Source organism: Komagataeibacter intermedius TF2 (genome assembly GCF_000964425.1).
Taxonomy (GTDB): Bacteria; Pseudomonadota; Alphaproteobacteria; order Acetobacterales; family Acetobacteraceae; genus Komagataeibacter; species Komagataeibacter intermedius.
On the sequence record NZ_BANF01000010.1, the window covers coordinates 57,197 to 172,539 of the forward strand.

At 64.0% G+C, this 115,343-nt stretch carries 94 protein-coding genes and 1 tRNA gene (2 of these 95 running past the window's edge); 42 read left to right on the forward strand and 53 right to left on the reverse strand.

Going from position 1 to position 115,343, the window contains the following annotated elements; genetic code table 11:
* From xdhA to B7449_RS01685, 5 genes are all read right to left on the reverse strand, one after another.
* Window positions 1–215 carry the 5' end (the start) of a xanthine dehydrogenase small subunit gene (xdhA, locus tag B7449_RS01665; protein WP_082084721.1) on the reverse strand. Its footprint begins 1,285 nt before the window's first position, so only the first 215 of its 1,500 coding nucleotides appear in the window; its start codon is at window positions 213–215; its stop codon lies beyond the left edge, outside the window.
* Window positions 216–357: 142 nt separating this feature from the next.
* Complete coding sequence (locus tag B7449_RS01670; protein ID WP_235721093.1) at window positions 358–1,740, reverse strand: amidohydrolase family protein; 1,383 nt, start codon at window positions 1,738–1,740, stop codon at window positions 358–360.
* 38 nt (window positions 1,741–1,778) lie between these two features.
* Window positions 1,779–3,275 carry a Ppx/GppA family phosphatase gene (locus B7449_RS01675; RefSeq protein WP_039732855.1) on the reverse strand — a complete coding sequence of 499 codons (1,497 nt, stop codon included), beginning with the start codon at window positions 3,273–3,275 and terminating at the stop codon, window positions 1,779–1,781.
* A gap of 45 nt (window positions 3,276–3,320) precedes the next feature.
* Window positions 3,321–5,480 carry an RNA degradosome polyphosphate kinase gene (locus B7449_RS01680; protein WP_235721100.1) on the reverse strand — a complete coding sequence of 720 codons (2,160 nt, stop codon included), beginning with the start codon at window positions 5,478–5,480 and terminating at the stop codon, window positions 3,321–3,323.
* Between the two features lie 201 nt (window positions 5,481–5,681).
* Window positions 5,682–6,452, reverse strand: a complete 771-nt coding sequence (locus B7449_RS01685) for an HdaA/DnaA family protein (RefSeq protein WP_039732821.1) — start codon at window positions 6,450–6,452, stop codon at window positions 5,682–5,684.
* A gap of 134 nt (window positions 6,453–6,586) precedes the next feature.
* Between B7449_RS01685 and purM the strand changes: the two genes are divergently transcribed.
* Both purM and purN read left to right on the forward strand, forming a co-directional pair.
* A complete protein-coding gene (purM, locus tag B7449_RS01690) occupies window positions 6,587–7,687 on the forward strand; it encodes a phosphoribosylformylglycinamidine cyclo-ligase (RefSeq protein ID WP_039732820.1) in 1,101 nt (366 codons plus the stop codon).
* A gap of 8 nt (window positions 7,688–7,695) precedes the next feature.
* Window positions 7,696–8,319, forward strand: a complete 624-nt coding sequence (gene purN, locus B7449_RS01695; RefSeq protein WP_039732819.1) for a phosphoribosylglycinamide formyltransferase — start codon at window positions 7,696–7,698, stop codon at window positions 8,317–8,319.
* Between the two features lie 226 nt (window positions 8,320–8,545).
* Here the strand turns inward: purN and ndk are convergent, their stop codons facing one another.
* Window positions 8,546–8,968 (reverse strand): nucleoside-diphosphate kinase, encoded by a 423-nt coding sequence (gene ndk, locus B7449_RS01700; protein WP_010507624.1) that lies wholly within the window; start codon window positions 8,966–8,968, stop codon window positions 8,546–8,548.
* 160 nt (window positions 8,969–9,128) lie between these two features.
* Between ndk and B7449_RS01705 the strand changes: the two genes are divergently transcribed.
* A complete protein-coding gene (locus B7449_RS01705; RefSeq protein ID WP_039732818.1) occupies window positions 9,129–11,015 on the forward strand; it encodes an ABC-F family ATP-binding cassette domain-containing protein in 1,887 nt (628 codons plus the stop codon).
* An 89-nt stretch (window positions 11,016–11,104) separates the two neighbouring features.
* On the opposite strand, the gene B7449_RS01710 is transcribed toward B7449_RS01705, so the two are convergent.
* Window positions 11,105–12,340 carry an MFS transporter gene (locus tag B7449_RS01710; protein WP_373321493.1) on the reverse strand — a complete coding sequence of 412 codons (1,236 nt, stop codon included), beginning with the start codon at window positions 12,338–12,340 and terminating at the stop codon, window positions 11,105–11,107.
* A 216-nt stretch (window positions 12,341–12,556) separates the two neighbouring features.
* Between B7449_RS01710 and B7449_RS01715 the strand changes: the two genes are divergently transcribed.
* Window positions 12,557–13,681, forward strand: a complete 1,125-nt coding sequence (locus tag B7449_RS01715; protein WP_039732817.1) for an AI-2E family transporter — start codon at window positions 12,557–12,559, stop codon at window positions 13,679–13,681.
* 64 nt (window positions 13,682–13,745) lie between these two features.
* Here the strand turns inward: B7449_RS01715 and B7449_RS01720 are convergent, their stop codons facing one another.
* From B7449_RS01720 to B7449_RS01735, 4 genes are read right to left on the reverse strand one after another with little or no spacing between them, the layout of a single operon-like run.
* Entirely contained in the window at window positions 13,746–14,330 is a 585-nt protein-coding gene (locus B7449_RS01720) for an HAD family hydrolase (protein ID WP_039732815.1), read from the reverse strand.
* A complete protein-coding gene (locus B7449_RS01725; protein WP_039732814.1) occupies window positions 14,327–14,815 on the reverse strand; it encodes a hypothetical protein in 489 nt (162 codons plus the stop codon). Before B7449_RS01725 ends, B7449_RS01720 begins: the two co-directional genes overlap by 4 nt.
* A 15-nt stretch (window positions 14,816–14,830) precedes the next feature.
* The gene (locus B7449_RS01730) at window positions 14,831–15,967 is read right to left on the reverse strand and encodes a DegT/DnrJ/EryC1/StrS family aminotransferase (protein WP_039732813.1); all 1,137 of its coding nucleotides are present in this window, start codon (window positions 15,965–15,967) and stop codon (window positions 14,831–14,833) included.
* Window positions 15,964–17,895 carry a polysaccharide biosynthesis protein gene (locus B7449_RS01735; RefSeq protein WP_048883157.1) on the reverse strand — a complete coding sequence of 644 codons (1,932 nt, stop codon included), beginning with the start codon at window positions 17,893–17,895 and terminating at the stop codon, window positions 15,964–15,966. Before B7449_RS01735 ends, B7449_RS01730 begins: the two co-directional genes overlap by 4 nt.
* A gap of 97 nt (window positions 17,896–17,992) precedes the next feature.
* On the opposite strand from B7449_RS01735, the gene B7449_RS01740 reads away from it, so the two are divergent.
* On the forward strand, window positions 17,993–19,027 hold the full coding sequence (locus tag B7449_RS01740) for a glycosyltransferase family 4 protein (RefSeq protein ID WP_235721092.1): 1,035 nt from the start codon (window positions 17,993–17,995) through the stop codon (window positions 19,025–19,027).
* 65 nt (window positions 19,028–19,092) lie between these two features.
* Here B7449_RS01740 and B7449_RS01745 read toward each other — a convergent pair whose 3' ends face one another.
* The 3 genes from B7449_RS01745 to B7449_RS01755 all read right to left on the reverse strand — a co-directional run bounded on the left by B7449_RS01745 (window position 19,093) and on the right by B7449_RS01755 (window position 21,615).
* Window positions 19,093–19,548, reverse strand: coding sequence for a hypothetical protein (locus tag B7449_RS01745; RefSeq protein WP_235721091.1), 456 nt, complete (start codon window positions 19,546–19,548; stop codon window positions 19,093–19,095).
* Window positions 19,549–19,598: 50 nt separating this feature from the next.
* On the reverse strand, window positions 19,599–20,015 hold the full coding sequence (locus tag B7449_RS01750; protein WP_010514321.1) for a MarR family winged helix-turn-helix transcriptional regulator: 417 nt from the start codon (window positions 20,013–20,015) through the stop codon (window positions 19,599–19,601).
* Window positions 20,016–20,175: 160 nt separating this feature from the next.
* Window positions 20,176–21,615: a leucyl aminopeptidase family protein gene (locus B7449_RS01755; RefSeq protein WP_039732809.1), complete on the reverse strand. Its 1,440-nt coding sequence runs from the start codon at window positions 21,613–21,615 to the stop codon at window positions 20,176–20,178.
* Window positions 21,616–21,745: 130 nt separating this feature from the next.
* Here B7449_RS01755 and B7449_RS01760 point away from each other — a divergent pair, with 130 nt between their 5' ends.
* The 3 genes from B7449_RS01760 (at window position 21,746) to fdxA (ending at window position 25,179) form a co-directional block, all read left to right on the forward strand.
* Window positions 21,746–24,358 carry a helicase-related protein gene (locus tag B7449_RS01760; RefSeq protein ID WP_039732852.1) on the forward strand — a complete coding sequence of 871 codons (2,613 nt, stop codon included), beginning with the start codon at window positions 21,746–21,748 and terminating at the stop codon, window positions 24,356–24,358.
* A 5-nt stretch (window positions 24,359–24,363) separates the two neighbouring features.
* Window positions 24,364–24,657 (forward strand): RNA-binding S4 domain-containing protein, encoded by a 294-nt coding sequence (locus B7449_RS01765; protein ID WP_039732851.1) that lies wholly within the window; start codon window positions 24,364–24,366, stop codon window positions 24,655–24,657.
* A gap of 189 nt (window positions 24,658–24,846) precedes the next feature.
* Window positions 24,847–25,179 carry a ferredoxin FdxA gene (gene fdxA / locus B7449_RS01770; protein ID WP_039732808.1) on the forward strand — a complete coding sequence of 111 codons (333 nt, stop codon included), beginning with the start codon at window positions 24,847–24,849 and terminating at the stop codon, window positions 25,177–25,179.
* Window positions 25,180–25,302: 123 nt separating this feature from the next.
* On the opposite strand, the gene cyoD is transcribed toward fdxA, so the two are convergent.
* From cyoD to B7449_RS01795, 5 genes are all read right to left on the reverse strand, one after another.
* Window positions 25,303–25,632: a cytochrome o ubiquinol oxidase subunit IV gene (gene cyoD, locus B7449_RS01775; RefSeq protein ID WP_039732807.1), complete on the reverse strand. Its 330-nt coding sequence runs from the start codon at window positions 25,630–25,632 to the stop codon at window positions 25,303–25,305.
* A complete protein-coding gene (gene cyoC / locus B7449_RS01780; protein WP_010507645.1) occupies window positions 25,632–26,237 on the reverse strand; it encodes a cytochrome o ubiquinol oxidase subunit III in 606 nt (201 codons plus the stop codon). Before cyoC ends, cyoD begins: the two co-directional genes overlap by 1 nt.
* Complete coding sequence (gene cyoB, locus B7449_RS01785) at window positions 26,237–28,231, reverse strand: cytochrome o ubiquinol oxidase subunit I (protein WP_048883159.1); 1,995 nt, start codon at window positions 28,229–28,231, stop codon at window positions 26,237–26,239. The genes cyoC and cyoB overlap by 1 nt, the downstream gene beginning before the upstream one ends.
* A 5-nt stretch (window positions 28,232–28,236) precedes the next feature.
* Complete coding sequence (cyoA, locus tag B7449_RS01790; RefSeq protein WP_029329447.1) at window positions 28,237–29,163, reverse strand: ubiquinol oxidase subunit II; 927 nt, start codon at window positions 29,161–29,163, stop codon at window positions 28,237–28,239.
* A gap of 650 nt (window positions 29,164–29,813) precedes the next feature.
* Window positions 29,814–30,590 (reverse strand): Bax inhibitor-1/YccA family protein, encoded by a 777-nt coding sequence (locus tag B7449_RS01795; protein WP_039732804.1) that lies wholly within the window; start codon window positions 30,588–30,590, stop codon window positions 29,814–29,816.
* Between the two features lie 196 nt (window positions 30,591–30,786).
* On the opposite strand from B7449_RS01795, the gene thpR reads away from it, so the two are divergent.
* The 5 genes from thpR (at window position 30,787) to B7449_RS01820 (ending at window position 36,960) form a co-directional block, all read left to right on the forward strand.
* Window positions 30,787–31,335, forward strand: coding sequence for an RNA 2',3'-cyclic phosphodiesterase (gene thpR / locus B7449_RS01800; RefSeq protein ID WP_039732803.1), 549 nt, complete (start codon window positions 30,787–30,789; stop codon window positions 31,333–31,335).
* A 462-nt stretch (window positions 31,336–31,797) separates the two neighbouring features.
* Entirely contained in the window at window positions 31,798–34,017 is a 2,220-nt protein-coding gene (locus tag B7449_RS01805; protein WP_039732802.1) for a PQQ-dependent dehydrogenase, methanol/ethanol family, read from the forward strand.
* 53 nt (window positions 34,018–34,070) lie between these two features.
* Window positions 34,071–35,477, forward strand: coding sequence for a c-type cytochrome (locus B7449_RS01810; RefSeq protein WP_235721090.1), 1,407 nt, complete (start codon window positions 34,071–34,073; stop codon window positions 35,475–35,477).
* A 139-nt stretch (window positions 35,478–35,616) separates the two neighbouring features.
* Window positions 35,617–36,321 carry an NAD-dependent deacylase gene (locus tag B7449_RS01815; protein ID WP_039732801.1) on the forward strand — a complete coding sequence of 235 codons (705 nt, stop codon included), beginning with the start codon at window positions 35,617–35,619 and terminating at the stop codon, window positions 36,319–36,321.
* Between the two features lie 9 nt (window positions 36,322–36,330).
* Window positions 36,331–36,960: a uracil-DNA glycosylase family protein gene (locus B7449_RS01820; protein ID WP_039732800.1), complete on the forward strand. Its 630-nt coding sequence runs from the start codon at window positions 36,331–36,333 to the stop codon at window positions 36,958–36,960.
* Here the strand turns inward: B7449_RS01820 and B7449_RS01825 are convergent.
* Genes B7449_RS01825 through B7449_RS01835 form a run of 3 tightly spaced genes read right to left on the reverse strand, consistent with a single transcriptional unit; the run spans window position 36,947 to window position 41,444 of the window.
* A complete protein-coding gene (locus B7449_RS01825) occupies window positions 36,947–37,684 on the reverse strand; it encodes a MarC family protein (RefSeq protein ID WP_039732799.1) in 738 nt (245 codons plus the stop codon). The two genes, B7449_RS01820 and B7449_RS01825, sit on opposite strands and share 14 nt — an antisense overlap.
* Window positions 37,685–37,720: 36 nt before the next feature.
* Window positions 37,721–39,820 (reverse strand): lysylphosphatidylglycerol synthase domain-containing protein, encoded by a 2,100-nt coding sequence (locus B7449_RS01830; RefSeq protein ID WP_039732798.1) that lies wholly within the window; start codon window positions 39,818–39,820, stop codon window positions 37,721–37,723.
* Between the two features lie 10 nt (window positions 39,821–39,830).
* On the reverse strand, window positions 39,831–41,444 hold the full coding sequence (locus B7449_RS01835; protein ID WP_039732797.1) for a lysine--tRNA ligase: 1,614 nt from the start codon (window positions 41,442–41,444) through the stop codon (window positions 39,831–39,833).
* A gap of 132 nt (window positions 41,445–41,576) precedes the next feature.
* Between B7449_RS01835 and B7449_RS01840 the strand changes: the two genes are divergently transcribed.
* Window positions 41,577–44,516, forward strand: a complete 2,940-nt coding sequence (locus B7449_RS01840) for an ATP-dependent DNA helicase (protein WP_039732796.1) — start codon at window positions 41,577–41,579, stop codon at window positions 44,514–44,516.
* Between the two features lie 42 nt (window positions 44,517–44,558).
* Here B7449_RS01840 and B7449_RS01845 read toward each other — a convergent pair whose 3' ends face one another.
* Window positions 44,559–44,762, reverse strand: a complete 204-nt coding sequence (locus B7449_RS01845) for a cold-shock protein (protein WP_010507660.1) — start codon at window positions 44,760–44,762, stop codon at window positions 44,559–44,561.
* A gap of 339 nt (window positions 44,763–45,101) precedes the next feature.
* On the opposite strand from B7449_RS01845, the gene B7449_RS01850 reads away from it, so the two are divergent.
* The gene (locus B7449_RS01850) at window positions 45,102–45,842 is read left to right on the forward strand and encodes a class I SAM-dependent methyltransferase (RefSeq protein WP_039732795.1); all 741 of its coding nucleotides are present in this window, start codon (window positions 45,102–45,104) and stop codon (window positions 45,840–45,842) included.
* Window positions 45,843–45,967: 125 nt separating this feature from the next.
* On the opposite strand, the gene groL is transcribed toward B7449_RS01850, so the two are convergent.
* On the reverse strand, window positions 45,968–47,617 hold the full coding sequence (groL, locus tag B7449_RS01855) for a chaperonin GroEL (RefSeq protein ID WP_039732794.1): 1,650 nt from the start codon (window positions 47,615–47,617) through the stop codon (window positions 45,968–45,970).
* A 62-nt stretch (window positions 47,618–47,679) separates the two neighbouring features.
* Window positions 47,680–47,970, reverse strand: coding sequence for a co-chaperone GroES (groES, locus tag B7449_RS01860; protein WP_039732793.1), 291 nt, complete (start codon window positions 47,968–47,970; stop codon window positions 47,680–47,682).
* Window positions 47,971–48,840: 870 nt separating this feature from the next.
* Here groES and B7449_RS01865 point away from each other — a divergent pair.
* The gene (locus B7449_RS01865; RefSeq protein WP_048883163.1) at window positions 48,841–50,304 is read left to right on the forward strand and encodes a Hint domain-containing protein; all 1,464 of its coding nucleotides are present in this window, start codon (window positions 48,841–48,843) and stop codon (window positions 50,302–50,304) included.
* A 474-nt stretch (window positions 50,305–50,778) separates the two neighbouring features.
* Window positions 50,779–51,441 carry a dienelactone hydrolase family protein gene (locus tag B7449_RS01870; protein ID WP_039732792.1) on the forward strand — a complete coding sequence of 221 codons (663 nt, stop codon included), beginning with the start codon at window positions 50,779–50,781 and terminating at the stop codon, window positions 51,439–51,441.
* Window positions 51,442–51,606: 165 nt separating this feature from the next.
* On the opposite strand, the gene B7449_RS01875 is transcribed toward B7449_RS01870, so the two are convergent.
* Together B7449_RS01875 and B7449_RS01880 are read right to left on the reverse strand one after the other, a co-directional pair.
* The gene (locus B7449_RS01875) at window positions 51,607–52,512 is read right to left on the reverse strand and encodes an S-methyl-5'-thioadenosine phosphorylase (protein ID WP_039732791.1); all 906 of its coding nucleotides are present in this window, start codon (window positions 52,510–52,512) and stop codon (window positions 51,607–51,609) included.
* Window positions 52,502–53,323 (reverse strand): cytochrome c1, encoded by an 822-nt coding sequence (locus tag B7449_RS01880; RefSeq protein WP_039732790.1) that lies wholly within the window; start codon window positions 53,321–53,323, stop codon window positions 52,502–52,504. Before B7449_RS01880 ends, B7449_RS01875 begins: the two co-directional genes overlap by 11 nt.
* Before the next feature lie 174 nt (window positions 53,324–53,497).
* Between B7449_RS01880 and hemF the strand changes: the two genes are divergently transcribed.
* Window positions 53,498–54,406: an oxygen-dependent coproporphyrinogen oxidase gene (gene hemF / locus B7449_RS01885; protein WP_039732789.1), complete on the forward strand. Its 909-nt coding sequence runs from the start codon at window positions 53,498–53,500 to the stop codon at window positions 54,404–54,406.
* Between the two features lie 80 nt (window positions 54,407–54,486).
* A complete protein-coding gene (locus B7449_RS01890; RefSeq protein ID WP_039732788.1) occupies window positions 54,487–55,578 on the forward strand; it encodes a hypothetical protein in 1,092 nt (363 codons plus the stop codon).
* Between the two features lie 27 nt (window positions 55,579–55,605).
* Here the strand turns inward: B7449_RS01890 and B7449_RS01895 are convergent, their stop codons facing one another.
* The 5 genes from B7449_RS01895 to B7449_RS01915 form a co-directional block, all read right to left on the reverse strand.
* Window positions 55,606–56,217, reverse strand: a complete 612-nt coding sequence (locus B7449_RS01895; RefSeq protein WP_039732787.1) for a Smr/MutS family protein — start codon at window positions 56,215–56,217, stop codon at window positions 55,606–55,608.
* A 145-nt stretch (window positions 56,218–56,362) separates the two neighbouring features.
* Window positions 56,363–57,775: a cytochrome-c peroxidase gene (locus B7449_RS01900; protein WP_199858339.1), complete on the reverse strand. Its 1,413-nt coding sequence runs from the start codon at window positions 57,773–57,775 to the stop codon at window positions 56,363–56,365.
* Between the two features lie 85 nt (window positions 57,776–57,860).
* Window positions 57,861–58,751, reverse strand: coding sequence for a DNA-methyltransferase (locus B7449_RS01905; protein ID WP_039732786.1), 891 nt, complete (start codon window positions 58,749–58,751; stop codon window positions 57,861–57,863).
* 35 nt (window positions 58,752–58,786) lie between these two features.
* Window positions 58,787–59,998 carry a murein transglycosylase A gene (mltA, locus tag B7449_RS01910; RefSeq protein ID WP_048883164.1) on the reverse strand — a complete coding sequence of 404 codons (1,212 nt, stop codon included), beginning with the start codon at window positions 59,996–59,998 and terminating at the stop codon, window positions 58,787–58,789.
* Window positions 59,999–60,054: 56 nt separating this feature from the next.
* Window positions 60,055–60,741 carry a Tim44/TimA family putative adaptor protein gene (locus tag B7449_RS01915; RefSeq protein WP_039732784.1) on the reverse strand — a complete coding sequence of 229 codons (687 nt, stop codon included), beginning with the start codon at window positions 60,739–60,741 and terminating at the stop codon, window positions 60,055–60,057.
* A gap of 201 nt (window positions 60,742–60,942) precedes the next feature.
* Here B7449_RS01915 and secB point away from each other — a divergent pair, with 201 nt between their 5' ends.
* Window positions 60,943–61,464 (forward strand): protein-export chaperone SecB, encoded by a 522-nt coding sequence (secB, locus tag B7449_RS01920; protein WP_010513761.1) that lies wholly within the window; start codon window positions 60,943–60,945, stop codon window positions 61,462–61,464.
* A gap of 82 nt (window positions 61,465–61,546) precedes the next feature.
* Here secB and B7449_RS01925 read toward each other — a convergent pair whose 3' ends face one another.
* Together B7449_RS01925 and hemC are read right to left on the reverse strand one after the other, a co-directional pair.
* A complete protein-coding gene (locus B7449_RS01925) occupies window positions 61,547–62,290 on the reverse strand; it encodes a uroporphyrinogen-III synthase (protein WP_048883172.1) in 744 nt (247 codons plus the stop codon).
* Complete coding sequence (gene hemC / locus B7449_RS01930; RefSeq protein ID WP_039732782.1) at window positions 62,277–63,359, reverse strand: hydroxymethylbilane synthase; 1,083 nt, start codon at window positions 63,357–63,359, stop codon at window positions 62,277–62,279. The genes B7449_RS01925 and hemC overlap by 14 nt, the downstream gene beginning before the upstream one ends.
* A 71-nt stretch (window positions 63,360–63,430) precedes the next feature.
* Between hemC and tsaD the strand changes: the two genes are divergently transcribed.
* From tsaD to B7449_RS01960, 6 genes are all read left to right on the forward strand, one after another.
* A complete protein-coding gene (tsaD, locus tag B7449_RS01935) occupies window positions 63,431–64,546 on the forward strand; it encodes a tRNA (adenosine(37)-N6)-threonylcarbamoyltransferase complex transferase subunit TsaD (RefSeq protein WP_048883174.1) in 1,116 nt (371 codons plus the stop codon).
* A gap of 127 nt (window positions 64,547–64,673) precedes the next feature.
* The gene (locus B7449_RS01940; RefSeq protein WP_039732781.1) at window positions 64,674–65,645 is read left to right on the forward strand and encodes an NAD(P)H-dependent glycerol-3-phosphate dehydrogenase; all 972 of its coding nucleotides are present in this window, start codon (window positions 64,674–64,676) and stop codon (window positions 65,643–65,645) included.
* A gap of 106 nt (window positions 65,646–65,751) precedes the next feature.
* Window positions 65,752–66,237, forward strand: coding sequence for a glutathione peroxidase (locus tag B7449_RS01945; RefSeq protein ID WP_039732780.1), 486 nt, complete (start codon window positions 65,752–65,754; stop codon window positions 66,235–66,237).
* A gap of 36 nt (window positions 66,238–66,273) precedes the next feature.
* On the forward strand, window positions 66,274–67,836 hold the full coding sequence (gene murJ, locus B7449_RS01950; RefSeq protein WP_039732779.1) for a murein biosynthesis integral membrane protein MurJ: 1,563 nt from the start codon (window positions 66,274–66,276) through the stop codon (window positions 67,834–67,836).
* Window positions 67,837–67,896: 60 nt separating this feature from the next.
* Complete coding sequence (mutS, locus tag B7449_RS01955) at window positions 67,897–70,509, forward strand: DNA mismatch repair protein MutS (RefSeq protein ID WP_039732778.1); 2,613 nt, start codon at window positions 67,897–67,899, stop codon at window positions 70,507–70,509.
* 84 nt (window positions 70,510–70,593) lie between these two features.
* A complete protein-coding gene (locus tag B7449_RS01960) occupies window positions 70,594–73,503 on the forward strand; it encodes a [protein-PII] uridylyltransferase (protein WP_039732777.1) in 2,910 nt (969 codons plus the stop codon).
* A gap of 84 nt (window positions 73,504–73,587) precedes the next feature.
* On the opposite strand, the gene B7449_RS01965 is transcribed toward B7449_RS01960, so the two are convergent.
* Window positions 73,588–75,567, reverse strand: coding sequence for a tetratricopeptide repeat protein (locus tag B7449_RS01965; protein WP_039732776.1), 1,980 nt, complete (start codon window positions 75,565–75,567; stop codon window positions 73,588–73,590).
* A 98-nt stretch (window positions 75,568–75,665) separates the two neighbouring features.
* On the opposite strand from B7449_RS01965, the gene B7449_RS01970 reads away from it, so the two are divergent.
* From B7449_RS01970 to B7449_RS01995, 6 genes are all read left to right on the forward strand, one after another.
* The gene (locus B7449_RS01970) at window positions 75,666–77,186 is read left to right on the forward strand and encodes a carboxypeptidase M32 (protein ID WP_039732775.1); all 1,521 of its coding nucleotides are present in this window, start codon (window positions 75,666–75,668) and stop codon (window positions 77,184–77,186) included.
* Window positions 77,187–77,380: 194 nt separating this feature from the next.
* A complete protein-coding gene (locus B7449_RS01975) occupies window positions 77,381–78,532 on the forward strand; it encodes an L-dopachrome tautomerase-related protein (RefSeq protein WP_039732774.1) in 1,152 nt (383 codons plus the stop codon).
* 77 nt (window positions 78,533–78,609) lie between these two features.
* On the forward strand, window positions 78,610–80,013 hold the full coding sequence (gene thrC, locus B7449_RS01980; RefSeq protein ID WP_039732846.1) for a threonine synthase: 1,404 nt from the start codon (window positions 78,610–78,612) through the stop codon (window positions 80,011–80,013).
* An 83-nt stretch (window positions 80,014–80,096) separates the two neighbouring features.
* Window positions 80,097–81,362, forward strand: a complete 1,266-nt coding sequence (locus B7449_RS01985) for a M16 family metallopeptidase (RefSeq protein WP_039732845.1) — start codon at window positions 80,097–80,099, stop codon at window positions 81,360–81,362.
* The gene (locus tag B7449_RS01990) at window positions 81,359–82,699 is read left to right on the forward strand and encodes a TldD/PmbA family protein (RefSeq protein WP_039732773.1); all 1,341 of its coding nucleotides are present in this window, start codon (window positions 81,359–81,361) and stop codon (window positions 82,697–82,699) included. Before B7449_RS01985 ends, B7449_RS01990 begins: the two co-directional genes overlap by 4 nt.
* A gap of 329 nt (window positions 82,700–83,028) precedes the next feature.
* Window positions 83,029–84,000, forward strand: coding sequence for a Tim44 domain-containing protein (locus tag B7449_RS01995; protein WP_039732772.1), 972 nt, complete (start codon window positions 83,029–83,031; stop codon window positions 83,998–84,000).
* Window positions 84,001–84,581: 581 nt separating this feature from the next.
* Here the strand turns inward: B7449_RS01995 and B7449_RS20975 are convergent.
* From B7449_RS20975 to B7449_RS02060, 13 genes are all read right to left on the reverse strand, one after another.
* The gene (locus B7449_RS20975) at window positions 84,582–84,728 is read right to left on the reverse strand and encodes a hypothetical protein (protein ID WP_158003668.1); all 147 of its coding nucleotides are present in this window, start codon (window positions 84,726–84,728) and stop codon (window positions 84,582–84,584) included.
* 34 nt (window positions 84,729–84,762) lie between these two features.
* The gene (gene cyoE, locus B7449_RS02000; protein ID WP_039732771.1) at window positions 84,763–85,722 is read right to left on the reverse strand and encodes a heme o synthase; all 960 of its coding nucleotides are present in this window, start codon (window positions 85,720–85,722) and stop codon (window positions 84,763–84,765) included.
* 3 nt (window positions 85,723–85,725) lie between these two features.
* Window positions 85,726–87,090 (reverse strand): cbb3-type cytochrome c oxidase subunit I, encoded by a 1,365-nt coding sequence (locus B7449_RS02005; RefSeq protein WP_235721086.1) that lies wholly within the window; start codon window positions 87,088–87,090, stop codon window positions 85,726–85,728.
* Between the two features lie 173 nt (window positions 87,091–87,263).
* Entirely contained in the window at window positions 87,264–87,977 is a 714-nt protein-coding gene (locus B7449_RS02010) for a class I SAM-dependent methyltransferase (RefSeq protein WP_039732769.1), read from the reverse strand.
* Window positions 87,978–88,202: 225 nt separating this feature from the next.
* Complete coding sequence (gshB, locus tag B7449_RS02020; protein WP_039732768.1) at window positions 88,203–89,213, reverse strand: glutathione synthase; 1,011 nt, start codon at window positions 89,211–89,213, stop codon at window positions 88,203–88,205.
* 111 nt (window positions 89,214–89,324) lie between these two features.
* Window positions 89,325–89,861, reverse strand: a complete 537-nt coding sequence (gene greB, locus B7449_RS02025) for a transcription elongation factor GreB (RefSeq protein WP_039732767.1) — start codon at window positions 89,859–89,861, stop codon at window positions 89,325–89,327.
* A complete protein-coding gene (locus B7449_RS02030; protein ID WP_039732843.1) occupies window positions 89,855–90,751 on the reverse strand; it encodes an aldose 1-epimerase in 897 nt (298 codons plus the stop codon). Before B7449_RS02030 ends, greB begins: the two co-directional genes overlap by 7 nt.
* 52 nt (window positions 90,752–90,803) lie before the next feature.
* A complete protein-coding gene (gene uvrB / locus B7449_RS02035; RefSeq protein WP_039732766.1) occupies window positions 90,804–93,047 on the reverse strand; it encodes an excinuclease ABC subunit UvrB in 2,244 nt (747 codons plus the stop codon).
* Between the two features lie 70 nt (window positions 93,048–93,117).
* Window positions 93,118–94,509: an ABC1 kinase family protein gene (locus B7449_RS02040; protein WP_039732765.1), complete on the reverse strand. Its 1,392-nt coding sequence runs from the start codon at window positions 94,507–94,509 to the stop codon at window positions 93,118–93,120.
* Window positions 94,490–96,343 (reverse strand): M3 family oligoendopeptidase, encoded by a 1,854-nt coding sequence (locus B7449_RS02045; protein WP_039732764.1) that lies wholly within the window; start codon window positions 96,341–96,343, stop codon window positions 94,490–94,492. Before B7449_RS02045 ends, B7449_RS02040 begins: the two co-directional genes overlap by 20 nt.
* Before the next feature lie 195 nt (window positions 96,344–96,538).
* Complete coding sequence (gltB, locus tag B7449_RS02050) at window positions 96,539–101,068, reverse strand: glutamate synthase large subunit (protein WP_373321495.1); 4,530 nt, start codon at window positions 101,066–101,068, stop codon at window positions 96,539–96,541.
* A 5-nt stretch (window positions 101,069–101,073) separates the two neighbouring features.
* Window positions 101,074–102,528: an NAD(P)-dependent oxidoreductase gene (locus B7449_RS02055; protein ID WP_039732762.1), complete on the reverse strand. Its 1,455-nt coding sequence runs from the start codon at window positions 102,526–102,528 to the stop codon at window positions 101,074–101,076.
* A gap of 165 nt (window positions 102,529–102,693) precedes the next feature.
* Entirely contained in the window at window positions 102,694–103,587 is an 894-nt protein-coding gene (locus B7449_RS02060) for a complex I NDUFA9 subunit family protein (RefSeq protein ID WP_039732760.1), read from the reverse strand.
* Window positions 103,588–103,811: 224 nt separating this feature from the next.
* Here B7449_RS02060 and B7449_RS02065 point away from each other — a divergent pair.
* From B7449_RS02065 to hpf, 7 genes are all read left to right on the forward strand, one after another.
* A tRNA-Leu gene (locus B7449_RS02065) sits at window positions 103,812–103,898 on the forward strand.
* 255 nt (window positions 103,899–104,153) lie between these two features.
* Window positions 104,154–104,801, forward strand: a complete 648-nt coding sequence (locus B7449_RS02070) for a ribonuclease D (RefSeq protein WP_039732759.1) — start codon at window positions 104,154–104,156, stop codon at window positions 104,799–104,801.
* A gap of 52 nt (window positions 104,802–104,853) precedes the next feature.
* Entirely contained in the window at window positions 104,854–105,906 is a 1,053-nt protein-coding gene (locus B7449_RS02075; protein ID WP_039732758.1) for a KpsF/GutQ family sugar-phosphate isomerase, read from the forward strand.
* Window positions 105,903–106,643, forward strand: a complete 741-nt coding sequence (gene lptC, locus B7449_RS02080; protein ID WP_039732757.1) for an LPS export ABC transporter periplasmic protein LptC — start codon at window positions 105,903–105,905, stop codon at window positions 106,641–106,643. The genes B7449_RS02075 and lptC overlap by 4 nt, the downstream gene beginning before the upstream one ends.
* A complete protein-coding gene (locus B7449_RS02085) occupies window positions 106,643–107,935 on the forward strand; it encodes an LptA/OstA family protein (RefSeq protein WP_039732756.1) in 1,293 nt (430 codons plus the stop codon). Before lptC ends, B7449_RS02085 begins: the two co-directional genes overlap by 1 nt.
* Window positions 107,932–108,711, forward strand: coding sequence for an LPS export ABC transporter ATP-binding protein (gene lptB / locus B7449_RS02090; RefSeq protein WP_039732755.1), 780 nt, complete (start codon window positions 107,932–107,934; stop codon window positions 108,709–108,711). The genes B7449_RS02085 and lptB overlap by 4 nt, the downstream gene beginning before the upstream one ends.
* Window positions 108,712–108,993: 282 nt before the next feature.
* Window positions 108,994–109,620: a ribosome hibernation-promoting factor, HPF/YfiA family gene (gene hpf, locus B7449_RS02095; protein ID WP_039732754.1), complete on the forward strand. Its 627-nt coding sequence runs from the start codon at window positions 108,994–108,996 to the stop codon at window positions 109,618–109,620.
* Between the two features lie 114 nt (window positions 109,621–109,734).
* Here the strand turns inward: hpf and B7449_RS02100 are convergent, their stop codons facing one another.
* Both B7449_RS02100 and B7449_RS02105 read right to left on the reverse strand, forming a co-directional pair.
* Window positions 109,735–109,989: a DUF1150 family protein gene (locus tag B7449_RS02100; protein ID WP_039732753.1), complete on the reverse strand. Its 255-nt coding sequence runs from the start codon at window positions 109,987–109,989 to the stop codon at window positions 109,735–109,737.
* A gap of 84 nt (window positions 109,990–110,073) precedes the next feature.
* Window positions 110,074–110,547, reverse strand: coding sequence for an Hsp20 family protein (locus B7449_RS02105; protein WP_082084723.1), 474 nt, complete (start codon window positions 110,545–110,547; stop codon window positions 110,074–110,076).
* 218 nt (window positions 110,548–110,765) lie between these two features.
* Here B7449_RS02105 and def point away from each other — a divergent pair, with 218 nt between their 5' ends.
* The 3 genes from def to truA all read left to right on the forward strand — a co-directional run bounded on the left by def (window position 110,766) and on the right by truA (window position 113,135).
* On the forward strand, window positions 110,766–111,308 hold the full coding sequence (gene def, locus B7449_RS02110; protein ID WP_010513806.1) for a peptide deformylase: 543 nt from the start codon (window positions 110,766–110,768) through the stop codon (window positions 111,306–111,308).
* Between the two features lie 77 nt (window positions 111,309–111,385).
* Window positions 111,386–112,321 carry a methionyl-tRNA formyltransferase gene (fmt, locus tag B7449_RS02115; RefSeq protein WP_039732751.1) on the forward strand — a complete coding sequence of 312 codons (936 nt, stop codon included), beginning with the start codon at window positions 111,386–111,388 and terminating at the stop codon, window positions 112,319–112,321.
* 61 nt (window positions 112,322–112,382) lie between these two features.
* Window positions 112,383–113,135 (forward strand): tRNA pseudouridine(38-40) synthase TruA, encoded by a 753-nt coding sequence (truA, locus tag B7449_RS02120; RefSeq protein WP_199858340.1) that lies wholly within the window; start codon window positions 112,383–112,385, stop codon window positions 113,133–113,135.
* Between the two features lie 74 nt (window positions 113,136–113,209).
* On the opposite strand, the gene B7449_RS02125 is transcribed toward truA, so the two are convergent.
* The 3 genes in view from B7449_RS02125 to dapD are tightly spaced (at most 8 nt apart) and all read right to left on the reverse strand, a layout consistent with a single transcriptional unit that may run on beyond the window.
* Entirely contained in the window at window positions 113,210–113,857 is a 648-nt protein-coding gene (locus tag B7449_RS02125) for a hypothetical protein (RefSeq protein ID WP_199858338.1), read from the reverse strand.
* Window positions 113,857–115,029 carry a succinyl-diaminopimelate desuccinylase gene (dapE, locus tag B7449_RS02130; RefSeq protein ID WP_048883177.1) on the reverse strand — a complete coding sequence of 391 codons (1,173 nt, stop codon included), beginning with the start codon at window positions 115,027–115,029 and terminating at the stop codon, window positions 113,857–113,859. The genes B7449_RS02125 and dapE overlap by 1 nt, the downstream gene beginning before the upstream one ends.
* Before the next feature lie 8 nt (window positions 115,030–115,037).
* Window positions 115,038–115,343, reverse strand: partial view of a 2,3,4,5-tetrahydropyridine-2,6-dicarboxylate N-succinyltransferase gene (gene dapD / locus B7449_RS02135; protein WP_039732749.1) — the 3' end only. It continues 543 nt past the right edge of the window; only the last 306 of its 849 coding nucleotides appear in the window; its start codon lies off the right edge, out of view; the stop codon is at window positions 115,038–115,040.

Genomic DNA, 115,343 nt, shown 5'->3' on the forward strand with positions numbered 1-115,343 from the left:
GCATTGACCGCGCGCCAGACCAGCCGGTCGCCCTCCAGCCGCACCACCAGAACGGTGCACGCCCCGCAATCGCCTTCGTTACAGCCTTCCTTGGTGCCGGTCAGGCCGCGATCCTCGCGCAGCCAGTCCAGCAGCGTACGCGTTGGCGCGACATCGGCCAACGTGTGGCATTCGTTTCCGACATAGAAACGGATACCGTGTCTGATCCCCGTCAAATCTGTTCCCTCTGATCATGGCCACATGACTGCCTCACCCCCCTCAAGGCAGACAGCCGGAACAGCCTTTTGTTTTGATATACGTAATATATGGAACCTGATTGCGCCTTGTCACCCCGGCAAAACAAGAAAGGTCGTGATCCTATGGTTCCCCGTCACGCGTGGACAGGTGCGCCGCCCTGCGCATCCGTGCCGACAGCGCGGGACGGAACGCCGGGCACGGCACATACGCCCCGTGCTGCGCGGCAGCGTATGGCCTGTTGTCCTTCCACACCGTCACTCCGCCGCGAATGACCTGCACCGCACGCCCCCCCAGCGTAATCCCGGCATACAGGCCGGACGGGGCAGCGGGACACGTTTCTTCCGCCCCGCCGTCCCACAGCACGATATCCGCATCCGCGCCCGGCATGATCGCCCCCTTGCGGGGATAGATGTTGAAGGCGCGCGCCGCCGCCTGTGACGTGACGGCCACGAATTCCTCTGCCGTCAGCACGCCCGCCTGCACGCCATGCCGCCAGACCACGCGCATGCGCTGCGCAAGGCCGTCCCCCAGCCCGTCGCCCCCCATACCCGCCGCACGGAACCCGCTGGCGACCATGCCGATGTTGCCCGATGCCACAGCCCCCCATAACGCACGCCGATGGGTTACGTCACGAAAGGGCGGCAGGGTCAGATACGGGGCGGGTTCGCCTGCCCCATCGCCTTCAGGATCATAGACCGCTTCATCCACGACCAGATGCGGGGCCAGCACATGCCCCTCCACCCGCTGCCCGTGCAGGCGGGCGCGCGCAAGGCCCTGCGTGGCCCCGGTGGTGGAAACCGGCCCCACATGCACCGGCGCGCCCACAAGGCCCGCCAGCATGAGGGCGCGGTCCACCGCTTCGGCCTCGACCTGCGGGGGGGCCGACAGCAGGCAGGCTTCCCCACCGGCAATGCCTGCCTGATCCAGTTCCGCGCGCAGGTAGGCCACGGCCTGTGCGTTCTGGGCGGCAATCCGGCACAACGCACCGCAATCCATGGCATGGCGGGACAGTTTCAGGATGGCGCGGTCAGACAGCCCGCCCGCCATGGACAGGTGAAAGGTGTTCACCCCCCTGTCCGCCACCAGCGCGTCCATGCCATCCAGCACGGCCTGGTCCGCATCCGGCAGCGCCATATGCAGCCCGACATCGACATGCGACCGGCGTGCCGCATGCCGCCACGCCCGCCACGCCGCATCCAGCCCGTCACGACCGGGGCTCATGGTGTCGAGTATGGTGGTCGTGCCACCGGACAGGGCGTCCACCGTGCAGGCGAATCCCGCCTCATCCGCGCCGATGGCGGTCTGCGGGTCCACCCCGCCGGGCATGACCAGCAGGCCGCCGGCATCCACCACCCCGCACCCGACGGGGATATCCAGATCGGGACCGACGGCCAGGATTTCGCCCACGCCGCCACACAGCACATCCACCCGCAGGCTGGCCTGCCCCGTCACCACCGTGCCGCCACGGACCAGCAGCAGGTCGCGCCCATGTCCATGCCGCATGCCCATATCGCCCTGTATTCCGTTCCTGCCCAGAGGGATCAGTGATCGCGGATCCTGACCGTCATATCCAGCGCATTGCCCAGCCGTTCCAGCCTGCGGCGCACGCTTTCGCCCTGCACCACGTCGCGGCCCGGCGCGAAATGCAGCGACAGGACGCCGTCCACACAGTCCAGCCGCGTGCCATCCAGCAGCGCCTCGGTCCCGCCACTGACGGTATAGGCCAGCCGCAATGCCTGCCCCAGCGCCACGGCGCGGCCAAACTGCACCTGATCCAGCAGCTGCCGCGACGGCTGCAGATATGCCACCGACAGGTCCGCGCCATACCGCACCGCCAGCGTCAGTGACAGGAACGCGCGCGCCTGATGGGTAAAGCCCACCCCCTGCATGCGCAGGATACGCAGATAGGTCTGTTCCGCGCGATATTCGGGGTGGTCATGCGCGCCCACGTCCGACAGCCAGCATGCAACGCCGCGCAGGCGGGTCGCGACCTGACCTTCATCAGGAAAAAGGGGCGCGGTCCATTCCGCCAGCCGTTCAGGCAGGGTCATGCTGCGGCCCAGCATGCAGCACATCTCACGCGCGACGGCGTCCTGCGGGTCATTTTCCGCCACACTGGCGGCGACGTTGCGCATGTACCAGCCTTCGCGCAGGCCATCGACACAGAACACCAGCCCCGTCGAATGCGTGCGCCGCATGAGCCTGCGCAGCACTGTCGCGGCATAGGGCGCATCCTCCAGCCGCTTGCGCGGCACACCGGGCAGTCGTTCGAGCGAACGCCTGCTCGCGCCAATGATCCAGTCCGCCATTTCCCGCGTGACATCGGGCGTAAGGCTGTACAGATGCACGATATTCAGTGGATACGCCGTCCGGGCGATCTGCATGCGGGCCAGCGCGCGAAACGCCCCGCCCACCAGGTACAGGTCCTGGCCATGCACGTCATCCAGCCACCCAACCCTGGCCAGGTCCTCGTCCACCAGCGCGCGGGCGCGGGCCAGGTCGCCATCGGCACGGTCATTCAGCCGGATTACACCCAGCGGCAGCGTGCAGGCATTGAGCTTGCGCCCGTTTTCCAGCCGGATCAGTTCCAGCGACCCGCCGCCAATATCGGCCACCAGCCCGTTGGCGTCCGGTATGCCGCACAGGACGCCGGTGGCGGAGTAATCGGCTTCCTCCTCCCCGCTCAGGATACGGATCGGCACGCCGGGCAGCCGGGACTTCAGCCCCGCCACGAATTCCGGCCCGTTGCTGGCGTCACGCACGGCAGCGGTGGCCAGGACCTCGAACGGACTGGCCTCCATCCCGCGCGCGATGGCGTTGAAACGGGCCATGACCTCCATCGCCAGGGGTACGGCTTCCTCATTCAGGCGCCCCGTCGCATTCAGGCCCCGCCCCAGTCGCAGGACCACCTTTTCATTGAAAATGGGAGCCGGATTGCGTGAAATCCCGTCAAACACCACAAGGCGGACGGAATTCGATCCCAGATCTATGACCGCCGAGCGGCGAAACCCGCCATCCACCGTCACATCCGGCCCCATATGTCGCCAGCCCACCATGCCATGACCGCACCCATACCGTAATCCCTAGTCCTCAATCGTCTGTTCCGCATGCCATGGCTGGGACGCACTGACCCGGATCGGGGCATCGCCCACCGTGCCCCGTCCCGCATGGACCGGATGTTCCATGAAATATTCATGGGATGAAAAGGGCCGACGCCCCGGCTCCAGCCGACGCCATACACCGTTCCGCTGTAGAATCCACGACTGCAGGTTGTCCTTGAGGTCGATCATCATGATCTGTTCAAGCACGCGGGCATGGACCTGTGGGTCCAGCATGGGCACCATGCTTTCCACCCGCCAGTCCATGTTGCGCTGCATCCAGTCCGCCGAGGAAATATACAGCTTCGCCTGCCGACTGGGCAGCCGGTGCCCGTCGCCAAAGGCGTAGATGCGGGCATGTTCCAGGAAACGCCCGACAATCGACTTGACCTTGATGTTATCCGACAGCCCCGGAACACCGGGACGCAGGCAGCAGATCCCCCGCACCACGGCCGTGATCTTCACCCCCGCGCATGACGCGGCGTACAGCCGGTCGATCAGGTCGGGATCGACCAGCGAGTTCATCTTGAGCCAGATCTGCCCAGGCCTGCCCGCCTGCACATGGGCGATTTCCCCCGCGATCAGTTCCTCGATCGTGCGGCGGATGGTCACGGGCGAAAACGCGATCGCCTCCATCCGTGCGGGCACGGCGTAGCCGGTCATGTAATTGAACAGCCGCGCCGAGTCCCGCGCCAGTTCGGGATTGCAGGTGAAAAACGACAGGTCGGTATAGATCCGCGCCGTGATCGGGTGATAGTTGCCGGTGCCGAAATGGGCGTAGGACCGCAGCGCCCCCCCCTCGCGCCGCACGACAAGGCTGAGCTTGGCATGCGTCTTGAGGTCGGAAAAGCCAAAGACCACCTGCACCCCCGCCCCTTCCAGCGCGCGGGCAAGGCGGATGTTGGCTTCCTCATCGAAGCGCGCGCGCAGTTCCACCATGGCGGTCACGGCCTTGCCGGCCTCCGCCGCCTCGATCAGGGCCTTGACGATGGGACTGTCGCGCGATGTGCGGTACAGCGTCTGCTTGATCGCGACCACGGCCGGGTCGATGGCGGCCTGACGCAGGAACTGCACCACCACGTCAAAGCTTTCAAAGGGATGATGCACGATCATGTCGCGCGCACGGATGGCGGCGAAGCAGTCGCCCCCGCAATCGACAATCCGTTCGGGAAAACGCGGGGTATAGGGGGGGAACAGCAGGTCGGGCCGGTCATCGACAATCAGCTGCTTGAGGTCCACCACGCCGATCAGCCCGGACTGCACGAACACTTCATCCGGGGGCGGGGCCAGCCCCTCGGCCATGGACCGGGCCAGGTCCTCGGGCATGCGGGCCTCGATGTCCAGATGGATCACCACGCCCCGCCTGCGGCGTTTCAGCGCGCTTTCATACGACCGGACCAGATCCTCGGCCTCGTCCTCGAATTCCACGTCCGTGTCGCGCACCACGCGCATCACCCCCCAGTCCCCCGCCACAAGGCCGGGGAACAGGCGGTCGATGCACATGACAATCAGCCGTTCCAGCAGGATGAAGCGCGTCACCCCCGGCGGCGACAGGGCGGCGGGCAGACGGATGAAGCGTTCGATCCGCGCAGGCAGCAGGATCAGCGCTTCCATCACGAACTGCCCGGTTTCGGCGTTCATCAGCCGCAATGCCTGCGCAATCCCCATGTTGGGAATGAAGGGCAGCGGATGGGCCGGGTCGATGGCCAGCGGTGTCAGGACGGGAAAGACCCGTTCCATGAAGCAGGTTTCCAGCCATGCCTGCTCCTCCGGCGTGAAGGAGATTTCATCGCGCACGACAATGCCCGCCTCCTCCAGCTCGCGCTGCAGGTCGCGCCAGATGCGCTGCTGTTCCTGCAGCAGGCGACCCGTGCGCTCGCGCACGGCGGAAAGCTGCTGCTGTGGCGTCAGCCCGTCGGGGGATGTCTTGACCAGCCCCTCGCGCACCTGCCCCACCAGCCCGGCCACGCGCACGGAATAGAACTCGTCAAGGTTACTGGCGCTGATCGACAGGAAGCGCACGCGTTCAAGCAGCGGATTGCGCGGATTGTCGGCTTCATCCACCACGCGCTGGTTGAAATCGAGCCATGACAGTTCACGGTTGATGAAGCGCGCGGGCGATGTGGCGTCGGGTACGGGTTCGATCGGCGCACGTACCGCAACCTGCCGCCCGGTCGCCGCCGACTTGCGGCTGCGCGCGCGTGGACGCGGCTTGCGCGGGGTATCTTCCGGGGCTTTGCGTGGCGATGTGGCCAATGGATTCGGTCTCCCGTTCGGGGGTGGTGTTCTTTATTGCATATGACCCTAGGCCAGCGACACGCCTGTTGGCCAGAGCAACCGCATGGTTCAGTCTCCGGGCGAACTGCCGGCGGGCGACATTGTGTCCACCAGCATGTCCGCCAGCACGCGTGCGGCAAAGCCGCGGGTAATGGGCCGCGCACAGGCAAGGGCGGCATGATCCAGCCGGTCCACGGCGTCCTGCATCGCCCGCGCGGTCCGTGGCAGGCGCCGCAGCAGCCATTCCACGACCGGCTGCGACACGACAATCTGCCGTTCCGCCAGCAGGCGCAGCAGCAGCACGCGCAGCAGTCCGTCGCCCGGCTGCCGTATGGCCACCGCCATGGTCGCCCGCAGCCTGCTGGCCAGGTCGGGCAGCGCCACGGGCCAGCGCGCAGGTGGCGTCCGCCCGCCCAGAAGCAGGGCAATCCGCTGTTCGCGCGCGGTATTGAGCAGGTGCAGAAGCGCCCGTTCGTCCCTGCATTCATCGGCCTGGTCCACCGCCATGGCCATGACCGGAACCCCCGTGGCGCGCGCGGCGAACAGGGCGGTGACATGGGCATGGGACAGGCTGCCGCCATGCAGCAGCACCGCATCATGCACGCGCGCCCATATTTCCAGCATATGGGTCTTGCCCGTGCCTGCCGCCCCCCACAGCGCCAGCCTGCGCTCCGGCCATGGCGTGGGGCCAAGCACCCAGCTGCGCGCAGCCGCGTTGGAGGCGGAAAAGACAAAGTCCCCCACTGCAAAACGTGGCGTGTGGGCAAACGGCAACACCAGTTGCCCGATCACCCCCGCAACCGCGTTTTCATCCGTTTTCAGCTTCGTGCCTTCAACCACCGCTTTGTGCGTTGCCCCGCCTTGACGTAAAGAAGGCCGGAAGTCCGTTCGACCCCGGTCCCATACGACGGTTTTCATAGCCCGCGTGCGGGAGTCCGGGAAAGTGATAGTTTGATTACGAAAAAGGCCCCCGCATGACGTCCGCCCCCTGCCCGCCCAATGCTTCATCCGATACAGCGCCCGGCGCCACCTACCGCGATGCCGGGGTGGACATTGCCGCCGGTGACGCCCTTGTCGAAGTCATCAAGCCCGCTGCAAAGGCAACGGACCGCCCCGGCACCATGGGCGGACTGGGCGGTTTCGGCGCGCTGTTTGACCTGAAGGCAGCCGGTTTTTCCGATCCCATCCTGGTGTCCTGCACCGATGGCGTGGGCACCAAGCTCATGATCGCCATTGAAAGCGGACTGCATGAGACGGTGGGCATCGACCTTGTCGCCATGTGCGTCAACGATCTGGTGGTGCAGGGCGCGACACCGCTGTTCTTCCTGGATTATTTCGCGACCGGCAAACTATCGATCGAGGACGCGGCCAAGGTCGTGCGCGGCATCGCCAAAGGCTGCGCCGACTCCGGCTGCGCGCTGGTGGGGGGGGAGACGGCGGAAATGCCGGGCATGTACGCGCCCGGCCATTACGACCTTGCCGGATTCTCGGTCGGGGCTGCGGAACGCACGGCGCTGCTGCCCGGTGATATCCGGCCCGGCGATACGCTGATCGCCCTGCCCTCGGCTGGCGTGCATTCCAATGGCTTCTCGCTGGTGCGCGACATCGTCAGGCGCAGCGGACTGGCATGGGACGCACCATGCCCCTTCGCCGACGGCCAGACACTGGCGCAGGCATTGATGACGCCCACCACCCTGTATGTCCGCCCGGTGCTGGACCTGCACCACGCGGGCCTGCTGGTGGGGGCGGCCCACATTACGGGCGGCGGCCTGCCGGGCAACCTGCCGCGCGTGCTGCCAAAGGGCATGCGGGCGGTGGTTGACGGCACGGCATGGCCGATCCCGCCAGTTTTCCCGTGGCTGGCCAGCATCGGCAATGTCACGACCGAGGAAATGCTGCGCGTCTTCAACTGTGGCGTGGGCATGGTGCTGGTGGTGCGCGACAGCGACGCCGCCATGGCGCGTCTGACCGCGCGCGGGCAGCAGGCCTTTGTCATCGGCACGATCACGCACGGCGACAGCCCCGACAGCCCGGCTACGCTGAGCTTTGACGAACTGCCCGAACTGCGCGACTGAACCGGGCCGTGACCTATAAAACACCCATCGCGATCCTGATCAGCGGGCGCGGCAGCAACATGCGCGCGCTGATCGATTCGTGCGCCCGCCCCGACTACCCCGCCCGCATCGCCCTTGTGCTGAGCAACAATCCCGATGCGCCGGGGCTGGATGTGGCGCGCGCGGCAGGCCTTGCCACACAGGCCATCGACCATCGCGACTACCGCCGCGACCGCGCGGCGCATGAACGCGTGCTGGACGCGGCGCTGCGCGCGGCGGGCGTGGAATATGTCTGCCTTGCGGGCTACATGCGCCTGCTGACGCCGTTCCTGACCACTGCATGGGCGGGACGGATGCTGAATATCCACCCCAGCCTGCTGCCAGCCTTTCCCGGGCTGCATACGCATGAACGCGCGCTGGAAAATGGCGCGCGCATCCATGGCTGCACCGTTCACTGGGTGACGGAGGGCATGGATGAAGGCCCGATCATCGGGCAGGCGGCGGTGCCCGTGCTGGACGGTGACACGCCCGATGTGCTGGGCGCGCGCGTACTGCAGCAGGAACATCGCCTGTATCCCGCCGCGCTGCGTCGCGTGCTGGTTCCCGATGCAGCGCCCGCCGCCACTGCGGCGGACTGCCTGCTATCGGTCTGATCGTTGATAAACAAAAAACAGATTTTTCAGGTGCCGCCTTTTTCAAAGGGCGGCACCTTCTGAAGCGTTTTTCGAAAAAATCTTCCCTAAAAAAACTGCCTTATAATCTGCATGATGACGCGAAGGCTGGCTTTTCAAGCAGTCTCCAGACATGAAAAAAGCCGGCCCGAGGGCCGGCTTTTCCACTGACGGGGGCATGTGTCCCCATCACCATGACCCATAGGGATCAGGGCAGGATTTCCGTGCCGGCGAAGAAGAAGGCAATTTCGTTCTTCGCGTTTTCAAGGCTGTCGGAACCGTGGACGGAGTTTGCTTCGATGCTTTCGGCAAACTGCGCGCGGATGGTGTGGGCTTCGGCCTTCTTCGGGTCGGTGGCGCCCATCACTTCGCGGTTCTTCAGGACAGCGTTCTCACCCTCGAGAACCTGCACCACGACCGGGCCGGAGATCATGAAGGACACCAGGTCGTTATAGAACGGGCGTTCCTTGTGCACTTCATAGAACGCGCCAGCGGTCGCCTTCGTCAGCTGGATGCGCTTCTGGGCGACGATGCGCAGGCCATTGCCTTCGAACACGGCATTGATCTTGCCGGTCAGGTTGCGGCGGGTCGCATCGGGCTTGATGATCGAGAGGGTACGTTCGACTGCCATGGGACAGCTCCTTTCAAACGGGTTCTGAAATATACGAGGCGGCATTGGACATAAGCCGACATCACCTTACAAGCGCCATCTAGAGCATATCGCCGCAGACTGGTAGGTACAACCCGCACGAAACCAGCCATGTCCCCCATATTGCCGGAGTTTTCCGCCCGTGAGCCTGCTCGTCATATCCGACCTGACCCTGCGCATTGCAGGACGCACCCTGCTTGATGGTGCCAGCCTGAGCATTGATCCGGGCCGCAAGATCGGTCTGGTCGGTCGCAACGGGGCAGGCAAATCGACCCTTCTGGCCGCGATCGCGGGCGATATCGCGCCCGATGGCGGCACGATCCACATGTCATCGCGCGCGCGCATGGCGCGGATCAGGCAGGAAGCGCCCACGGGCTATGGCTCGCTGCTGGATACGGTGCTGGCGGGCGATACCGAACGGACGGATCTGCTGCGCGAATCCGAAACCACGACCGATCCCGCCCGCATTGCCGACATCCATGAACGCCTGCTGGCGATTGACGCCCACAGCGCGCCGGCGCGGGCGGCGGCCATCCTGTCTGGTCTGGGGTTCAATGCAGAAGCACAGACACGCCCTGTATCGGACTTTTCCGGCGGGTGGCGCATGCGTGTCGCCCTCGCCACCGCGCTGTTCCTCAACCCCGATCTGCTGTTATTGGATGAGCCGACCAATCACCTGGACCTTGAGGCCACGATCTGGCTGGAAAACTGGCTGGCACGGTTTTCGGGCGCGGCCCTGATCGTCAGCCACGACCGGGGGCTGCTGGACCGCGCGGTGGACGCCATCGCCCATCTAGACCGCGGCAAGCTGACGCTGACGCCGGGCGGGTATGAGGAATTCGTGCGCATCCGCACCGAACAGGCGCTGCAGCAGGCCCGCATGGCCGAACGCATCAATGCCAAGCGCGCGCACATGCAGTCCTTCGTGGACCGCTTCCGCGCCAAGGCCACCAAGGCGAAACAGGCGCAGGCCCGCATCAAGGCGCTGGAGAAACTGCCGCAGATCGACAGCGTGGTGGAAGATACGCCCAGCCACTTTTCCTTCCCCGAACCCTCCGCCCTGCCGCCGCCAATGCTGACGATGGAGCGGGTTTCGGCCGGGTATGGCGACCATACCATCCTGTCCAGCCTGTCGCTGCGCATCGACATGGAAGACCGGATCGCCCTGCTGGGTGCGAACGGCAACGGCAAATCCACCTTCGCCAAGCTGGTGGCGGGACGACTGGAACCCCAATCGGGCACGATCCAGCACAGCCCGAAGCTGAAGGTCGGCTATTTCGCCCAGCATCAGGCCGAGGAACTGCGCCCCAACGAGACCCCGGTGGACCACATGGCCCGCGCCCTGCCCGATGCCACGCCGCCCGCCGTGCGCGCGCAGCTTGCCCGCTTCGGGCTGGATGCGGAGCGCGCGGAAACGCCCACGCGCGACCTGTCGGGGGGCGAGAAGGCCCGCCTGCTGCTGGCGCTGGCCACGCGCGATGCGCCGCACCTGCTTATTCTGGATGAACCGACCAACCATCTTGACCTGGACGCACGCGACGCGCTGATCCGCGCATTGGCGGAGTTCGAGGGCGCGGTCCTGCTGATCAGCCATGACCCGCATCTGGTTGAACTGGTGGCCGACCGGCTGTGGCTGGTGGGCGACGGCACGGTGCGTCCGTTTGACGGCGACATGGCGGAATACCGTACGTGGCTGACCGAACGGGCGCGCGCGGTATCAAACAACGACCCCGCCCGTCCTGCCGCAGCCCCAAAGCGCGACGATCGCCGCGAACGCGCCGAAGCCCGCAAGGCCACGGCCCCGCTGCGCAGGCGCATCCGTGACGCGGAACAGCTCATGGCCCGACTGGTGGCCGAACGCACGAAGCTGGAAGCCCGCCTGGCGGACCCGAAGCTGTATGAAAGCGGCAAGGCGGATGAAGTTACCGCGCTGAACACCCGTCTGGCCGCCATCGCGCGCGAACATGACCGCGCGGAAGAAGACTGGCTGGACGCGGAAACGGAACTGGAAGCCGCCAGCGCGGAATAAACACCAGCCCACACGGCATGGAGACGCTTCGCGACGTGCCGCCTTTTTCAAAAGGCGGCGCCCGAACGCCTTTTGTGTCCTGTTATCAATTACCTGAGTTGAGATAATTCCTGAGCCGAGTCAGGCACAGGACGTCCGTCCCCGCGCCGCACCAGCAGCCCGATCAGGAAAACCGCCAGTCCCGCCGCCGACAGCCCGGCACCGGCCCAGCCCACGTCCTGCGCGCCGTAGCCCGCCGCAATCACCACACCGCCCAGCCACGCACCAAATGCATTGGCCACGTTGACGGCGGAATGGTTCAGCGCCGCCACCAGTCCCTGCGCATCCCCGGCCACGTCCATAAGCCGTGTCTGCAGCGCAGGCAGCAGGGCGATGATGCCCCCCATCAGGCTGGTCACGATCAGCACCAGCACCATGTTGTGTGCGCACAGGGAAAACAGGCACAGCATGACCGTGCTGACCACCAGCGTCACCACCACCGCAAGGGCGGGGCTGATATCCACCAGCCGCGCGCCCGCCATGTTGCCCGCCACCATGCCCACGCCCCACAGCGACTGCGACAGCGGCACGACATAGGCGGGCACCCCGGTTACGCCCAGCAGCACCGCCGACAGGTAGGTGCCGACACAGAACATGCCGCCAAACCCGATCGCCCCCGTCGCCAGCGTAAACCACACCTGTGGCCGGCGCAGCGCGCCCACTTCGCGTAACAGTGACCCCTGCGGGTCGGGCATCATGGCGGGCACCGTGCACGTGATCATGACCAGAGCCAGAAGTTCCATGCCCGTAATGAACCCGTAAACCGCGCGCCAGCCCAGCACCTGCCCCGCCCATGTCACCAGCGGCACCCCCACCACATGGGCGACCGTCAGCCCCACGAACACGCCAGCCACCGCCCGCCCCCGCCGCGCGGGATCGGCCATGTCCGCCGCGACCAGCGCCGCCACACCGTAAAAGGCCCCATGCGGCAGCCCGGTCAGGAACCGTATGACCAGCAGCGCCCCATAACCCGGCGCCAGCGCCGACGCCGCATTGCCCACGACAAACATCGCCTGCAGCGCCAGCAGCAGCCTGCGCCGCGACAGGCGCGCGCCGACAAGGGCGACAAGCGGGGCGCCAATCACCACGCCCATGGCATAGGAACTGATGACATGCCCCGCCACCGGCACCGATATGTCCAGCGAACGGGCGACACCGGGCAGCATCGCCATCAATGCGAACTCCCCCGTGCCTATGGCAAAGGTTGCAACAGCCAGTGCCCACCCTGCCGCCCCAAGGCGCGCGGGCATGGCCGGACGCGAAGACGAAATATCCGGAGTGCTCACATGTCTGCCCTTTTCCGACAGGAAATATTGGCTTACGCCTTAACCGATCACGCAGGGGTACGACCGCCTGTATCCCACGCGCCCTGACCCGCCGTCAGTTAGCGGAATTTTAGGCAAGCGCAATCCATATCCCTTCGGGAACGTTAACCCGGCTGCGGCCGTGCTGGCGTTCACATTCCACGCAGCCCGTTTCATGCCCATCATACGGACATATAGATGACAGCCTCCCCCCCGTCGGCCACCACCGGCCACCCGCCGGATTCCGGATCTTCCCAAAAAAAAGACGACACACCCGACCCGCGCGCACAGCAGCTTGCGCGCATCTATGCCCTGCTGCGGCTGACGCTGGTCATCACCATCGTGGTCATGCTGATCTGGGTGGTGGGCGATGTGCTGATGGTCATTTTCGCGGCAACCCTTGTCGCCGTGATCCTGCATAACCTCGCCGGGCTGCTGGAACGCCGCACGCGCATGCCCTACTGGCTGTCGCTTACGGCGGTAGTCGTGGTCATAATCGGCGCGCTGACCGGACTGATCTGGAGCAGCGGCCCCGAAATATCGGAACAGGCCCTGAAACTGCGCACCGCACTGAGCGAGCAGGCCCACAACCTGCGCGACAGCATGGGCCATTCCTCCACCGGGCGGATGATCCTCGACAACCTGCCCACCACGCTGGGCGGGAACGAACAGGCCGCCAGCAGTGGCGGATTCGGGTCGCTGGCGGGATCCATGACGGGGTTCGTCTCCTCCGCGTTCGGGGCGGCGGGCACGCTGGCGGTCATCCTGATCGCGGGGCTGTATTTCGCCATCTCGCCCGAACTGTACGTCAACGGCATGCTGCGGCTGATCCCGCATGAATACCGCCACACATCGCGCGAACTGCTGCTGACGGCGGGCCGCACCCTGTGGGCGTGGACGGCGGGCCAGGCGCTGGACATGACCGTTGTGGGACTGCTGTCCTTCATCGGGCTGTGGTGCATTGGCGTGCCGCTGGCGCTGGCGCTGGGGGTTGTGGCGGGCATGGCCAACTTCATTCCCTATATCGGCGCCTTTGTCGGTGCGGTGCCAGCCGTGCTGATCGGCCTGTCGCAGGGCACGCGCGAAGGGTTCATGGTGCTGGGACTGTATGCCGCCATCCAGTTTTTCGAAGGGAACGTCATGGCGCCGCTGATCCAGCGCCACGCGGTGCAGATGCCGCCGGGGCTGACCATCCTGTCCCAGACGATCTTTGGCACCATCCTTGGCATTCCGGGGCTTATCCTGGCCTCGCCGCTTACGGCTGCCCTGCTGGCGACCGCGGATCGCGCGACCCCGAAGCTGAAGGATGACGAACGGGTGTGAACGCAGAAAGGGGGCGGGAGATCACGCTCCCGCCCCCGTCCGCCATCCGTCCGCATGCCCTGTTTCAGGGCAGCAGCGTATTCACGTCCACATGCGTCATGCCCGCGCGGGTGGCCGCCAGCATCCCTTCCCGACTGTCCTCGAACACAAGGCAGGATGCGGGCGACAGGTCCAGCCTGCCCGCCGCCAGCAGGAACATGTCCGGCGCGGGCTTCGGGTTCGTCACGTCATCTATGGTGATGATGACGTCAAACAGCCGTTCCAGCCCAAGATGGCGCAGGCAGGCGGAGACGATCTGCCGTGACCCGTTGGACGCCACCGCCATGGGCAGGCGACCGTGGTACGCGCGGGCAATGTCCGCCACCACGGTAATTTCACGCAGCACATGCAGCTTGCGCAGCATGCTTTCGCGCGCCTGCGTAATGATGCCGTCGCGATCCACGCGCTGGCCCAGCCGCGCCTCGACAATATCCAGCACCATGTGCTCGGACATGCCGCCATGGCCATGAAACCATTCGGGCGGCACCGCCTGCCTTATGGCATCCTCAAGGGCCGCCATCCAGCCTTCGCGGTACAGGGGCAGGCTGTCGACCAGCGTGCCGTCGCAGTCAAAGATCAGCCCTGCCGTATCCGCGCGCACCAGGGTCATGGGAAAGCGGACCGGGGATAGTCGTACTGGTTGACCAGGTCACGCAGGGCGTTGAAATCCTTGTCCTTGAAATGATGGAAGCGGATGACCGCGCCGGGGCGTTCTTCCACAAACACGGTGTTGTTCCAGTCCGCGGCGCTGATCCCGGTCCACAACGTAATGCGGTAGGGCTGCGTCGCATCGCCCGCGGGCTGGTCGCCCTTGTGTTCGACCTGCATTTCCAGAACCGCGTCCCCGCTTGACGGCGGGGTCTGGCCCAGCGGGCCCCAGCCTGCGGTATGGGCCTGCAGCCAGTCATTGAGCGTATGGACCTGCGTTGCCGTCAGCGTGCGTTCCTTGCGCATGGGGCCTACGGCAATGGTGCCGGTTTCCATGGTGGGAAAGCTGAGGGGCCGGAAATTGGGCAGGGCGATCAGCCACAACCCCGCTGCCGTACCGATCGTGATGACAAGGAACCCGATCAGTAGGGCTGTCTCGCGTCTCATTTGCGTATGATCTCCTTATGCACGCACGGCCGCGATGACCCGGCCCACGTCATGATCCGACAGTTCCGCATGCAGCGGCAGCGCCATGATCCGGCGCGACAGGTCTTCCGCCACCGGCAGCGCCGCACCATCATGTGCCGCGACATAGGCGGGCTGCTTATGCAGCGGAAGGGGATAATAGATGGCCGACGCCACGCCATGGCTTTTCAGCCGGTGCTGCAGGGCGGCACGGTCTTCCTCCCCCTTCGTCAGGACGGAATAGATCGCCCATGAACCGTGGCTGTCCGGCACGCGCGCCGGTGGGATCACATGGCCCGCAATGCCCGCATCATACGCGTCGGCAATGGCGCGCCTGCGCCCCAGTTCCATGTCGAACACATCCAGCTTGGCCAGCAGGATCGCGGCCTGGATGGTGTCCAGACGCGCATTCATGCCGGTGCGCAGGACTTCGTACCGGGTCTTGCCTTCCCCATGCGTGCGCAGCGAACGGTACAGTTCGGCCCGCCTGGGATCATCCGTCAGGATGCCACCCGCATCGCCGTAGGCGCCAAGCGGCTTGGAAGGGAAAAAGGACAGCGTGGTCGCAACGGCCTCGCGCCCCAGCCTGCGGCCCGACAGTGTCGCGCCAAACGCCTGCGCGCAGTCCGCCATCAGGAACAGATTTTCCTCCGCCGCGATCGCGCGCAGTTCGGACCATGGGGCAGGCTGGCCAAACAGGTCCACGCCGATCACCGCACGCGGCCGCAGCCTGCCTGCCTTGCGGACATCGGCAATGCGGCGGCGCAGGCTGGCGGGGTCGATCTGGAAGGTTGCGGGGTCCACATCCACAAAAACCGGGGTCGCCCCCAGCACCAGCGGCACCTCCGCCGTGGCGGTATAGGTGAAAGCGGGCAGGAACACGGCGTCGCCCGCGCCGATTCCCTCGGCCATCAGGACAATCTGGATGGCGTCCGTCCCGGACGAGACGCCCACACACTGCGCAGCGCCACTGTAGCTGGCCAGCCGCCCCTCAAGTTCGGTGACTTCAGGCCCCATGACAAAGCGGCAGTGTTTCATGACCGCATCGACACGCTGCCTGATCTCATCTGCAATCAGGCTCTGCTGCTGGGGCAGGTTCAGAAAACCTATGGGTGCGTCCGCCGGAGCGTTCATGATGCATTCCTTTCCACATCGATCTGCCCCGCTGTGTCCGGAGTGGCCACGCCATGCGGGTTATGGGCAAATTCGGGGACAAGCCTGCGGACAAGCGCCAGCGCGCGCGCGCCATCACCATCCCGGCATGCCAGAGTAAGTGCATCCATGATATTGGCGACCTGCGCAAGGTCCACAGTACGCGGCGTTGCCATCCGCAGGCCGGGACAGTCGGTGGGCTGGAGGATTTCCTGCTTGTAAAACAGGTCTTCAGCCAGCTTTTCCCCCGGTCGCAGCCCGGTAAAACGGATCTGCACGTCACGGTCGGGCCGCAACCCCGCCAGGACGATCATCTGTCGCGCCAGATCGACAATGCGCACCGGCGTGCCCATGTCCAGCACGAACACCCCGCCACTGCGCAACAGCGCGGCCATGCCATCCGCCCGCGCGCCCACCCCGCGCGCGCTGGCCTGCAGCACCAGCCCCACCGCTTCGGATACCGTCATGAAATACCGCGTCATGCGCGGGTCCGTCACCGTCAGCGGGCCGCCGCATTCCAGCTGGTGACGGAACAGGGGAATGACCGACCCCGTCGACCCCATGACATTGCCAAACCGCACCGTCACGCACCGCATGGCGCTGCTGTCGTGACGGTTGCGCGCATCCACATCCAGCGCCTGACAGTACATTTCCGCAATGCGCTTGGATGCCCCCATGATGCTGGCGGGATTGACCGCCTTGTCCGTTGAAACCAGAACCATGGCCATCACCCCATGCCGGGCTGCGGTATCGGCCACGATGCGGGTACCGGTCACGTTGGTCAGCAGCCCTTCGCACGGGTTTTCCTCCACCATGGGCACGTGCTTCAGCGCGGCTGCATGAAAGACCAGTTCGGGACGGAACCGGGCGAAGATACGTTCCATCCGCCCGGCATCGCGTATATCGGCCAGGACAAGGTGCCGCGTGACATCCGGCGCCTTGTCCGCAAGGTCGATATCCACCTGCCATAGCGGGAATTCCCCCATGTCCAGCAGGATAAGCTGATCAGGACCGTGACCTGCGATCTGGCGGGCCAGTTCGCTGCCGATCGATCCCCCTGCCCCCGTAATCAGCACGCGCCGCCCCCGCAGCATGTCCGCGATCCCCTGCCCGTCCGGGGCGATGGCCGGACGGTTGAGCAGGTCGGACAACCGGACCGGATGCAGCGGCGCCGCAGCGCCGCGCGCGATTCCCGACAGGTCGGGCATGCAGCGGACCTGCGTGCCCGTTGCCTGCGCCATCCGCAGCACGGTGGACAGCCGCTCCCCCCGGAAGCGTGGGTCCGCCACCACCACCAGCAGGTCGTCTTCCGCACGGAAGGACGACAGGATGTCCGGCAGGTCCATCACCTGTCCCAGCACCGGCACGCCACGCAGCCGTCGGCCGGGGCGGCGCTGGCGTCCCTCGACCACCATACCCACGACCAGCCCGCCCATATCCGGCATCAGGCTGAGGAAACGGCTGGCATCCTCCCCATCACCCAGCAGAATCACACGCCGGCGCGCGGTGTCCCGGCCACCGCGATAATATCGCCACCGCTGATAGACCGCCCGAGTGCCTGCCATGATGACGAACGCCGCCATGGCGTACGCCACGCCAAACGCCACGGCATCCGGCCCCCACCACGGCGCAAGGCCGCCCATGACCAGGGTTCCCGCCAGCGCACACGCCCATCCCAGCCGCCAGAAATCGGACCGCCCCGCGAAACGCCAGTGCTGCTGGAATATGCGAAAAGGCCCCCCCGCGACAGCAATGGCCACCATGCCCAGGACAGGCAGGCCCCACCATGACCATGCCGTGCCGGGATAACGGCACAATCCCATCGCCACGACCGCCGCCTGCGCGCCCAGCAGCGTATCAAGGGCACTGTTGACCGCCAGCGTCCGTATCTTGCGCAGACACTCCGCCATGCCGCCTGAGGATTGCGTAACCATTACCCTCCCCCTATAGCCGAGCAGGTGCAGGGCAAGAAGGAGAGATCATGCGTCCCCTCCCGCTTTCATGACGATGACCCATTCATTTTATGCCGAAACCGGCCTTTTCGGGCTGTTTCTGCTGGTTGTGGCCGTGATGTCGGCCATCCTGTCGCGTCGGGTCATCGCATTGCGCGTGCTGGATTACCCGACCGGACGCAGCGCCCATGACACCCCGATACCCAAGGGCGGCGGGCTTGCGATTCTGATCGTGTTCGTGGTGGGCGTGCCGCTGGGGCAACTGCTGTTTCAGCATCATGCGGATACGACCGACGTGACGCTGCTGCTGGCCACGATATGGCTCGGGCTGTTTTCGTGGCGCGATGACATGCACCCCATGCCGCCCACATGGAAACTGGGGGCGCAGATTGCTGCAGCCGTGCTGGTGGCATGGGGCGACATGGCGGGCGCGGCCGCCCATGTCGTGACGCTGGAGGGCATGGGCGTTCGGGTCGTGTGGCTGGTGGTCCTGTGCAACTGCCTGAATTTCATGGACGGGCTGAACGGACTGGCCAGCGGCTGCACGCTGCTTGCGGCACTGGTGACGGCGGGGCTGTGCGCGGCCGTGGGCGGCGGGGTGGAAACGTGGGGAACCGCGCTGGTACTGGCGGCGGCCATCGCGGGGTTCCTGCCCTTCAACATCCCGCAGGCGCGACTGTTCATGGGCGATGTGGGCAGCCAGTGCTGCGGACTGGTGCTGGGCGCGCTGGGGCTGCGCATGGCGGGCATGGCGCAACTGGCCCATGGGGCGTGGCTCATGCCCCTCATGCTGTCGGGCCTGCTGCTGGATGTCATCATGACATTGCTGCGCCGGGCATACCATCGCCGTCCGCTCATGCAGGCGCATCGGGAACATGTCTACCAGATGGCGCAGCGCAGCGGCATGCGGGCCATGGACGTCACCACCGTGGCATGGGCAGGCACCATATGCGGCGGCATGGGGGCCGTAGCCGTTGGTCTGGGATGGATCCCCCCCGTCCCGGCCCTGCTGGGCACGGTCCTGATCCAGTCTGTCTGGATCGGTGCGGTCATACGCCGGGTGGGACGGACGCCCGACCTGTCATGGTAACAACGAAAACAGGGGGAACCGCCCGCTGGCCGTTCCCCCTGTTCCCTGTGACCTGACAGCAGATTTTATTTGGTCAGGGTAATCTTCATGCCCTGCGCCGCGGCAGCCAGACGGCCGCCGGAACTGGACGTATCAAGGCGGATGCGGACGCCAGCGGGATTGTTGAGCAGCACCGCACCAATGCCGGTGCCTGCCGTGACATCACCATTGACGGCGGCATAGCTGCCTTCGAAATCCTTGACCTTCGTGAGGTTATAGACCTCCCCATGGCCGCTGATCTTGGCAAAGCCCACGGCCGCCAGCGATCCGCCTTCGATCCTGAAGCGGTACGTGTGGTTCTGGAACACCAGCTTGCCAGTACCCCATGTGTGCCCCACGCCCACATCAAGCGACTTGAACTTCATCGTAACCTGCCCGGAGGGCGTGCCCAGCGAGGATTCCGCGGCATGGGCAAGCACTGGTCCGCCTGCAATCGGCGCCATGATCATGGCAAGGGCAACCAGACGTCGTGAGATACGCATGGAACTGAAACCTTCTGTCCGTATCGGCATGAAGTGAACCCTCATGTAACTCAGCCTGCGCGGCGGAGTTCCTCCGTCCGCCGGCCACGTGCGGGCTTGCGGGCAGGGGCTGCGGCCTTTTCCTGTGCCGCGGTCTCGGTCACGATGGCGCACAGGTCGCGCAGGTAGGCATTCCCCTTGAGCGTGCGCTTGATCAGCACGGAACGGCGGTCCATCGGGTCGGGCGTGCGACGGGCGAGGTCAAGCGCCTTCAGCCGGTCCAGCGCGCGGGTGATCGCGGGCTTGGACACGTTCAGGTCGGCGGCGAGGCCACGCACGGTGTGCGAATCGTCGCGGAGGTAGCAGGTCAGGAAAACGGCCAGCTGCCGCGCGGACAGGTCGGGCCCGTCGCGGCGGACCATCGCGACAATGGTGTCGCGCAGGGAATTGATCATCTGATCCGTGTTTGCCTGTGATGACTTGGCCATCGGTGAAAATCCTCTGTCAAAGGTCAGCCTGCACACCCGTGCGCCTGAATGCGGACTCGGGTGGGCTGGCGTGGTGCGATTTGGTTCTGCCTATATAATTGGCATTTACGGCATATATAAGTCGCACCATGCATTTTAGTTCGCATCCGGCATTGTTTCTTTAGTGATGCATTCTGTCCTCGATATTAAAAATTTTTAACATCGATTCGTAAGTTGCTCTTAAACCAAGACTTTCCCCACCCTCCGGTCGGCCGGGACGCGAAGAATCATTCCATCCGTATGTATCGATATGAACCCAGCGCACATCAGTTTTGACAAATTTCTCTAGAAAAAGCGCCGCCGTGATCGCCCCGGCCATGGGTTTGGATGAAATATTGTTCATATCCGCAACCGGACTCCCCAGCCATCTGCGATAGCCCGGCCATAACGGCAGGCGCCACAGCGGGTCGCCACAGGCCATGCCGGATGCCACAAACGCCGCCGCCGTTCCGTCATGGTTGCTGAACAGCGCGGGCACATCCGGCCCCAGCGCCACGCGGGCCGCACCGGTCAGGGTCGCGGCATCCACCAGAAGGTCGGGCTGGCGCTCGCACGCCGCATGCAGCAGGTCACACAGGACCAGCCGGCCTTCGGCGTCGGTATTGCCGATTTCCACCGTCAGCCCCGCGCGCGTCTTCACCACGTCGGACGGTCGCATGGCATGTCCCGACACGCTGTTTTCCACACAGCCCAGCCGCAGTTCCAGACGCACCGGCAGGTCACGCAGCATGATCAGCCGCGCAAGGGCCAGCATGATGGCAGCGCCCCCCATGTCTTTTTTCATGCGCAGCATGGATGAGGGCGGCTTGAGGTCGTACCCGCCCGTGTCGAAACACACCCCCTTGCCCACCAGTGAGACCAGCGGGGCCGTATCGGTCGCGGTGCTGCCGTGCCAGCGGGCTTCCACCACGCATGGTGCACGGTTCGATCCCGCGCCGACATGCAGGACGGTAGGGAACTCCTGCGCCAGACGCGCGCCACGGATGATCGAGACCTCCGCCCCCAGCGGGGCCAGCGCCGCCTCCGCCGCACGGGCCAGGTCATCCGGCCCCATGAGATTGGGCGGCGTATTGATCAGCGAGCGGGCAAGGTTCATGCACCGCGCCATGCTGGCGGCCGCCTGCCCCTCAGCATCCACCACCAGTCGCGCACATGGCGCGGCGGGCGCGCTGTCACGGCCAAAGGCGGGCATGCGATAGGCCCCGAGGCAGAAGCCCAGCGCGACATCGCCAGCGCGCACATCCACAGGCGCGCGTACCCGCCATGACCCGGCGGGAAGCGAGTCGGGCAATGCCCCGAATACGAACGGGTCGGCGCCGTCCGCTTCCTCCGCAATACCCAGCAGGGCCGTCGTAATGTCGCCATCCACGCCGGGCAGCAGCAGCACCTGGCCATAACGGGCGGCAAAACCGGCCTGACGGGCAAAGCGGACCGTGGCGTCGCCCACCATCGTACCAAGTTCATCCAGCATGGAGGGACGGATGGCATACACCGTGCCCACGTTCCCATCCTGCACATCATCTGCCGAAACCAGGCAGTCCTGCGTGTCCAACACGTTCATCGCACGTCCCTTCCTGAATATGTTCCTGTTTCCGGCAGGGTGCGTCCCCCGTCCGGGCAACGCAACACCCCAACGCGATCAGCATGTGGTTTTGCTTGCATTTGCCGCCACTTGGCCAGAGCATGCATTCATGACGGGTGTACCCAAGGGCACTGGTGGCCCCTATCGCGCAGCGGCCGGACACGGTTCCGGCCCCCATTCCGATATGCTGGTGCGGGCCGTGCTTGGCCCGACCAATACCGGCAAGACCCATCTGGCCATAGAAAGGCTGCTTTCACATTCCAGCGGCATCATCGGTTTCCCCCTGCGGCTGCTGGCGCGTGAAAACTATGACCGCATGGTCGCGAAAAAGGGTGCCCATGCCGTCGCCCTGATCACGGGCGAGGAGAAGATCATCCCGCCAAAGGCACGCTGGTTTTCATGCACGGTCGAGGCCATGCCGCTGGACCGGCGCGTGGAATTCGTGGCGGTGGATGAAATACAGCTCTGCGCCGACCCTGACCGTGGCCATATCTTTACCGACCGCCTGCTGCATGCCCGCGGCCTGTCGGAAACCATGTTCCTGGGCGCGGACACCATCCGCAACCTGATCCGCCGCCTGGTGCCGGGGATCGAGATCGAACATCGCCCCCGCCTGTCGCAACTGACGCATGCGGGGGCATGCAAGCTGACGCGCCTGCCGCCGCGGTCCGCCATTGTCGCCTTTTCCGCGGGCGAAGTTTACGCCATTGCCGAACTGCTGCGCCGCAGGCGCGGGGGCTGCGCCATTGTCATGGGCCAGCTTTCACCACGCACCCGCAACGCGCAGGTGGCGCTGTATCAGGAAAAGGAAGTCGATTACCTGGTCGCGACCGATGCGATCGGCATGGGGCTGAACATGGACGTGAACCATGTGGCCTTTGCCAGTCTGTCCAAATTCGACGGCACGCGCATCCGCCCGCTGACGGCGGGAGAAATCGCGCAGGTGGCGGGCCGGGCGGGGCGGGGCCTGCGTGACGGCACGTTCGGCACAACCGGCACCTGTCCACCCTTGTCCGAAGAACTGGCGGAAGCGGTGGAAGAACACCGTTTTGACCCGCTGACCCGTCTGGCGTGGCGCAACAGCGATCTGGATTTCGCCTCACCCGCCCACCTGCTGTCCAGCCTCAACCGCTCCTCCCCCCGTCCCGAACTGGTCGCGGGGCACGAAGCGAGTGACATGCTGGCCCTGTCCGCGCTTGCGGCCAGCGCCGACATCCGCCCGCTGGTGCATTCGCGCGCCGCCACGCGCCTGCTGTGGGAAAGCTGCCAGATCCCTGACTTCCGCAAACTGGGCGATGACAGCCATATCCGCCTGTGTGGCCGGATCTTTACCCACCTGATCCGCGATGGGCGCATTCCGTCGTCATGGATGGACAGCCAGATCACCCATTTCTTCCAGACGGCGGGCACCATAGATTCGCTGATGCAGCGTCTGGCGGGAATCCGCGTATGCAGCTACATCGCAGCCCGCCCCGGCTGGATCGCCAATGCCGAACACTGGCAGGCCCGCACGCGGGAAGCCGAGGACCGGCTGTCCGACGTGCTGCATGAACAGCTGACCGCCCGCTTTGTGGATCGTCGCGCCACCACCCTGATCCGCAGGCTCGATGAAGGCGGGCATGACAACCTGCTGTCCGCTGTAACGGCGCAGGGCAATGTGGTGGTGGAGGGGCATGAGGTCGGTCGCATTGCCGGGCTGGACCTGATCGCGGGCGAACATACCGATGCGGAGGACGGACGCCTGCTCATGCGTGCGGCACGGCGCGCGGTCCGCAGCGAAATCCCCCGCCGCGTCGCGCTGCTGGTGCGCGATGATGACCGGCAGTTCGCGTTCTCCGCCGATGGATCCCATATCCTGTGGCAGGACATGCCCATTGCGCGGATGCTGCCGGGCGGTAACATACTGTCCCCCCGCCCGCAGGTTCTGGACAACCCGCTGCTGGATAATGCCCAGCGCGAACGCATCCGCAACCGCCTGCAGACATGGCTGGAACAGGTCGTGCGCGAACACCTCGCCCCCCTGTTTGCCGTGCAGGCCGCGGTGGCCAGCACGCCCGAACTGCGCGGCCTCATCCACCGGCTGATGGAAGGGGCCGGAATCGCCCCGCTGCATCGTGGCGAGCGGCTGGGACATGACATGATCCAGCGGCTACGGCGGCTGGGCGTACGGGTCGGGCACTACAGTATCTTCATGCCCGCGATCCTGAAGGAACGCCCCATGCGGCTGCGGGCGTGGCTGGTGGCGATCAGCCTGAACATGCCCTGCCCGTCCCTGCCTGCCATGGGCCGCATTACATTACTGCCCGATGCGCTGCCTCCCGCCTTCATGGACCGGATGGGCTGGCTGGATGCCGGGCCGGTGCGGATCAGGCTGGATATTGCGGAGAAATTCATTCTTGAACTGGCCCGCATGACGCGCCGCGCGCCCGTGCCGCTGCCCCTTCACCTGGCGTCCCGGCTGGGCATCCGCCGGGAAATGCTGCCTGCGGTGATGAAGGGACTGAACATGCGCGTGCACCATCCACGGCCCATGGCGGCCACCCACTACGGACCGCCCGCGCCCCTCATGATCCGCTTCCTGCCCGAAGGTGAAAAGGGCGGAAAGGCAAAAGCCGCACATGCCGCCACCCCGAAGGCTGGCAGGCAACCGGCGGCAACGCTGCGTCCCCGGCGGGCCGACAGTCCCTTTGCCGCCCTTGCTACCCTGCTCAACCGTCGTTGAACGCCATGACACAGATGCCTGACCCCATACTGAACCAGCGACTGGACCTGTGGCTGCTCCATGCCCGTTTTGGGCGCAGCCGCAGCATATGCGCGAAAATTGCCTCCGGCGGGCAGGTGCGCATAAACCGGCAGCGCGTGACCAAGGCACATGCGCAGGTGCATGTGGGCGATATCCTGACCCTGCCGGCACCGGACCGGAAAACCGTCATGGTCATACGCGTCGTAGGCTGTGCCGAACGGCGGCAATCCGCCCCACTTGCACAACTTCTGTATGAAATTGTTCCGGAAACTGTCTGAATATTGTGTCGAACAGGCCAATACAGACCATGATTATGCATTACCCGCCGTCTTGGGCTTGCCACGGCCGGAAAACACTCTCATATCTTCCGCCATTCCCGATGAGGTCATGCCCTGCGCGGCGCCTCATCCCTTTCAATGGCCGGGCCTATTGCCGCAGGCCGAACAAATAATGATCGGAGATAGGCGATGACCTATGTGGTCACCGAAAACTGCATTCGCTGCAAATTCACGGATTGTGTCGAAGTCTGCCCGGTTGACTGCTTCTATGCCGGTGAGAACTTTCTGGTAATCAACCCGGACGAATGCATCGACTGTGGCGTGTGCGAACCCGAATGCCCGGCTGAGGCCATCTTCCCCGATAGCGACGACCGCGCCACCCCCTGGGCCGAGCTGAACGCCAAATACGCCGCCGTGTGGCCCAACATCACGCGCAAGCTCGATGCCCCGGCCGATGCCGAGGAATGGAAAGACAAGCCCAACAAGAAAGAGCTGCTTTCCCCTGAGCCCCAGAAAGGCTGATCCAGACCTTTCCATCGGGTTACACCACAAAATAAAGACCGGCACGATCACTCGTGCCGGTCTTTTTTTATGCCGTCCGGCCCGGGGGCAGTCACCTGCCCCCGCACCCTGACATGACGCCGCTTAGCGCGACATCATGTTGATGGCGGTGTCATGCATGATGAACATCGTGCCAGCCACAAGGACCAGGACCGAAAGCACCGTGAAGACAAAAGCCATGACGTTCCAGCGCTGTTCGGACGAACCGTTCATGTGCAGGAAGTAGATCAGGTGAACAACAATCTGCACCACTGCCAGCAGGGCAATCGCCCCGCCGGTGCCAGCCGGTGACATCGCATGCGACATCACCAGACCGAAGGATGCAACCGTCAGGATAACGGCAAGTACGAACCCGGTAAGGTAAGACCCTACACTCCCGTGGCTCTCTCCCGAGGAAGAAATATGGTCTCCCATCAGATCACACTCATCAGATAGACAAAGGTGAAGACACAGATCCAGACGATATCCAGAAAGTGCCAGAACAGGCTGAGGCAGGTCAGCTTACCGATCATGCGTTCGTTCAGCTCGGTCTTGCCAGCCGTCTGGAACAGCAGAACCGCCATCCACAGCAGGCCGCAGGTGACATGCAGACCATGCGTGCCAACCAGCGTGAAGAAGGCGGACAGGAACGCGCTGCGATCCGGGCCATTGCCTTCGGCAATCATGTGAGAGAACTCACGGATTTCCATGAACAGGAAGCCCAGCCCCAGCAGGAATGTCACCCCAAGCCAGGTCCGCATGGTGCTGACCTTGTTCTCATGGGCGGCAATCATGCCGAAACCGTAGGTGATGGAGCTGAACAGCAGGATTGCCGTTTCAATGCCAACACCCGAAAGTTCGAACACTTCGTGGCCGGTCGGACCGCCGGCAAACTGGTCACGCAACACCGCGAACACTGCGAACAGCGTACCGAAGATGATGCAGTCCGTCATCAGATACAGCCAGAACCCGAACACCACGGGAGATTCGTGGTGTTCATCATGGGCGTGGGCTGCATCAGCAGTCATGTTTTGCGCCATTATTCCGCTGCCTGTGCTGCCATGAGGTTATGGGTGTGCTCCTGCTCAATGCGGGCCACCTCGGACACCGGCACGTAGTAGTCGACATCGTTGTCGGACGAACGGGCGATCACCGTAGCGATGACACCGATCAGACCAACAGCTGCCAGCCACCAGATGTACCAGATCGCACCGAAGCCCATCACGAAGCTGAAGGCACCAATCAGGAAACCGCATGCCGTGTTCTTCGGCATATGGATCGGCTGATAGTTACCACCGGCCTGACGCGTATCGATACCGGCTTCCTTGTCATGGGCGAAGGCGTCCAGTTCGTGGACTTCCGGCAGGATGGCGAAGTTGTAGAACGGCGGCGGCGAAGACGTGGACCATTCCAGCGTACGTGCGTTCCAGGGATCGCCCGTCAGGTCACGGTTTTCGGCCAGGTTACGATCACGGATCGAGACATACAGCTGGGTCAGCTGGCACACGATACCGCATGCGATCAGAACCGCACCAACTTCAGCAATCAGCAGCCAGGGGTGCCATTCGGGGTTGTCATAGTGGTTCATACGACGGGTCATGCCTTCGAAACCGAGGACATAAAGCGGCATGAACGCAACATAGAAACCGACGAACCAGAACCAGAACGCGCGCTTGCCCCAGGCTTCGTTCAGCTTGAAGCCGAAAGCCTTCGGGAACCAGAAGTTCATTGCAGCGACGTAACCGAAATACACACCACCGATAATCACGTTATGGAAGTGGGCAATAACGAACAGGCTGTTGTGGAGAACGAAGTCAGAAGCCGGGATGGCCAGCATGACACCGGTCATACCACCGATGGAGAAGGTGATCATGAAGCCGATCACCCAGTACATGGTCGCGTGGAAGTCGATACGCCCCTTGTACATCGTGAACAGCCAGTTGAAGATTTTCACCCCGGTCGGAACCGCGATGATCATCGTCATGATACCGAAGAACGCGTTGACGTTCGGGCCGGCACCCATGGTGAAGAAGTGGTGAACCCAGACCACCAGCGACAGGACCATGATGGAAGCGGTCGCATAGACCATGGTCTTGTAGCCGAACAGCGGCTTGCGGGAGAAGGTCTGTGTGATTTCGGAGAACGCACCGAAGGCAGGCAGAACCAGGATGTACACTTCCGGATGGCCCCAGCCCCAGATCACGCTCAGATAGAGCATCTGGTTGCCGCCGCCATCATTGGTGAAGAAGTGCATGCCCAGGTAACGGTCCAGACCCAGCAGGCCCATGGCCACGGTCAGGATCGGGAAGGCCACCATGATCAGCACGGTCGTGCAGAAGATGGTCCAGGTGAACACCGGCATACGCATATAGGTCATGCCCGGCGCACGCATCTTCACGATGGTCGCGAAGAAGTTCACACCCGTCAGCAGCGTGCCAACACCAGACAGCTGAACCGCCCAGATATAGTAGTCAACACCGACACCGGGGCTGAACTGCTGTTCGGACAGGGGCGGGTAAGCCAGCCAGCCGCACTGCGAGAACTCACCAATGAACAGCGAGACGTTGACCAGCAGGAAGCTGATGGTCGTCATCCAGAAGCTCAGTGTGTTCACGAACGGGAAGGCCACGTCACGCGCACCGATCTGCAGCGGCACCACGATGTTCATCAGACCCTGCATGAACGCCACGGCCATGAAGAAGATCATGATCGTGCCGTGTGCGGAGAAGATCTGGTCATAGTGGTGCGGCGGCAGGTAGCCGGGGTTGCCGGCATAGGCCAGCGCAAGCTGGGAACGCATCATGATCGCGTCCGCGAAGCCACGGAACAGCGCCACGAGGGCGACGACGATATACATGACACCAATGCGCTTGTGGTCGACCGAGGTCAGCCATTCACGCCACAGGTAGCCCCATTTACCGTAATAGGTGATGAGACCGACAACGGCCAGGCCAGCAATGGCCGCACCGATGAACGTCCCAACAAGGATCGGCACATCATAAGGAATGGCCGACAAAGTTAATTTGCCTAACATCTGTCCTATTCCTTCATGTTCATGTCGGACATCGCGGACTGCTGCACATGCAGCATCTTGCCGGTGCTCTTATCCATGACCATGCCGTTGTTGTACTTGGCAACGATGTCATCGAAGAGACCCGCATCGACATGCGAGAAGTATTCAACCGGGTTGGCCTCGCTCGGCGCGGCCAGCTTCGGATAGCTTGCGCTGTCCAGCTGCTCGGAAGAAGCCTTCACCTTCTCGACCCATGCGCTGTACTGGTCCGCCGGCATTGCCAGCGCACGGAAACGCATGTCGGAGAAGCCACGGCCGCTGAAGTTGGAGGATTCACCCTGGAAATCACCAGCTTCATTCGCGATCAGGTGCAGCTGTGTCTGCATCCCGGCCATGGCGTAGATCATCGTACCGAGCTGCGGGATGAAGAAAGAGTTCATCACGGAGTCAGAGGTGATCCGGAAATCAACCGGCGTATTCACCGGCATGGCCATCTGGTTGACGGTTGCGATCCCTTCATCCGGATAGATAAAGAGCCACTTCCAGTCCAGCGCCACAACATCGACATGAATAGGCTTGACGTTGGCTTCAGCCTCAAGCGGCTTGTACGGGTCAAGCGAATGACATGTCTGATAGGTCAGAACCGCCAGGAACAGGATGATCAGGCTGGGAACGGCCCAGATGATCACCTCGATCTTGTTGGAATGCGACCATTTCGGCAGGTATTCCGCCGCAGTGTTGGACTGACGGTACTGCCACGCAAACAGCAGCGTCAGGATGCAGACCGGTATGACTACCAGCAGCATCGCGTAGGTCGAGGTCAGGATCAGGCTTTTTTCCTGAGCGCCGATCACGCCTTTGGGGTCAAGCGTATCCCACGAACAGCCTGCTAGCAGCGCTGCCGAAGATAGGCTCATCAGCTTCGTTAATCTTGGCAAGATTTTTTTCTTCATCTCACGCCTCGTTGGTTTCGACATCACCCTGTTTTGCTCACATCCTCGCTTCATCCACGGGCTTAGACAACAACGGCCACGTTATACGCTTGGCAGGGAAAATGCATCCGGCTTTCCCCTGGCACCCAGCGACATCGCGCCTAAGTCGACTTCCGAAAGCGGCGCACGGCCTTTTTCGGTTTGCATCCGTCATGAGTTAGTTGCCGACCGGCTGACCATGATCTTGATCAATACGGCCCGCCAGACCTTACGTAATTATTACTGTCAGGGCAGATCGGACCATAAATCGCGACGCCGTCCTGTGTGCTGAAGCGCATGTTCTGTGCCGCATACCCTTTCATATAGTTTTTCTATTCAAGGGTTATCCGACCTGAATGGCCTCAGAGGCAAGCCTTCACATAATATTTCAGTAGATTTCATTGCCAAAAATTTATTTAAAAAAACATAGGTTTTACAAATGGTTGCCTGAGTGTCGTGAACCTCACACTCCTGTCATCTTATATTTTCTATATATGAATAAGTCTTATCTTTTTTGCCTGACCACACAGCCGGGCCGGCTTCCCATGCAAAAAGGGCCGCCACTTCCGTGACGACCCTTCCATATCCTCATACCAGACCAATATGGTTCTGGATTGGCAGGACTCCTGCCGTCAGTTGTTGCTGTTGTTCCGCACACCCATGAACTGCAGCAGGAACTGGAACAGGTTGATGAAGTTCAGATAGAGGTTCAGCGCATCATACACCGAACGCTTGGCCGCCTGTTCCGGTCCCTCGTAATAGGCAAACTGCTGGTAGTTCGCCTTGATCTGCTGCGTATCGAACATGGTCAGGCCAACAAACAGCAGCACGCCGACGGCGCTATAAACAAAGTACAGGCCGGGGCTGTGCAGGAACATGTTCACCACGCCCGCGATGATCAGACCGAACAGCCCCATCATCAGGAACGAGCCAAAGCGGCTGAGATCGGTACGAGTCGTATATCCCCAGATCGACATGGTGCAGAACGTTGCGGCGGTGATGAAGAACACCCGCGTCACCGATACACCGGTAAAGACCATGAAGATATTGGACAGACTGGCGCCCATCACGCCACAGAACAGCCAGAACAGGGTCTGTACCGCCTGCGTGGACAACCGGTTCACGCCAAACGACATGACCAGAACAAAGCCCAGCGGCGCGATCATGGCCAGCATGGACAGCCCGGTCGGCTTCAGTGCCATGCCCATGGGCGTCGGCACATGCTGGTAGAACAGGGCCTGCAGGCTGGTGTTGGCGATCAGATAGGCGACCAGGCCGGTCAGAACCAGTCCCGATGCCATCCAGTTATAGACTCGCAGCATATAGGCGCGCAGGCCCATATCGACAGAACCTGCGGCACTATCAGCGGTGGGGCGGATGAAACTCCGCGAATCAGGGCCAAAAGCCATTGTGTTTCCTTCCTCCACGTCGTTGACTGACGTGCCTCTCCCTGCATGTGGGAATATGTTAGAACACGTTCAAGAACAGGGGCGTGTCCAATACATTACAATACAGCAACGCAGCCCCCGGGCACATCTCCTTAATATACTGTACGTCCGGTTATGACGGCACATGCCGTTTCCCCTCTGCCGCAGGTGTTCCTTCATGCGTCTTTTCGTTGGTCTCGAACTCCCGCCATCCCTGCTCCACGCGATTGCCGCGTTACGTGGCAGCCTGCCGGATGTGACCTGGCTGCCGCCCGAGTCCTATCATCTCACGCTACATTTCATTGGTGAGGTGACCCACGGCCATCTGCTGGAAGAAATTCATCACACCCTGTCCGCCATCCGCGCCGCCCCGCCAGTCGTGCAGCCCGGCGGGGCTGGCCTGTTCATGACCTCCCGGCCACATGGGGCCGATACGCTGTGGATCGGCTGCGCACCCGACACGGCGCTGCTGGCCCTGCGGGAGCGCATTCGCAAGGGACTCAACCGGACAGTCCCCCCTGGTGAGAAGAACAGCCGCCATTTCACACCGCACATCACCACAGGCCGCATGGACCATCCCGATCAGGCCCGGCGGCAGCGGTGGCTGGCCATGACCCTGCCCCCCGTCACGGCGCAGGCCATTGGCCATTTCACCCTGTTCCAGTCCATACGCCATGCGGATGGCCCGTTTTACGAGCCACTGGAACATTATCCATTACGGTTCTGATTCTCTGCCACGCCCAACCGGGAGCGGGAGGGTTCAAACGCACCCCGTCACCAAAAATTTATTCAATTTATGAATAATAAAAATATATTTCCTCTCAATTATTGTGAACCACCTGCATGTGGCCGGTAGACACACCTTGTAATTTCTCCTGAAATAATAAGAGATTTTATAAAATTGTCCGGAATATGGAGATATCCGTTTCATTGCTTATGCGACAGCATATTCACGTTTTAGTGAGCGTGAACACTAAAATGTCAGAAGACGGGCGTGCTAGCCTCGGTATGTTCGGATGAAACGGACTACCTGCTTTATCTTCCCTGTCTGAAGCCGGTTTCCTGTCTGGCCGGAAAAAAAGCACCGTCACGCTTTTTTGCCGGATACATTCAGAAAGCCTGTCCGGATGGAAAGTTGCGGCGGCGGCGTCCTGAATTCGAAACCGTTAGTTTTCTGAGGACATCACATATGATTTCTGCCGTTTTCGGAAAAAGACGTTCTCTGAGCAGAACGCTTACAGCCGGAACGATATGTGCGGCTCTCATCTCCGGCTATGCCACCATGGCATCCGCGGATGACGGGCAGGGCGCCACAGGGGAAGCGATCATCCATGCCGATGATCATCCCGGTAACTGGATGACCTATGGCCGCACCTATTCTGAACAGCGCTACAGCCCGCTGGATCAGATCAACCGTTCCAATGTCGGTAACCTGAAGCTGGCCTGGTATCTGGATCTCGATACCAACCGTGGCCAGGAAGGCACGCCACTGGTTGTTGATGGTGTCATGTACGCCACCACCAACTGGAGCATGATGAAAGCCGTCGATGCCGCAACCGGCAAGCTGCTGTGGTCCTATGACCCGCGCGTGCCCGGCAACATTGCCGACAAGGGCTGCTGTGACACGGTCAACCGTGGAGCGGCATACTGGAATGGCAAGGTCTATTTCGGCACGTTCGACGGCCGCCTGATCGCGCTTGATGCCAAGACCGGCAAGCTGGTCTGGAGCGTCAACACCATTCCGCCCGAAGCGGAGCTGGGCAAGCAGCGTTCCTATACGGTTGATGGCGCACCGCGTATCGCCAAGGGCCGCGTGATCATCGGTAACGGCGGGTCCGAGTTCGGCGCACGTGGCTTCGTCTCCGCGTTCGATGCCGAAACCGGCAAGCTGGACTGGCGCTTCTTCACGGTTCCGAACCCCAAGAACGAACCGGACCATGCTGCATCCGACAGCGTGCTGATGAACAAGGCATACCAGACCTGGAGCCCGACCGGCGCCTGGACCCGTCAGGGTGGCGGCGGAACGGTGTGGGATTCCATCGTGTATGACCCCGTGAGCGATCTGGTCTATCTGGGCGTGGGCAACGGTTCCCCGTGGAACTACAAGTACCGTTCCGAAGGCAAGGGCGACAACCTGTTCCTGGGCAGCATCGTCGCACTGAAGCCGGAAACCGGCGAATACGTCTGGCATTTCCAGGAAACGCCGATGGACCAGTGGGACTTCACCTCGGTCCAGCAGATCATGACGCTTGACCTGCCGATCAACGGTGAAACCCGCCACGTCATCGTTCATGCGCCGAAGAACGGCTTCTTCTACATCATTGATGCGAAGACCGGTGAGTTCATCTCGGGCAAGAACTACGTCTATGTGAACTGGGCCAGCGGCCTTGATCCCAAGACCGGTCGTCCGATCTACAACCCCGATGCTCTCTACACCCTTACGGGCAAGGAATGGTACGGGATTCCGGGTGATCTTGGCGGCCATAACTTCGCAGCCATGGCGTTCAGCCCCAAGACCGGGCTGGTCTATATCCCGGCACAGCAGGTTCCGTTCCTGTACACCAACCAGGTCGGTGGCTTCACGCCGCATCCCGACAGCTGGAACCTTGGTCTGGACATGAACAAGGTCGGTATTCCCGACTCACCGGAAGCCAAGCAGGCCTTCGTGAAGGACCTGAAGGGCTGGATCGTTGCATGGGATCCGCAGAAGCAGGCTGAAGCATGGCGCGTGGACCACAAGGGTCCGTGGAACGGCGGCATCCTGGCAACTGGTGGCGACCTGCTGTTCCAGGGTCTGGCAAATGGCGAATTCCATGCCTATGACGCGACAAACGGGTCTGACCTGTTCCACTTCGCGGCAGACAGCGGCATCATTGCGCCGCCTGTGACCTACCTTGCCAATGGCAAGCAGTATGTTGCGGTTGAAGTGGGCTGGGGCGGCATCTATCCGTTCTTCCTTGGTGGCCTGGCCCGTACCAGCGGCTGGACTGTCAACCATTCGCGCATCATTGCCTTCTCGCTTGACGGCAAGTCCGCTCCGCTGCCCAAGCAGAATGACCAGGGCTTCCTGCCCGTCAAGCCGCCGGCACAGTTCGACAGCAAGCGTACCGATAACGGGTACTTCCAGTTCCAGACCTATTGCGCCGCCTGTCATGGCGATAACGCGGAAGGTGCTGGCGTGCTGCCTGACCTGCGCTGGTCCGGGTCCATCCGTCATGAGGACGCGTTCTACAATGTTGTCGGTCGCGGCGCGCTTACCGCCTACGGTATGGATCGCTTCGACGGTAACATGAACCCGACCGAGATTGAGGACATCCGCCAGTTCCTGATCAAGCGTGCGAACGAGACCTATCAGAGGGAAGTTGATGCCCGGAAGAACGCTGACGGTATCCCCGAGCAGCTGCCGTAATCTCCCGGTTTTGACAATTTTTCGCATCAACGCGACGCATGATGGTGAACATAATGATCAACAGACTTAAGGTGACATTCAGCGCGGCAGCGTTTAGTCTGCTGGCAGGAACGGCACTGGCACAGACGCCAGATGCTGACTCCGCGCTGGTCCAGAAGGGGGCATATGTCGCGCGACTGGGTGACTGCGTAGCATGTCATACCGCTCTCCATGGACAGCCGTACGCAGGCGGGCTTGAAATCAAGAGCCCGATCGGTACGATCTACTCCACGAACATCTCGCCGGATCCGACCTACGGTATCGGCCGCTACACCTTCGAAGAATTCGACGAAGCTGTGCGCCACGGTATCCGCAAGGATGGCTCCACGCTGTATCCGGCCATGCCTTACCCCTCCTTCTCGCGCATGACGAAGGAAGACATGCAGGCGCTGTATGCGTACTTCATGCACGGGGTGAAGCCGGTCGCGCAGCCGAACAAGCAGCCGGACATCTCCTGGCCCATGTCCATGCGCTGGCCGCTGGGCATCTGGCGCATGATGTTCTCGCCTTCGCCGAAGGACTTCACGCCGGCGCCGGGCACGGATCCTGAAGTCGCACGTGGCGATTACCTGGTCACCGGCCCCGGCCATTGCGGCGCGTGTCATACCCCGCGTGGCTTCGCCATGCAGGAGAAGGCGCTCGATGCGTCTGGTGGACCTGACTTCCTGTCCGGTGGCGCACCGATCGACAACTGGGTCGCGCCGAGCCTGCGCAACGATCCCGTCGTTGGTCTGGGCCGCTGGTCCGAGGATGACATCTACACCTTCCTGAAGTCCGGCCGTATCGATCATTCCGCCGTGTTCGGTGGCATGGGCGATGTGGTGGCATGGAGCACCCAGTACTTCACCGATGACGATCTGCACGCCATCGCGAAGTACCTGAAGAGCCTGCCGCCGGTGCCGCCGTCACAGGGCAACTACACCTACGATCCGTCCACCGCGAACATGCTGGCTTCGGGTAACACCTCCAGCGTTCCGGGTGCTGATACGTATGTGAAGGAATGCGCCATCTGTCACCGTAACGACGGTGGTGGCGTGGCCCGTATGTTCCCGCCGCTGGCTGGCAACCCGGTTGTCGTGACCGAGAACCCGACCTCGCTGGTGAACGTGATTGCACATGGTGGCGTGCTGCCGCCGAGCAACTGGGCACCGTCCGCAGTGGCAATGCCGGGTTACAGCAAGTCGCTGTCCGCCCAGCAGATTGCTGATGTGGTCAACTTCATCCGCACCAGCTGGGGCAACAAGGCACCCGGCACCGTCACGGCTGCGGATGTGACCAAGCTGCGCGATACGGGCGCCCCGGTTTCCAGCTCCGGCTGGAACAGCGTCAGCAGTGGCTGGTCGGTCTTCCTGCCGCAGCCTTATGGCTCGGGCTGGACGTTTGCTCCGCAGACGCATACCGGTCAGGATGCCGCACAGTAAGGCGGATGGGTGGTCCCCCTGCGGGGACCGCCTTCTCCTGATATATGTTACCGAAAGCCGCCATGGACCCTGTCCGTGGCGGTTTTCTTATGTACGGCAGTCCCCCACGCTGGGGTCGAAACAATAGGGAGACACCGGCATGCAACGCATCGTGGTTTTGACCGGGGCTGGCATAAGCCAGGAATCGGGATTGCAGACCTTCCGCGGGACGGATGGCCTGTGGAACCATGAACGGATCGAGGATATCTGCACGCCACAGGGTTTCCGGCGCGACCCCATGCGCGTGGACCGCTTTTACAATGGCCTGCGCGCGCAATTGCCCGGCGTTCACCCCAATGCCGCCCATCTGGCGCTGGCCGATCTGGAACGGGCGGGACGGGAGGGCCGCTGGAACGGGCAGGTGACCGTCATCACCCAGAATATTGACGACCTGCACGAACGCGCCGGCAGCCGGAACGTCATCCACATGCATGGCGAACTGCTGCGCCTGCGCTGCACAAGCTGCCACGCCACCCCGCAATGGCGGACGGACTGTTTCCCCGATACCCCCTGCCCTGCCTGCGGTCAGCCGACGTTACGACCAGATATCGTCTGGTTTGGGGAAATGCCCTATCATATGGACAGCATTGCCCGGTATCTGGCTGAATGTGACCTGTTCGTTGCCATCGGCACATCCGGCGTGGTCTATCCAGCCGCCGGGTTTGTGGACAGCGTGGCCGGACATGCGGATACGATGCTGTTCAACCTTGAAGTCCCACCCGGCCCCTCCGCCTTTGATCAGGCCATTGTCGGTCCCGCGACACGGACCGTCCCGGCATGGACACGCGACCTGCTGGAAGCATAAGGCTGGACCATGGCCGAAACACTGGAAGAACTGCTGGACGCCATCCACGCGTGCCAGATCTGTACCGCTCACCTGCCGCTTGGCCCCCGGCCGGTGCTGCACGTCTCGCGCACGGCACGACTGCTGATCGCCAGCCAGGCCCCCGGCACCCGCGTGCATGAAACCGGGCAGTCCTTCAATGATGCCTCTGGCGACAGGCTGCGTGGCTGGATGGGAATCGACCGTGCGACATTTTATGATTCCAGCCGCATTGCGCTGGTTCCCATGGGGCTGTGTTACCCCGGCAGGCTGCCACAGGGTGGCGACTGCCCACCCCGCCCCGAATGCGCACCGCAATGGCGCGCGCGCATCATGGCGCAGATGCCCGATATCAGGCTGACACTGGTGGTGGGCTCCTATGCCCAGCAGCATATCCTGGGCAAGGGACGCGTCAGCGAGCGATGCCTTGATTTCCGGCGATACCTGCCACGGTATTTTCCCCTGCCGCATCCGTCATGGCGCACGGGGGCATGGGAACGGCGCACGCCCCGGTTCGGCGCGGACGTGCTGCCCGCGCTACGGGCCTGCGTACGGGCCGTTCTGGCAGGTGAGGACCTGCCGGACATCCCGCCCTTATCCCCCGCCTTCAGTTCACCATAAGCAGGACGGCCCGCGCACTGGACAGGATCACGCCCTGTATGCCGGTAATCAGGATCTGCACCCCGATCGACAGCAGGATCAGCGCGGCAAGGCGCGAGACAATGCGCGTGCCGGTCGTGCCCAGCAGGCACAGCAGCTGATCGGCATAGGTATAGGCCGCCCATACAATCGCAGCCACCAGCATGCCCGCCAGTGACAGCACACCATAAAAGACAAGGTGGTGCCCACCCGGTGGCCCCTCCGACCCCAGCGCGATCGCGACCGCAATCGTACCGGGACCGACAGTAAAGGGCATGGTCAGGGGGAAAAACGCCTGCCCCATCATGTTGCTGCTGGCCTGTGCGGTGCTGCCCTGGCTGGCCTGCGCCTGTTTGCGGGCCTCTTCCGTTTCGGGGGCCTGCAGCAGGGCCCAGGCCCGCACTGCAACCACCAGTCCCCCCGCAATGCGCAGGGCATCGATGGTGATGCCAAAAAATGACAGAACCAGCCCCCCGATCCAGATCGAGGTCAGCATCAGCATGGCGGAATAGAACGCGACCTTGCGTGCCAGCACCATGCAGGTCCGCCGGTCATGCCCCGCCGTGACCTGTGCAAAAATCAGCGCCGCACCCAGCGGATTGACAATGGAAAACAGCGCCGGGAAGGCCATAAGGAAGGCCCCGGACAGGCTGGGCAGTCCCACCACGGTGGAAAAATGGGTCAGCAGCCCCGCATGGCTGGTCATGGCCGCCCTTTCATGCTGCCGCGAAAGCACATGTCCTTATTCTTTCGCCTGTGCCGGGACATGGAACGAGGAACGCATCAGAGTGCGGACCATGGTCAGGTCATCCGCCGCCGCGCACAGGAATCCCGGATGGGTAGGATGTCCTTCTTCCGTCAGGGGCCACGGTGTCAGGCCCAGTTCGTTATACACAGGCAGCAGGCTGACCCCGACATGCCAGAAAACCGGCTGGCAGCCCTCCTGCACCGCAAGGTCGCGCAGCCACCATATGGCGGATGTGCAGTCATCCGCCTTGCCCGCCGGATCACCCAGCCCGACCAGATACGGGCCCAGCCGCACAAACGGCAGTAACGCCTGCCTGCGCGCGCCGGGTATCAGCCCCACCGGCACCGGCGTCATCTGCCCCAGACCATCCAGCGAGTGGTCAAAGCTGTGATACAGGGCCTGCGTCTGCGCATTCCACGGCATCACCTGAATGCGGCCCGGCCGTACCAGCCGCACGATCGTGACCAGCGCCAGCATGACCGCAAGCCCCAGCGTCCACTGGGCAATGCCCGGACGCGTGGCGAACAGCATGATTTCCCACCAGCTTCCACCCGCGGAATCATGCGGGCCCGCCATGACCAGAATCACGATGGAACTGATCAGCAGCACCAGCGACACGATGGTGTGGGAGGACAGCGGTTCGCTCATGATCCGTGCATGGCGGTAATACGACCCACGGAAGGGGGCGATCAGCATGCACACCAGCATGAACAGCCCCGGCACGCCCACCGGCGACCCCCGCAGCAGCGTCAGCATGCACGCCGCCGCCAGAAGCACCATTGTGGCCTTCCATGCCAGCGTCACGCGCTGCGACAGGCCAATGCCAAGCCCGATCAGCACCACCCCGATCAGCGACAGCAGGTAGTCCCCCAACGTCGCGAACAGGGGCTGCATGCGCCCCGCATTCAGCCAGTTTTCCGGGTCCAGCAACGTCAGCGCCAGCAGCAGGCCACCACATAGCGAGACTGCCCCCGTTGCCACCGCCACGGAAAAATCGGCCTCGCTTTCCCGTATGACCTGGCTGGGGCGGCCCATGCGCGGCCCCCGCACCGGACTGCGCGCACCCACCTTGCGCGACAGGGCGGCATCTCCCCGCAGGAACAGTTCATGGGCGGCGAACATGATCCCGGCCACGAACAGGGGCACGATGTAATAGAACAGCCGGAAGATCAGGATGGCGGTCACGATGCGGGTCGCAGGCACATAGGGGCCAAGTGCGAACATCATCGCGCCATCAAAGACACCAAGGCCACCGGGCACGCTGGCCACAAGTCCTGCGGTGTAGGAAGCGATATAGATGGCAAGGAACGTGCCGTAATCCAGACCGGGGGCCACGGGCAGGAAAGTGTAGGCAATGGCCGCTGTCGCCGCGACTTCCAGTGTCGCGACAACCGTCTGCATGATCGCCATGCCCGAGGACGGGAATGTGATCTGCCAGCGCCATATCCGGACCTCGTTCACATAACGGCCCATGGTGATATAGGCCAGAACCCCGCCCCACAGCACGATCCCCACCAGCCGCATGACGATGCCGGGCAACGTATGGCCAATGAATGGCACCGTACCGGGTTCCAGCACCAGCACGCTACCGATCAGCACTGCCGCCCCCAGCAGGTAGGTGGCGGAACAGAAGGCGATGATCTGCGCGACCTGAAGTGGCTTCAGCCCCCAGTTGCCATACAGCCTGAAGCGGACCGCCGCCCCGGAAATGGCGGAAAACCCGAGGTTGTGCGACAGCACATACGAACAGAACGCGGCAAACGCGGTGCGCCTGAAGCCAAGCGGGCAGCCCACCTGCCGCACCGCAAGCCAGTCATAGAAAGACAGGACCAGATAGGACAGCAGCGTAAACCCCGCCCCGGCCCATAATGTCCCCATCGGAATGGCCGCCAGCGCGTGGCTTATGTCGCGCCAGTGCAGGTGGCGTACCTCGCGCTGCACCACCACCACGGCCCCGACCAGCAGCAGCAGGCCCAGCATATGCGGCAGGTGCCGCAGCAGGGGATGCCGGGCGAGAGATGATGGCCTGGTCCCGGCCGCATCCCTGTCCTTATCCCGTGGGGAGGGGGGAGTGTGCAACGGACGGTCGGCCATGGGCTGGCCCTTAGGCCACGGCCCCTTCGTTCCGGGTCAGCGCGGCCTCGATCAGGGCCACGGTTTCCGAAATCCCGTACAGCGCCACGAAAATCCCGAAACGCGGACCTTCCTTCTGCCCCAGCAGCACTTCATACAGGCAGCCGAACCAGGCCCGCAGCGGTTCGAATCCATGGGTCTTGCCGATTTCGAACACAAGGTTCTGGCAGGTATCGGGGGAAACATCCTCCCCTTCCAGTTCACGCAGCGCTTCGGCCAGATCAGCCAGCGCCTTGCGTTCATGCGCATCCGGCGCGCGGTAATGCTTCGTGGGGCGAACGAAATCGGCGTAATAGACGATGGCGTGATCCACCAGACGCGCCAGCATGGGGCAGCTTTCGGGCGTGGCCTTCGCGTCATAACGCTGGATGAACTTCCACAGCACATCCGGCGTCTCTGCATTGGCGACGGAGGCGAGGTTAAGCAGCATGCCAAACGTGATCGGGCTGCCCGCATCCGCCGGGATCGTGCCCTTGTGGATGAACCATGCCGGATTGGTCAGCAGGACGGGATCTTCCGCCGCCAGCGTCTTGGCCCTGGCCACATGGGCCAGATATTCATCCGTCGCCTTGGGGATCACGTCAAAGAACAGGCGTTTGGCACGCTGCGGCGCATTGAACATGTACTGCCCCAGGCTTTCGGGCGGGGCATAGCGTAGCCATTCCTCGACCGAGATGCCATTGCCCTTCGACTTGGAAATCTTCTGCCCGTTCTGGTCCAGGAACAGCTCATACGTCAGACCCGCGGGCGGCTGGCCGCCAAGGATACGGCAGATCCTGCCCGACAGGCGCACGCTGTCGATCAGGTCCTTGCCCGACATTTCATAATCAACGCCCAGCGCATACCAGCGCATGGCCCAGTCGGCCTTCCACTGCATCTTGGCATGGCCGCCGGTGACCGGGGTCTCGAACGTCTCGCCGTCCTCATCGGTCCAGCGCACCGTGCCTGCGACGGGATCGATGGCGTCCATCTTCACCTGCATGACCTGACCGGTGCGCGGGTGGATGGGCAGGACGGGGGAGTAGGTTGCGCGCCGTTCCTCGCCCAATGTCGGGGCAATCACGGCCACAATCTTGTCATGCACCTCCAGCACGCGTTTCAGGGCCGCATCAAAGCGGCCGCCTTCATAATACTGCGTGGAAGATGCGAATTCGTAATCAAACCCGAACCCGTCAAGGAAAGCGCGCAGGCGGGCATTATTGTGGGCGGCGAAGGATTCGTGCATGCCAAACGGATCGGGCACGCGCGACAGCGGCCTGCCGATGAACTGGCGCAGCATGTCCTGGTTGGGCACGTTGTCCGGCACCTTGCGCAGGGCGTCCATGTCATCGGAAAACGCCAGCAGGCGCGTGGGCAGGCCGGTCAGCTTCGTGAACGCCTGACGCACCCATGACGTGCGCGCGACCTCGCCAAACGTGCCGATATGGGGCAGGCCCGACGGACCATAGCCGGTTTCCAGCAGAACAGGGCGGTCAGCCGTCACCTCACGCGCGGTGTTACCGACATGCGCGGACAGTTTGGCGGCCTCCTCGAACGGCCAGGACTTCGGGAGGGGCGAAATAAGGGGACGATGCTGTTCTGACATGGACCGGCAAGCTATGGACAGGAGGGGCGCGGGTCAATCCATCCTATTCCACACCCGGGGGTACAGCAATAATAATGACATGACACACGGCGGGCGACAGATGCCCGCAGGTGCCCTATATCATTTACAGACATGCCAGACACCCCGCCCCTGCCGGACAGTGCGCCGGCGATCATTCCCCGCAACGGCGCATGGTCGGTCCTGACCCCGGATGGGGAAATCCTGTCCATGTCGGCTGATGACATACGGCGTGAACTGCCACAGTGGCCGGCGCCCATGGTCATCCATGCGCCTGCGACCGCGCGCAGGCTGGACCTGCCACCGCCACCGCGCCCCAGCCCGTGGCTTGACCTGCTGGAACTGTTCGCCTTCGCCCTGCCTGCCCACGGCGTACCACCGACCGCGCGCGGGCTGGGAACGGCGCTGGGCATTGCCGAAAACCGGCTGGATGCGCCTGAGGCCGACCTGCTGCCCGATCTGGCGTTTGAACTGCTGCGCCGGATCGCGGCCATCCGCAACACACCCGAGGGCGGCATAAGGACCGCGCTGGCGTGGAGCATGCGCAAGGCCGGATGGGCATGGGGTCCGTCGGTCTGCGCCGCACTGGGGCTACCGCCCGCGGGCGGCCTGCCTGCAGGCATGATCCAGCCCAACGAGGCGCTGAAAATCTGGACGCGTCTGCCAAAATGGGAAGAAACCGCACCCCGTCCGGCCCCTGCAGCCCACCCCGTCACGGGGGAGGAAACGCGCGCCCACCTGCGCACCATACTGGGTGAAGGAGCGGAACACCGCCCGGCGCAGGACGCCTTCAGCCACGTCGCCGCCCGCGCCTTCGCCCCCCGCACGGCACAGGGCGACCCGCATATGGTGCTGGCGGAAGCAGGCACCGGCACCGGCAAGACCCTTGGCTACGTCGCCCCCGCCAGCATCTGGGCCACCCGCAATGGCGGAACGGTCTGGATCAGCACCTATACCCGCCACCTGCAGCGCCAGATCGAATCGGAACTGGCCCGCGTCTATCCCGATCCCGACATCCGGCGCAGCCATGTGGTGGTGCGCAAGGGACGCGAAAACTACCTGTGCCTGCTGAACATGGAAGAAAGCGTGAATATCGCGCTGTCACGTGGGCAGGCAGGCAACCATACCATCATCGGGCTGGCGCTTGTGGCGCTGTGGGCGGCGCATACGCGTGATGGCGACCTGTTTGGCGGCGACCTGCCGGGATGGTTTGCCGACCTGTTCGGGCGTGGCCTGCTGACCAGCATTGCCGACCGGCGCGGCGAATGCATCCATGGTGCCTGCCCGCATTACCAGCAGTGCATGGTCGAACATTCCATCCGCCGCGCCCGCACGGCCGACCTCGTGATCGCCAACCATGCGCTGGTCATGTCACAGGCGGCATGGCACGCCATGGATGGCGCGGACACCAATAACGAGGACAACACCCCCACCCGCTACATCATGGACGAAGGGCACCATATCGCGGACGCCGCCGACAGCGCCTTCGCCCTGGAACTGTCCGGGCTGGAGGCCGCCGAACTGCGGCGGTGGCTGCTGGGGGCGGAGGGCGCACGGTCGCGCGCGCGGGGACTGCGGCGCAGGCTGGAAGACCTGATGGTGCATATTCCCCGGATCGAGACGCCACTGGACACGGCCCTCATGGCCGCCCGCGCCCTGCCAGCACCCGGCTGGTCCGCCCGCCTTGCCGCCCTTGACCCCGGCAGCAGGACCGCACCCCCGGTCGATACGGCAGTGGAAACCGGGGAGCCGGCCCTGTCCAACCCATCGGAAGTGCTGCTGCATGAACTGCGCCAGCAGGTGCTGGCCCGCACGCATGGCAGCCCCGAAGGGGGCGGTCGCCGCAGCGACAGCGAATGCGACCTGCACCCCATGCCTGACTCCCTGCATGCGGCGGCGCAGGGGCTGGAACGCGCGCTGCGCCGGCTGGCCGAACCGCTGCGCATCCTGATCGCGCGGCTGGATGAAGCGCTGGAAACCGAAGCCGACTGGCTGGATACCCCCATGCGCGAACGGATTGCCGCCGCCATCCGTTCAATCCGGCGGCGTGCGCTGTCGCGCGTGGATGGCTGGTGCGCCATGCTGGGCACCATGCAGGCGGGCGAGCCACCGCCCGATGGCGGCACACCGCAATATATCGACTACATCCGCATGGACCGGCGCGAGGGGCAGAACCCCGGCGAGCGGGATGTGGGCCTGTACCGCCACTGGCTGGACCCGACCATTCCGTTTGCCAGCGTGCTGGCGGCCCCGGCGCATGGCGTGCTGGTCACGTCCGCAACACTGCGTGACGAAACGGGCGAGGACACGGCGAATGACAGCGCCGAACGCGCATGGGACGCGGCGGAAGCCCGGTCCGGCGCGATCCACCTGCCATCCCCCGCCATCCGGTCGTCATTTCCCAGCCCGTTCGATTACGCCCGACAGAGCCGCGCCTTCATCATCACCGACGTGGCGCATGATGACCCCGCTGCCCTTGCCGGGGCTTACCGCACGCTGTTCATGGCGTCGAACGGCGGTGCGCTGGGACTGTTTACCGCCATATCACGGCTGAGGGAGGTGTACAGGCGCATCCTGACCCCGCTGGAAGCAGCGGGCCTGCCGCTGTTCGCGCAGCATGTGGACCCGATGGACAATGCCACGCTGGTGGACATCCTGCGCAGTGAGCGCAATGCCTGCCTGCTGGGCACGGATGCAATGCGTGATGGGGTGGATGTGCCGGGCAATGCGCTGCGGCTGGTGGCGTTCGAACGCGTGCCGTGGCCGCGTCCCGACATCCTGCACCGTGAACGGCGCATTCACCTGTCCGGTGGCGCACCGGGCCGTTATGATGACAGGATCGCCCGCCTGCGCCTGCGCCAGGCATTCGGGCGCCTGATCCGCAGCCGGCAGGACAGGGGTGTATTCGTCCTGCTGGACCGGCGCACCCCGTCACGCCTTCTGTCCGCCTTCCCCGAAGGGGTGGCGGTGCGCCGCCTTGGACTGAGCGCGGCAGCACGGGAGATCACGGCCTTCCTGCAGGCGCAGGACACCTCCGTGGATCAGCTTTCCTGATCGGTGCTCCCCAATGCTCCCCGCCCCGCCAGGGGCCGTGCGTCAGAGCGCCTTGAGGTTGGTCGCGGCGGCCTTGCCACGTTCCATGGCGATGTCGTAGCTGACGGCCTGATCCTCGTTCAGGCCACGCAGGCCGGCGGCCTGCACCGCGGTGATGTGCACAAACACGTCCTTGCCGCCATCATCAGGCATGATGAAGCCAAAACCCTTGGTTGCGTTGAACCATTTTACTTTTCCGGTAGCCATAGCCAGTCTCTTCTCCAGCGCCATCCTTGCCGGTCCTAATACCGGCAATCCGGGCGCGTGCCTTTACGGCCATGAAAAAAACGGGGCATCCGGAAAACACCCTGCAGCTTTCACGTCGTTCGTGCACCATAGGGGCAGCATGAAAAGGGCCGCCCTGTCAAATCATGAGATATGCCGCCCCCATGGATCGAGATATAATATATCAAAAAACAGTGATCTCCCTCGCAGCGGCGGACCCGTCCATTTCCGGCATCCGGGCGTGCCGCATGCCACGGCCCGCAGGCAGGCGACAAGACAGCCCGGACATGCCACATCCCTTCCCCGCCGGACAGAGCGCCCATGAGCCAGAACATATATGACCAGCCTGATTTCTTTCATGGCTACAGCCAGTTGCCCCGTTCGCGCGACGGGCTGGACGCGGCGGCGGAATGGCCCGCGATGCAGGCCCTGCTCCCTCCGCCCGAGGGCGCGCGCATCGTTGATCCTGGCTGTGGATTTGGCTGGTTCTGCCGCTGGGCCAGCACGCGCCATGCCCGGTCCGTACTGGGGATAGACCTGTCGGAAAACATGCTGGCCCGTGCCCGCAGCTTCGGTCACGACGCGGCCATTACCTATGTCCGGCGGGATCTGGAAACGCTGGAACTGCCCCCGGCTGCGTTTGACCTGGCCTACAGTTCACTGGTGCTGCACTATGTCAGCAATCTGGGCGCGCTGCTGCGGACCATTCATGACAGCCTGTTGCCGGGCGGCCATTTCGTGTTTTCCACCGAACACCCGATCTACACCGCCCCGTCCCATCCCGACTGGGCGCAGGACGCGGCGGGCGCGCGTATCTGGCCCCTCAATGACTACCAGAAGGAAGGACCACGCAGCACGGACTGGCTGGCGCCCGGCGTCACCAAGCAGCACCGCACGCTGGGCACCCTGATCAACGCACTGATCGGCACGGGCTTTACCGTGACGCATGTGGAGGAATGGAGTCCGACCGACCGTGACCTGGCCGCCCATCCCGACTGGGCGCCCGAACGGGACCGACCGACCTTCCTGCTGATCGCCGCCCGCAAACAGGCAGCCCCATGATACCCGACCCATGAAAAAAGCGGGCGTGACCGGAGTCACACCCGCTTTTTTCAACGGTCCGGATGGGAAAGGGACGGCGGGCGGACCCGCCATCCCCGTCCCTCCGGGGGAGCTGGAGGCCGGACTTAGAAGTCCATGCCACCCATGCCGCCCATTCCGCCCATGCCACCTTCCGGCATTGCAGGGGCCTTCTTTTCCGGACGCTCGGCCACCATCGCTTCGGTGGTGATCAGCAGGCCGGCAACCGATGCCGCATCCTGCAGCGCCGTGCGGACAACCTTCATCGGATCGATGATGCCGGCTTCCACCAGGTCCTTGTAGTCGCCGATCTGGGCATCGAAACCGAAGGTGTAGGTGTCGTTTTCCAGAACCTTGCCAGCGATGACCGCACCATCTTCACCCGCGTTGTGGGCGATCTGGCGCAGCGGAGCCTGCAGGGCCTTGCGGATGATGTCCGCACCGACGCGCTGGTCGTCGTTATGGAAGTGCAGGCCACCCAGCTTGGTCGATGCGCGGGCAAGTGCGGTGCCACCACCGGGGACAATGCCTTCCTCAACCGCCGCACGGGTCGCGTGCAGGGCGTCGTCAACGCGGTCCTTGCGTTCCTTCACCTCGATCTCGGTGGAGCCACCAACGCGGATCACGGCAACGCCGCCAGCCAGCTTCGCCAGGCGTTCCTGCAGCTTTTCACGGTCGTAGTCCGAGGTGGTTTCCTCGATCTGCGCGCGGATCTGGGCACAACGGCCCTTGATGCCATCCGTGCTGCCTGCGCCTTCGACAATGGTGGTGTTTTCCTTGTCGATGTGCACCTTCTTCGCGGTGCCCAGCATGTCCAGCGTCACGCTTTCCAGCTTGATGCCGAGGTCTTCGCTGATGACCTGGCCACCGGTCAGGATCGCGATGTCTTCCAGCATGGCCTTGCGACGGTCACCGAAGCCCGGCGCCTTGACGGCGGCGATCTTCAGGCCACCACGCAGCTTGTTGACCACCAGGGTCGCCAGCGCTTCGCCATCAACGTCTTCCGCAATGATCAGCAGCGGACGGCCGGACTGCACGACGGCTTCCAGCAGCGGCAGGATCGGCTGCAGCGAAGACAGCTTCTTTTCGTGGATCAGGATGTAGGGGCTGTCCAGATCGACGGTCATCTTTTCCGCATTCGTCACGAAATACGGGGAGATGTAGCCACGATCGAACTGCATGCCCTCGACCACGTCCAGTTCGGTGTGCAGGCCCTTGGCCTCTTCCACCGTGATGACGCCTTCGGAGCCGACCTTCTGCATGGCCTGCGAGATCATCTCGCCGATTTCCTTTTCGCCATTGGCGGAAATCGTGCCGACCTGTGCCGTTTCGGCCGGGGTCGTGATCTTCTTCGCGTTCTTCTTCAGCTCTTCAACGACAACGCCAACCGCCTTGTCGATGCCGCGCTTGAGGTCCATCGGGTTCATGCCCGCGGCAACCGCCTTGGCACCTTCACGCACGATGGCCTGCGCCAGCACGGTTGCCGTGGTGGTGCCGTCGCCCGCGATGTCGTTGGTCTTGGATGCGACCTCACGAACCATCTGCGCGCCCATGTTCTCGAACTTGTCGGCCAGTTCGATTTCCTTGGCGACGGAGACACCGTCCTTCGTGATGCGCGGTGCGCCGAAGCTCTTGTCCAGGACAACGTTACGACCCTTCGGGCCCAGCGTCACCTTTACCGCGTCTGCAAGAATGTCCACGCCACGCAGCATGCGCTGGCGGGCTTCACCGCCGAACTTTACGTCCTTGGCTGCCATTTTCTTCTTCTCCGATATGGAAAGTTCTAAAAGGTTACTCGGTCAGGAAAGCACCGGGTGGGTCAGGCGACCACGCCCATGATGTCGCTTTCCTTCATGATCAGCAGTTCTTCACCGTTGATCGTCACTTCCGTGCCCGACCACTTGCCGAACAGGACGCGGTCACCCGCCTTCACGTCGAGGGGAACAATCTGCCCCTGCTCGTTACGGGCACCTGCGCCCACCGAGATCACCTCGCCTTCCATCGGCTTTTCCTTGGCGGTCTCAGGGATGATGATACCACCTGCTGTTTTTTCCTCGCTCTTGAGGCGACGGACGACCACACGGTCATGCAGGGGACGAAATTTCGTCATGGATCGCTCCAAATCTCTTAAAAGGTAACGCCCTTGAATCAAGCAACGCCACCGGTTGGCGCGCGCGCCAGGCCGCATCGCGTTAGCACTCCCCTCATGAGAGTGCTAAGAAGCAGATAGGAAGCCCCCTTACAGGTGTCAAGAAGGGGAATGGGGTTGAGGGCGCGGAATTCGTGCGCCCGGGGAAACCAAAGAACAGGGTCGCGTTTTTTAATTTAATATCAAATGGTTATTCTGGACTCTCTTTCCCTGCCAAAAGCGGAAGCCCAGCCTTTACCCCAACGCATGATGATGACGCACCGATTCCATCCATTAAGGCCGGAAGCAGCCACGCGCGCTTTTCCACTTCCTGTCAGTCGACGTGCCCATGATGCTGCCTCACGGGGGCTGGACTTCCGGTTGCTGCCGTCCGGCAGAGGATGATTATGCCCTGTATCGATCCGGGGGATCAGTCCATCGGCGACAGGGCATTCATGTAACATGCCAGCCCGGACCGGCTGCCGCAGCGGTTCCTTAACATTCCTGTTCCCGTCATGCCTTTCCACACACCATGAAAGGCCTGTGTGGAGCGGTATTTTTTTCATGCATCAGCTTTAGGAACTACACTGGTTACAGAGTGATTCCAGTCACCTACAGACTGGTTTAGATATTCTTTTTTTATCATCCCCTGGCAAAACAATGATATTGAAATTTTATATCAACCGGTACAATATAACCATTATTTGAAAATTATGGATTTCAAACAGATCCAATTGCAAACAGGGGATTGCCAGAGTGACAGACAATAGTACTTACCACGTAAATACTCAGGAAACAGGCGCCACTTCGTCAGATCCAAACCAGATACCCATCACCATTACCGATACCCAGATGCTTTATGGGGATGTTGAGAACAACACGTTCGAAACCTTTCCCATTTCAATGATGAATGACCCGTCTGCCGAACTGACAGCAGATAAGGGTTTTTCGGGAAGCGACACCATAACGCTGCAGGACATCACCAGCGGTGCTGATGCCGGAATGGTTGAGGCAACAGCCGTGGGCGGCACTGGCGGCCATGAAACAGAGATACTGCAGACAACCCCGTATACAACGGCGGATGGAAGCGGCACCATCTACTATGCCCCCAGCCAGCCATCGGTCGATACGGTTAACGGGACCGCGATCAACACGGGCACAACAGACGCTACATATGTTGAATTCTCATCCAACACATATAGCGAGGCCAACGAACCCGCCACTACCCAGGCCCTGACCAGCAATACTGTCGTCACCCCTACTTCCGACACTGCTCCGTGTTTTACCGCTGGCACGTTCATCCGTACGCCGTCGGGCGATGTCGTTGTCGAGCAGCTGAAGGCGGGAGACATGGTCGTGACCGCCAGCGGGCAGATCCGGCCGGTGCGCTGGATCGGCAACCTGCATGTCACCAACCTGCCATCGCAGGACTGCGCACGGGCGCGGAACCTGTGGCCGGTACGCATTGCGGCGCATGCCTTCGCGGCCAACGTGCCCGATCGGGATCTGGTCGTCTCCCCCGGTCACGCCATTGCCGTAACGGTCATGGACGAAGTGTTCACGCAGGCCATCCGTCTGGTCAATGGCGCGACGATCCGCCAGGAACCGCGTGACAGCGTGACCTACTGGCACGTGGAACTGGACAGCCATGACGTGCTGCTGTCGAACAACCTGCCCAGCGAGAGCTATCTGGACGTAGGCAACCGTGCGGCACTCGGGCTGAATGTCCCTGCCCTGCGCCTGGCTGCGTCCGTGTCGGATTATGCCCGCCCGCTGGTTGAACACGGGCCGGTCATCGACGCCATCCGCGCACGTCTTGTCGCCCGGGCACGGGATCTGGGCTGGCAGGTTTCAACCCGTTCCAACATGCACCTGACTGTGGATGGCAGGCGGGTCGAGGCCATGATGAATGGCGACCGGGCCAGCTTCATCTTCCCGGCTACAGCACAGAACGTGCATCTGCGCAGCCGTACGTTCCGTCCTGCCGAATGGGAAAGCTGTTCCGACACCCGTACGCTTGGCCTGTCCCTGTCCGGCCTGCACATTGCCGACGGGCTGGGTCATGAAGCGGACATTGCACTGGATCATGCAGGTCTCGCAAACCAGTTCCATGAAGGGGAAGCCGCCGACAGCGTGGCATGGCGCTGGACCCGCGGCGACCTGCACCTGCCCCAGGAATTGTGGGCGGACTGCAAGGGCCAGGTTACCCTGACGCTGACCCTGCAGCATGCGAACGGGCAGTACTGGGATCGGGCCGGGACAGGCAATGCCGCCCCCCTCGCAGGCGAAGCACATACGCCACGCATGCGGGCCTGATTCCGCCTGCGCCTCGCGCAGCCTGACGAAAGGGGGAGGCATTCCGGGAATGCCTTCCCCTTTCGTGTATCAGCAGACAACCAGCAGCCATATCCCATTGACCGGACAGGCCACCCGCGCCGAACCGGCGATCAATCGGGCGGGGCGCGTGTCCCATGCTTTTCGCCAGATGCCTGCACTGGCTCGCCCTGTATTGCACGTGGCAGCAATATTGCCGGGTCATGACCCCTGTTCTTCCCCGCCACGCAGGGTCCATCCATTCCGAAAGGGCCAGAGGCATGAATACACCCCCCGGCGCATGGCCACCCGACAGCAGAACCACCAGCAGATCAGGCCATATGCGCACGGCCGCCCGAACGGCAGGATAGGGAAAAAATTCTTATAAACTGTCTCCTCACGCGGGTTTCATATTGACGCATGGGGTCCCCGCATCATTGTGTGACGGGCAACGAAGGAATGAATGGAGTAAAAGCCATGGGCGCAGACATCACCGTTACAGCGGCGGACGGGCACACATTTTCCGCCTACCGGGCCGGTCGGCCAGATGCCGCGCGCTGCGTTGTGGTGGTTCAGGAAATCTTCGGGGTAACGCCCTATATCCGTTCCGTATGTGACTCATTTGCGGCGGAAGGGTATCAGGCCATTGCCCCTGCCCTGTTTGACCGTGTCAGGCGCGACACCATCCTGCCCTATGACAGCACCGGCATGCACGAAGGCCTGACCCTGCGTAGCCAGATTGCGCAGGACGACACGCTGAAGGACCTTGCCGCGGCGGCGGACATGCTTCCGGCGGAGAAAAAAGGCATTGTCGGGTTCTGCTGGGGCGGCAAGCTGGCATGGGAAGCGGCATGCCATACCAAAGCGTTCGCGGCGGCGGTGGCATGGTATGGCGGAGGGATCGCCCAGACCCGCAACCAGATCCCCAACTGTCCCGTGCAGCTTCATTTCGGAGCAGAGGATGCGCATATCCCCGCCGATGAGGTCGACGCCATCCGGGCCGCGCATGAGGATATCGAGATTTTCACGTATGACGGCGCCGATCATGGCTTCGGCTGCACCGATCGCCCGTCCTATAACGAAGCCGCCGCCACGCTGGCCATGCAGCGCACGCTGAGCTTTTTTGAACACTGGCTCTGACACGCCGCGCATGAAAAAAACACCCATGCCGTGCCAGGCATGGGCGTCGCTTCCGATTTCAGAAAATTTCTGGGAAAACGCCGCCTTTTAAAATAAAGGGCGGCGTCCGAAGGCTTTCAGGACCTCCCCCGCCACCACTGGGTGGCGGGTGCAGGCAGGCGCCATTCAGCCCCGGTTCAGCACGCGGCCCGCAACGGCGTCCAGCTTCTTCAGCAGGACGGGGTCACGCCTGTCGGGTGCGGTGATGATGGCGTGTTCCAGCGCGCGGTCGCAGCCCGCGTAACACGGGCCACGCTTCGCCCCCAGTTTCGGAATGACCGAACGGACAAGGGCGCGGGCACGGCTGGCGTTTTCCTGCATCACCTTGACCACGGCATCCACCGTCACGCTGTCATGACCGTCATGCCAGCAGTCATAATCGGTCACCATGGCGACGGTGGCGTAACAGATCTCGGCTTCGCGGGCCAGCTTGGCTTCGGGCATGTTGGTCATGCCCACGACCGAGCAGCCCCAGGAACGGTACAGGTTGCTCTCCGCACGGGTGGAGAACTGCGGCCCTTCCATGACCAGATACGTGCCCCCACGGGTGACATCCAACCCCAGTTCGCGGCACTGGCTTTCCAGCACGTCGCCAATGCGCGGGCACAGCGGATCAGCCATGCCGACATGCGCCACGCAGCCCGTGTCGAAAAAGCTTTTTTCGCGCGCGAACGACCGGTCGATAAACTGGTCGATAACCACGAAATGCCCCGGCGGCAGTTCTTCCTTCAGCGAACCGACGGCGGACAGCGACACGATGTCGGTAACACCCGAGCGTTTCAGCGCATCGATATTGGCACGATAGTTCAGGCGCGAGGGCGGCAGCGGGTGGCCACGACCATGGCGCGGCAGGAACACGCAGCGCACCCCGTCCAGCCTGCCGAACAGAAGCTGGTCGGACGGCTTGCCCCACGGGGTTTCAACCGTGCGCCATTCCTTGTCTTCAAGGCCTTCGATATCATACAGGCCGGAACCGCCAATCAGGCCGATGACCGGCTCGATCTGCTCGCCGGCAGCAGGGTTAGTGGACATTGGACCACGTTCTCCGTTTCAGACAGATGGAAAGAATAAGCAGGATCAGAAGGAACACGACCGCCCCCACCCCCACGCGGTGCCGTTGCGTCAGGTGCGGACTGGCCACCCACGCCAGGAAGGTGGTGACATCGCGCGCCTGCTGCGCCACCGTCGCGGGCGTGCCGTCAGGATAGGCCACCCCGCCATCATGCAGCGGCGGCGGCATGGCGGTCTGCCCGTTCGCGGCATAGGGGTTGTAGAACAGCCCCGGCGCCGCCGTCATGCCCGGCGGCGGGGTCTGCCCATAGCCGGTCAGGAAGGCATCGATACGGTCCACCCCGCCGGGATGCACAACCGCCAGCCGCGACTGGTCCGGAGGGGGGACGCCATGGTTGGCCGCCGCCGCCGTATGCGCATCGGGATAGGGGGACAGCAGGTGATCGTCCACATTGGCCGGCCGGGTGACCGGGTGGCCGCTGCCATCCACCCCTGCCGGGACATGATGCGCCCCTGCAATGGCATTGACGTCCGCTTCCTTCAGCCCCAGTCCGGCAAGGTCGCCATAGGCAACCGATTTCATGCCATGACAGGCGGAACAGACCTGCGCGTAAACGGTATAGCCACGCTGGACCGAAGCCATATCGAAATGGCCCAGCGGTCCGCGGAAACTCCAGTCCTGCCGGGGCGGTTCACGGTAATCACGCGCCCACGACACTGAAGCGCCACCCGCAAGACACGACGGGATGACAAGGCAGGACAGCAGCACGCCACGCCGCAACACGTTCCGCGCGAATGGCGTCCTGCCCTGCTGTTGGCTCCGTTCATGCATGTCCGCTACGTTCCCGCCGCAATTACGTGCTCCCTTCCGCGTTCCTGCCGGAAGTGCGACCCCTTCCTAGCGGGTGGGTAACGGGTCTTGCAATCGCCCGTCTTGCAATAGGCGGGACAAACGGGCACCCGTAATATCATTGCGAACGACCAGAACGGGCAGAATGATACGACCATGACAACATCCCGCACCCCAGTTGCCCATGACGGACTGAAGGACACGGCCCGCGCCTGGTTTGAAAACCTGCGTGACCGGATATGTGACGCCTTCGAACGGATCGAGGATGACGCCGCGGCACAGGGTTCCCCCACCCTGCCGGGGAAGGAGGCCCCCGGCCGCTTTGAACGCACGCCATGGAACCGTACCAATGATGACGGCACCCCCGGCGGCGGCGGCGTGATCAGCCTCATGCGCGGGCGCGTGTTTGAAAAGGTGGGGGTCAATGTGTCCACCGTCAGCGGGGAATTCAGCCCCGGCTTTCGCGACTCGATCCCCGGCGCATCGGAAGACCCGCGCTTCTTCGCCACGGGCATAAGCCTTGTCGCCCACATGTGCAGCCCGCTGGTGCCTGCCGCCCACTTCAACACCCGCATGATCATCACGACGCAGGGGTGGTTTGGCGGTGGCGGCGACATTACCCCCATGTTCCCCGAAAGCGCCGAGGCCATAGCTGATGCCGCCCGGTTCCATGACGGGTTCCGGCAGGCATGCGAAAAGCATGATCCGCAATATTATCCGCGTTTCAAGGAATGGTGCGACAAGTACTTCTACCTGCCGCATCGCAATGAAGCGCGCGGCCTGGGCGGCATTTTCTATGACCGGCTCAATACCGGCGACATCGATGCCGACTTCGCCTTTACCCGCGACGTGGGGCTGGGTTTTCTGGAAACCTACCCTGATATCGTGCGCAGCCGGATGATGGAACCGTGGACCGATGAACAGCGCAAGGCGCAGCTTGTCCGTCGTGGCCGGTATGTGGAGTTCAACCTGCTGCATGACCGGGGCACCATTTTTGGCCTGAAAACCGGCGGAAATACCGAAGCCATCCTCATGAGCCTTCCCCCGGAAGTCCACTGGCCATAAGAATAGGCCATGTCCGCCCCATACCTGTCATTCCGTCCCGTCCTGAACGTCCGCATTTACCTGCGCGCGCAGGTGCAGCCATGATCGGTCGGCGCGCGCTTCTGGCCCTGCTGGCCGGGGGGGCTGTCATGCCCCTGCGCCGGGGCGGGGCGTCCGAACTGCCGCGTGAACGCCTGCTCATGCCCACGGGGGCGTCTGGCGGGGCGACCCTGCTGGTGGCAGGCAACCACAGCGCCATGGCCGACCGATGGGTACCGGTCCTGCCCACGGCGCTGGCGCAGGGGCTGGACCTGCCCGCCCCCCTGCCGGTGCGTGATACCGTGGGGCAGGACGGGGTGACAGGGGCAAACCTGTTTGATTCGCAGTTTGCGTCCGATGGCATGGTGGCGCTGGCGGCGCCGGGTTCGGCGCTGGTGTCCTCCCTGTGCGGGGACCCGCGCGTGCATTTTGACTACAGCCGCTGGCTGCCGCTGCTGCTCAGCCTGACCATGCCGGTGGTTATCGGGCGGGCGCAGCTGCACCGCAGCCTTGGCAATTTCATGCGTGACCGGCCCGTGCGCATTGCCGTATCGACCCTGACGGGGATCGAACTGCCAACCGTACTGGCCATGAGCCTGTTCGGGCTACGCCCCATTCCGGTCACGGGCCTTGCCACGCCAGAGGCCGCGGCATCCGCCCTGCGTGACAACCAGGTCGATACCATACAGATCACCGACCCGCTGGGCACGCCGGAAACCACAGCACTGATCGGCACGCTGGCGCAGGCGGGGTTTCCTGCCCTGTTCACCCTGGGCACGCAGGCTGATCCCCTCACCCTGCCCAACGACCAGCAGGTCATGAGCCTGCAGGCCCGCCTGCAGCAGGATGCGCATTCCGCCCTGCATGACCTGCTGTACGCCGCATGGAAACCACTGGCCGCGGCGGCGGGGGTGGACCTTGCCCTTGTGCTGCCCATGCTGACGCAACCCGCGACACTGGCGCGGTGGCGGGCGGGCACGACACAGGCCATGCGTGACAGCACCATACAGTCCATGGCCCATCAGTCCGGCCGCACGCTCCTGACCGGCACGGATGCGACCGAGGCCCTGCGTCTGGCATCGGGGGATACGTCCGCCATCATGACACTGCGCCGCTGGCTGGCGGCCCATCTGCCGACATGGCGTCTGGGCTGAGGCCCCACGCGGTCCGTCGCCGCCTTTTCAGAACCCGCTTCCACGCGCTGAACGGCGCAGCAGCACGCGCACCGCGCCCTGATTGGCGGCATGCGGATGCACGACCGCCAGAATCAATCGGCCCAGATCGCCACGCCCCAGCCAGAACGGCAGTTCCCGGCGCAGGATGCCGCCATTATGGCCGCTGCCCAGCCCGGTTATGATCTCGACACAGCGCACATTGTCCGCATGTGCCTGAATGATGAAACCATGCAGGCGGTGGAACGCCGTCTGCGCCACCTGCCCATGCAGGTCCAGCCTGCGAGCAGGACGCAGCTTGCCACTGACCAACCCACGCCAGCTTGTGTCATCCAGTCCCGGCCTGCGCACGCCAATTTCAAATGCGCCGCCCTTGCCCTTCTGCACGGTCAGGCTGTGGCTGGCGGTTCCATGCACCGCATGCACCCCGCCCGATGACAGCCGCTGCATGATGGCGGCACGGCTCATGCCCGGTTTTGCCGTGGTGGTGGGGGACGGAACCGGGGGATCTGGCGGCGGGGTCGCGGGTTTTGCCTGCCGGGCGGTCCGCAATGGCGCGATTCCCTGCGCGAAGGCCGCCCATAGGGCCTGTTCCTCCTCGTTCAGTCTGCGCTGCCTCACGGTATGATTCCTTTCTCCGGGCCGGTGGCCTTGGCCATAGAATCATACCCCGCCCGGCAGGTCCATGTTTTCAGGCATGCCTCCATACGCAAAAACCCTGCCGCATGTGCGGCAGGGCTAGCGTTCCCGGATGGGAAAAACCGTCTTACGGCGCGGTATTGCGCAGGGTTTCGCCCTGATAGCGCCCGGTCAGCGTGTTGAGGAACGCCACGATATCCGTCACATCCTGATCGGAAATGTTATGGTCGGGCGTCTGGTAACGCGCCATGTCGCGCACGGCGCCATCCAGCGTCGTGATGCTGCCATCATGGAAATAGGGGCCGGTCAGCGCGATGTTGCGCAGGTTGGGCACCTTGAAGCGTTCCATGTCGGCAGGATCATGGGTGACTTCAAAACGTCCCTTGTCCGCATCCGTCAGCTTACCGCCACGGGCCGAGAAATAATTGCCTTCCAGTCCCAGCGGCTCGAACGCCTGCCCGCCCATGGACGGCCCGGTGTGGCACCCGGAACAGCCAATCTGCTTGAACAGCGCGTAACCGTGCTTTTCCTGCGTGTTCAGCGCGGCGTCATCCCCCTTGAGGTACTGGTCAAAGCGGCTGTCGGGTGTCACCAGCGTCTTTTCATATTCCCCGATGGCATCGGTGATGGTGTTTTCATCAATCGTGTCGCTGCCATACGCAGCCTGGAAATCCGTGGCATAGCTCGGGTCTTCACGCAGGCGGTCCGCAACCGATGTCCAGTCATGCGATCCCATCTCGACTGGGTTCATGACCGGTCCCGCCGCCTGCTGCGCCAGTGTGCCCGCGCGGCCATTCCAGAACTGCCATTTGTTGAAAACCGCATCAAAGACGGTCGGCACATTGATCGGCCCCTTCTGCCCATGGATGCCGGTGGCGGTCACCAGGCCATCCACGCCGCCATGCTGCAGGCTGTGGCAGCTGGCGCAGTTCAGGGTACCATCACCCGACAGCTTGCGGTCAAAGAACAGCCGCTGGCCCAGCGCCACCTTGTGCGGGTCCACCGGCACGGATTCCGGCACGGGCTGCACCGGTTCGGCCGCGAATCGATCCGCAACACCCTGTGTCGCGTAATGCTGGCGCCGCACCTGCGCGATCCATGTCAGCATGCTTTCGCGCTGCGCGTCCGACAGGTGGGCATGCCAGTGCATGAGCAGGTACAGCGTGGGCGGCATGCGGTTCTGGTTGATGACTTCCTCGATCCGGGCCAGCGGTTCCTGATCGGGCACGCTGCCGTTCTGCAGGGCGCTTATGACCGGTTCCACCCGGAAATGCCGCAGCCCCTGATCGCGATCATGGCTCATCAGCGTATTGGCCACAGGCAGGCTGAAATAGAACGGCAGGTCCACCCTGGCCGCGTGGCAGTAGTCACAGCGGGCTTCGCGCATGACATTCAGCGCCGCTGTCGAGACCGCATCCACCCCTGCCCCCGCAGGTGCGGGCGCGGTCGCATGATCGAAATGGGTGAGATAGGCGACCGTCCCGCCATACGCCACGATACCTGCGGCGACCACCGCCGCCACTGCCTTCTTTACCGACATTAACAAAACCCCCTTATCCCTTGCTTGAGTGGGTTTTGGCCGATTCAGGAATTATTTGTCAAAATAATCGTTTCAATGAAAACCATCAAAAGTTTCGATCATCTGTCCCGGCCACGCCATCCACCTGCGCCTCCATGGCCTGCCGTACCCGCTGCCGCGCGACATTGACATAGATGGTATCAAGGTCGATTCCGATGCCCTGCCCCCCTTCGCGCACGGCCGCGACCAGCGTGGTGCCTGTCCCCATGAACGGGTCCAGCACCACGGGGGCCGCCTTGCCATGCAGGCGGATGCACATCTGCGGCAGCAGCACGGGAAACGTGCCGGGATGATGGAACTTCTGCGCTTTCCCCTGCACGGTCTCATACGGGATGAACCATGTATCGCCCCGGCAGCGCCGGTCCTGCCGGTGGCCACGGCGCATGATATTGGACTTGTCCATGTAGGGCACGCCGATATCGAGACGGTTAAGCCCGACATTGCCCGTGCGCGTCAGATGAAACAGGTGTTCATGATTGCGATTGAGGTAACGGGGGCTGTTGACCGGCTTGAAATGCCCGTGCGTTTCCACACCTACCGAGATCGACTTGACCCATGAGATATGGTTCTGCAGCACGAACATCTCACGCAGCCGCACCATGAGTTCAAACGGCAGCCATGGCTGGGCCGAGGACCCCGCGACATTCAGGAAGAATGACCCGTCGGGCCGCATGACGCGCCGCACTTCGCGCGCGACCTCCACCATCCAGTCCAGATAACCATCTTCTTCCAGCCGGTCGCGGTACGTGCGGTATTTCAGGCCGATATTGTAGGGCGGCGAGGTGACGACCACGTCAACGCTGTCAGGCTCCATGCGCCGCATGGCACGGATACAGTCGCCACGCACCAGCAGGTGCGGCCCCTCGGTATAACGGACAGTCCGCGGCAGGCGGGGTCTGGATGCGCAAGCCTGCCCCGCGCGGGGTCGCCCTGTCATGATGCTACTACGCTCTTCACTCCGCCCATGCGGATCTAGTGTTTCTTTTCCGCTTCGCCGCTGCGGGGCACCAGCACGATCATCTGTCCGGGCGACCGCAGGTTTCCAGCCGCCTGCGCCGCCTCCGGTCCCCAGCCCATATACAGGTCGGCACGGTCCGGTCCCTTGATGTCGGTTCCCAGATCCTGTGCGAAATCCAGCCGCTGCCACGTTACGGGGTGCCCATCAACCGGCACCTGCGCCTGCACCCATACCGGGCTTCCCAGCGGAATGAAATCCCGATCCACCGCCATGGACCGGCCCGGCGTCAGCGGCACGCCCAGCGCACCGGGCGCACCGGCCTGCGTATCGCCCGGGTCCAGTTCACGGAAAAAAACGTAATTCGGGTTCTGCTCCATCATGTCCATGGCTTTTTGCGGATTCGCTTCCAGCCAGTTCCTGATGGACGCCATGTTCACGTCATCGGGCTTCAGCAGCCCCTGCGCCACCATGACGCGGCCCAGCGGCACGTAAGGCTGACCATTCAGGCCGTCAAAGCCCAGACGGATCACCTTGTCATTGGGAAGACGCACCCGGCCCGCGCCCTGCAGCTGCAGGAAGAACAGGTCGACCGGGTCCGCCAGCCACAGCAGTTCAAGCTTCCTGTGGGCCAGCACGCCCTGGTCGATCTGCGCGCGGGTCCAGTAGGGCACGATCCGCCCATCCTCGCTGCGGCCCGTCACGACCTTGCCCTGCGCGTCACGCTCGCGCACCAGATCGGGCGGGCGGCGATAGACCGGGGTCTGGTAAATGCCGCCCCGACGCAGGGAACCACGGATTTCAGGTTCGTAATACCCGGTGAACAGCATGCCGTCCGCCCGCTTGCCCGCCGGCAGGCTGTAGGGCACGAACCACTGTTCAAAAAACGCCCGCGCGGCGGCACGGTCACCCGTGGGCACGGTACGTGCCGCATTGCATGCAGCCTGCCAGTCCCCCACCTGACGGCCGGGATGGCTGATGCCCTCGCCACCAAGGCTGCTGTCGGCCGGCAGGCTGGCAACCTTGTGACAGTCCTGCAGGAAAACCGGCAGCGCATCTTCCAGCGCATCATCCTGCCAGCCCGGCAGGCGATCGAAACTTATGGTATGGGCATGATGATGGGATTTATGGTGTTTCCCGCCGGCGGAAGGGGCGCCAAGATTGGGGCCTTCCCCGAAATGACATCCACACAGGGCAACAACGGCGCACAGCGGCGCGATACGCTTCATGACTTTCATGCACACAGACTGATCATGGCTTTGTCAGGAAATTATGGCAATACGGCCTATGCGCTGCGGCTGGCCCCCAGACGCCACCCGGCCCCATCGGCACTGACGCCCAGCAGGCGCTCGAACGTCCACAGGTCGGAAAACTCGGTCACGGCGTCCACGCCCGCCACGGGCTGGCCATTGCTGTCCACGGTCAGGCTGATCTGATCGGATACGATACGCACCTCGATCCGGGCGACCGGGCTGGGGCCCGCCGTCTCATCGATATCGGCGCCAATGATGGCGATGTCGGTAATATCACGGATTTCACTGCGCAGGACTTCGCCCGCCTGCTGGCGGGACTGGATTGCGGCCTCGAACGCCGTGAATGTCGCAGCCGTCAGGCGCTGGCGCAGCACGTTCAGATCCCCTGCCGCATACGCACCGACGATCTGACGGAAAGCGGCCTCCGTCCCCTTGGCGAATTCCTGCGGGGTGAAACCCGGCTGCAGGGCGGCGATGCGGGCCAGCACCTGCCCCACCCGGGTATCTGGCGTGGGAATGTCATATGTAATGGACGGCGGCGGAGGTTCGGGCTTCTGTTCCACGACATTCGCGACCATGGGCGGGGGAGCCATGGGGCGCGGCGCGGGTTCCGCGCCAACCCGACGGCCAAGAATGCTGCGCAGTCGCAGAACAAGGAATACAGCCACCAGCCCCAGAACAATCAGATCCAGCGGAAAATGACCAAAAGAAAAATTCATGCCGCGCGTCCATAACGACAGGCGGGTGGCCTGCCAAGATTACCCTTGGCACAACATAAGCAACGGCCGGAGCCAGCACAATGCGCAAGGGCCGTTAAAATTCCGACAGCTGGTATGGCATCCCCCGCAGACCCATGCTACGGCCTGAGAATACGGTATTCATTTCTTTTTTCCGCATATCTCTGGGGAATACAGACAAGCATGTCCGACACGACTCAGCCGCCCACCCCTGAAAACGGCCAGAGCGCCCCCCCGGCGCTGCCGCTGGCGATCAATCTGCAGTATATCAAGGATCTTTCGTTTGAAGTGCCCGCCGGTGCGGAAATCTTCGCGACGCTGCGCACCAACCCGCAGATTTCGGTCAACATCGACGTGCAGGCCAACCGCCTGGAACAGGAACAGCCGGTTTTCGAAGTGGTCCTGACCGTAAAGGCCGAAGCCACCGAAGCCCCGCAGCAGGAAGGTGGCCCCGCCGGTCGCCCGGTGTTCATCGCCGAACTGTCCTATGCCGCGATCGCCACGCTGAACAACCCGCCCGCCGAACTGATCGAGCCGATCCTGCTGGTGGAAGTGCCGCGCCTGATCTTCCCGTATGTGCGCAATATCCTGAGTGAAGTCACGCGCGACGGCGGGTTCCCGCCCGTGGTGCTGCAGCCGATCGACTTCGTGGCGCTGTGGCAGGCCAAGCGCAACTCGTTCGACCAGACGCCGGGCCACGCCTGATCCATACGGATCCACAGGTTACGGACGACAGGGCCGGGGGCACATGCTCCCGGCCTTTTTTCATGGCCGGGACATGTTGGCGTCAGTCCCCTCCGCCGGGCAGGCAGGCCAGCATGCAGTCCTGATCCGGTCGGGCGGCAATGCGTATGCCACCCCAGCGCAGCCCCGCGCCAAGGACGGCGGCCACCCCATCGGACATGGCAATGGCCCCGACCCCCGCCAGTGCGGGCACAAGTGCTGCCGGCAGGGCGGCGACGAAGGCGTCCGCCGTGCGGCTGGAATAGAACATGACCGCCGCCACCTGTCCGGCGCGCAGGGCGGCAAGCGCATCGGGCGGCAGGCATGTCGCCGGGCGCACGGCATAAACGCAACGCCGCAACACCCGGTATCCCTGCCCGCGCAGGTCCGCCGCCATATCCTGTCCATATCCCTGCCCCACCGCCAGCAGCAGCCGGGCGGGGGGCTGCATGGCCGCGCGCAGCAGCGCCGTCAGGTCATCCGCCGTGCCGGATGCCGCAATGACATGGGCAAACCCCGTCGCACGGGCACGCCGCGCGGTGGCTGCCCCTACCACGTAACAGGGAATATGATGCAGATGCGGGTCGGTCAGGCTGCCCACGGCCTGCCCACTGGTCAGCACGATGGCGTCGGGACGGAATGCGCCGATGGAAAGCGCGCGCTGGGTGACATGCAGCATGGGGGCGGCGATGGGATGCAGCCCCCGTTCCGCCACCGCCGCCAGTGTGGGGGCAAGCCCCGGCGGCGGTCGGGTCACGATCACCCCCCCGCCCATGGCGGGGGATGAAGGCAGGTTACTTCTGTTCAACAAAAATGTCGGCGGGACTGTCGGCACGCAGGCTGCGGCCGAGGTCACGGCCCAGACGCGCCGCATCGGCGGGCGCGCCACTGATCGAGCGCCTGAGCAGGAAAGACCCGTCTTCACGCGCGACAAGGCCGGTCAGGTGCAGTTCCGGCGCGCCCCCCGCGACAACCGGGATCAGCCGGGCATACCCGCCGATGGGCGTGCGGCACGACCCGTCCAGTTCCGCCAGCAGCGCACGTTCCGCCGTAGCGACGGCGCGGGCTTCATAGTCCTCGATCGCGGACAGCAGTTCACGCAGTTCGACATCGCTTTCACGCACCGTCACGCCGACAATGCCCTGCCCCGCCGCAGGCACCATGACCGTGGGATCAAGGATCACGTCGGCCCGGTCTTCCATGCCAAGGCGGCGCAGCCCGGCATAGGCCAGCAGCGTCGCGTCGCACTGCCGCGCCGCCAGCTTGTCCAGCCGCGTCTGCACATTGCCACGCAGCAGGCCGAATTTCAGGTCGGGCCGCACATGCAGCATCTGCGCCTGCCGCCGGACCGAGGCGCACCCCACCAGCGCCCCGTGCGGCAGGACCGCGTACGGATCCGCCGGATCAGGCTCCCCACAGCCGGGGCCGAGGATCAGCACGTCACGCGCATCCTCGCGCTTGAGGGTGCAGGCCAGCACCAGCCCCGGCGGCAGCGTGGTTTCAAGGTCCTTCAGGCTGTGGACGGCGAAATCGATCCGGCCATCCAGCAGAGCTTCGTGAATTTCCTTGGCGAACAGGCCCTTGCCGCCAATATCCGCCAGCTTGCGGTTCAGCACCTGGTCGCCCGTGGTGCTGATCTGGTGTTCCTGGAATGCGCCCATGTCGCGCAGCACGGGGCAGAAACGGGTCAGCACCGTCAGGAACGCCCGTGTCTGCACCAGCGCCAGCGGGGAAGCGCGCGTGCCCACCTTCAGCGGCAGTTGCCGGCGGTGGGGTTCGGCATGTGTGGCTTCCTTTCGCTGGCGTGCAGCGGCCTCGGCCGCGACTTTCTGTAGCGCGGACGACGGAAACGGGGCTGATGGCTTTGCGGACTCCATATCGCGTGTCTATTACCGCACCGCGATAAAGGAAAGATGACATTCGGCACATCCGGATTGTAAATTACGCCATGCCCCATACCGAACCGACATGCCCCGATCTGCCAACTCCCGTTATGGCCATTGAATCTTCGTGCGATGACACGGCCTGCGCCATCGTGTCGACAGATGGCAGGATCCTGGCAGAAGCGACATTATCGCAATCCGGCCATGTGCCATTCGGCGGGGTCGTGCCCGAAATCGCCGCCCGCGCCCACCTTGGCGCGCTGCCCGCGCTGGTGCGCGACACGCTGCGCACAGCCGGCATGCAGCCGCATGAACTGGGTGCGGTTGCCGCAAGCTGTGGTCCGGGGCTGATTGGCGGGCTGATCGTGGGCGCCGACATGGGCAAGGGCATGGCCATTGCGCTGGACCGGCCCTTCATTGCCGTAAACCATATCGAAGCCCACGCCCTGACCGCGCGCCTGCCCGGTGTGGCGGCCAACGGCGCGCCGTTTCCCTATCTCCTGCTGCTGGTATCGGGCGGACACTGCCAGTGCATCGCGGTGGAAGGGGTCGGTCATTACCGCAGGCTGGGCGGCACGATTGACGACGCGGCGGGCGAAGCATTCGACAAGGTGGCCAAGATGCTTGGCCTTGGCTGGCCCGGCGGGCCCGCGGTCGAACGTCTGGCGCGTGAGGGTGACCCGCACGCCGTACCCCTGCCGCGGCCGCTCATGGGACGGGCGGGGTGTGATTTTTCCTTCTCGGGGCTGAAGACCGCCGTGGCGCAGAAACTGCCAGCCGAGGTCCGCACCGCCCTGCCGCGCCAGCAGGCCGCCGATATCGCCGCCAGCTTCCAGCAGGCCGTAAGCGATATCATGATCGACCGCCTTGGCCATGCGCTGGACATGATGGAACGCCCCACCACGCTGGTCGTGGCGGGCGGGGTGGCCGCCAATGGCGTCCTGCGCGCGCGGTTGCACGAATTCGCCACCGCGCACGACCTGCCTTTCGCCGCCCCGCCGCTGCGGCTGTGCACCGATAACGCGGTGATGGTGGCATGGGCCGCAATCGAGACCATGCGCGCGCGCGCAGCCCTTGGCCTGCCCGTTCCCAATGACATTGCCATGCGCCCGCGCCCGCGCTGGCCGCTGTCGGACATGGCGCAGCGCATGACGGCCGATACGGACGGGGCCGCCGCCTGATCCCCTGCCCTGTCCCGGGCAGGCATGCGGGCTTCCCGCCTTGCATGGCAACCGTAACAGGCGCATTGCGGTTACAGGGACCAACAGAATGCCGGTTACGGCACATGTATCGTCAGGAAACGAACGGATGACCCATTCCGCACGGATTGCCGTGATCGGCGCAGGCGCATGGGGGACGGCGCTCGCGTTGCAGGCCGCGCGCGCGGGGGCTGAAGTCAGCCTGTGGGCGCGTACTCCCGCCACCATGTCCGCAGGCCGTGTCATGCCCCGCCTGCCCGGCCATGCGCTGCCGCCCCGCATTACCGTAAGTGATGTCATGCCCCGGCAGGCCGACCTGATCCTGCTGGCCTGCCCCATGCAGCACCTGCGCACCATTGCCCGAAGCGTGCCGCCCTGCGCGCCGCTGATCGCGTGCTGCAAGGGCGTTGAGGAAGCAACCGGCCTGCTGCCCCTTCAGGTCCTGGGGGAGATGTTCCCCCACAGCGTGCTGGGCGTGCTGTCCGGCCCCAATTTCGCGCATGAAGTCGCGGCCGGCCTGCCCGCCGCCGCCGTGCTGGCCAGCGCGGACCGCACGCAGGCCCGCAGGCTGGCGGACCTGCTGACCACGCCAACCTTCCGGCTGTATGCCAGCGATGACCCGACGGGCGTGCAGGTAGGCGGGGCGGCCAAGAACGTGGTGGCCATCGCCGCAGGCGCCACGATCGGCGCGAAGCTGGGGGAAAATGCCCGCGCGGCCCTGATCACCCGCAGCATTGCCGAGCTGTCGCGCCTGTCGCACGCGCTGGGCGGACGGCCCGAGACACTGTCGGGCCTTGCGGGAATCGGGGATCTGCTGCTGACCTGCACGGGGGCGGCGTCGCGCAATTACCGTCTTGGCCTGGCGATTGGCCAGGGGACACCCGCGCAGCAGGCGGCGGACGCGCTGGAAGGTGTGGCCGAAGGCCGGGCGACAGCGCCCGCGCTGCTGCTGCTTGCGCGTCAGCATGGCGTCAGCACGCCGGTCATCGCCACCGTCGCCAGCCTGCTGGCGGGCACGATCGACATGGAGGACGCCAGCCAGCTGCTGCTGTCGCGTCCGGTCGGACATGAATTCGCCTGAATGGACACCCACGTCACATTCCACATTTGCAAACAGGCGGCTTGACCCCCGCCATGCGACCCGGCAATCCGGTTACTCCGGCGCGCTTACGAAACCGAGCATTTCAATGACCACGATCTATGACTTTGTCCTGCCTGCCCTGAACGGCCCCGACATTGACCTGTCAAAACTGCGGGGCAAGCCGATCCTGATCGCCAACACGGCATCCAAATGCGGTTTCACGCCGCAATATGAAGGATTGCAGAGCCTGTGGACCACATGGCGCAGCCATGACCTGATGGTGATTGGCGTGCCGTCCAGCGACTTCGGCAACCAGGAACCGGGCACGCCCGACCAGATCGCCACCTTCTGCCAGCGCAACTACAATGTCACCTTCCCCCTGACCGCCAAGAGTCACGTCAGGGGGGCGCAGGCGATTCCGCTGTTCCGCTGGCTGGCGCGTGAAGGCGGGTTCCTGTCGCTGCCACGGTGGAATTTCTACAAATACCTGATCGGGCGCGATGGTCAGCTGACCAACTGGTTCACCTGCGTCACGTCGCCAGAATCGCGCCGCGTGCGCATGGCGGTCGAACGGGCGGTGATGGATCACTGATGTCGCCATCATGTCCGCGCGCGTCATGCTGACCCGATGCTGAAGGGGTTCCTGACCGTCAGCGGCTGGACCATGATCAGCCGCGTGCTGGGGCTGGTGCGCGACCAGCTGCTGGCCGCCCTGCTGGGCACGGGGGCAGCGCAGGACGCGTACCAGATCGCCTTCCGCCTGCCCAACATGTTCCGCCGGCTGTTTGGCGAGGGCGCGCTGAACGCCGCCTTCGTGCCGCTGTTCTCCTCCCTGCTGGAACGCGAGGGCAGGAATACCGCGCAGCGATTCGCCAGCGAGACGATGAGCGTCCTGCTGTCGTGGCTGCTTGTGCTGACGGTGCTGGGGGAAATCTTCATGCCCGGCGTGCTGCGCCTGATCGCACCGGGGTTCACGCATGGCGACCTGCGGGACTCGCTGGCCATATCGCTCAGCCGCGTCACGTTCCCCTACCTGCTGATGATCTGCGGGGCTGCGCTGGTTTCGGGCGTGCTGAACGGCATGCACCATTTTGGCGTGGCGGCGGCAGCCTATGTCAGCTTCAACGTCATCGGCATTGCCGCCATCCTTGTCCTTCCCCCGTTCACGGGTGATGTCGCGCACGCCGCCGCATGGGGGGTCACCGCATCGGGCGTGGTGCAGTTCGGCATCCTGCTGTACGCCGCCCGCCATGCGGGCATGCGCCTGCGCCTCATGACGCCGCGCCTTACGCCGCGCATCCGCACGCTGCTGGCGCGCATGGGCGTGGGGCTGGTGGGCAGCGGGATCACGCAGATCAACTTCCTGGTCGATACCATCATCGCCACCCTGCTGCCCGCGGGCAGCGTATCGCTCATGTATTTTGCCGACCGGGTGAACCAGCTGCCGCTGGGGGTTCTGGGGGCGGCGGCGGGCACCACGCTGCTGCCCGTGCTGACGCGGCATCTGGCGGCGGGCGAGGTAAAGGCGGCCCACCACACCCAGAACCGCGCCATTTCCTACGCGCTGATCCTGACGCTGCCGGCTGCGGCGGGGCTACTGGTTATCGCGGCCCCGGTCATGATGGCGCTGTTCGGGCATGGGCATTTTTCCGCGCATGACGCGGTGCTGTCCGCGCAGTCGCTGCGGGCCTACGCGCTGGGGCTGCCGGCCTTCGTGCTGGTCAAGGTTCTCTCGCCGGGGTTCTTCGCACGCGGGGATACGCGCACGCCGGTGCTGGTGGGCATGGGCACGCTGGCGCTGAACTTCATCCTGAACATAAGCTTCATGCACTGGCTGGCCCATATCGGCCCGCCACTGGCCAGCAGCCTTGCAGCCATGGTCAATGCGGGCGTGCTGGCGTTCGTGCTGCGGCGACGCGGCGCGCTGGTTCCCGACCCGGCCCTTGTGCGGCAGCTGATGGGCATGATGGTGTGCGCAGGCGTCATGGCGACGGGTCTGGTCGTGCTGGGCCATACCCCGCTGGGCCACGCGATGGAGGCCGGGCCGATCATGCGGATCGTGGATGTCGGGGCGCTGGTGACACTGGGCGTTGGCATCTACCTGCTGGCGCTGCAGCTGCTTGGGGTGGCGGACATGCGCCAGGCCATGGACGCAATCAATCGCCGCCTGCGCCGCGGGCGCAGGGCATAGGGAACAGGAACCATGAAATCCGCACTGGCGAATCCCCTACCCCACCGCTAGACACCGGACATGACATTCCCATCGCCCGAGGGCGCTACACCCGCCATGGCGCAGTGGTTTGCGCTGAAAGCCGAACACCCCGACGCCCTGCTGTTTTTCAGGATGGGGGATTTCTACGAACTGTTTTTCAATGATGCTGAAGCAGCGGCGGCGGCGCTGGACATTTCGCTGACCGCACGTGGCACCCACGGGGGCGAACCCATTGCCATGTGCGGGGTGCCGGTGCATGCGGCGCAGGCCTATCTGGCCCGCCTGATCCGGCGCGGGTTCCGTGTGTCGGTGGCCGAACAGACCGAACAGCCCCGCAAGGGACGTCCCGCTTCCAAGGGACCGCTGCGGCGCGAGGTCGTACGCCTGATCACGCCGGGCACGCTGACGGAAGATGAACTGCTGGAGGCAGGACGGCAGAACCTTCTGGCCGCCATCATCTGCTCTACCGGGCGCGACGCCAGCAACCCCGGCCTTGCATGGATCGATATTTCCACCGGCCTGTTTGAAACCGCCACTGTCCCCGCGCGTGACCTGAACGACCTGCTGGGCCGTCTGGACCCGGCGGAAATCCTGTGCGCCGATACCGTGGAACTGGGTGATTTCGCGGGCCGCCGCACCCCCATCGTCCCGCCCGCCAGCGCCGACGCCGCACGCCAGCGCATGGCCGAGGCCTTCGGCGTCGCCAGCCTTGATGCCTTTGGCACCTTCAGCGATGCGGAAGCCATGGCGGCCGCGGCGGCCATCGACTACATCCGCCGCAGCCAGGCGGGCCAGCTGCCCCGCCTGTCGCATCCACGTCCCAGCGACAGCAGCGACATCCTTGGCCTTGATCCCGCCACCCGCGCCAGTCTCGACCTGCTGCGCACGCGCGATGGCGAGACCGAACACACCCTGTTCGCCGCCGTATCGCGCACCGTGACCGCAGCGGGCAGCCGGATGCTGGCGGACTGGATCGCAGCCCCGCTGACCGATCCCGAACGCATCGGCCGCAGGCAGGCGGGGTGGACATGGCTGCTGGACAAGCCGGGCATACGCGACGACCTGCGCGCCAGCCTGCGCGCGGCCCCCGACATGGCCCGCGCGCTGGGCCGGCTATCGCTGGGACGTGGACAGCCGCGCGACGCCGTGGCCATCCGCCTTGGCCTGGGTGTCGCGCGCGAAATCGGGACAATCCTGAACCGGCATGAAAACCTGCCCGCCATTCTGGAACAGGCCGCACGCCACCTTGATCGCGCGCATGATCTGGAGGACCTGCTGGCCCGCGCCCTGAGCGAGAACCCGCCCGCGCGCATGGATGACGGCGGCATCATCGCCAGCGGGTATGATGCGGAACTGGATGCGCAGCGCGAACTGCGCGATGGCAGCAGGCGCGTCATCGCGGCGCTGCAGCAGGAATATGCCGCGGAATTCGGCATTTCCAACCTCAAGATCCGTCACCATGCCCAGCTTGGCTACGTGATCGAGGTGCCCGCGGCCGCCAGCGCGCGCCTGCGCGGGCGCGAGGACCTGATCATGCGGCAGGGCACCGCCAGCGCCAGCCGTTTTTCCACCGAACGTCTGGTCAGCCTTGACCAGCAGATCGCGCAGGCCGCCGAAAACGCGGGCATGCGCGAACGCCACCTGTTTACGCAGGTGGTGGGAAAAATACTGGACGAAGCCGCCCTGCCGGACATGGCAGCCGCCCTGTCATGCATCGACATCGCGCAGTCCTGCGCGATACTGGCCGGTGGCGGCATGTGGTGCTGCCCCGCCGTTGGCACGGATACGTCCTTTGTCATTCGCGCGGGGCGCCACCCGGTTGTGGAAGCGGCCCTGCCCCGGAACGCGCGTTTCACCCCCAATGACTGTGACCTTGATCCCGATCACCGCGTCATGCTGCTGACCGGCCCCAACATGGCGGGCAAGTCCACCTTCCTGCGGCAGACGGCGCTGGCGGTCATACTGGCGCAGGCAGGCCTGCCGGTCGCGGCGCAGGCCATGCGCCTTGGCGTGGTGGACCGGCTGTTTTCACGCGTTGGCGCGTCGGATGACCTTGCGCGCGGACGATCCACCTTCATGGTGGAAATGACCGAAACCGCCGCCATCCTGAACCAGTCCGGACCGCGATCGCTGGTGGTGGTGGATGAAATCGGGCGCGGCACCTCCACGCTCGACGGGCTGGCCATTGCGTGGGCGGTGCTGGAAACCCTGCATTCCACGCTGCGCTGCCGCGCGATATTTGCAACGCATTTCCATGAACTGGCCGAACTGGCGGACACCATGCCCCGCCTGTCCCCCCACACCATGAGCGTGCGGGAATGGAAGGGACAGGTCATTTTCCAGCACGAGGTCATACCCGGTTCCGCCCGGCGCAGCTGGGGCGTGCATGTCGCACGCCTTGCCGGGGTGCCTGACCCTGTGGTGCGCCGCGCGGGCCGTCTGCTGTCCACGCTGGAAAAGGAACGCGGGCGGCAGGCCCCGCCCCTGCCGCTGTTTGAACAGGCCGCGGCGGATGAGACGCCACCACCACCGCCCGCCCCCGCGCTACCGCCTGCCGCACTCGACATGATCGAGGATCTGGACCCCGATACGCTCAGCCCGCGCGCGGCGCTGGAAATGTTGTATAAACTCAAAAAACTGCTGAAACCCTGATACGGCTCTGGACCTGACCCCATCAGGGGCGGCACACTCGACCCCGGATCTTTATCGCCATTTACAGGACGCCATCTGACGACGATGTCGAACGCTGCCCCCCCTTCCGCCTCCGCTTCGGTCGAGGCCATGACGAACGCCCTTCATTCCGCCCTGTTCCCCGCCGGGGAAGGCGGTGGCGATGCATGCGCCCTGCCGCGCGAAGACGCCATCGGGCTGGTGCGCCGCCACCTGTCGCGCTACCAGGCCCATGTGCGCGAGGAATTCGAGCATCACCGCCTGGGCGGGGCCGAGGCGGGCAAGCTGCTGGCCGCCTATACCGATGGCATGATCCGTGTGCTGGCGGCCTTCGCCATGCAGCAGACAGGTGTCGATTCGCATCCCGAAGCCCCCTTCGCCATTGCCGCCACCGGCGGGTACGGGCGCGGGCTGCTGGCGCCATTCAGCGATATCGACCTGCTGTTCCTGGTGCCCGACATACAGGACGGGCAGGGCGAGGACGTACGGGCCTGCGTGGAATACATCCTGTATTTCCTGTGGGATCTCGGGCTGAAGGTCGGGCATGCCACGCGCACCATCAATGAATGCATTGCCGAAGCCGAGGCCGACACCACGGTGCGGACCACGCTGCTGGACGCCCGTGCCCTGACAGGCAGCGAATCGCTGTTTTCCATGTTTCAGGCCCGCTACATCGTGGCCTGCGTGCGGGCAGGTGCCGACCGGTTCATTACCGACAAGCGCAAGGAACGCGCCGCCCGCCACCACCGCTTTGGCGACAGCCCCTATCTGGTGGAACCCAACATAAAGGAAGGCCGGGGCGGCCTGCGCGACCTGCAGACGCTGTACTGGATGTGCCGCTACACCTTCGGCACGCGCCATGTATCCGACCTGCTGGCGCCCGGTTTCAGTGAACTGGGGCTGCTGACCGAACAGGAAGCCAAGCGCGCGCGCCGGGCGTGGGACTTCCTGTGGCGGGTGCGCTTCCACCTGCATTACGTGTCGGGCCGGGCGGAAGAACGCCTGACCTTTGACGTGCAGCCGGTTGTAGGCGGCCGCATGGGCTACACCCGCCATGGCCGGCAGGTGGGCGTGGAACGCTTCATGCGCCATTACTTCCTGACCGTGCGCGAGGTGATGCGCCTGACACTGGTGCTGGAACCCGCCGTGCTGCGCCAGGCGCTTGGCCCCGTGGCCAACGCGCCCGAAGCCGACAGCCAGATGCGTGACGCGGGCTTTACCGTGCTGGACGGTCGCATCCTGCCCCAGCGCGGCACGTCGTTCGAAGATGAACCCATCCAGATGATGCGCCTGCTGGACTGGGCCAAGAAGCGCAAGCTGCCCATCCACCCCATGGCCATGCACCAGCTGATCCGCTGGGAACGCCGGGCCGCCAGCCTGCGCGGCGACCCGGAAACCGCGCGCATCTTCCTTGACCTGATGTGCGGCGACCCGCCCGAACGCCCGCAACGCGCACCGCGTGGCGACGCCACCGAACAGGCGGACGCCACCCCCAGCTTTCACCTGATGGATGAGGGGCGGCGCAAGGGAAATGCCTACTGGCTGCATATCCTTAACGAAACGGGGCTGATGGGCCGCCTGCTGCCCGACTGGTCGCGCGTCGTGGGGCAGATGCAGTTCGACACCTATCATGTGTTCACGGTTGATGAGCATATCATCGACGCGCTGCGCATCCTTGGCCGGGTGGAACATGGGCAGATGGCCGATGAAATCCCCATCGCCTATGACCTTGCACGCAACCTGCATTCGCGCCGCGCGCTGTATGTCGCGGTCATGCTGCATGACATCGCCAAGGGCCGCGGCGGCGACCATTCGGAAATCGGGTCGCAGATCGCACTGTATGTCTGTCCCGAACTGGGCATGGACAGCGAGGAGACGGAAACCGTTTCATGGCTGGTGCTGCATCACCTGCTGCTCAGCCACACCGCATTCCAGCGCGATATTGACGACCCGAAGACCATTCTTGACCTGGCCGACATCATCCAGTCGCCTGAACGCCTGCGGCTGCTGCTGCTGCTGACGATCGTGGACATGCGCGCGGTGGGGCCGCGCGTCTGGAATGCGTGGAAGGCGACGCTGCTGAATGAACTGTACATGCGCGTGGCCGAGGTTCTGGAAGGCAGCCTTGCCACCACCGAGCGCGACGTGCGCGTGGAACGCGCCAAGGACGCCACATCCCGATGGCTGGTGGAAGACGGCATGAACGAAGCCGATGTCCGCCACTTCATGGGGCTGGGTTATGGCAGCTACTGGCTGTCCTTCGACCATGACACCCATGCCCGCCATGCCCGGCTGATCAGCGAATCGGAACGCGTGCATTCCCCCCTGACGGTAGAAACCCAGCCCCTGCCTGCGCGCGGGGTGACGGAGGTCACGATTTACGCCGCCGACCATCCGGGCCTGTTTTCCAAGATCGCGGGGGCGGTGGCCATTGCCGGGGCCTCGATCGTGGATGCCCGCATCCACACCATGACCAATGGCATGGCGCTGGACACGCTGTGGATTCAGGATGCGGGCGGTGCGGCGTTCGAAGAACCGCAGCAGCTTGCCCGCCTGTCGCTGCTGGTGGAACAGGCGCTGACGGGGCACCTGAACATCAACCGTGAAATTGCCCAGTGTGGCCGCAGGGTAAGTGGCCGCCGCATGCGCGCCATCCACGTACCGCCACGCGTGGTAATCGACAACCGCGCATCGAACACCTGCACGGTGGTAGAAATCAACGGGCGCGACCGTCCCGGCCTGCTGCATGACGTCACGGCGGCACTAAGCGAACAGAAGCTGCAGATCGCATCCGCCCATATCACCACCTATGGCGTGCGGGCGGTGGACGTATTTTACGTCAAGGACCTGTTCGGGCTGAAAATTACTGACAAGGGACGTCTGGACCGGATTCGCACGACCCTGCTGGCGGGCCTGCAGGAAGCGGAAGCCGCAGCCCAGCGCCGGTCATCCGAACTGGAATCCATCACGATCTGAAAGGGTCCGGAAGCCTCCTTTTTCAAAAAGGCGGCTCCGGAACTTTCTGAAAAACTTCACCAAAATCATGATTCCCACGGCATTTCAGGGATGAATGTCCGGCAACTGCCCTGCCACCCATGCATGCAGGGCGCAGGACAGGGTGGCCATGACCTGCGTCCATGCCTGCTGCGGGGGCAGAAGACGCTCCTGACGGAACAGCCGCAGGGTCGGGTACCACTGGCTCGTCGGTCGCGACAGGATGGACTGCCCGCCATTTTCCCCCTGTGACGTGCCGGCTGTCGGCGCAGGCAGGTCAAAAGCCGCCGACCACCGCCAGTCTCCCCCGAAACGACACGCCAGCCAGACCGGACAGCCCATGGCCCCGGCCAGGTGGGCCACCAGCGTATCCACGCTGATCACCAGATCCAGTGTCGCGATCAGGCGCGCCGTATCCAGCAGGTCCGCATCGGGCGGCAGTTCATGCCGGACAAAGGATGGGTCCACCATTCCCTCCGCCTGTGGCCGCAGGGAAATGAATTCGACACCCGCGATTTCCTTCAGTGCCGATACGGCGTCCACCGGAAGGGAACGCCGCGCGTCAAAGCGATAGGCGGCATTCCCCGCATGGCACAGGCCAATGCGCAGCAATCCCCTGTGTCCTGCCGGTCGCTGCCATGGGCGTTCCCCCAGATACGGCATGAATGGCGGCACGCTGTCCGCGCCCAGCAGATGCGGCAGACTGAACAGGTCGCATTGCGCTGCGATGTCAGGATTTCCATTTATATTGCGTGTGATAATCTCTATGGGATGGACCATGCCTCCTCCCAGCGTGGCCGCAAGCCGACGCAGGGGGGCTGGAACCTCCAGCACCACCGGAACCCGCCGGGCTGCAAGCCGTACATAGCGCAGGAAATGGACGGCATCCCCCAGTCCCTGCCCCTGCATATGCACCAGCAGTTTCCTGCCCGCAGGCAATGCCTCCCCGTCCCATCGTGGCAGATGGCCTGCCGATGGATGCGGCGGCAGGAATTCCAGCCGGGCGTCCCACAGCGCCCATCCCTGCCCCAGCTTTCCCTGCGCCAGACGGGCAATACCAAGGTTGAACCGCGCCCGGGCCTGCGTATCACGATCGGGCGGCGGCACATGGGCCAGTATGGTTTCATGAATGGCGGCGGCCTGCGCCACACTACCGCCCTCGAACAGGCCGGTCGCATGGTTCAGCTGAATGCGCATGTCATCGGGGCGCAGGCGCATCGCAATGGCGAAAGCAGCCCGCGCGCCCGACATATGCCCCAGTGCCATACGGGCAAGGCCAAGGTTACTGGCGGTTTCGGCCTGCGGATCATGCGCCATGGCGCGTTCCAGCATGTCGGCCGCCGGTCCCATCCGCCCGCGCGCAAACAGCAGCGCACCCAGCAGGGACAGGGCCGCGCCATCATCGGGAGCATGATCCAGCCCCGCCCGCAGAACGGCCTCGGCCTGTTCGCGCTGGTGATGCGCCATCAGCATTTCGGCCAGTTCACGGACATGGGCGCTGCCCCCCGGCGCACGCCGCACGACATGGCGCATCTGCTGTATGGCGGCATCACGCTGCCCCCGGCGCCACAGGAAACGGGCATGCAGCGTCCGGGCCTGCATATCATGCGGAGCGGACAGGCTGACCGCCCGCCCATAGGCCTGTACTGCCGCCCATGTGTCGCCTGTCGCCTCCATGATCTCGGCGCAGGCCAGCAGAACAGGCACATCATCTGGCTGACAGAGGCAGGCAGCCCGGATCGCGGCCTGCGCCGCCACATGATGCCCCTGCGCCAGCAGCGCACGGGCCAGCACTTCATGAAAAGGCCCATCGGGCGCGCGCCGCACCGCCTGTCCCGCAAGGCTGATGGCCAGATCCCCCCGTCCCGCCGCCAGCGCCACGCAGGCCAGACCATGCAGGGCAGCGGGATCGTCCGGCCCCTGCCCTCGCAGGGTTACGAAACACGTCCGCGCGGTGGCGAGATCCCCCCTGCGCAGGGCCGCATGGCCCCGCGCCATGACGTGCTGCCTGTCCATATCGTGTCCATGCGCGCTGGTCGCGTTCATCTCGGCCGGCCCTCCCTTGCGTGGCGGGGGCTGGTCCCGCACACTCCCAACACTATCCATACGCGACAGAGCGTTAAGAATTTCGATCAGGAACCCACATGAACATCACCTCCGCCACGGTCGGCCAGCAGGCCTATGACACGCTGCGGCAGCGTTTTGCCCGCATGGGGCATATCCGCAACGCAATGGGAATTCTGGGCTGGGACAAGGACACCATGATGCCGGCAGGGGCGAGCGACAGCCGCGCCGAAAGCATCGCCGCCCTTGCCGTCCTGTCGCACGACCTCATGACCGCGCCGGACATGGCCGACCTGCTGGCCCGCGCACAGGCCCCAGATGACGCCATGGCGCGCGCCAACCTGCATGAAATGCGCCGCCAGCACGCCCATGCCGCCGCCGTGCCGTCGGATCTGGTCGAAGCGATGTCACGCGCGTCCTCGCGGTGTGAAATGGCATGGCGTACCGCACGGCAGGACAGTGATTTCGCCGGCCTGCTGCCCGAACTGGAAACCGTGCTGGCCCGCACCCGCGACATTGCCGCCGCCAAGGCGCAGGCGCTTGGGCTTTCCCCTTACGACGCGCTGCTGGACCAGTATGACGCAGGCACGCGGCAGGCGGATATCGACCCGGTCTTTGCCGAACTGGCCAGTGAACTGCCCGATCTGATCCGCACGGCGCTCGACCATCAGGCCACGCTGCCTGCCCCCGTGCCGCTTGCGGGACCGTTTGACGTGCCCGCACAGGCACGACTGGGCCACGGGACCATGCGCGCGCTGGGCTTTGACATGCAGCGCGGGCGGCTGGATGTCAGCCTGCACCCCTTCTGCGGCGGGGCGGAGGACGATGTCCGCATCACCACCCGGTATGAGGAGGATGACTGCATCAACGCACTTATGGGCATCATACATGAAACCGGGCACGCGCTGTATGAACAGGGTCTGCCCGGGGCATGGCGCGCCCAGCCCGTGGGCGAGGCACGCGGCATGAGCCTGCATGAAAGCCAGTCCCTGCTTATGGAAATGCAGGTCGCGCGGTCGCAGCCCTTCATGGACTGGATGGCGCCCCGTCTGCGCGCGGCCTTTGGTGGCGCGGATACCGACCCGGCATGGCAGGCGGACAACCTGCACCGCCTTGTCACGCGTGTGCGCCCCGGCTTCATCCGCGTGGATGCCGATGAGGTCACATATCCCGCGCATATCCTCGTACGTTATGAAATGGAAACCGCGCTGATCGCGGGAAAAATGAAGCTGTCCGACCTGCCGGAAGCCTTCAATACCCGGATCCATGACCTGCTGGGATTGAACGTGCCCGAGGACCGGCTGGGCTGCCTGCAGGATATTCACTGGCCATCTGGCGCATGGGGGTATTTCCCCACCTACACGCTGGGCGCGATTATCGCGGCACAGCTGCGCGAAGCAGCGGAACGCAGCGACCCCACCATCATGCCCAGCATAGGCAATGGCGATTTCGCGCCCCTGCTGGCGTGGCTGCGCCCGCATATCCATGCACACGGCAGCGGGGCATCCACCCGTGACATCGTGCGCGACGCCACGGGGGCGGTGCCCAATACGGGCCCCTACCTGCGCCACCTGCGCCTGCGGTACTGCGCGCAGGTCTGATCGGGCCACGACGTCCGGCGGCGGTTCGAAATGGCCGGTTGATCAGGGGACTTCCTGAAAAACCGGCTTGTAAAACACCCTGCAAACCTGACGAAAGTCATAAACCGCCTCCTGAAAACACTCTTTTACGGCAGGGCGGACATGCCGCATGTTCCCCTTGCCATTCGCCGCGGTTCGTGACGAGATAACGCGCGATGTACGCGAAATCTCCATCTGCCATCCGTCGCCTGCGTTCAGCGGGTTTCCTTCTTGCCTGCGGCACCTGCCTGCTGGGGGCGGGCCATGCCGCCCATGCCGCCAAGCCCGCGCCGCCGCTCAATCCGGCCGCGACGCTGGAGGACGTTGCCTCCTCCTCTACCGCCGCATGGGACCGGGTGCTCGTGCTGCCCGACGGGCGGCTGCTGGTGGAACTGCCGCGCTGGGCAGGCAATACCGGCCCGGGGCTGGCGCTGCTGGATGGGGACAACACGCCCCATCCCTATCCCGACAATGCATGGAACGATCCCGCCACGCCTGCGGCAAAGCGGCTGGTTGCGCCTTCGGATGTACAGCTCCAGCCCGATGGCACGCTGTGGGTGCTGGACAGCGGACAACCCGACCCGGCGGGAAAACCGGAAGAAGGTGGCCCCAAGATCGTGAAGATCGACAGCCATACCGGCCAGGTCATGCAGACATGGCCGCTTGATCCCGGCATGCTGCGCGCGGGCAGTTACGCCGCCACCATGCGCATCGCACGCGGGCATGCCTTCATCGGGGATTCCGGCATCCCGGCCATGATCGTGGTCAAGCTGGACACCAATACCCAGCGGCGGCTTATGGAACATACCCCGGCGCTGACCGCGCACCAGCCCATTACGGTTTACGGCAGGGTGGCGACCAACCCGGCAGGCCACACCGCCATTATCAATATCAGCCAGATGGACATAAGCGCCGATGGGCAATGGCTGTATTTCGAACCCCTGTGCGGCCCCGTGTACAAGCTGGATACCGACCTGCTGGTTGACCCCAAGGTCACCCCCATCGAACTGGAGGAAGGCCCCACCCTGTGGTACAAGACACCACCGCTGGGCGGTATCACGGTCGGGCCGGATGGCACGCTGTATTTCAATGATGTGTCCACCGGCAGCATCTTCCGCCTGATGCCCGACCGGGTTTACCAGAAAATCGTGACCGATCCCCGCCTGCACTGGCCCGGCGGGTCGTTCGCGACGAAAGACGGGCAGCTTTATGTGCCGGCGGCCCAGCTTGACCGCACCGCGCCACTGAATGGCGGACACAACGCCATTGAATGGCCGGTGCATATCTACCGCATCAATATCGGCAGCCTGCCGCCACCGAAATTCTGACACACCACGCGCGGAATTGCGTCCCGCGCCGCATGCGCCCCCTTCGCGCGGGGGGCGGTTGGGATTATGGTGGCGCCATGCGCTATATTTCTACCCGGGGGAACGCCCCCGTCCGCGATTTTTCGTCCGTTCTGCTGGCGGGGCTGGCAGAGGACGGTGGCCTGTACCTGCCCGAAAGCTGGCCCGAACTGTCGGTGGCCCAGTGGCGTGACCTGCGGGGCCTGCCCTACCCCGAGCTTGCAGCCCGCATCATCGCCCCCTTTGCCGAAGGGTCGATCACGCATGATGTGCTGCTGACGCTGTGCCGCGACGCCTACAGCCGATTCGACCATCCGGCCATCGTGCCGCTGACGCAGGTGGAAGACGGGCTGTTCGTGCAGGAACTGTTCCACGGCCCGACGCTGGCGTTCAAGGACATGGCCATGCAGCTGCTTGGCCGCCTGTTCGACCATGTGCTGAACGAACGTGACGAGAAGGTCACCATCGTTGGCGCCACGTCAGGCGATACCGGGTCGGCGGCGATCGAGGCATGCCGGGGGCGCAAGCGTCTGAACGTGGTGATCCTGCACCCCGAGGGCCGCACGTCGGAAGTGCAGCGCAGGCAGATGACCACCGTGCTGGAACCCAACGTGACCAACCTTGCGGTGCAGGGCACGTTTGACGACTGCCAGGATCTGGTCAAGGCGATGTTCGCCGACCAGCCGTTCCGCACCGACATGCGCCTGTCGGCGGTCAATTCCATCAACTGGGCGCGTATCGCAGCCCAGGTGCCGTATTATGTCTACGCCGCCCTTGCACTGGGTGCGCCGGACCGTGAGGTTTCGTTCGCCGTGCCCACGGGCAATTTCGGCAATGTACTGGCGGCATGGGTCGCCCGCCGCATGGGCCTGCCCATCCGCGCGCTGTGCGTGGGGTCCAACCGCAATGACATCCTCTCGCGCTTCCTGAACGAAAACGACATGAGCATCCATGGCGTGGTGCCCAGCCTGTCGCCGTCGATGGATATTCAGGTATCGTCCAACTTCGAACGCCTGCTGTTTGAACTGCTGGACCGCAACGCCGCCGAATGCGCGCGCATCATGACCGATTTCCGCAAGACCGGCGTGATGAAGGTATCCACCCCGGTGTGGGATCGCGCCAATGCGCTGTTCCACGGCATTTCGCTGGATGATGCGGCGACGGAGGAAGAAATCCGCACGCTGAACACCCGCAGCCACTACCTTGCCGACCCGCATACCGCAATCGGCATCGCCGCTGGCCGCACCTTCCGTGAGGCCGGGATCCCCATGGTGGCCATGTCCACCGCACACCCCGCCAAGTTCCCCGATGCAATCGCGCAGGCAACCGGCATCCGCCCCGCCCTGCCCGTGTCGCTGGCCGACCTGTATGACCGGCCCGAACGGTACACCGTGGTGCCGGCCGACCTGACCGTGATCGAGGACAGGGTGCGCGCGGCGGTCCTGTCCAACACGGCGGCCTGATCGCCTTCCCTTCCCCTTTTTCCATCTTACGCAAGCAAGGGGCGGCTGGGGCCATGATGCACCATGCCGCCCGCAGGACCAGCATGACCGACCTGATCAATGTGACCCGACTGGATTCCGGCCTGACCATCGTGACCGAACGGATGGACCGGGTGGAGACCGTGTCCCTCGGGGCGTATGTCGCCGCGGGCACCTGCAATGAGACCGCGCCCGAAAACGGGGTATCCCATTTCCTGGAGCACATGGCGTTCAAGGGCACCGGCACCCGCACCGCCGTGGGCATTGCCGAGGAAATCGAGAACGTGGGCGGCCATATCAACGCCTATACCGCGCGTGAACACACGGCGTATTATGTCAAGCTGCTGAAGGAAAACCTGTCGCTGGGTGCGGACATCATCGGTGACATCCTGACCCACAGCAGCCTTGCGCCGGATGAGCTGGAGCGTGAACGCGGCGTGATCCTGCAGGAAATCGGGCAGGCAAACGACACGCCCGATGACATCGTGTTCGACCATTTTCAGGAAACCGCCTTTCCCGACCAGCCGATGGGCCGCCCCACGCTGGGCACGGAAACAGGCATCCAGACCATGTCGCGCGCAACGCTGGTCAATTACATGAACACCCATTACCGGGCGGGCAACACCATCATCGCGGCGGCGGGCAATCTGGAACATGCCCGCGTGGTGGATCTTGTGCAGCAGCATTTCGCCGACCTGCCCACTGGCACCGTCCCGCCGCAGCCTGCCGTCAATTACGTGGGCGGCGCATTTACCCGCGAACGTGAACTGGATCAGGCCCATATCGTGCTGGGCTTTCCGTCCATGCCGTATGGCGACCCGGACTATTACCCGGCCCTGCTGCTGTCCACGCTGCTGGGCGGGGGCATGTCGTCACGGCTGTTCCAGGAAATCCGTGAAAAGCGGGGGCTGGTCTATTCCGTCTATTCCTTCAACGCGCCATTCCGTCAGGGCGGGCTGTTCGGCATTTATGCCGGCACGGGAGAGGCACAGGTGGCCGATCTGGTGCCGGTCACGCTGGAGGAGCTGCGCAAGGTGCGCCATACGGTGACGGACGCGGAACTGGCGCGCGCGCGCGCGCAGCTTAAATCCTCCCTGCTCATGTCACTGGAAAGCACGGGCAGCCGGTGCGAACAGCTGGCCCGGCAGCTACAGGTCTTTGGCCGCCTGATCCCCACCGCCGAGACCGTGCGCCGGATCGACGCCGTCACCATTGCGGACGTGCAGCGCGTCGCGACCCGCATTTTCAGCGGCAGGCCGACCCTCGCCTCCCTCGGGCCGGTCAGTCATATTCCTTCCCTCGACAGCATCACGGGCGCGCTGGCAGCATGAATACCGATCCGCTTGACCTGATCTCCACCCTCATCACCCGTGCCCGTGCGGCAGGGGCGGATGCGGCGGATGCGATCTACGCCACCCGCGTCGCCCATGGCGCGCAGGTGCGCAATGGGCAGACCGAGGATCTTGAACGCTCCGAAACCTGTGATCTCGGGCTGCGGGTGTTCGTGGGGCAGCGCTCGGCCATTGTCTCGGCCACGGCGCTGGACCCGGAACGTTTCGACGCGCTGGCCGAACGCGCGGTCGCCATGGCCCGCGTCGTGCCGGAGGACCGCTTTGCCGGACTGTGCGCCGAGGCCGCGACCACCTTTACAGACGCGACGGGGCTGGACCTGTCCGACCCGACCGAAGTCGCCACCACCGATCTTGTAGCCCGCGCGCGCGCGGCAGAAGACGCGGCGCTGGCGGTTACGGGCATTACCAACAGCAACGGCGCATCGGCCAGTTTCGGCCTGTCGGACATCATCCTCATGACATCCGCCGGGTTTTCGGGGCGGTATGCCCGGACCAGCCATTCCGTGTCCGCCAGCGCGGTGGCAGGCAGCGGCACGAAGATGGAGCGCGATTACGACTACCACGCGGCCGTCCACCTGTCCGACCTTGAGGATGCTGGCCTGATCGGCCGCCGCGCGGGGGAACGCACGGTTGCGCGCCTGAACCCGGTGCGCCCGCGCACCGGGCGCATGCCGATCGTGCTGGACCCGCGTGTATCCACCAGCCTGCTGGGTCACCTGTCGGGGGCGATCAACGGCATTGCCATCGCGCGTGGCACGTCCTTCCTCAAGGAAAAGATGGACTGCCGCATCATGCCCGCGGGCATCACCATCATTGATGACCCCCGCCGCGTCCGTGGCCCCGGCGCGCGCCCCTTCGATGGCGAGGGCATGCTGACATCCACCCGCACGCTGGTGGAAGATGGCGTGCTGAAGACATGGGCGCTCGACTCCCGCTCTGCCCGCCAACTGGGGCTCAGGCCCAATGGCTGCGCCAGCCGGGGCACGTCGGGGCCGCCCGCGCCCTCGCTTGGCAACATGTTCATGCAGCCCGGTGACCTGACGCCTGCGGCCCTGATGGCGGACATAAAGGAAGGGATTTACATTACCGAACTGATGGGGTCCGCCATCAACGGCATTACCGGCGATTACAGCCGGGGGGCCGCGGGCTTCATGATCCGCGATGGCGTGCTGGCGGAACCGGTGTCCGAACTGACGGTCGCGGGCAACCTGAATGACATGTTTGCCCGTCTGGTGCCGGCCAGTGACCTGGTCTTCCGCCAGTCCACCAATGCGCCGACCATCCGTATCGACGATATGGTTATTGCGGGTTCGTAAGCTGAAAACTGCATGGACACTATTTGAAAACAACGCATTTATAAAAAAACACTAAAAATTTCCGGGCGCTGCCTTTTTTCAGAAAGGCAGCGGTCCTCGATGCTTTTTGAAACAAGCTTTACCAAAAGCTTTCTTATGATTGCAGGATGCTTTGCGGGACTGACTGTTCCAGCAGTCTCCCACCCTTTCCGTGATTTCATGTGTCTGTAAGCCCGTTGCCCCTGTTACCGGGGCGCGGGTTTACCTATATCTGTAACAAGCGGCCCGGAATAATGCAGGCCGCAGGATAATGATGGTTCCGACACAGGATTGCAGATACCCTGACCCAGATGAAACAGAATTCTTCGCGCCAGATGCCGCGTAAAAGCATCGTCCTTGCTGCCAGCGCGGCCCTGACCATGCTGCCGCTGCTGGCCCATCCTGATGTAGCCGACGCCCGTGCGGGCGGTGGCTTCTCCATGGGGAGCAGGGGGTCACGCACCTACAGCGCGCCCGCACCATCGCAGACCGCACCCTTTGGCGCGACCCCGTTCCAGCGCACCATGACGCCACGCCCACAGCCAACGCCCGGCTATGGCGCACGTGCGCCGTTTGGTGGGGGCGCGATGGCCATGGCCCAGCCGCGCCGTCCGTTCATGAGCGGCTTTATGGGCGGCCTGATCGGCGCCGGTCTGTTCGGCATGATGTTTGGACATGGCATGTTCGGCTCCGGCATGGGAGGCAGTGGCTTTCTGGGCCTGCTGATCCAGCTGGCGCTGGTCTTCTTCATCGTGCGCTGGGCCATCCGCCGTTTTGCCGGAAACCGCGCCAATGGTGGCAATGCCGCGCCTTTCGGCATGCAGGGACCGGCGGGCGGGTCCGTGCCGCAGGGTGGCCAGCAGCCGGTTGGCGTTGCCATTACCGCAGCCGATTACCAGGCCTTCCAGCAGGCGCTGATCAATATCCAGACGGCATGGAGCCAGCAGAATGTCGTGGCCATGCAGCACATGGCCACGCCGGAAATGGTGTCCTACTTCAGCAGCCAGCTGAACGATCTGGCCAGCCGTGGCGCGCGCAACGTGGTATCGGATATCCGGTTTGAGCGCGGCGACCTGGTGGAAAGCTGGCGTGAAAACGGGTTCGATTACGCCACTGTCGCCATGCAGTATTCCATGATCGACATCACCACCGACATGACGGGCCGCGTGATCGAAGGCGATCCCGCCAACCGCACCACCGTGACCGAACTGTGGACCTTCGTCCGCTCGGCCGGGACCGGCACGTGGCTGCTGTCAGCCATCCAGCAGACACCGCGCCGCTGATCATCGGTTTCAATCTGGAACACGAAAGGCCCGCATCGCCTGATGCGGGCCTTTTTTCATGATTGCGCCATGGTGCTGCCATCCCCGTAATCGTCTCGTCAGCGTGGTCCAGTTCCGGCTTCCTGGCCTGTATTCCCACAGCCTGCATGATGGCGGGCGCACGCGCCATTGCGGGGGCAATGCGCAGGTTTTATGGACTGCTGACTGGCCGTTCCATCCTCCCGACGGTGCCCGTCAGGGCGTTTACGCTTATTCTGTTGGCATCGTTATCATCGGGAACATGCCAGTACGCTTCGTCCCATCCGGCAATGACCCGGTGACCGTTACGTATGGTCAGGTGCCATGTTTCGTTCCAGCGCGCCACGCGCTACCAGCATAATTCTCCACCACAACAGCGCCGTGGCGAAGGACAGGGCCCTGAAACGGGTCGCCCATAATGCCATCATCAGATAGTCCCGACGCAATGGCATCACTGGACGTGACCTACCTTCCGCCCACGAAGATACGCAGGCGGCGCGGCCCATCATCCTGTCCGCGCAATACGCCAATGCAGGCCAATATGGATCCGGGGAATGATCCGGCTATATATGCGTAAGGCTGAGCGCATACAGGATGGCCGCCAGCGCCGAAAGCGTAATCGCCACGGCGCGGATGCGGCCCTTGTGCCGACGCGCCGCCTCCTGCGCTTCCATGTGCGGCGTCACCTGAACCGTTGTCGCCTGATCCATCTGCCTGAACTCCCCTATGGATAAAACTGCCCGATCAGTGGGCGATAAAGGCATGGTCAGCCAGCAGGCCAAGGAACAGGAAAAACAGGTAAGCCAGCGAATAGCGGAAGGACCGACGTGCCGGCCCGTCACCCGTCAGACTGACACCATTGGCGTCCTGCCGGTCACGCAGCACCCCGATGGCGCAGTAAATGAACCCTGCCCCCAGAACGGTCGCCACCACCGTGTACAGCCAGCCCGCCAGGTGCATGAAGGATGGCACCAGCGACACAGCGGTCAGGATGATCGTGTACCACAGGATCTGCCACCGCGTATGCCGTGCCCCACGCACCACCGGCAGCATGGGAATCCCGGCACGTCCGTAATCCTTGCAGGCATATAGCGACAGCGACCAGAAATGCGGTGGTGTCCACAGGAAGATGATGCCGAACATCACCACCGGCATCACCGCCATGGACCCTGTCGCCGCCGCCCATCCGATCATGGGCGGGAATGCACCCGCCGCACCACCGATCACGATGTTCTGCGGTGTCGAACGCTTGAGCCACATGGTGTAGATGACGGCATAGAAGAAAATGGAAAACGCAAGGATACCCGCCGCAAGGGCATTGGTGGCCAGCCACATCAGGATGACGGACGCAACCGACAGGCCAATCCCATACCCCAGCGCCGCATCCGGGCTGACACGCCCGTTGGGAATGGGCCGTGTCACCGTGCGCTTCATCACCGCGTCGATATCGCGGTCATACCACATGTTGATCGCACCCGCCGCACCAGACGCCATGCACACGCACAGGATGCTGACAGCCGCCACCAGCGGGTTCAGCGGCCCCGGCGCCATGTACAGGCCCGCAGCCCCTGTGAACACCACCAGCGAGATGACGCGCGGCTTGAGCAGCAGCAGCCAGTCCCGCGCTTCCGTCCCGACGCGGGTGGCGTCATAGGCAATGGGGGTAGGTTGCGCCGCATCGGGCGTTGTGACTGCGCCGCTCATGCTTCATGCCTCTCCACGCGTGGGGGATGCAGACTGCCATTCAGGCGTCCGCGCCCCCGGTCCCCAGTAATTGGCAGGCAGCGAGGTGCCGGGCTGCATGCCAACACGCACGACGATCCCGGCAAACACGATTACGGACAGTCCCATCAGCACCGCGCCCATAACACCCGGCAGGCCATGGAACGCCATAAGCGACAGGACCGTTCCCCCCACCGTCAACCCGAAATGGACGCGGCTGGCGCCAACCGGGGCCACATGGCCCATCATCTTGCCAATCCAGTAATAGAAACCGCCGAACAGCGCGAACATGGCGGCATACAGCGTGGCCGCATGCACGTCGGCCATGCCGCCGGGCAGCAGCGACATGCCGGACCCCGCCAGCAGCAGCGCCACGAACCCCGCCGCCCATTCCATGGGGACCGAGGCACGGACATGCCCCACCCGCACCGTGCGCGCCCAGGCCACAAGGACCGCCAGCACCGGCAGGACAATCAGCCCAAGCTGGACAATGGCCGCAGGTGCCGCCATGCGGGCCAGACCGCCATGCAGCAGATCATGCACCCACACCGAACCGCCACCGACCGACATGACGACCAGCGCACCCAGCACCAGGCGCGGCATCTGCAATGGCGCACCGGAAAATGTCTCGATGATCTGGGAAACGATCCCGATGGATGGCAGCAGCAGCAGCGCGATCTCGGGCCCGGCGAAAACATGCAGCAGGCCATCGACCTGCCCTGACATGTCGCCCCCCGCCAGTATGATCCGCGTCAGGCCACCGGCCAGAACGGGCATGACCATGACAACCATCATGGCCGTCAGCCCCTGCGCCCAGACGAATATGGGCATGTCACGCAGGCGCTGCTCCATCGGTCCCATGTTCAGGACGGTCGCGACCATATTGATGGCCTGCAGCAGCATGCCAAGGCTCCACCCCATCAGGGCGAACAGGGAAACCTGCGCGGGCACGGTTGGGGACAGCCCCACCAGCACGGCCACGAAACTGGCGGCGACCAGTCCCCACCCCACCAGCGCCATGCGCGGGAACGCCAGCGCGCGCGCGCGCAGCAGCAGGGGCACGAACCAGTTGCCAAATCCGCCGAACAGGGCGGGCAGCGCACAGAAGAACACCATCATCATGCCATGGCGGCGGCCAATGCGCCCGGCGGCACCGGCGATATCGCCCCCGGCCCATGCATCGGTCAGCGCCTGGGGCAGCAGGCCGACCTGAAGGCCCACGGCCAGCAGGCCACCGACCATTCCCGCCACAATCGCCATGACAAGGTACAGCATGCCAATCGTCCTGTAGCCACAGGACCCGTCAGCCTTGCGCGCCTCACCTGCCCCGAACCGTGTGCCTGTGGGCATACGATGTACTCCCTGCTGCCATGCGCCGGTGTCTGGCATGGCCAATCGTTACCATGATTTCATCATATACCGCGCCTTGTACACAAAAACGACCCTGTGGGCCGGTCCTGTGGTCGCGCAATCGTCATTTCAGCCCTGCCACAGGGACAGGGCTGGGCCACGTCCGCGCTGGCTTACGCCACCATGGGGCTGGCGGAACTGTCGGCCTCACGCGGCAGCGTGACCAGCGTGAACAGCCCGGCAGGGGGCACCGGCTGCAGCGTCGCGCGCCGCAGGTCAGTAGGCGGCAGCAGGGATTCGATGGCGAAATCCGGATGCCAGCCCAGCGAATGCGACGCGCGCGCCATGCCGCGCTCAACCGCCAGCCGCACGCCACCCTGCGCCAGGAAGTGATTGACGAACAGGATATGCCCGCCCGGCCTGACCACGCGCTTGAGTTCCGACAGCAGCGCACGCGGATGCGGCACGACGGAGGCAACAAACATCGCCACCGCGATGTCGAACGTGCCATCGGCAAACTTCGTTGCCTCGGCATCCATTTCCAGCAGGTCGTCCACATTGGACAGGCGCAGCCGCCTTACGCGCTGGCGCGCACGTTCCAGCATGTCACCCGACAGGTCGATGCCGGTAATATGCTTGTCCTTGCGGTAATAAGGCAGCGCAAGGCCCGTGCCCACGCCCACTTCCAGCACACGCGTGCCCGGCAGGCCGTTGACGGCTTCGACCGCCCGCTTGCGCCCGAAGGCGGAAATGCTGCCGAATACGGCGTCATACACGCTGGCCCAGCGACGATACGCCGCCTTGACCGCCGCCGCGTCCAGCGCGGATTTGGGAGAAGGTATTTCCACGACTTTTTCAGCGGCCTCATCGTGCAGAACGTCACTCATCAGGCTGCTCCCATGCCAAGGCCAAGGAAGACGGCGCATCCGGCCCGCTTCCGTGCTGCATCCGCCATGATCAAATCCGTCCCGTTCTGCTGCATTACAATTCCACCTGACCTGCCCACGCGCCATCCGGCCCGTGCAACCGTCTGCCATCCCTGTCCCATGCCATGCCACATGGCATGACAGCCACGACCATCGTGCCCGCCATGGACATCGTCTGCCAATTCCCTATGCGCCCGCGCCGCCTGTGGCCAGGCGGGACACGATCGCATCCCATATCAGGCCTGCGGTATTGATACCGTCAAAACGGTCGATTTCCTGCAGGCCGGTGGGGGACGTGACATTGATTTCGGTCAACCATTCACCAATCACGTCGATTCCCACGAAAATAAGTCCCTGTTCACGCAGCATCGGCCCGATCGTGTCACAGATCTCCCGGTCCCGCGCGGTCAGTTCCGCGCGGACCGGCCGACCACCCACATGCATGTTGGACCGTGTTTCCCCTTCCGCCGGAATCCGGTCGATCGCCCCCACCGGCACGCCATCGACCAGGATGATCCGCTTGTCCCCCCTGCGCACGGCGGGTTCATAACGCTGGATCATCAGCGGTTCGCGCGAACGGGCGAAATGCATTTCCAGCAGGGCGTTCAGGTTGGGATCATCCTCGCGGATGCGGAACACGCCCGCGCCCCCGTTGCCAAACAGCGGCTTGATGATGATGTCGCGCCATTTCGCGCGGAATTCCAGTATCGCCCTGACATCCCATGTCACCAGCGTGGGCGGCATGAGGTCGGGATAATGCGTGACCAGTATCTTTTCGGGCGCATTGCGTACGGCGGCAGGGTTGTTGACAACCAGCGCACGGCCCGGGCCAACGCCATGAATATGTTCAAGAATATGGGTCGCGGTAATATAGGCCATGTCAAATGGCGGATCCTGGCGCATCAGCACCACATCCATGTCCGCAAGGTTGATGACCTGTTCCGGCCCGAACGTGGCGTGGTCGCCCGCCTGGCGCCGCACCGTGACCGGGCGGGCGCGGGCGGTCACGCGGTCGGTGCGCTGGCCGCCCTGTGGCGTGGTCCGTCCCTCGTTCAGGCTCAGGGCCTCGACCTGATAGACAAACAGTTCATATCCCCGGGCCTGCGCCTCCAGCATCATGGCGAAAGTGGAATCACCATTGATGTCGATACCGCCAAGCGGGTCCATCTGGACAGCAACCTTCAGGGGGCGTGACATAGGCGGGCTTTCTCCACGCGGAACGGGACGGGTTCATGCCGGTGGCCATGGGACGGGACCACCTGGGAACAAACGTCTTAATATGCCTTTGCGCCCACGGCCAGCCCCTTGTTACGGCGCGGATGGATAGGAAATGGCAAGGACCTCGATCATTTCCTCGCCGCGCGGGGTCAGCAGGCGGACCTCATCGCCCACGCCCGCGCGCATGAGCGCCCTTGCAACAGGGGAAACAAGGCTGACCTGCCCTGCCGCCATGTCCGCTTCATCCACGCCAAGGATGGTAACAGTCCGTTCTTCATCGCGTTCATTTACATAGGTGACCGTCGCGCCAAAAAATACCCGGTCGCGCTGTGGCTGGACCGCCGGGTCGACAATGACCGCGTTATCAATGCGTTTCGTCAGGAACCGGATGCGGCGATCAATTTCGCGCAGGCGGCGCTTGCCATACTGGTAATCGCCATTTTCCGAACGGTCGCCATTGCCAGCCGCCCATGACACGATTTCCACGATTTTCGGGCGTTCGTCACGCAGCAGGGCCGTCAGTTCGGCACGCATCGCCCCCACCCCGGCGGGCGTGATATAATGTGACAGCCCGCCCTTGGCCGGCGTGCCGGCCCCTTCTGCGGAATGCGGTCGGGCCTTCAGCATCGTGCCACCGTCATGCGGATATGTCCCTCCATCACCTGTCCGGGCGCAAGCACGCGCACGCCACTATCGGCAATGGTGGTCCGGTTGAAGCCATCATTCATGTTGCTGACCGGTTCAAGGCCGATATAGGGCCGCGCCGGGGGCGTAAACAGCACAAGGTGGGACAGGTCGGGGCTGCCCTCGACCGTCAGGGCGTAACCCTCACGTGGCCAGCGCAGGAAGGCGCTGCCCGACCATCCGGCGTAACAGTTGTCAATGGCGGCGTCCCCCGCGTCGCGCATGCGGGCAAAGGACCACTCCCCCTCCGCCGGAATACGCAGCAGCGGCAGGTGGTCCGGCCCGTTGGTCCACACGCTGCTGGCCACAAACCCCAGCTTCAGGCCCGAATGACGGGGAAAGTAGGGATGAAAGCCCATGCCCACCGGCTGATCGCGCGTGTCCGTGTTTTCCAGCAGGATCCCGATCGACAGTCCCGCTTCATGCAGGTCATAGCGCAGCTGGGCGCGATAGCTGAACGGCCATTGCCCGGCATAGGCCCCGACCGGGGTATGATCGAGGGCAAGCGTCGCGCTGCTGTCCGACAGCAGCGCGATTCGCCACCGCCGCTGCCATCCGTTGCCATGGATGGCGCAGTCTTCCCCTGCGAAGCTGGGAGCAAGGTGGTGGTCCACGCCCTCAAAACGGAAATGGTCACCCGCGACCCGGTTGGAAAACGGCACCAGCGGATACCCCGCCACCGCGCGCCCGTGCTGGGCCACAAGGTGCGGGTCACTGACGGGACGGAGGAATTCCATGCCCGCCGCATTCCGCCAGAATACGATACTGCCACCAAGGTCGGGCAGCAGGCCAAGGCTTGCGCCACCCGCACGCAGTTCCAGCGTAGCGGACATGCTCCGTTCCCGCTGTCCGGCGCAGGGCTGGGGCTGTCCGCCGCCCGTCCTGTCATCCACGCCGCTTTCCCCTTCCCTTCACCTGATCGGGATCATAACCGCCGCCACCCGGCCCCAGCGGGACTGGGCCACGGTTGCGCCGCGCAATGGCTTTCGGGCTGGTGCCCGGCCGCCCCGCGCTTGATTGCGGCAGGGGCGGTGGCTCCATGCCCAGTTCCAGTGCTTCCAGCCTGCGGATTTCATCGCGCAGGCGGGCCGCGGTCTCGAATTCCAGATCCGCCGAGGCCGCGCGCATCTTCTTTTCCAGATCGGCAATGGCGGCCTTGTAATCCTTGCCCACCATTTCCTGCACGCTGCCATCCGCCGTGGGGGTGACGGTAACGTAATCCTGCTCGAATACCGAAGATATGGCCTCCCCGATATGCTTGCGCACGGACTGCGGGGTAATGCCGTGTTCTTCGTTCCACAGGCTCTGCTTTTCGCGCCTGCGGGCAGTTTCCTCAATGGCGTAGCGCAGGCTGTCGGTCATCTTGTCGGCATACAGCAGCACCCGGCCATCCACGTTGCGCGCGGCGCGGCCGATGGTCTGGATCAGCGATGTGCGCGAACGCAGGAAGCCTTCCTTGTCCGCATCAAGAATGGCGACCAGCGAGCATTCGGGAATATCCAGTCCCTCGCGAAGCAGGTTGATGCCGATCAGCACGTCGAACGCACCCAGCCGCAGGTCGCGGATGATTTCGATACGTTCCAGCGTATCCACGTCCGAATGCAGGTAGCGTACGCGGATACCCGCCTCGTTCATGTATTCGGTCAGGTCTTCGGCCATGCGCTTGGTCAGCGTCGTGACCAGCACGCGCCCGCCATCGGCAATGGTCTGGCGACATTCAGCCAGCAGGTCATCCACCTGATGTTCGACAGGACGCACGATGGTGACGGGGTCGATCAGGCCGGTCGGGCGGATCACCTGTTCGGCGAACACGCCGTCCACACGCCGCATTTCCCACGGGCCGGGGGTCGCGCTGACAAATACCGTCTGCGGGCGGTAGGAATCCCATTCGGCAAAGGTCAGCGGGCGGTTGTCGAGACAGGACGGCAGGCGGAAGCCGAATTCCGCCAGAACGGACTTCCGCGCATGGTCACCCCGCTCCATCCCGCCAATCTGCGGCACCGTCACGTGGCTTTCATCCACGATCAGCAGCGCGTCCTCGGGCAGGTATTCAAACAGGGTTGGCGGCGGCTCGCCCGGCGCGCGGCCGGACAGGTAGCGCGAATAGTTCTCGATCCCCTTGCATACGCCCGTGGTCTCGATCATCTCCAGGTCGAAGGTGGTGCGCTGCTGCAGGCGTTCGGCTTCCAGCAGCTTGCCGTCCGCGGTGAAGCGGGCCAGCGTTTCACGCAGTTCCTGCTTGATGCCGGTCATTGCCTGCGTCAGCGTCGGGCGCGGGGTGACATAATGGCTGTTGGCGTAGATGCTGATGGCTTCAAGGTCGCCGGTCTTTTCGCCCGTCAGGGGATCGAATTCCGTGATTTCGTCAATCTCGTCGCCAAACAGGCTGATGCGCCATGCGCGGTCCTCGTTCTGGACGGGAAAGACGTCGATCGTCTCGCCACGCACGCGGAAGGTGCCGCGCTGGAACGCCGCATCATTGCGGCGGTACTGCAGTTCCACCAGTCCCTTGATCAGCCTGTCGCGGTCGATCTCGCCGCCGACCTCCAGCTTGACCACCATGCGCGAATAGGTTTCGACCGAACCGATACCGTAAATGCACGACACCGAAGCGACGATGATGACATCGTTCCGCTCCAGCAGCGCCTGCGTCGCGGCATGACGCATGCGGTCGATCTGTTCGTTAATCTGGCTGTCTTTTTCGATATACGTATCCGACCGTGGCACGTAGGCCTCCGGCTGATAGTAATCGTAGTAGCTGACAAAATACTCGACCGCGTTATCGGGAAAGAACTGCTTCATTTCCGCATAAAGCTGGGCGGCGAGCGTCTTGTTGGGGGCCAGCACCAGAGTGGGCTTCTGCGTCGCCTCGATGATCTTGGCCATGGTGAAGGTCTTGCCCGACCCGGTCACACCCAGCAGGACCTGATCGCGCTCCCCCCCTTCCACGCCGCTGACCAGTTCGGCAATGGCCGTAGGCTGGTCGCCTGCGGGTTCATAGGGGGAATGGACCGTAAATTTATTGGTCTTGGGTTTTGCGGGCTGACGTTCTGGCTGGAACAGGACAGGCATGTCCGCCGGATCGATGTCAGTCGTCTTTTTCTTCTTGCTGCGCGATGCTGTTGCCATGGCTACAGACAGTGGGGACGCAACCGCTGCGGCGCAAGAGGCCGGCGCGGCTGGATCGTCCCCATTTCCTTCAGTTCCGTGACCCGAGCGGCGCCGGCACCCGGGCGGCGCGCAGGGCTTCGGCCTGCCTGCGGGCCAGTGCGGCTTCGTTGAAATCGCCCGCCAGTTCCTGAAACAGTTCGTGCCAGTTCACCTTTGCCTTCAGCCGCAGGAATACGCTGCCCAGCCCCACGGCGGAACGGTCCACCAGCACGAATTCACGCGGGGGCTGCACGCCACCCGTGCGTTTCAGGCCGTTATAGACGCGTTCAGCTACGGCGCGGCCATATTGCGGATCGTTGTCTTCCTGAATGAAGCGCTCACGGTCATCCAGCAGCGGACCATAGATGAAGCGCGCCCATTCGTTGAGCACCCGCATCGTATCGCGCGACAGGTTGGCGAAGCCCCATGCCTCATACGCATGCATCGCCAGATCCTCGTCATCCGTCTCGATCGCTTTATGCAGGTCAATGATGCCCTGCACGAATCGCGAGGGGAAAATCCGGATGGCGCCGAAATCCAGCAGGTTGATGCCGTAATCATCGCGCACGGTGAAGTTGCCCATGTGCGGGTCGCCATGAATGACACCGTACCGGTAAAGCGGCGCGTACCACGCGCGGAACAGCGCGCGCGCCATGCGGTTGCGCTCCTCCTGCGTGGGATTGGTGTCCAGCACCTTCTGGATGCCCTGCCCATTGACCCATTCCATGGTCAGCAGGCGCTGGGTGCACAGCGCATCCACCGGCCGGGGAATGGTGACATCCCCGAATTCCGCCAGCATCAGGTGGTACAGCCGCATGTTCGCGGCTTCCCGCAGGTAATCCAGTTCCTCATACAGCCGGTCCTGCAGTTCCTCCAGCACATCATCCTGACAGATGGTGCTGTCGAGTCTGTAGAACAGGTTGACCGCCATGCGGAACTGCTTGAGGTCGGATTCGACCGTCGATTTCATGTCCGGGTACTGCAGCTTGCACGCGACCTGCCGCCCGTCGGGCAGCACCGCGCGATGCACCTGCCCCAGACTTGCGGCCGCCGAGGCCTCGCGGCTGAAGGAGCGGAAATTGCGTTCCCAGTTCGGGCCAAGCTCGGCCGACATGCGGCGACGGACGAAGTTCCAGCCCATGGGCGGCGCATTGGCCTGAAGCTGCGCCAGTTCCTTGGCATATTCCTCCGGCAGTGCGCCGGGAATGGTGGACAGAAGCTGCGCGCCCTTCATGAGCGGCCCCTTCAGCCCGCCAAGGACGCTTTTCAGGTCTTCGGCATGGATGGTCTGGTTGGAGCGGAAGCCCATCTTGTGCCCGGCGATACGCGCGGCAATGCCGCCGACCGTGCCGGACGTGCGCACCATGCGGCGGAATTCACCAAACAGGCCGGTATTATCGATATTCCGTTCATCCGCCACGTCAGACACGCTCCAGTTCATCAATAAATCCGGCGATCACATCCAGCCCCTTCTGCCAGAAGCCGGGGTCCGCCGCATCCAGCCCGAAGGGGGCCAGCAGTTCACGGTGCCGCTTCGTCCCGCCAGCCTTCAGCATGTCGAGGTACTTGTCCTGGAACCCCGGATGACCGGACCGGAACACCCCGTATAGCGCGTTTACCAGACAATCGCCAAAGGCATAGGCATACACGTAGAACGGTGAATGGATGAAATGGGGAATGTAGGTCCAGTACACATCATAATCTGGCGTGAAGTTGAAGGCCGGGCCAAGACTTTCGACCTGTGTCTGGCGCCAGATTTCCCCAATGCGCGCGGGCAGCAGTTCGCCCTTCCGACGTTCCTCATGCACCAGCATCTCGAAACGGTAGAAGGCGATCTGGCGCACGACGGTGTTGAGCATGTCCTCCACCTTGGCCGCCAGCATGAGCCTGCGGCGCGCGGGATCGTCCTGGGCATCCAGCAGGGCGCGGAAGGTCAGCATCTCGCCAAACACGCTGGCGGTTTCCGCCAGTGTCAGCGGCGTGCTGGACATAAGGTAGCCCTGCTTTCCTGCCAGAACCTGATGCACGCCATGACCCAGTTCATGCGCCAGCGTCATCACGTCGCGCGTGCGCCCACGGTAATTGAGCAGCAGGTAAGGGTGGACCGACGGCACGGTGGGATGGGCGAACGCGCCCGACGCCTTGCCCGGCACGGGGGGCGCATCGATCCATGCATGGTCGAAAAACTGCTTCGCCACGGTACCCATGCGCGGGTCGAAGCCTTCATAGGCGGCCATGACCTGCTTCGTCGCGTCCGCCCACGGGATCAGCGGTTCATCCTGCGTGGTCAGCGGCGCGTTGCGGTCCCAGTATTCCAGTTTTTCCAGCCCCAGCCACTTTGCCTTCAGCGCATAATAACGGTGCGACAGGCGGGGATAGGCCTCGGTCACGGCCTGCACCAGCGCATCGACCACTTCGTCCTCGACCATGTTGGCGCAGTTGCGCGCCGAGGTCGGGCGCGGGTAATGGCGCAACCCGTCCACAATGGCCTTGTCCTTGGCCAGCGTGTTCGTGATCAGCGAAAACAGCTTCACGTTGCGGCCCAGTTCATCGCCAATGGCATGGGCGGCGTGTTCGCGCACCTTGCGGTCGGGGCTGGACATGGTGTCCAGCGCATTGCCCAGCGTGGTCTCCGCCCCTCCGACGCGCACCCGCAGGCCGGCCATCGTCTCATCAAACAGGCGGTTCCATGCGGCCGCCCCCGTGACGGATTTTTCGTGCAGGACCGCCTCGACCTCATCGGACAGCTGGTACGGGCGGAACACCCGCAGGTCGCGCAGGAAAGGCGCCCAGTGCGCAAGGGCCGGGTCACTCATCTGTGCCGCCAGCGCGTCATCGGAAATCCGGTTGAGTTCCAGCGTGAAGAACAGCAGATGCGTGGAAATGGCGGTCAGGCGTTCATTGATCGACTGCGCGAACCGCGCCACGTCGGAATCCGACGTATTGGCCGCGAACAGAAGCTGGGCATAGGAGCCAGCACGGCCCAGCACCTCATCAATCCGCTGGTATTCGGCAATGGCCTGCGCCAGTTCGCCCCCCGGCACGGCCGCCAGCCGCCCCTGCCATACGCGCGAAAAGGCCTGCGCGTCCTCATCCGCCTGATCAAGGTCGGTTGCCAGCCGCGCCGAATCCGGCCCGTCATACAGGTCCGACAGGTCCCAGCGCGGCAGGCCGGCCAGTGCGGATGCGCCGCCTGAAGGCTGGCCTGCATCCCCATGCACGGGGGAAATGCCGGCAGCACCGGCCTGGGGGGCGGAAAAATACGCTTTGGACATAGATCGAGCACCAACCATCAGATCGGGCGAAGCCTGCGCACCTGCGCCTGCCCCGCGATTCCCATGTGGTGAATCTAGTGCGTCCCGACGCGCTGTGCGACCCCGCCCATCGATATTCTGCCCTGAATACAGATGGAGCCGGACAATCCTGCCCGGCTCCATCACGCACATATAATAGGGAAATCAGCCCCGCATTCAGGCGCCACGCGCCATGGCGGGAGCTTCGAACCCGATCACGCGCGCATATTCCTTCGGCACGACATGCCAGAAACGCGGCAGGGTCCTGTCCCAGTTATGCAGCAGCAGTTCGGCATAACGGCTGCCGGTTTCACGGGCATGGGTTTCCACCTGTTCACGCAGCATGGCTTCCCATTTCGGGTCCTGCACCCGGCACCACATGACCGTATCGGGATTGACCCGTTCGGCGAACGTGCCGCTGGCGTCATAGACAAAGGCCATGCCGCCGGTGAAGCCCGCGCCGAAATTGTCGCCAATTTCACCCAGGATCACCACCGTGCCGCCGGTCATATATTCACACCCGTTCGAGCCACAGCCCTCGACCACGGCCGTTGCACCGGAGTTGCGCACCGCGAAGCGCTCACCCGCCTGCCCCGCCGCATACAGCGCGCCTGCGGTCGCGCCGTACAGGACGGTATTGCCGACAATCGCGTTCTCGTTCGATACAAGGCTGGAAGATGGCGAGGTGCGGACCACGATGGTCGCCCCCGACAGCCCCTTGCCAACGTAGTCGTTCGCATCGCCCAGCACCTCAAGCTTGAGGCCCTGCACCGCGAACGCGCCCAGCGACTGCCCCGCCGAGCCACGCAGCCGCACCGTCAGGTGGCCCGGCGCCAGCGTGGCCATGCCGAACTGCCGCACGATCAGCGAGGAAATGCGCGTGCCGATGGCGCGATGCGTATTCTGCACGTTGTACTGCAGCTGCATCTTCTCGCCATGGTCGAACAGCGGGCGCGCATCGGCGATCATCTGCGCATCCAGCGTCTCGGGCACCTCGTTGCGGCCCTCACGCGTGCAATAGCGGCCATAGGGGCCGGGATCGGCCTGCGCCAGCAGCGAGTTGAGGTCGAGGTCATCCAGATAATCCGCGCCACGCAGCACCTGGTGCAGCAGGTCGGTGCGGCCGATGATCTCGTTCAGCGAGGTGAAGCCCAGCGAGGCAAGGATATTGCGCACGTCCTCGGCAATGAAGGAGAACAGGTTGATCACCTTCTCCGGCGTGCCTTCGAACTTGCGGCGCAGTTCATCATCCTGCGTGCACACGCCAACGGGGCAGGTGTTGGAATGGCACTGACGGACCATGATGCAGCCCATGGCGACAAGGCTGGCCGTGCCGATCCCGAACTCTTCCGCGCCCAGCATGGCGGCGATCACCACGTCACGCCCGGTTTTCAGCCCGCCATCGGTGCGCAGCTTCACCCGGTGGCGCAGGCGGTTGAGCATCAGCACCTGATGCGCTTCCGCCAGCCCCAGTTCCCACGGCATGCCCGCGTATTTGACCGAGGACTGCGGGCTTGCGCCCGTGCCGCCGGAATGGCCCGAAATCAGGATCGCATCCGCCTTGGCCTTCGCAACGCCTGCCGCGATCGTGCCGATGCCCGAACGCGCGACCAGCTTCACGGTCACGGTGGCCTCGGGGTTGATCTGCTTGAGATCGTAGATGAGCTGGGCCAGATCCTCGATCGAGTAGATGTCGTGATGCGGCGGGGGCGAGATCAGGGTCACGCCTTCCGTCGCATGCCGCAGCTTCGCGATCAGGCCGGTGACCTTGAAGCCGGGAAGCTGCCCGCCCTCACCCGGTTTCGCACCCTGCGCCATCTTGATCTCGATCTCGCGGCAGTCGTTGAGGTACTGCGCGGTCACGCCAAACCGGCCCGACGCGATCTGCTTGATGGCGGATGACGCGTTATCGCCATTGGGGCGTGGCTTCGCGCGCGCCGGGTCCTCACCGCCCTCGCCCGAATCGGACTTGGCGCCAATGCGGTTCATGGCGATCGACAGCGTCTCGTGGGCTTCGGGGCTGAGCGCACCCAGCGAAATGCCGGGCGCGATCAGGCGCTTGCGTAGTTCGGTAATGCTTTCGACCGATTCCACGGGGATGGGCGTGCGCCCGCCACGGAAATCCAGCAGGTCACGCAGGGCAACCGGCGGCAGGCGGCGCACGGCGTCCGCATATCGCTGATAGACCGAAAAGCTGCCGGTCGAGACCGCCGTCTGCAGCATATGGATCAGGTTGCCGTCAAACGCATGCACTTCGCCGCTGCGGCGCAGCTTGTAGCGACCACCGACAGACAGCGTTTCCACCTGCCGGTTCCATGCCTTGTGGTGGAAGCTCAGCACATTGCGCGCGATGCCGGTCAGGCCGATGCCGGAAATGCGCGAGGGCATGCCGGGGAAGAATTCCGCCGTCAGCGCGCGCGACAGCCCGATGGCCTCGAAATTGTAGCCGCCACGATACGACGCCACGATGGAAATGCCCATCTTGGACATGATCTTCAGCAGGCCCTTGTTGACCGCCTTGCGATACCGCTCCACCGCCTCGCTCAGCGTCAGCTTGCCAAACAGGCCACGACGGTGGCGGTCGGCAATGCTTTCCTGCGCCAGGTACGGGTTGACCGTGGTCGCCCCCACCCCGATCGTCACCGCGATCGCATGCACATCCAGCGCACCCGCCGAACGGACGTTCAGCGAGGTGAACGTGCGCAGCGACTGGCGCACAAGGTGCGTATGCACCGCCGCCGTCGCAAGGATCATGGGAATATAGGCGCGATCACCCGACTGGTGTTCATCCGTCAGGAAAACATGGGTGCAGCCCTGGCGCACGCGGTCCTCGGCTTCGGCGCGGATGCGCGCGATCGCGGCGCGCAGGCCCGCTTCCCCGTCCGCGGCAGGAAAGGTGCAGTCGATGGTGCAGGCATTTTTGCCACAGAAATCGGCCAGCGCCTGGAATTCGCCCGTGGTCAGCACCGGAGAGGGAAGCTGCAGCAGGTCGCACTGGCTTTCGCTTTCCTCAAGGATGTTGCCAAGGTTGCCAAGGCGGGTTGCCAGACTCATCACCCGCGTTTCGCGCAGGCTGTCGATGGGCGGGTTCGTCACCTGGCTGAAAGCCTGACGGAAGTAGTGCGCAAGCCCGCGATAACGGCTGGACAGCACCGCCAGCGGCGTATCATCGCCCATCGACCCGATGGCTTCGGACGCATTTTCCACCATCGGCTGCAGGATGGTTTCAAGGTCTTCCAGCGTCAGGCCAACGGCAAGCTGGCGGCGACGCAGGGTTTCGGCGTCGTACAGCACGGGCTCGCTGCCATCGGGGCGGACAATGCTGGAGATTTCCTGGGTCCGCTTCACCCAGGCCGAAAAATCCTGCCGGCCCGACAGTTCATCGAGCAGTTCCTCGTTGCTGTAGAGCTTCGCGGTTTTCAGGTCGAGGGCCAGCGACTGCCCCGGCCCGAGGCGGCCACGGCTGACGATTTCGGCCTCTGGCACCTTCACCATGCCGGTTTCGGAACCCACGATCAGCAGGCCGCCATTTGTAATGGTGTAGCGCAGCGGACGCAGGCCGCTGCGGTCAAGGCCCGCGACCATCCACCGCCCGTCGGTGGCGCACAGGGCGGCCGGGCCGTCCCACGGTTCCATCACGGCGTTGCAGTAGGAATACATGTCCTTGTGGCGCTGCGGCATGGCGGAATTGCCGCCAACGCTGGCCGGGATCATCAGGCAGCGCGCCATGGGCGCGTCACGCCCGGCGAAGGTCAGCAGTTCGAACACGTTGTCAAAGCACGCCGTGTCCGACCCCTGCGCCTGCACCACGGGCTTCAGGTCATCCATGTACGGGTCAAGGATGGGATCGGCCAGGCGGGTCTCGTGGCTTTTCATCCAGTTGACGTTGCCCGAAATGGTGTTGATCTCACCATTATGGGCCAGCCTGCGGAACGGCTGCGCCAGCTTCCATGTCGGGAAGGTATTGGTCGAATACCGCTGGTGATAGATGGCGAAACGGCTGACGAAACGCGGGTCGAGCAGGTCGGGATAGAATTCCGTCAGGTGTTCGGCCAGGAACATGCCCTTGTAGATCAGCGACCGGCACGACAGCGAACACACATACAGGTCGACCTGATTGGCGATCGCACTTTTTTCGATCCTGCGGCGGATCACATACAGATCGCGCTCGAATTCGTCTTCCGTGCTGCCGGGCAGGTTGCGGATCAGGATCTGCTCGATCTCGGGACGGGTTGCGTTGGCCTTTTCCCCGATGCAGTCGGTGTTGATGGGCACCTGACGCCAGCCATAGATGCTGTAGCCGAAGGCGAGGATCTCGCTTTCGATGATCTGTCGGCAGCGTTCCTGTGCCGCGATATCGGTCTTGGGCAGGAAGATCATCCCCACCGCGATCTGGCTGTCCACGCCGCTTTCCGCGCCACCGGCATGGATCGCGTCGGCAAAGAAGTCCTGCGGGATCTCGACATGGATGCCCGCGCCATCGCCGGTCTTGCCATCGGCATCGACAGCGCCACGGTGCCACACGGCCTTCAGCGCCGCGATACCGGCTTCCACCACGTCGCGGCGCGGCCTGCCATCCAGTGCCGCAACCATGCCCACGCCACAGGCGTCATGTTCATCGGCGGGGCTGTACAGGCCGGAAATGGCCTGTGCATTGTCTTCCCATTCCTGCACGAAATCGGTCGGCTGGTGTTCAAACTGGTCCATCATGCTTACTCCGCCACCTCGGCCCGTGCGGCCGTCATTTCCTCAAGCCATGCATGCATCTGCGCTGCCGCGTCGCGCCCGTCGCGGATGGCCCATACCACCAGGCTGGCCCCGCGCACGATGTCACCCGCCGCAAAGACGCCCGGCAGGCTGGTCATGAACGTTTTCCGATCCACCATGAGCGTGCCCCAGCGCGAGACTTCCAGCTCCGGCTGGCCCCACAGCGTGGGCAGCGGTTCGGGATCGAAGCCCAGCGCCTTGACCACCAGATCCGCCTCCAGCGTGAACGCGCTGTTTTCCACCGGTTCGACCGACTGGCGGCCGCTGGCGTCGGGCAGGCCCAGCTTCATGCGGCTGGCGCGCACGCCGCTCACACTGCCTTCGCCCTCGAACGCCTGGGGGGCGGCGAGCCAGACGAACTCGACACCCTCTTCCTCGGCGTTCTTCACTTCACGCACCGAGCCGGGCATGTTGGCGCGGTCGCGGCGGTACAGGCACTTCACCGACTTCGCACCCTGCCGGATGGCGGTACGCACGCAGTCCATGGCCGTGTCGCCACCGCCAATCACCACGACCGAGCGGCCTGCCGCGTTCAGCTCGCCACTGTCATATTCCGCAACCGTATCGCCCAGCGAGACGCGGTTGGACGCTGTCAGGTAATCCAGCGCGCGCACGATGCCACCCAGCCCCGCACCGGGACCGCCAATATCGCGCGACTTGTACACACCCGTTGCGATCAGCACGCCATCATGGCGCGCGCGCAGGGTGGAAAACGCAATGCTGTCCGCGCCATCCGCATCACCAACGCCCTTGCCCAGATGGAACTGGATGCCGGAGTCCAGCAGCAGCCTGTGGCGGCGCAGGACAATGTCCTTTTCCAGCTTGAAACCGGGGATGCCATACATAAGCAGGCCGCCGATGCGGTCGTAGCGGTCATAGACATGGACCTGATAGCCCTGCTCGCGCAGCTGGACCGCAGCGGCGAGGCCACCGGGACCGGCGCCGATGATGGCAACGCTTTCATCGCGCTCGGCCACCGGCTTCACCGGCTTCACCCAGCCATTATCGAAGGCGGTATCGGTAATGTAGCGTTCGACCGCGCCGATGGTGACGCTTTCGAATCCTTCCTCGATCACGCAGTTGCCTTCGCACAGGCGGTCCTGCGGGCAGATGCGGCCACAGATTTCGGGGAAGGTGTTGGTGGCGGACGACAGTTCGTATGCCTCCTCCATCCGTCCCGCCGCCGTCATCATCAGCCAGTCAGGGATGTTGTTGCCCAGCGGGCAGTGCACCGAACAGAACGGCACCCCGCACTGCGAACAGCGCGAAGCCTGCGTTTCGGCCTTTGCAGGCACGAATTCGTCATAAATCTCGTTGAAGTCCCTGCGGCGCGCCTCGGCAGGCCGTTTGTCCGGCTGCTCCTGCGCCACAGAGACGAATTTCAGCATGCGCTCGGCCATCGGTCTGCCCCTGGTCTGCATAATGGAAGGACGCCGTGGGCACGCGACACATACCCGCAGCGAGGGACAGACCTACGCAACCCCCCGCATGAATAAAAGACAGTAGTACTGACCTTATTCAAAGAAAACGCCAGAAATTCCCGAAAATCCGAAGTTCGGGGACCATCACCCCATAACCAGCCCCATGGGGGACGGGGTAATGCCCAGCATATCCAGCGTGCGCGCGCCGGGAGCCACGACGTTATCGACATACAGCAGCCGGACCTGGTCGCGCGTCAGCACATGGCCGGGCAGGCGCTCCAGCACAGCCCCCTGAAGGGTGGCAAGCCAGCGCGGCACTGCGAATAACGGGCGCGGATGGCCGCCCCACCGCGCCGCCCACGCCACGATGTCGCGCATGGTCAGGACCTTCGGGCCGCCGAATTCAAAAATGGCCCCCGCCATGTCCGCCCCTGTTGCGATGCGGACCAGACCTTCGGCCACATCCCCCACCCAGACCGGCTGGAACCGTGTCGCCGCCCCGAAGACCGGCACGATGGGCATGAACCGCGCCATGCGCGCGAACATGGCCGGGATGGGGCCGTCCACGCCAAAGATCAGCGATGGCCGCACGATCACGGCTTCGGGCATGGCGCGGCTGACCGCGCATTCCCCCTCCGCCTTGCTGCGGGCGTAGGCGGAGGGGCTGCTGACCTGCGCCCCCAGCGCCGAGACATGGATCAGGCGCTCCACCCCCGATGCCGCGGCCAGTCGCGCCACGCGCCCGGCCCCTTCCACATGGATGGCCTCGAACGTCCCGGCACCATGGGGGGAGAGGATTCCCACAAGGTTGATGACCACCTCGCTCCCCTCGATCGCGGCAACGCAGGCCGCCTCGTCCATGATGGAGGCGACGACAGGCACCACCTGTCCCACATCGCCCATCATCCGCAGCGTTGCCGCCTTCCCCGCCGTGCGCCCGACCACGCGCACCACATAGCCCACGCGCGCCAGACGCCCCACCACGGACCGCCCCACAAATCCGGCCCCGCCAAATACCGTCGCCACCTTACGCGTCATAGCCTGCCCCCATCTGTGGCGCATGATTGCGCTGCCTGCCGTTTTCCCATTTTCCAGCCACGCCAGACAGTCAATTCTTCCCCTGCTGCCGGGACGCGCCGGGCGGAAAAAAGAAAAAAATGCGCCTGATTTCAAAAAAATGCATTTCCCCTGTTGACCGTACCGCCGGGCCGGACTAAACACCCCTCACACCACCCCGGCGGCCTCCGCTGGGGAGCCTCTGAGCCCAGATGGCGGAATTGGTAGACGCGCAGGTTTCAGGTACCTGTGGCCGCAAGGTCGTGGAAGTTCGAGTCTTCTTCTGGGCACCATCTCTTTATAAAAAATGATAACACTCCCCTCCGGGGACGGACAGGACAGCCCATTCGGGACTGTCCCGTTATCTTTTTGTCTGTCTCCCCGCGCAAATTGGTGTAAACCGCCCACGACGACCTGAACTTCACGGGCAGGCCAGCATCCCCCGTCCGGGATACGGATGGGACTGCGACACAACGGATCGCCTTCCTTGCGGTTGCGTTCCAGACCTGCCACCGTGATGCCGACCATCGTGACGGAGCATTTTTTATATGGCTGCAAGCCCGGCCCCCGACGCCATCCACTTCCATCGCGGCGACCTGCCGGCCGGGGTCACGTTTCCCGGCGCCGTAGCCGTTGATACGGAAACAATGGGCCTGAACCCGCACCGGGACCGGCTGTGCCTGGTGCAGCTTTCCGCCGGGGACGGCCATGCCCACCTGGTACAGATGCCGCGCGGCGTCACGGCGACGGACTGCCCCAACCTCGTGCGCGTACTGACCGATCCCCAGCGGCCCAAGCTCATGCATTTCGCCCGTTTCGATGTTGCGATCCTGCAGCATACCCTTGGCATTACGGTTGCGCCGAACATCTGCACCAAGATCGCCTCCAAGCTGGTGCGGACCTATACCGACCGTCACGGGCTGGCACATCTGTGCCGCGAACTGCTGGGCGTGGAACTGAGCAAGCAGCAGCAGACATCCGACTGGGGGGCACCTGATCTGACGCCCGAACAGCTGGCCTATGCCGCGTCCGACGTGCTGTACCTGCATGCGCTGTGGGAAAAGCTGGAAGCACTGCTGCACCGTGAAAACCGCCGTGAACTGGCGCAGGCCTGTTACGATTTCCTTCCAACCCGCGCGCGTCTGGATATTCTGGGATACGAGGATCCGGATATTTTCGCGCATCGCGCAGCCTGATAATGGTTCCCGCGTTTGACCGGGACCCATTTCACGACAATACAGACCCGGCATGAACAGCAGCCTTTCCCCCTCCCTCCCCGCCATTGCAGAAAGCATGTCGCAGGCCCATGCCCGCATGCTGAGCGAGGCATGCAGCGTGCTGCGCACCGAATCCGCCGGCCTGCAGGCCATGATCGCGGCGATGGAAGACTCCGGCCCCGATGGGCGAACGGGACTGGGGACGGCCTTTGTCCAGGTGGTCGACCGCATCCTGGCGGACAACATGCGCGTGGTGGTGACCGGCATTGGCAAATCGGGGCATATCGGGCGCAAGATCCAGGCGACCCTTGCCTCCACCGGCACGCCTTCCATTTTCGTGCATCCGGCCGAAGCATCGCACGGGGACCTGGGCATGCTGCAGCGCGGGGATGCGGTGCTTGCCATTTCCAATTCCGGCGAAACGAAGGAAATGGCCGACATCATTTCCCATACCCGCCGGTTTGGCATGCTGCTGATCGCCATGACGTCGGTCCCGGGGTCCACGCTGGCGCGCACGGCCGATATCGTGCTGCCGCTGCCGCATACGCCTGAAGCCTGCCCCAACGGGCTGGCCCCTACCACCAGTTCCACCATGCAGCTTGCGCTGGGCGATGCGCTGGCCGTCGTGCTGCTGCAGCGCCGCAGGTTCAGCGCCAGCGATTTCGGCATCTTTCACCCCGGCGGCCGGCTGGGGCCGCAGCTGCGCCGGGTCAGTGAACTTATGCATACCGGCGACGCCATGCCGCTGGGCCCGGCCGGCATGCCGCTGCGGCAGGTCATCATGGAAATCACCCGCAAGGCCTTTGGCTGCATGGGGGTGGTCGACGCGGGCAACCGCCTGACCGGCCTGATTACGGACCGCGACCTGCGTCTTGCGCTGGAACAGGACCTGGACCACACCTGTGCCATCGACATCATGAATGCCAAGCCGCAGACCATTGGCCCCGACGTGCTGGCGGCGGAAGCACTGCGCATCATGAACGACCGGCCCCGTCCCATTTCCAGCATTTTCGTGCTGGACGGCAACGACCATCCCGTCGGCATCCTCCACCTTCATGACCTGCTTCGTGCTGGCGTTGCATGACCGATCAGCCGGACGATAACAGGGACGACGGGACCGATCCCAACCAGATCCAGCGTGAGGACTACGCCCGCAGCGCGGCCGACATCGAACGCCAGCGCAGCATATTCGACCAGTCAACCCGTACGCGCCTGCTGCCCAACGCCGCCGACCTCGCACGGCGGCAGGCGATCATGCGGTCCGCCAAATGGATGCTGCCGCTTCTGGCGCTTATCCTGCTGGGGTCCATCGCGGCATGGCCCGCGGTGCAGCGCGCGGTCATCATGCATACCGGCACAATGGCGCAGATGAGCCATGTGCGCGTGAAAAGCGGCAGCATGCTCAACCCCACCTATCGCGGGCTGGACGATCATGGCCGTCCCTACATGGTCACGGCGGACGAGGCGCGCCAGATTTCATCCGAACGGATTGACCTGAGCAACCCCGCCGCCGATACATTGATGGATAATGGAAACTGGATGTATGTCACCGCGCGCGATGGCGTCTATATCCAGCATGCGCAGATTCTGGACCTGACGCATGATGTCACGGTTTACCGCAATGACGGGACCCTCATGCTCAGCCCCTCGGCCGATGTGGACATGCGCCACAACATCATCGTCACCGACAGCTGGATCCATGGCGAAGGCCCGATTGGCGAAATTGACGTACAGGGCGGCATGCTGGACACACGCGGCGGTATCATGCTGTTTCGCGGGCCGGGCCGCATGATCCTCAACGCAGCGGAAAGATCGAACTGATGGCGCGCGTAACATTCCGCCTGTCGCTTGGCGGCGTCCTTGTTGGGCTGGTGGCGGCACATCCCGTCATGGCGCAGGGGCTGGACATGTCCCATGGGCAGCAGATCAATGTCACCGCCGCCGGTGGCTTCGACTGGGACCAGAACGCGCAGACCGTCACGGCCTATGACCGCGCGCAGGCCATCCGTGGCGACATGACCGTGCGGGCGGACCGGCTGATCGCCTTCTACCGCAGGAAGGCCGCAACCGCCCCGGCCGGGCAGGGCGCACCCGCCACGCCGCAGGCCACGGACCCAAGGCCGCCGGGGGCCGATGCGCCACTGGCGGCCCATCTGGGGGTCGCCCCGCCGCCGGAAACGCGCCGCCCCCACATAACGGATGACGGATCGCAGGCCACGGACAGCACGACCGCAACGGCCAGACCACCCGCGCCACCAACAACACCTGCCACCCCCACCGGCGCCGACCCTGATGTGGATACCAGCCTGACCACCACATCCGACACGCTGCCACAGGACATGCCCACGCCCGATGCGCCGGCACCCGCGGGCGCGCCCGGCGGGCCTGCAGCCACCGGAACGGGCACCGCTGCAGGCGGTGGGGACGCCAACGGTGCCGGTGGCGGCGCGAGCGAGGTCTACCGCCTGGAAGCCATTGGCCATGTCCATGCCTTCAACATGAATGACCAGGCATGGGGGGACCATGCGGTGTATGACGTAGACCAGGCCATTCTGGTCATGACCGGCCAGCATCTGAAGATGACCACGCCGCAGGACATCCTGACCGCGCGCGACGTGCTGGAATACCATTCGCACGACCACATGTCGGTCGCCCGTGGCAACGCCACCATGACCACGAATGACGGGCGGCAGCTGCGCGCGGACGTACTGGTCGGATATGACAGGCCAAAGGCGCAGCGCAGCCATCCGCGCCACGAATGGGATGCAACCCATCCCGATGGAAAAAGCCCGTCGGACAACGCCGATGTTGATGACCGTCCCGCGCCCGGCGCGGGAACGATCGACCATGTCGACGCCTTCGGCCATATCGTGATCCGCACCCGCACCGAGACCATAACCGGCGACCGGGGCGTGTACGTGCCCGATACAGGCATTGCCCGGCTGGTTGGCAACGTGCATATCACCCGTGGGGAAAATCAGGTCAGCGGCACATCCGCCATCGTGAACATGCATACCGACATCGCGACACTGACCGACAACCCCGGATCACGGGTGAGCGGCCTGGTCATTCCGAACCAGGCGGGCAAAGGTGACAAGGGATCTGCACGATGAACACGACATCCCCGGTGGAACAGTCCACCACCGAACAGCCGGTTCCCCCACCGGAAACGGGGCTGATCGCCAGTGGCATCGGCAAGAGCTACAAGAAACGGCAGGTCGTGCGCGATGTTTCGCTACAGGTCCAGCGTGGCGAGGCCGTGGCCCTGCTGGGGCCGAATGGCGCGGGCAAGACCACCAGCTTCTACATGATCGTGGGACTGGTGCGCCCGGACATGGGCACCATCACGCTGGATGGCGCGGACATCACGCAGCTGCCGATGTACCGCCGCGCCCGGATGGGCATTGGCTACCTGCCACAGGAATCAAGCATTTTCCGTGGCCTGAATGTTGAACAGAACATCATGGCGGCCCTGGAGATCGTTGAACCCGACCGCGACCGGCGGCAGACGATGCTTGATGGCCTGCTGGGGGAATTCGGCATTACGCGGCTGCGGCATTCCTCATCCCTCGCCCTGTCGGGGGGGGAACGGCGGCGGCTGGAAATCGCCCGCGCGCTGGCCAGCCAGCCGCACTACATCCTGCTGGACGAACCGCTGGCCGGGATCGACCCCATCGCGGTGGGCGAAATCCGTGACCTTGTGGCCCACCTGAAGGATCGTGGCATCGGCGTGCTGATTACCGACCATAACGTGCGCGAGACGCTGGAAGTGATCGACCGGGCCTACATCATGCACAGCGGGCAGGTGCTGACAGAAGGCAGGCCCGAGGAAATCGTGGCGAACGAAGACGTGCGCCGCGTCTATCTGGGTGAAAAATTCACGCTATAGACCCTTATGCGCGCACCCTGTGCGGCGGGACGTGCATGCAAGGGGCTGATCATCGGAAAAGCTGTGGGCTTTCATGCAACGAAGGCATGGACAGCGGCACTGCAACCATGCCCAAATACACCCGTTCGGGACCATGTGCCCGACTGGTACAACGCAACCGCCACCAGAACGCAGCCCGCATGGGAGCAGGATCGTCCCCAAGGATTCATGACAACTGACTGAACGACGGTATCCCGTCTCCCGCATGCGACTGCGTTGTGATCATGTAAGGAGTTACCCCTTATGCACATCAGTGTTGCCGGAAAGCAGATCGACCTGTCCGATGCCCTGAAACACCGGGTAAGCGCCCATCTGGACCGCATTTCGGAAAAATATTTCGGGCAGGCCATGGAGGCCCGCGTTACCTTCAGCCGCGCGCGTTCGTTCTTTACCTGTGACATCAACCTGCATGCCACGCGCGGCCTGACCCTGCGCGGCGAAGGCGAGGCGGCGGACGCCCATTCCGCCTTTGACGATGCAGCCGAACACATTGCCCGGCGCCTGCGCCGCTATCACCGCAAGGCCACCAATCACGGCCACCTCAAGGTCCGCCAGCAGGTGCCCGAAATGGGCCGCGGTTACGTCCTGCGTCCCGGCATGGCCGACCCCCTTGCCGCAGACAGCGAAGACAGCGCCGCCGAGGATGAGGATGCATCGCTGCCTCCCGCAGGCCCTTACGCCACCATCATTGCCGAACACCCGACCGAAATCCCGGCCCTGAGCGTAAGCGAGGCCGTCATGCGCCTTGACCTTGCAGACAGCCAGATCCAGCTTTTCCGCAACATCAAGACCGATACCATCAACGTGCTGTACCGCCGACCCGACGGCAATATCGGCTGGCTTGACCCGTCCATGCGTCAGGCGGGCTGACACGACAGGCCGGTTCGCGCCCCGCCGCGCGAACTGGCGACACCCAGCAACGCAAATGGCCCTGCCCCGCAAACCGGGACAGGGCCATTGCCTTATGGACTGTAATGAAAGGCGTTAGTGCAGCGGTACCGGCATCATTTCGTGCTGGAGGATGGCGTTGATGGCGGTTTCCCGGTCTTCCGTCACCGCCATGGGGGTTCCGTCGGCCGCGTGAATGGCGAATGCGTCCTCGCCCTCGACTTCCACCTCACGGATGTAGGCCACCGATTCCATGCCCAGACCGCGCAGTTCCGACGTACTGATGACCGGGGCCACATTCACCGCATCATTCTGCAGCAGCACCCGACCATTCTGTGTTGTGACTCTCATCGCGTTATCTCCTGCATCATCAAGGGACGACCGTCCCTTTCCATCTGCATCGCAATACAGGCCGTTCCATTACGGCGTACGCTGTTATTCCTCGTCAATCACCCTCACCATACGTTGCTTGCGTCCGGCGGGTACGTCCACCACGGGCGCGACACGATCGCGCGATGGGGACGCCGGCGCACGCCCGATCTCGATCTTGCGCACGCGCACTTCAGGCTGCGGGCGGGCCAATTCGATATGCAGCAGGCCGTTATCCATCCACGCGCCGCCGACCTCGATTCCCTCGGCCAGAACAAACGCCTTCTGGAACTGGCGGGCGGCAATGCCACGGTGCAGGAATATCCGTCCCTGACCGTCGTCACTCTGCCGGCCGCGAATGACAAGCTGGTTGTCTTCCTGTGTAATGTGCAGGTCTTCCATGACAAACCCCGCCACCGCCAGCGTAATGCGCAGGGTCGTGGGACTGACCTGTTCTATATTATAGGGCGGATACCCGTCCGACGCATTTTTCGATGCGCGTTCAAGCATCTGCTCCAGATGGTCAAACCCGAGGAACATGGGTGACCCGAAAACTCTACCCGACAAATCGGCCTCCTCTGCTGCGAGCGAGACAAGAAACGGAAAAAAAACGGACCCGAAACAGCATCCGCTCCCCGTCCCTTCACGATATGGGAGAATAATAGCCATGCGCAAGGGGAGGACTTCGTGCCCGCGCCATGGCATTTTGGCCGCCTCCCCTCTGGCATCGCGTGTGGGGACACGCTAAATGGCAGTCTATGATTGATCATGATGTCATCGCTCAGGCGACCCCCATGCCGATCCTGGTCGCACCCCAGGCGGTCCTGCGCCAGAAAACCCGCCTTGTCCGCCCCGAGGACATGGACGAACTGCGCACCATCATCCCCCGCATGTTCGCCGCCATGTACCAGGCGCCCGGCATTGGCCTTGCCGCCCCGCAGGTGGGCCTTGGCATGCGGTTCGCCATTGTGGACGTGGCCGACAAGGATGAGGCGCGCAACCCGCTGGTGCTGATCAACCCCGAAGTGATCGCCGAGACGGACAGCATGGCCGTGCGCGAGGAAGGTTGCCTGTCGCTGCCCAACCAGTATGCCGAAGTCATCCGCCCCGAAGCCGTGCGCGTGCGCTATCAGGACATGGATGGCAAGGCGCAGGAAATCGAAGCCGATGACCTGCTGGCCACCTGCCTGCAGCACGAGATCGACCATCTGGAAGGCATCCTGTTCGTCGATCACCTGTCCGCGCTCAAGCGCAACATGATCATGCGTCGTCTGGCGAAGGAACAGCGCCAGAAGCACTGATCGCCCACCGCGATCACCCCGCCGGACCCCACGCGCGCCAGACGGGTTCCGGCCCAGCCTGAACGGACTCCACCAACATGCGACTGGCCTTCATGGGCACGCCCGATTTCGCGGTGCCCGCCCTGCGTGCCCTGCATCAGGCCGGGCATGACATCGTAACCGTCTACAGCCAGCCGCCCCGTCCTGCCGGACGCGGGAAAAAGCTGCGCCCTTCCCCCGTGCAGGTCGCGGCGGAAGAACTGGGCATACCCGTGCGCACGCCCCGGTCGCTGCGGCGCGACATGGCGGAACAGGCGTATTTCCGTGACCTGAAGCTGGATGCGGCCGTAGTGGCGGCCTATGGGCTGATTCTGCCTGTGGAGATGCTTGACGCCCCCACCCGTGGCTGCCTGAACATCCATGCCAGCCTGCTGCCGCGCTGGCGCGGTGCCGCCCCCATACAGGCCGCCATTCTGGCTGGTGACAGCGAAAGTGGCGTCACCATCATGCAGATGGATGCGGGGCTGGATACCGGCTCCATGCTGCTGCGTGACCATGTGGCGCTGACCGGTCACACCACCGCCACCACCCTGCATGACGACCTTGCCGCCATGGGCGGGCGGCTGATTGTTGATGTCCTGAGCCGACCCGCCTTTCCCGGCACGCCGCAGCCTGATACCGGCGTGACCTATGTCCAGCGGCTGAGCCGTGAAGACGGGCGCATCGACTGGACCCGCCCCGCCACCGACATTGACCGGCAGGTCCGCGCCCTGACGCCATGGCCAGGCACGTTCACCATGCTGGAAGGGCAGGTCATCAAGATCGGGGCCGTCAGTCCCGCGCCGGACATGACACGGGCCACAGCCGGCACGGTAGTTGATGACCGCCTGCTGGTGGCCTGTGGCGGGGGCACGACGCTGCGCATCACACGCCTGCAGCGCCCCGGACGCGGCATGATGGACGCCGCCGATTTCCTGCGTGGGCAGGCCATAATCCCCAACACGCGCTTCGGGGTGGAGACGCCCGGTGACTGAAACCCCGCCCGCGCGTCCTGGTGATGCCGCCCCGCCATCGGTCTGCCGGTGGGCGGTGCTGATGGAATATGACGGGCGCGGCTTTGTCGGCTGGCAGCGCCAGCAGGGGGATCACCTGATCTCGATACAGGGCCTGCTGGAAGATGCCGCAAGCAACCTGACAGCCGGGCGCACCGTTCGCAGCATCACCGCAGGCCGCACGGATGCGGGCGTGCATGCCAGCGGGCAGGTCGCGCATCTGGATTTCCCGGCCGATGTCACGCTGTCCAGCGCCACGGTGCGGGATGGGCTGAATTTCTATATGAAGCCGCACCCGGTTGTCGTGCTTATGGCGCGCCCGGTCCTGCCGCACTGGAATGCGCGTTTTTCAGCCTGCTCACGCGCGTATCGCTACCGTATTCTCAACCGCCCGGCCCGTCCGGCACTGGAAGAAGGCCATGTGTGGCATGTCCGCGCGCCGCTGGATGCGGATGTGATGCACAGCGCCGCCCAGTCGCTGGTGGGACGGCATGACTTCACGTCCTTCCGTGCCTCGGCCTGTCAGGCCCGCAGTCCGGTGCGCTCGCTCGACCGTCTGGATGTCCGGCGCGAGGGCGCATATGTCGTGATCGAAGCCGAAGCCCGGTCCTTCCTGCATCATCAGGTGCGCAACATGGCCGGGACACTGAAACTGGTGGGGGAAGGCCGCTGGGCGCCCGAACGGGTCGAGCAGGCCCTTGCGGCCCGCGACCGCCGCGCGGGCGGTCCGACCGCACCGCCGGAAGGGCTGTGCCTGACTGGCGTAGGCTACCAGGAAAATCCCTTCAGCCGCTGACCTGTGCAGCCGTCAGGGCATAACCGGCAAACGTTTTTGAAAACAAGGCGGCACCCGACAACTTTCATGTTTAATCAGTGGGCAGCGCCCTGCCCCTGCTGCATCAGCAGGGGATAGAGGAATTCATGCCACGCGCGCTGGTTGGGAGACATTACCCCGACCACTGCTGACAGCAGCCCAAGACTGCCCAGCACCGCCAGTACCAGCACCACTGCCTGCCCCCGCCGCAGCAGCAGCCCGACGCGGGCGACATACCATGTCAGCCACAGGCTGTAACCGAACTCCACTCCGTTCAGGATCATCGCCCCCGTGCTGGATTCCAGCAGCCTGGGCGACGCAAGCGCCATGAGCAGCGCCACCACCAGCCCTACGAACAGCGTGACCCAGTCCGTCCACCATGCGGCCGTGATGTAGCGCAGCCACAACCCTTCGCGCTTCCACCGTCGCGCCAGCGCATGGGTGACAATGGCGGGCAGCAGGATCAGGCATAGCGCGAACAGCACCTTCACCCCACTGATCGCCTGCGGCGCGGTACCAATGGTCAGTCCGCCACCCACCAGCCACAGTGCAAGGCGGGGCGCCAGCGCCGACAGCACGGAATCACGCGTATTGCCAAAATAGGCGATCCCTTCCGGGCGGCCCCGTCCCAGCAGCAGCATCCCCTTGAGGATCATGCCCAGTCCGGGTGAATTCGGCTCGGGCGATGTGCTGCGATCAGACATTAACGCATTACCTTTTCAAGAAAGCCGGTATAGATCGCTGTCAGCTGCTTCAGGTCCGACAGGCTGACATGCTCGTCCGTCTTGTGCATGCTTGCCCCAACCAGCCCGAATTCCGCCACCGGGCAGTACCGGCTGATAAAGCGGGCATCCGACGTGCCGCCACCGGTATCCAGCCTGGGCACGTGGCCGGTTACCGCCCGCACGCTCGCACGCAGGGCTTCCACCGGGGCGCCGGGCTCGGTCAGGAAGGATTCACCGCTGATGGATATGCCGATTTCAGCCTTCGGCGCATGCCGCGCGGCCACGGTCCGGATCCAGCCGGCAAGGTCGGCACCGCTATGCAGGTCATTGAAGCGGATGTTCAGCCGGGCCGCGGCGCTTGCGGGAATGACATTGGTGGCCGTATTGCCCACGTCAAGGCTGGTGACCTGCAGGCTTGACGCCTCGAACCATTCGCTGCCGACATCCAGCGGGGCCGCCGTCAGTTCCCCCAGCAGCGCCAGCAGGCGGTGAACCGGGTTGTCCGCCCGATGGGGATAGGCCACATGCCCCTGCGTGCCATGCACGACAATATGGGCGTTCAGGCTGCCACGACGGCCGATCTTGATGACTTCGCCCATCTCGCCGGGATTGGTGGGTTCCCCCACAAGGCAGAAATCGGGAATCTGGCCCTCGGCTTCCATCCATTCCAGCACACGCACCGTGCCGTTGGTGGCGGGGCCTTCCTCATCACCCGTGATCAGCAGGCTGATCGATCCCTGCGGATGCGCCGTCCTGTCCAGATACAGCCGGACGGCGGCGACAAAGGCGGCGATGCCCCCCTTCATGTCGCACGCGCCCCGACCGAACAGGACGCCATCATGGATGTCCCCGCCAAAGGGATCATGCGCCCATGACGCCACATCCCCCACCGGCACGACATCCGTATGCCCGGCGAAACACAGATGCGGGCGCCCGGTACCCAGGCGGGCGAACAGGTTGGGGGTCCGCGCCGCCCCGTCACCAAACGGCAGCAGCTTTACGCTGAAACCGATCTGTTCCAGCACGCGGGCCAGCGCGGTAATGCCGCAGCCATCATCGGGGGTTATGGAAGGACAGCGGATCAGGTCACGCGCAAGGGCGACAACGCCGCCGGGGTCCTGTTCCGTATCCGCGATTCCGCCATTCCCCATGATGCCGCTCAGCCGCGCAGCAGGTCGTTGATCGAGGTCTTGGAGCGCGTGCGTTCATCAACGCGCTTGACGATCACCGCGCAGTCCAGCGACGGCAGCGGCCTGCCATCGGCGCTGGTGGCCTGACGCGGCGGCAGCGTGCCGGGCACGACCACGGAATAGGCCGGAACACGGCCCATGAAGACCTCACCCGTGTTGCGGTCGACAATCTTGGTCGATGCGCCAAGGAACACGCCCATGGACAGCACGCTGCCGCGTTCGACCACGACACCTTCGGCCACTTCCGAACGCGCGCCGATGAAGCAGCCGTCCTC

Coding starts and splice junctions, on each gene's coding strand:
- B7449_RS02060 (WP_039732760.1), bottom strand. CDS start 103,587: ATGACGCGTAAGGTGGCGACGGTATTTGGCGGGGCCGGATTTGTGGGG.
- B7449_RS01720 (WP_039732815.1), bottom strand. CDS start 14,330: ATGACCCTGGTGCGCGCGGATACGGCAGGGCTGATCTTTGACTGCGAC.
- lptB (WP_039732755.1), top strand. CDS start 107,932: ATGAACACGACATCCCCGGTGGAACAGTCCACCACCGAACAGCCGGTT.
- mltA (WP_048883164.1), bottom strand. CDS start 59,998: ATGAAGCGTATCGCGCCGCTGTGCGCCGTTGTTGCCCTGTGTGGATGT.
- groES (WP_039732793.1), bottom strand. CDS start 47,970: ATGACGAAATTTCGTCCCCTGCATGACCGTGTGGTCGTCCGTCGCCTC.
- tsaD (WP_048883174.1), top strand. CDS start 63,431: ATGCCCCATACCGAACCGACATGCCCCGATCTGCCAACTCCCGTTATG.
- B7449_RS02005 (WP_235721086.1), bottom strand. CDS start 87,090: ATGCCCACAGGCACACGGTTCGGGGCAGGTGAGGCGCGCAAGGCTGAC.
- secB (WP_010513761.1), top strand. CDS start 60,943: ATGTCCGACACGACTCAGCCGCCCACCCCTGAAAACGGCCAGAGCGCC.
- B7449_RS01900 (WP_199858339.1), bottom strand. CDS start 57,775: ATGTCGGTAAAGAAGGCAGTGGCGGCGGTGGTCGCCGCAGGTATCGTG.
- B7449_RS01880 (WP_039732790.1), bottom strand. CDS start 53,323: ATGCATGAACGGAGCCAACAGCAGGGCAGGACGCCATTCGCGCGGAAC.
- B7449_RS01740 (WP_235721092.1), top strand. CDS start 17,993: ATGACCCATTCATTTTATGCCGAAACCGGCCTTTTCGGGCTGTTTCTG.
- B7449_RS01765 (WP_039732851.1), top strand. CDS start 24,364: ATGACACAGATGCCTGACCCCATACTGAACCAGCGACTGGACCTGTGG.
- def (WP_010513806.1), top strand. CDS start 110,766: ATGATTGATCATGATGTCATCGCTCAGGCGACCCCCATGCCGATCCTG.
- B7449_RS01985 (WP_039732845.1), top strand. CDS start 80,097: ATGACCGACCTGATCAATGTGACCCGACTGGATTCCGGCCTGACCATC.
- B7449_RS01845 (WP_010507660.1), bottom strand. CDS start 44,762: ATGGCTACCGGAAAAGTAAAATGGTTCAACGCAACCAAGGGTTTTGGC.
- B7449_RS01890 (WP_039732788.1), top strand. CDS start 54,487: ATGATCGGTCGGCGCGCGCTTCTGGCCCTGCTGGCCGGGGGGGCTGTC.
- B7449_RS01995 (WP_039732772.1), top strand. CDS start 83,029: ATGAAACAGAATTCTTCGCGCCAGATGCCGCGTAAAAGCATCGTCCTT.
- B7449_RS01675 (WP_039732855.1), bottom strand. CDS start 3,275: ATGGGGCCGGATGTGACGGTGGATGGCGGGTTTCGCCGCTCGGCGGTC.
- B7449_RS01670 (WP_235721093.1), bottom strand. CDS start 1,740: ATGCGGCATGGACATGGGCGCGACCTGCTGCTGGTCCGTGGCGGCACG.
- cyoE (WP_039732771.1), bottom strand. CDS start 85,722: ATGAGCGGCGCAGTCACAACGCCCGATGCGGCGCAACCTACCCCCATT.
- B7449_RS01830 (WP_039732798.1), bottom strand. CDS start 39,820: ATGGCCGACCGTCCGTTGCACACTCCCCCCTCCCCACGGGATAAGGAC.
- B7449_RS01840 (WP_039732796.1), top strand. CDS start 41,577: ATGCCAGACACCCCGCCCCTGCCGGACAGTGCGCCGGCGATCATTCCC.
- purM (WP_039732820.1), top strand. CDS start 6,587: ATGACGTCCGCCCCCTGCCCGCCCAATGCTTCATCCGATACAGCGCCC.
- cyoC (WP_010507645.1), bottom strand. CDS start 26,237: ATGGCGCAAAACATGACTGCTGATGCAGCCCACGCCCATGATGAACAC.
- B7449_RS01965 (WP_039732776.1), bottom strand. CDS start 75,567: ATGAACGCGACCAGCGCGCATGGACACGATATGGACAGGCAGCACGTC.
- groL (WP_039732794.1), bottom strand. CDS start 47,617: ATGGCAGCCAAGGACGTAAAGTTCGGCGGTGAAGCCCGCCAGCGCATG.
- B7449_RS01905 (WP_039732786.1), bottom strand. CDS start 58,751: ATGACAGGGCGACCCCGCGCGGGGCAGGCTTGCGCATCCAGACCCCGC.
- B7449_RS01850 (WP_039732795.1), top strand. CDS start 45,102: ATGAGCCAGAACATATATGACCAGCCTGATTTCTTTCATGGCTACAGC.
- B7449_RS01715 (WP_039732817.1), top strand. CDS start 12,557: ATGACAGCCTCCCCCCCGTCGGCCACCACCGGCCACCCGCCGGATTCC.
- fmt (WP_039732751.1), top strand. CDS start 111,386: ATGCGACTGGCCTTCATGGGCACGCCCGATTTCGCGGTGCCCGCCCTG.
- B7449_RS02030 (WP_039732843.1), bottom strand. CDS start 90,751: ATGTCCGCTACGCTGGAACTGCGTGCGGGTGGCGCAAGCCTTGGCCTG.
- murJ (WP_039732779.1), top strand. CDS start 66,274: ATGCTGAAGGGGTTCCTGACCGTCAGCGGCTGGACCATGATCAGCCGC.
- hemF (WP_039732789.1), top strand. CDS start 53,498: ATGACAACATCCCGCACCCCAGTTGCCCATGACGGACTGAAGGACACG.
- B7449_RS02125 (WP_199858338.1), bottom strand. CDS start 113,857: ATGTCTGATCGCAGCACATCGCCCGAGCCGAATTCACCCGGACTGGGC.
- cyoD (WP_039732807.1), bottom strand. CDS start 25,632: ATGGGAGACCATATTTCTTCCTCGGGAGAGAGCCACGGGAGTGTAGGG.
- B7449_RS01760 (WP_039732852.1), top strand. CDS start 21,746: ATGACGGGTGTACCCAAGGGCACTGGTGGCCCCTATCGCGCAGCGGCC.
- B7449_RS01970 (WP_039732775.1), top strand. CDS start 75,666: ATGAACATCACCTCCGCCACGGTCGGCCAGCAGGCCTATGACACGCTG.
- hpf (WP_039732754.1), top strand. CDS start 108,994: ATGCACATCAGTGTTGCCGGAAAGCAGATCGACCTGTCCGATGCCCTG.
- B7449_RS01820 (WP_039732800.1), top strand. CDS start 36,331: ATGGCCGAAACACTGGAAGAACTGCTGGACGCCATCCACGCGTGCCAG.
- B7449_RS01810 (WP_235721090.1), top strand. CDS start 34,071: ATGATCAACAGACTTAAGGTGACATTCAGCGCGGCAGCGTTTAGTCTG.
- thrC (WP_039732846.1), top strand. CDS start 78,610: ATGCGCTATATTTCTACCCGGGGGAACGCCCCCGTCCGCGATTTTTCG.
- B7449_RS01945 (WP_039732780.1), top strand. CDS start 65,752: ATGACCACGATCTATGACTTTGTCCTGCCTGCCCTGAACGGCCCCGAC.
- B7449_RS01795 (WP_039732804.1), bottom strand. CDS start 30,590: ATGGCTTTTGGCCCTGATTCGCGGAGTTTCATCCGCCCCACCGCTGAT.
- fdxA (WP_039732808.1), top strand. CDS start 24,847: ATGACCTATGTGGTCACCGAAAACTGCATTCGCTGCAAATTCACGGAT.
- cyoA (WP_029329447.1), bottom strand. CDS start 29,163: ATGAAGAAAAAAATCTTGCCAAGATTAACGAAGCTGATGAGCCTATCT.
- B7449_RS02105 (WP_082084723.1), bottom strand. CDS start 110,547: ATGTTCCTCGGGTTTGACCATCTGGAGCAGATGCTTGAACGCGCATCG.
- B7449_RS01735 (WP_048883157.1), bottom strand. CDS start 17,895: ATGGCGGAGTGTCTGCGCAAGATACGGACGCTGGCGGTCAACAGTGCC.
- B7449_RS01940 (WP_039732781.1), top strand. CDS start 64,674: ATGACCCATTCCGCACGGATTGCCGTGATCGGCGCAGGCGCATGGGGG.
- B7449_RS02100 (WP_039732753.1), bottom strand. CDS start 109,989: ATGAGAGTCACAACACAGAATGGTCGGGTGCTGCTGCAGAATGATGCG.
- B7449_RS01730 (WP_039732813.1), bottom strand. CDS start 15,967: ATGAACGCTCCGGCGGACGCACCCATAGGTTTTCTGAACCTGCCCCAG.
- gshB (WP_039732768.1), bottom strand. CDS start 89,213: ATGTCACGCCCCCTGAAGGTTGCTGTCCAGATGGACCCGCTTGGCGGT.
- B7449_RS02010 (WP_039732769.1), bottom strand. CDS start 87,977: ATGAGTGACGTTCTGCACGATGAGGCCGCTGAAAAAGTCGTGGAAATA.
- B7449_RS01755 (WP_039732809.1), bottom strand. CDS start 21,615: ATGAACGTGTTGGACACGCAGGACTGCCTGGTTTCGGCAGATGATGTG.
- B7449_RS02045 (WP_039732764.1), bottom strand. CDS start 96,343: ATGTCCAAAGCGTATTTTTCCGCCCCCCAGGCCGGTGCTGCCGGCATT.
- B7449_RS01745 (WP_235721091.1), bottom strand. CDS start 19,548: ATGCGTATCTCACGACGTCTGGTTGCCCTTGCCATGATCATGGCGCCG.
- B7449_RS01825 (WP_039732799.1), bottom strand. CDS start 37,684: ATGACCAGCCATGCGGGGCTGCTGACCCATTTTTCCACCGTGGTGGGA.
- B7449_RS02085 (WP_039732756.1), top strand. CDS start 106,643: ATGGCGCGCGTAACATTCCGCCTGTCGCTTGGCGGCGTCCTTGTTGGG.
- hemC (WP_039732782.1), bottom strand. CDS start 63,359: ATGGAGTCCGCAAAGCCATCAGCCCCGTTTCCGTCGTCCGCGCTACAG.
- cyoB (WP_048883159.1), bottom strand. CDS start 28,231: ATGTTAGGCAAATTAACTTTGTCGGCCATTCCTTATGATGTGCCGATC.
- B7449_RS20975 (WP_158003668.1), bottom strand. CDS start 84,728: ATGGATCAGGCGACAACGGTTCAGGTGACGCCGCACATGGAAGCGCAG.
- B7449_RS01990 (WP_039732773.1), top strand. CDS start 81,359: ATGAATACCGATCCGCTTGACCTGATCTCCACCCTCATCACCCGTGCC.
- B7449_RS01960 (WP_039732777.1), top strand. CDS start 70,594: ATGTCGAACGCTGCCCCCCCTTCCGCCTCCGCTTCGGTCGAGGCCATG.
- B7449_RS01835 (WP_039732797.1), bottom strand. CDS start 41,444: ATGTCAGAACAGCATCGTCCCCTTATTTCGCCCCTCCCGAAGTCCTGG.
- greB (WP_039732767.1), bottom strand. CDS start 89,861: ATGCTGAAGGCCCGACCGCATTCCGCAGAAGGGGCCGGCACGCCGGCC.
- B7449_RS01875 (WP_039732791.1), bottom strand. CDS start 52,512: ATGTCCACTAACCCTGCTGCCGGCGAGCAGATCGAGCCGGTCATCGGC.
- dapE (WP_048883177.1), bottom strand. CDS start 115,029: ATGGGGAATGGCGGAATCGCGGATACGGAACAGGACCCCGGCGGCGTT.
- B7449_RS01975 (WP_039732774.1), top strand. CDS start 77,381: ATGTACGCGAAATCTCCATCTGCCATCCGTCGCCTGCGTTCAGCGGGT.
- B7449_RS01870 (WP_039732792.1), top strand. CDS start 50,779: ATGGGCGCAGACATCACCGTTACAGCGGCGGACGGGCACACATTTTCC.
- B7449_RS01805 (WP_039732802.1), top strand. CDS start 31,798: ATGATTTCTGCCGTTTTCGGAAAAAGACGTTCTCTGAGCAGAACGCTT.
- lptC (WP_039732757.1), top strand. CDS start 105,903: ATGACCGATCAGCCGGACGATAACAGGGACGACGGGACCGATCCCAAC.
- truA (WP_199858340.1), top strand. CDS start 112,383: ATGGAATATGACGGGCGCGGCTTTGTCGGCTGGCAGCGCCAGCAGGGG.
- thpR (WP_039732803.1), top strand. CDS start 30,787: ATGCGTCTTTTCGTTGGTCTCGAACTCCCGCCATCCCTGCTCCACGCG.
- B7449_RS01865 (WP_048883163.1), top strand. CDS start 48,841: ATGCTTTATGGGGATGTTGAGAACAACACGTTCGAAACCTTTCCCATT.
- ndk (WP_010507624.1), bottom strand. CDS start 8,968: ATGGCAGTCGAACGTACCCTCTCGATCATCAAGCCCGATGCGACCCGC.
- B7449_RS01750 (WP_010514321.1), bottom strand. CDS start 20,015: ATGGCCAAGTCATCACAGGCAAACACGGATCAGATGATCAATTCCCTG.
- mutS (WP_039732778.1), top strand. CDS start 67,897: ATGACATTCCCATCGCCCGAGGGCGCTACACCCGCCATGGCGCAGTGG.
- uvrB (WP_039732766.1), bottom strand. CDS start 93,047: ATGGCAACAGCATCGCGCAGCAAGAAGAAAAAGACGACTGACATCGAT.
- B7449_RS02070 (WP_039732759.1), top strand. CDS start 104,154: ATGGCTGCAAGCCCGGCCCCCGACGCCATCCACTTCCATCGCGGCGAC.
- B7449_RS01915 (WP_039732784.1), bottom strand. CDS start 60,741: ATGAATTTTTCTTTTGGTCATTTTCCGCTGGATCTGATTGTTCTGGGG.
- B7449_RS02040 (WP_039732765.1), bottom strand. CDS start 94,509: ATGAACTGGAGCGTGTCTGACGTGGCGGATGAACGGAATATCGATAAT.
- B7449_RS01815 (WP_039732801.1), top strand. CDS start 35,617: ATGCAACGCATCGTGGTTTTGACCGGGGCTGGCATAAGCCAGGAATCG.
- B7449_RS02075 (WP_039732758.1), top strand. CDS start 104,854: ATGAACAGCAGCCTTTCCCCCTCCCTCCCCGCCATTGCAGAAAGCATG.
- B7449_RS02055 (WP_039732762.1), bottom strand. CDS start 102,528: ATGGCCGAGCGCATGCTGAAATTCGTCTCTGTGGCGCAGGAGCAGCCG.
- gltB (WP_373321495.1), bottom strand. CDS start 101,068: ATGGACCAGTTTGAACACCAGCCGACCGATTTCGTGCAGGAATGGGAA.
- B7449_RS01725 (WP_039732814.1), bottom strand. CDS start 14,815: ATGAGACGCGAGACAGCCCTACTGATCGGGTTCCTTGTCATCACGATC.